Origin of the sequence: Aquimarina litoralis, assembly GCF_039523995.1 — a bacterium.
In the GTDB taxonomy this organism is placed as follows: Bacteria; Bacteroidota; Bacteroidia; order Flavobacteriales; family Flavobacteriaceae; genus Aquimarina; species Aquimarina litoralis.
The window spans coordinates 173,015-288,357 of record NZ_BAAAGE010000002.1 but is presented as its reverse complement, the minus strand read 5'-3'; the positions used below and the strand labels follow the sequence as shown (position 1 = coordinate 288,357).

The 115,343-nt window shown below is 32.4% G+C and carries 99 protein-coding genes and 1 pseudogene (2 of these 100 running past the window's edge); 51 read left to right on the top strand and 49 right to left on the bottom strand.

The window, feature by feature from the left end; all coding sequences use genetic code 11:
* From ABD077_RS10205 to ABD077_RS10195, 3 genes are all read left to right on the top strand, one after another.
* Positions 1-745, top strand: the 3' portion of a protein-coding gene (locus ABD077_RS10205) for an alpha/beta hydrolase family protein (protein WP_343912212.1). 104 nt of this gene lie to the left of the window's left edge; the window shows 745 of its 849 coding nt (coding positions 105-849); its start codon lies off the left edge, out of view; it ends in the stop codon at positions 743-745.
* Between the two features lie 15 nt (positions 746-760).
* Positions 761-1,390 (top strand): alpha/beta hydrolase, encoded by a 630-nt coding sequence (locus tag ABD077_RS10200; protein ID WP_343912211.1) that lies wholly within the window; start codon positions 761-763, stop codon positions 1,388-1,390.
* Positions 1,391-1,530: 140 nt separating this feature from the next.
* Positions 1,531-2,325: a hypothetical protein gene (locus ABD077_RS10195; RefSeq protein WP_343912210.1), complete on the top strand. Its 795-nt coding sequence runs from the start codon at positions 1,531-1,533 to the stop codon at positions 2,323-2,325.
* A 35-nt stretch (positions 2,326-2,360) separates the two neighbouring features.
* Here the strand turns inward: ABD077_RS10195 and ABD077_RS10190 are convergent, their stop codons facing one another.
* Both ABD077_RS10190 and ABD077_RS10185 read right to left on the bottom strand, forming a co-directional pair.
* Positions 2,361-2,723 carry a nuclear transport factor 2-like protein gene (locus tag ABD077_RS10190; protein WP_343912209.1) on the bottom strand — a complete coding sequence of 121 codons (363 nt, stop codon included), beginning with the start codon at positions 2,721-2,723 and terminating at the stop codon, positions 2,361-2,363.
* A 1-nt stretch (position 2,724) separates the two neighbouring features.
* The gene (locus ABD077_RS10185; RefSeq protein WP_343912208.1) at positions 2,725-3,237 is read right to left on the bottom strand and encodes a DinB family protein; all 513 of its coding nucleotides are present in this window, start codon (positions 3,235-3,237) and stop codon (positions 2,725-2,727) included.
* Between the two features lie 336 nt (positions 3,238-3,573).
* Between ABD077_RS10185 and ABD077_RS10180 the strand changes: the two genes are divergently transcribed.
* Positions 3,574-5,550, top strand: a complete 1,977-nt coding sequence (locus tag ABD077_RS10180) for a tetratricopeptide repeat-containing sensor histidine kinase (protein WP_343912207.1) — start codon at positions 3,574-3,576, stop codon at positions 5,548-5,550.
* 34 nt (positions 5,551-5,584) lie between these two features.
* Here the strand turns inward: ABD077_RS10180 and ABD077_RS10175 are convergent, their stop codons facing one another.
* The 4 genes from ABD077_RS10175 to ABD077_RS10160 all read right to left on the bottom strand — a co-directional run bounded on the left by ABD077_RS10175 (position 5,585) and on the right by ABD077_RS10160 (position 11,503).
* Complete coding sequence (locus tag ABD077_RS10175; RefSeq protein WP_343912206.1) at positions 5,585-6,955, bottom strand: alpha/beta hydrolase family protein; 1,371 nt, start codon at positions 6,953-6,955, stop codon at positions 5,585-5,587.
* Between the two features lie 151 nt (positions 6,956-7,106).
* A complete protein-coding gene (locus tag ABD077_RS10170; protein ID WP_343912205.1) occupies positions 7,107-9,689 on the bottom strand; it encodes a phosphoenolpyruvate carboxylase in 2,583 nt (860 codons plus the stop codon).
* A gap of 101 nt (positions 9,690-9,790) precedes the next feature.
* The gene (locus ABD077_RS10165) at positions 9,791-10,270 is read right to left on the bottom strand and encodes an Lrp/AsnC family transcriptional regulator (RefSeq protein WP_299601986.1); all 480 of its coding nucleotides are present in this window, start codon (positions 10,268-10,270) and stop codon (positions 9,791-9,793) included.
* A 75-nt stretch (positions 10,271-10,345) separates the two neighbouring features.
* Positions 10,346-11,503: a M14 family zinc carboxypeptidase gene (locus ABD077_RS10160; RefSeq protein ID WP_343912204.1), complete on the bottom strand. Its 1,158-nt coding sequence runs from the start codon at positions 11,501-11,503 to the stop codon at positions 10,346-10,348.
* A gap of 386 nt (positions 11,504-11,889) precedes the next feature.
* Between ABD077_RS10160 and ABD077_RS10155 the strand changes: the two genes are divergently transcribed.
* The 5 genes from ABD077_RS10155 to ABD077_RS10135 all read left to right on the top strand — a co-directional run bounded on the left by ABD077_RS10155 (position 11,890) and on the right by ABD077_RS10135 (position 15,446).
* Positions 11,890-12,375, top strand: a complete 486-nt coding sequence (locus ABD077_RS10155; protein WP_343912203.1) for a helix-turn-helix domain-containing protein — start codon at positions 11,890-11,892, stop codon at positions 12,373-12,375.
* Between the two features lie 81 nt (positions 12,376-12,456).
* On the top strand, positions 12,457-12,834 hold the full coding sequence (locus ABD077_RS10150) for a DNA topoisomerase IV (protein WP_343912202.1): 378 nt from the start codon (positions 12,457-12,459) through the stop codon (positions 12,832-12,834).
* Positions 12,834-13,628: a TerC family protein gene (locus ABD077_RS10145; protein ID WP_343912201.1), complete on the top strand. Its 795-nt coding sequence runs from the start codon at positions 12,834-12,836 to the stop codon at positions 13,626-13,628. Before ABD077_RS10150 ends, ABD077_RS10145 begins: the two co-directional genes overlap by 1 nt.
* Positions 13,629-13,665: 37 nt before the next feature.
* Positions 13,666-14,244, top strand: coding sequence for a PhnA domain-containing protein (locus tag ABD077_RS10140; protein ID WP_343912200.1), 579 nt, complete (start codon positions 13,666-13,668; stop codon positions 14,242-14,244).
* A gap of 194 nt (positions 14,245-14,438) precedes the next feature.
* Entirely contained in the window at positions 14,439-15,446 is a 1,008-nt protein-coding gene (locus ABD077_RS10135) for a glycoside hydrolase family 11 protein (protein WP_343912199.1), read from the top strand.
* 72 nt (positions 15,447-15,518) lie between these two features.
* On the opposite strand, the gene ABD077_RS10130 is transcribed toward ABD077_RS10135, so the two are convergent.
* The 7 genes from ABD077_RS10130 to ABD077_RS10100 all read right to left on the bottom strand — a co-directional run bounded on the left by ABD077_RS10130 (position 15,519) and on the right by ABD077_RS10100 (position 23,295).
* On the bottom strand, positions 15,519-16,166 hold the full coding sequence (locus tag ABD077_RS10130) for a toxin-antitoxin system YwqK family antitoxin (protein WP_343912198.1): 648 nt from the start codon (positions 16,164-16,166) through the stop codon (positions 15,519-15,521).
* Positions 16,167-16,176: 10 nt separating this feature from the next.
* Complete coding sequence (locus tag ABD077_RS10125) at positions 16,177-16,959, bottom strand: YHYH protein (RefSeq protein ID WP_343912197.1); 783 nt, start codon at positions 16,957-16,959, stop codon at positions 16,177-16,179.
* Between the two features lie 71 nt (positions 16,960-17,030).
* Complete coding sequence (locus ABD077_RS10120; RefSeq protein WP_343912196.1) at positions 17,031-17,483, bottom strand: hypothetical protein; 453 nt, start codon at positions 17,481-17,483, stop codon at positions 17,031-17,033.
* 2 nt (positions 17,484-17,485) lie between these two features.
* Positions 17,486-17,782, bottom strand: a complete 297-nt coding sequence (locus ABD077_RS10115) for a hypothetical protein (RefSeq protein ID WP_343912195.1) — start codon at positions 17,780-17,782, stop codon at positions 17,486-17,488.
* Between the two features lie 22 nt (positions 17,783-17,804).
* Positions 17,805-18,362, bottom strand: a complete 558-nt coding sequence (locus tag ABD077_RS10110) for an RNA polymerase sigma factor (protein ID WP_343912194.1) — start codon at positions 18,360-18,362, stop codon at positions 17,805-17,807.
* Positions 18,363-18,735: 373 nt separating this feature from the next.
* Complete coding sequence (locus ABD077_RS10105; protein WP_343912193.1) at positions 18,736-21,405, bottom strand: DNA gyrase/topoisomerase IV subunit A; 2,670 nt, start codon at positions 21,403-21,405, stop codon at positions 18,736-18,738.
* Between the two features lie 36 nt (positions 21,406-21,441).
* Positions 21,442-23,295: a DNA topoisomerase IV subunit B gene (locus ABD077_RS10100; protein ID WP_299602017.1), complete on the bottom strand. Its 1,854-nt coding sequence runs from the start codon at positions 23,293-23,295 to the stop codon at positions 21,442-21,444.
* Positions 23,296-23,524: 229 nt separating this feature from the next.
* On the opposite strand from ABD077_RS10100, the gene ABD077_RS10095 reads away from it, so the two are divergent.
* Complete coding sequence (locus tag ABD077_RS10095; protein WP_343912192.1) at positions 23,525-24,046, top strand: GNAT family N-acetyltransferase; 522 nt, start codon at positions 23,525-23,527, stop codon at positions 24,044-24,046.
* Between the two features lie 112 nt (positions 24,047-24,158).
* On the opposite strand, the gene katG is transcribed toward ABD077_RS10095, so the two are convergent.
* Entirely contained in the window at positions 24,159-26,372 is a 2,214-nt protein-coding gene (gene katG, locus ABD077_RS10090) for a catalase/peroxidase HPI (protein ID WP_343912191.1), read from the bottom strand.
* Positions 26,373-26,562: 190 nt separating this feature from the next.
* Here katG and ABD077_RS10085 point away from each other — a divergent pair, with 190 nt between their 5' ends.
* From ABD077_RS10085 to ABD077_RS10075, 3 genes and pseudogenes are all read left to right on the top strand, one after another.
* Entirely contained in the window at positions 26,563-26,892 is a 330-nt protein-coding gene (locus tag ABD077_RS10085) for an ArsR/SmtB family transcription factor (protein WP_343912190.1), read from the top strand.
* A pseudogene (locus tag ABD077_RS10080) lies at positions 26,885-27,343 on the top strand (SRPBCC domain-containing protein). The gene ABD077_RS10085 and the pseudogene ABD077_RS10080 overlap by 8 nt, the downstream one beginning before the upstream one ends.
* A 135-nt stretch (positions 27,344-27,478) precedes the next feature.
* Entirely contained in the window at positions 27,479-29,203 is a 1,725-nt protein-coding gene (locus tag ABD077_RS10075; protein ID WP_343912189.1) for a phytoene desaturase family protein, read from the top strand.
* Between the two features lie 57 nt (positions 29,204-29,260).
* On the opposite strand, the gene ABD077_RS10070 is transcribed toward ABD077_RS10075, so the two are convergent.
* Positions 29,261-31,138 carry a M61 family metallopeptidase gene (locus tag ABD077_RS10070; protein WP_343912188.1) on the bottom strand — a complete coding sequence of 626 codons (1,878 nt, stop codon included), beginning with the start codon at positions 31,136-31,138 and terminating at the stop codon, positions 29,261-29,263.
* 127 nt (positions 31,139-31,265) lie between these two features.
* Between ABD077_RS10070 and ABD077_RS10065 the strand changes: the two genes are divergently transcribed.
* Together ABD077_RS10065 and ABD077_RS10060 are read left to right on the top strand one after the other, a co-directional pair.
* On the top strand, positions 31,266-32,030 hold the full coding sequence (locus tag ABD077_RS10065; protein ID WP_343912187.1) for an alpha/beta fold hydrolase: 765 nt from the start codon (positions 31,266-31,268) through the stop codon (positions 32,028-32,030).
* Between the two features lie 95 nt (positions 32,031-32,125).
* Positions 32,126-34,567 carry an alpha/beta hydrolase family protein gene (locus ABD077_RS10060; RefSeq protein WP_343912186.1) on the top strand — a complete coding sequence of 814 codons (2,442 nt, stop codon included), beginning with the start codon at positions 32,126-32,128 and terminating at the stop codon, positions 34,565-34,567.
* Positions 34,568-34,615: 48 nt separating this feature from the next.
* On the opposite strand, the gene ABD077_RS10055 is transcribed toward ABD077_RS10060, so the two are convergent.
* From ABD077_RS10055 to ychF, 3 genes are all read right to left on the bottom strand, one after another.
* Positions 34,616-36,805, bottom strand: coding sequence for a tetratricopeptide repeat-containing hybrid sensor histidine kinase/response regulator (locus ABD077_RS10055; RefSeq protein WP_343912185.1), 2,190 nt, complete (start codon positions 36,803-36,805; stop codon positions 34,616-34,618).
* A 146-nt stretch (positions 36,806-36,951) separates the two neighbouring features.
* Entirely contained in the window at positions 36,952-37,851 is a 900-nt protein-coding gene (locus tag ABD077_RS10050) for a DMT family transporter (protein WP_343912184.1), read from the bottom strand.
* A 123-nt stretch (positions 37,852-37,974) separates the two neighbouring features.
* On the bottom strand, positions 37,975-39,069 hold the full coding sequence (ychF, locus tag ABD077_RS10045) for a redox-regulated ATPase YchF (RefSeq protein ID WP_299602046.1): 1,095 nt from the start codon (positions 39,067-39,069) through the stop codon (positions 37,975-37,977).
* Between the two features lie 216 nt (positions 39,070-39,285).
* Here ychF and ABD077_RS10040 point away from each other — a divergent pair, with 216 nt between their 5' ends.
* Positions 39,286-39,837, top strand: a complete 552-nt coding sequence (locus tag ABD077_RS10040; RefSeq protein ID WP_343912183.1) for a hypothetical protein — start codon at positions 39,286-39,288, stop codon at positions 39,835-39,837.
* A gap of 75 nt (positions 39,838-39,912) precedes the next feature.
* Here the strand turns inward: ABD077_RS10040 and ABD077_RS10035 are convergent, their stop codons facing one another.
* Positions 39,913-41,226, bottom strand: coding sequence for a polysaccharide lyase family 7 protein (locus ABD077_RS10035; RefSeq protein WP_343912182.1), 1,314 nt, complete (start codon positions 41,224-41,226; stop codon positions 39,913-39,915).
* A 327-nt stretch (positions 41,227-41,553) separates the two neighbouring features.
* On the opposite strand from ABD077_RS10035, the gene ABD077_RS10030 reads away from it, so the two are divergent.
* Both ABD077_RS10030 and ABD077_RS10025 read left to right on the top strand, forming a co-directional pair.
* Positions 41,554-44,478 carry a TonB-dependent receptor gene (locus ABD077_RS10030; protein ID WP_343912181.1) on the top strand — a complete coding sequence of 975 codons (2,925 nt, stop codon included), beginning with the start codon at positions 41,554-41,556 and terminating at the stop codon, positions 44,476-44,478.
* A 178-nt stretch (positions 44,479-44,656) separates the two neighbouring features.
* Complete coding sequence (locus ABD077_RS10025) at positions 44,657-47,272, top strand: TonB-dependent receptor (RefSeq protein WP_343912180.1); 2,616 nt, start codon at positions 44,657-44,659, stop codon at positions 47,270-47,272.
* A gap of 56 nt (positions 47,273-47,328) precedes the next feature.
* Here the strand turns inward: ABD077_RS10025 and ABD077_RS10020 are convergent, their stop codons facing one another.
* The 5 genes from ABD077_RS10020 to ABD077_RS10000 all read right to left on the bottom strand — a co-directional run bounded on the left by ABD077_RS10020 (position 47,329) and on the right by ABD077_RS10000 (position 50,917).
* The gene (locus ABD077_RS10020) at positions 47,329-48,132 is read right to left on the bottom strand and encodes an alpha/beta hydrolase (RefSeq protein ID WP_343912179.1); all 804 of its coding nucleotides are present in this window, start codon (positions 48,130-48,132) and stop codon (positions 47,329-47,331) included.
* Positions 48,119-48,994 (bottom strand): alpha/beta hydrolase, encoded by an 876-nt coding sequence (locus ABD077_RS10015; RefSeq protein ID WP_343912178.1) that lies wholly within the window; start codon positions 48,992-48,994, stop codon positions 48,119-48,121. Before ABD077_RS10015 ends, ABD077_RS10020 begins: the two co-directional genes overlap by 14 nt.
* Before the next feature lie 103 nt (positions 48,995-49,097).
* The gene (locus ABD077_RS10010) at positions 49,098-49,733 is read right to left on the bottom strand and encodes a hypothetical protein (RefSeq protein ID WP_343912177.1); all 636 of its coding nucleotides are present in this window, start codon (positions 49,731-49,733) and stop codon (positions 49,098-49,100) included.
* Between the two features lie 126 nt (positions 49,734-49,859).
* Positions 49,860-50,486: a porin family protein gene (locus ABD077_RS10005; protein WP_343912176.1), complete on the bottom strand. Its 627-nt coding sequence runs from the start codon at positions 50,484-50,486 to the stop codon at positions 49,860-49,862.
* 80 nt (positions 50,487-50,566) lie between these two features.
* Positions 50,567-50,917 (bottom strand): 4Fe-4S dicluster domain-containing protein, encoded by a 351-nt coding sequence (locus tag ABD077_RS10000; protein WP_343912175.1) that lies wholly within the window; start codon positions 50,915-50,917, stop codon positions 50,567-50,569.
* A gap of 66 nt (positions 50,918-50,983) precedes the next feature.
* On the opposite strand from ABD077_RS10000, the gene ABD077_RS09995 reads away from it, so the two are divergent.
* The 6 genes from ABD077_RS09995 to ABD077_RS09970 all read left to right on the top strand — a co-directional run bounded on the left by ABD077_RS09995 (position 50,984) and on the right by ABD077_RS09970 (position 56,210).
* On the top strand, positions 50,984-52,045 hold the full coding sequence (locus ABD077_RS09995; protein WP_343912174.1) for an acyl-CoA reductase: 1,062 nt from the start codon (positions 50,984-50,986) through the stop codon (positions 52,043-52,045).
* Positions 52,046-52,171: 126 nt separating this feature from the next.
* Entirely contained in the window at positions 52,172-53,236 is a 1,065-nt protein-coding gene (serC, locus tag ABD077_RS09990; protein WP_299602080.1) for a 3-phosphoserine/phosphohydroxythreonine transaminase, read from the top strand.
* Positions 53,237-53,311: 75 nt separating this feature from the next.
* On the top strand, positions 53,312-54,262 hold the full coding sequence (locus ABD077_RS09985) for a D-2-hydroxyacid dehydrogenase (protein ID WP_343912173.1): 951 nt from the start codon (positions 53,312-53,314) through the stop codon (positions 54,260-54,262).
* A gap of 177 nt (positions 54,263-54,439) precedes the next feature.
* Positions 54,440-55,078: a DUF937 domain-containing protein gene (locus ABD077_RS09980; RefSeq protein ID WP_299602086.1), complete on the top strand. Its 639-nt coding sequence runs from the start codon at positions 54,440-54,442 to the stop codon at positions 55,076-55,078.
* Between the two features lie 148 nt (positions 55,079-55,226).
* Entirely contained in the window at positions 55,227-55,646 is a 420-nt protein-coding gene (locus ABD077_RS09975; protein WP_343912172.1) for a DUF6146 family protein, read from the top strand.
* Between the two features lie 39 nt (positions 55,647-55,685).
* Positions 55,686-56,210, top strand: coding sequence for a DUF6787 family protein (locus ABD077_RS09970; protein WP_343912171.1), 525 nt, complete (start codon positions 55,686-55,688; stop codon positions 56,208-56,210).
* On the opposite strand, the gene ABD077_RS09965 is transcribed toward ABD077_RS09970, so the two are convergent.
* The 3 genes from ABD077_RS09965 to msrA form a co-directional block, all read right to left on the bottom strand.
* Positions 56,207-56,509, bottom strand: a complete 303-nt coding sequence (locus ABD077_RS09965; RefSeq protein WP_299602092.1) for a hypothetical protein — start codon at positions 56,507-56,509, stop codon at positions 56,207-56,209. The two genes, ABD077_RS09970 and ABD077_RS09965, sit on opposite strands and share 4 nt — an antisense overlap.
* A 123-nt stretch (positions 56,510-56,632) precedes the next feature.
* Complete coding sequence (locus ABD077_RS09960; RefSeq protein WP_343912170.1) at positions 56,633-59,869, bottom strand: FG-GAP repeat domain-containing protein; 3,237 nt, start codon at positions 59,867-59,869, stop codon at positions 56,633-56,635.
* 274 nt (positions 59,870-60,143) lie between these two features.
* On the bottom strand, positions 60,144-60,686 hold the full coding sequence (gene msrA / locus ABD077_RS09955; protein ID WP_343912169.1) for a peptide-methionine (S)-S-oxide reductase MsrA: 543 nt from the start codon (positions 60,684-60,686) through the stop codon (positions 60,144-60,146).
* Positions 60,687-60,833: 147 nt separating this feature from the next.
* Between msrA and ABD077_RS09950 the strand changes: the two genes are divergently transcribed.
* The 4 genes from ABD077_RS09950 to ABD077_RS09935 all read left to right on the top strand — a co-directional run bounded on the left by ABD077_RS09950 (position 60,834) and on the right by ABD077_RS09935 (position 66,364).
* Positions 60,834-63,266, top strand: coding sequence for a DUF5916 domain-containing protein (locus ABD077_RS09950; RefSeq protein WP_343912168.1), 2,433 nt, complete (start codon positions 60,834-60,836; stop codon positions 63,264-63,266).
* Between the two features lie 55 nt (positions 63,267-63,321).
* Positions 63,322-63,990 (top strand): ABC transporter ATP-binding protein, encoded by a 669-nt coding sequence (locus tag ABD077_RS09945; RefSeq protein ID WP_343912167.1) that lies wholly within the window; start codon positions 63,322-63,324, stop codon positions 63,988-63,990.
* A gap of 41 nt (positions 63,991-64,031) precedes the next feature.
* Positions 64,032-64,805, top strand: a complete 774-nt coding sequence (locus ABD077_RS09940) for a TIGR02757 family protein (protein WP_343912166.1) — start codon at positions 64,032-64,034, stop codon at positions 64,803-64,805.
* A 341-nt stretch (positions 64,806-65,146) separates the two neighbouring features.
* A complete protein-coding gene (locus ABD077_RS09935) occupies positions 65,147-66,364 on the top strand; it encodes a GAF domain-containing sensor histidine kinase (RefSeq protein WP_343912165.1) in 1,218 nt (405 codons plus the stop codon).
* Here ABD077_RS09935 and ABD077_RS09930 read toward each other — a convergent pair.
* Positions 66,361-67,917 carry an NAD(P)/FAD-dependent oxidoreductase gene (locus ABD077_RS09930; RefSeq protein ID WP_425545859.1) on the bottom strand — a complete coding sequence of 519 codons (1,557 nt, stop codon included), beginning with the start codon at positions 67,915-67,917 and terminating at the stop codon, positions 66,361-66,363. The two genes, ABD077_RS09935 and ABD077_RS09930, sit on opposite strands and share 4 nt — an antisense overlap.
* Before the next feature lie 174 nt (positions 67,918-68,091).
* Here ABD077_RS09930 and ABD077_RS09925 point away from each other — a divergent pair, with 174 nt between their 5' ends.
* The 5 genes from ABD077_RS09925 (at position 68,092) to ABD077_RS09905 (ending at position 72,744) form a co-directional block, all read left to right on the top strand.
* A complete protein-coding gene (locus tag ABD077_RS09925) occupies positions 68,092-68,613 on the top strand; it encodes a porin family protein (protein ID WP_343912164.1) in 522 nt (173 codons plus the stop codon).
* Positions 68,614-68,725: 112 nt separating this feature from the next.
* On the top strand, positions 68,726-69,136 hold the full coding sequence (locus ABD077_RS09920) for an RDD family protein (protein ID WP_343912163.1): 411 nt from the start codon (positions 68,726-68,728) through the stop codon (positions 69,134-69,136).
* Between the two features lie 89 nt (positions 69,137-69,225).
* A complete protein-coding gene (locus ABD077_RS09915; protein WP_343912162.1) occupies positions 69,226-71,151 on the top strand; it encodes a vWA domain-containing protein in 1,926 nt (641 codons plus the stop codon).
* Positions 71,148-72,398 (top strand): dihydroorotase, encoded by a 1,251-nt coding sequence (locus ABD077_RS09910; protein ID WP_343912161.1) that lies wholly within the window; start codon positions 71,148-71,150, stop codon positions 72,396-72,398. The genes ABD077_RS09915 and ABD077_RS09910 overlap by 4 nt, the downstream gene beginning before the upstream one ends.
* 16 nt (positions 72,399-72,414) lie before the next feature.
* Positions 72,415-72,744 carry a DUF4870 domain-containing protein gene (locus ABD077_RS09905; protein WP_343912160.1) on the top strand — a complete coding sequence of 110 codons (330 nt, stop codon included), beginning with the start codon at positions 72,415-72,417 and terminating at the stop codon, positions 72,742-72,744.
* Between the two features lie 16 nt (positions 72,745-72,760).
* On the opposite strand, the gene ABD077_RS09900 is transcribed toward ABD077_RS09905, so the two are convergent.
* From ABD077_RS09900 to ABD077_RS09885, 4 genes are all read right to left on the bottom strand, one after another.
* A complete protein-coding gene (locus ABD077_RS09900; RefSeq protein WP_343912159.1) occupies positions 72,761-73,108 on the bottom strand; it encodes a DUF3887 domain-containing protein in 348 nt (115 codons plus the stop codon).
* Positions 73,109-73,311: 203 nt separating this feature from the next.
* The gene (locus ABD077_RS09895) at positions 73,312-74,625 is read right to left on the bottom strand and encodes an alginate export family protein (protein ID WP_343912158.1); all 1,314 of its coding nucleotides are present in this window, start codon (positions 74,623-74,625) and stop codon (positions 73,312-73,314) included.
* A gap of 109 nt (positions 74,626-74,734) precedes the next feature.
* Positions 74,735-75,604 (bottom strand): type IV pili methyl-accepting chemotaxis transducer N-terminal domain-containing protein, encoded by an 870-nt coding sequence (locus ABD077_RS09890; RefSeq protein WP_343912157.1) that lies wholly within the window; start codon positions 75,602-75,604, stop codon positions 74,735-74,737.
* Positions 75,605-75,632: 28 nt separating this feature from the next.
* Positions 75,633-75,986, bottom strand: a complete 354-nt coding sequence (locus ABD077_RS09885) for a hypothetical protein (protein WP_299602131.1) — start codon at positions 75,984-75,986, stop codon at positions 75,633-75,635.
* A gap of 567 nt (positions 75,987-76,553) precedes the next feature.
* On the opposite strand from ABD077_RS09885, the gene ABD077_RS09880 reads away from it, so the two are divergent.
* The 3 genes from ABD077_RS09880 to ABD077_RS09870 all read left to right on the top strand — a co-directional run bounded on the left by ABD077_RS09880 (position 76,554) and on the right by ABD077_RS09870 (position 80,669).
* Positions 76,554-77,360, top strand: coding sequence for a hypothetical protein (locus ABD077_RS09880; RefSeq protein ID WP_343912156.1), 807 nt, complete (start codon positions 76,554-76,556; stop codon positions 77,358-77,360).
* Positions 77,361-77,399: 39 nt separating this feature from the next.
* Positions 77,400-78,059, top strand: a complete 660-nt coding sequence (locus tag ABD077_RS09875; protein WP_343912155.1) for an alpha/beta hydrolase — start codon at positions 77,400-77,402, stop codon at positions 78,057-78,059.
* 72 nt (positions 78,060-78,131) lie between these two features.
* The gene (locus ABD077_RS09870; protein WP_343912154.1) at positions 78,132-80,669 is read left to right on the top strand and encodes a PQQ-dependent sugar dehydrogenase; all 2,538 of its coding nucleotides are present in this window, start codon (positions 78,132-78,134) and stop codon (positions 80,667-80,669) included.
* 12 nt (positions 80,670-80,681) lie between these two features.
* Here the strand turns inward: ABD077_RS09870 and ABD077_RS09865 are convergent, their stop codons facing one another.
* Complete coding sequence (locus ABD077_RS09865; protein ID WP_343912153.1) at positions 80,682-81,275, bottom strand: YdeI/OmpD-associated family protein; 594 nt, start codon at positions 81,273-81,275, stop codon at positions 80,682-80,684.
* 136 nt (positions 81,276-81,411) lie between these two features.
* Between ABD077_RS09865 and ABD077_RS09860 the strand changes: the two genes are divergently transcribed.
* Positions 81,412-81,939, top strand: a complete 528-nt coding sequence (locus ABD077_RS09860) for a hypothetical protein (protein WP_343912152.1) — start codon at positions 81,412-81,414, stop codon at positions 81,937-81,939.
* Between the two features lie 54 nt (positions 81,940-81,993).
* Here the strand turns inward: ABD077_RS09860 and ABD077_RS09855 are convergent, their stop codons facing one another.
* From ABD077_RS09855 to ABD077_RS09845, 3 genes are read right to left on the bottom strand one after another with little or no spacing between them, the layout of a single operon-like run.
* On the bottom strand, positions 81,994-82,920 hold the full coding sequence (locus tag ABD077_RS09855) for an AraC family transcriptional regulator (RefSeq protein ID WP_343912151.1): 927 nt from the start codon (positions 82,918-82,920) through the stop codon (positions 81,994-81,996).
* Positions 82,921-82,939: 19 nt separating this feature from the next.
* Positions 82,940-83,329: a hypothetical protein gene (locus ABD077_RS09850; RefSeq protein ID WP_343912150.1), complete on the bottom strand. Its 390-nt coding sequence runs from the start codon at positions 83,327-83,329 to the stop codon at positions 82,940-82,942.
* A 47-nt stretch (positions 83,330-83,376) separates the two neighbouring features.
* Entirely contained in the window at positions 83,377-85,782 is a 2,406-nt protein-coding gene (locus ABD077_RS09845; protein ID WP_343912149.1) for a glycoside hydrolase family 31 protein, read from the bottom strand.
* Positions 85,783-86,111: 329 nt separating this feature from the next.
* Between ABD077_RS09845 and ABD077_RS09840 the strand changes: the two genes are divergently transcribed.
* Positions 86,112-88,979, top strand: coding sequence for an esterase-like activity of phytase family protein (locus tag ABD077_RS09840; RefSeq protein ID WP_343912148.1), 2,868 nt, complete (start codon positions 86,112-86,114; stop codon positions 88,977-88,979).
* An 89-nt stretch (positions 88,980-89,068) separates the two neighbouring features.
* Here the strand turns inward: ABD077_RS09840 and ABD077_RS09835 are convergent, their stop codons facing one another.
* Positions 89,069-89,527 carry a hypothetical protein gene (locus ABD077_RS09835; RefSeq protein WP_343912147.1) on the bottom strand — a complete coding sequence of 153 codons (459 nt, stop codon included), beginning with the start codon at positions 89,525-89,527 and terminating at the stop codon, positions 89,069-89,071.
* 64 nt (positions 89,528-89,591) lie between these two features.
* On the bottom strand, positions 89,592-90,353 hold the full coding sequence (locus ABD077_RS09830) for an MBL fold metallo-hydrolase (protein WP_299602157.1): 762 nt from the start codon (positions 90,351-90,353) through the stop codon (positions 89,592-89,594).
* A gap of 173 nt (positions 90,354-90,526) precedes the next feature.
* Between ABD077_RS09830 and ABD077_RS09825 the strand changes: the two genes are divergently transcribed.
* The 6 genes from ABD077_RS09825 (at position 90,527) to ABD077_RS09800 (ending at position 95,576) form a co-directional block, all read left to right on the top strand.
* Positions 90,527-91,972 carry a TonB-dependent receptor gene (locus tag ABD077_RS09825; RefSeq protein WP_299602159.1) on the top strand — a complete coding sequence of 482 codons (1,446 nt, stop codon included), beginning with the start codon at positions 90,527-90,529 and terminating at the stop codon, positions 91,970-91,972.
* 91 nt (positions 91,973-92,063) lie between these two features.
* Positions 92,064-92,699 (top strand): HAD family hydrolase, encoded by a 636-nt coding sequence (locus ABD077_RS09820; protein ID WP_299895972.1) that lies wholly within the window; start codon positions 92,064-92,066, stop codon positions 92,697-92,699.
* Between the two features lie 7 nt (positions 92,700-92,706).
* A complete protein-coding gene (locus tag ABD077_RS09815; RefSeq protein ID WP_343912146.1) occupies positions 92,707-93,531 on the top strand; it encodes an alpha/beta hydrolase in 825 nt (274 codons plus the stop codon).
* Positions 93,532-93,535: 4 nt separating this feature from the next.
* Positions 93,536-93,871: a TfoX/Sxy family protein gene (locus ABD077_RS09810; protein ID WP_343912145.1), complete on the top strand. Its 336-nt coding sequence runs from the start codon at positions 93,536-93,538 to the stop codon at positions 93,869-93,871.
* Positions 93,872-93,983: 112 nt separating this feature from the next.
* A complete protein-coding gene (locus ABD077_RS09805) occupies positions 93,984-94,982 on the top strand; it encodes an RNA ligase, Rnl2 family (protein ID WP_343912144.1) in 999 nt (332 codons plus the stop codon).
* 66 nt (positions 94,983-95,048) lie between these two features.
* Positions 95,049-95,576, top strand: coding sequence for a hypothetical protein (locus ABD077_RS09800; RefSeq protein ID WP_343912143.1), 528 nt, complete (start codon positions 95,049-95,051; stop codon positions 95,574-95,576).
* A 59-nt stretch (positions 95,577-95,635) separates the two neighbouring features.
* Here ABD077_RS09800 and ABD077_RS09795 read toward each other — a convergent pair whose 3' ends face one another.
* Both ABD077_RS09795 and ABD077_RS09790 read right to left on the bottom strand, forming a co-directional pair.
* Positions 95,636-95,815: a type II toxin-antitoxin system antitoxin gene (locus ABD077_RS09795; RefSeq protein WP_219007515.1), complete on the bottom strand. Its 180-nt coding sequence runs from the start codon at positions 95,813-95,815 to the stop codon at positions 95,636-95,638.
* Positions 95,816-95,817: 2 nt separating this feature from the next.
* The gene (locus ABD077_RS09790; RefSeq protein ID WP_343912142.1) at positions 95,818-96,672 is read right to left on the bottom strand and encodes an SPFH domain-containing protein; all 855 of its coding nucleotides are present in this window, start codon (positions 96,670-96,672) and stop codon (positions 95,818-95,820) included.
* Positions 96,673-96,852: 180 nt separating this feature from the next.
* On the opposite strand from ABD077_RS09790, the gene ABD077_RS09785 reads away from it, so the two are divergent.
* Complete coding sequence (locus ABD077_RS09785; protein ID WP_343912141.1) at positions 96,853-97,281, top strand: DUF1801 domain-containing protein; 429 nt, start codon at positions 96,853-96,855, stop codon at positions 97,279-97,281.
* A gap of 260 nt (positions 97,282-97,541) precedes the next feature.
* Here ABD077_RS09785 and ABD077_RS09780 read toward each other — a convergent pair whose 3' ends face one another.
* Together ABD077_RS09780 and bcp are read right to left on the bottom strand one after the other, a co-directional pair.
* Positions 97,542-99,659: a T9SS type A sorting domain-containing protein gene (locus ABD077_RS09780; protein ID WP_343912140.1), complete on the bottom strand. Its 2,118-nt coding sequence runs from the start codon at positions 99,657-99,659 to the stop codon at positions 97,542-97,544.
* A gap of 226 nt (positions 99,660-99,885) precedes the next feature.
* Entirely contained in the window at positions 99,886-100,335 is a 450-nt protein-coding gene (gene bcp, locus ABD077_RS09775) for a thioredoxin-dependent thiol peroxidase (protein WP_343912139.1), read from the bottom strand.
* Between the two features lie 156 nt (positions 100,336-100,491).
* On the opposite strand from bcp, the gene ABD077_RS09770 reads away from it, so the two are divergent.
* Positions 100,492-101,142, top strand: a complete 651-nt coding sequence (locus ABD077_RS09770) for an endonuclease III domain-containing protein (RefSeq protein WP_343912138.1) — start codon at positions 100,492-100,494, stop codon at positions 101,140-101,142.
* 40 nt (positions 101,143-101,182) lie between these two features.
* Here ABD077_RS09770 and ABD077_RS09765 read toward each other — a convergent pair whose 3' ends face one another.
* Complete coding sequence (locus ABD077_RS09765; RefSeq protein WP_343912137.1) at positions 101,183-101,332, bottom strand: hypothetical protein; 150 nt, start codon at positions 101,330-101,332, stop codon at positions 101,183-101,185.
* A 75-nt stretch (positions 101,333-101,407) separates the two neighbouring features.
* A complete protein-coding gene (locus ABD077_RS09760; RefSeq protein ID WP_299602193.1) occupies positions 101,408-101,992 on the bottom strand; it encodes an RNA polymerase sigma factor in 585 nt (194 codons plus the stop codon).
* 239 nt (positions 101,993-102,231) lie between these two features.
* Between ABD077_RS09760 and uvrA the strand changes: the two genes are divergently transcribed.
* Positions 102,232-105,012 (top strand): excinuclease ABC subunit UvrA, encoded by a 2,781-nt coding sequence (uvrA, locus tag ABD077_RS09755; protein ID WP_343912136.1) that lies wholly within the window; start codon positions 102,232-102,234, stop codon positions 105,010-105,012.
* An 83-nt stretch (positions 105,013-105,095) separates the two neighbouring features.
* Positions 105,096-105,734 carry a peroxiredoxin-like family protein gene (locus ABD077_RS09750; RefSeq protein WP_343912135.1) on the top strand — a complete coding sequence of 213 codons (639 nt, stop codon included), beginning with the start codon at positions 105,096-105,098 and terminating at the stop codon, positions 105,732-105,734.
* A 62-nt stretch (positions 105,735-105,796) separates the two neighbouring features.
* Here ABD077_RS09750 and ABD077_RS09745 read toward each other — a convergent pair whose 3' ends face one another.
* Complete coding sequence (locus ABD077_RS09745; protein ID WP_343912134.1) at positions 105,797-106,588, bottom strand: hypothetical protein; 792 nt, start codon at positions 106,586-106,588, stop codon at positions 105,797-105,799.
* Between the two features lie 357 nt (positions 106,589-106,945).
* Between ABD077_RS09745 and ABD077_RS09740 the strand changes: the two genes are divergently transcribed.
* Both ABD077_RS09740 and ABD077_RS09735 read left to right on the top strand, forming a co-directional pair.
* A complete protein-coding gene (locus tag ABD077_RS09740; protein ID WP_343912133.1) occupies positions 106,946-107,596 on the top strand; it encodes a hypothetical protein in 651 nt (216 codons plus the stop codon).
* 337 nt (positions 107,597-107,933) lie between these two features.
* Entirely contained in the window at positions 107,934-109,217 is a 1,284-nt protein-coding gene (locus tag ABD077_RS09735) for a hypothetical protein (RefSeq protein WP_343912132.1), read from the top strand.
* A 56-nt stretch (positions 109,218-109,273) separates the two neighbouring features.
* Here the strand turns inward: ABD077_RS09735 and ABD077_RS09730 are convergent, their stop codons facing one another.
* From ABD077_RS09730 to ABD077_RS09715, 4 genes are read right to left on the bottom strand one after another with little or no spacing between them, the layout of a single operon-like run.
* Complete coding sequence (locus ABD077_RS09730) at positions 109,274-110,731, bottom strand: oligosaccharide flippase family protein (protein WP_343912131.1); 1,458 nt, start codon at positions 110,729-110,731, stop codon at positions 109,274-109,276.
* A gap of 9 nt (positions 110,732-110,740) precedes the next feature.
* Positions 110,741-112,036, bottom strand: a complete 1,296-nt coding sequence (locus tag ABD077_RS09725; RefSeq protein WP_343912130.1) for a glycosyltransferase family 4 protein — start codon at positions 112,034-112,036, stop codon at positions 110,741-110,743.
* 15 nt (positions 112,037-112,051) lie between these two features.
* Positions 112,052-114,481 (bottom strand): YfhO family protein, encoded by a 2,430-nt coding sequence (locus ABD077_RS09720; protein WP_343912129.1) that lies wholly within the window; start codon positions 114,479-114,481, stop codon positions 112,052-112,054.
* Positions 114,482-114,512: 31 nt separating this feature from the next.
* Complete coding sequence (locus ABD077_RS09715) at positions 114,513-114,794, bottom strand: DUF4834 family protein (RefSeq protein ID WP_343912128.1); 282 nt, start codon at positions 114,792-114,794, stop codon at positions 114,513-114,515.
* Positions 114,795-114,894: 100 nt separating this feature from the next.
* On the opposite strand from ABD077_RS09715, the gene ABD077_RS09710 reads away from it, so the two are divergent.
* On the top strand, positions 114,895-115,343 hold the start of the coding sequence (locus ABD077_RS09710) for a transporter (RefSeq protein ID WP_343912127.1). Its footprint extends 1,222 nt past the window's final position; the window shows 449 of its 1,671 coding nt (coding positions 1-449); the start codon lies at positions 114,895-114,897; the stop codon falls past the right edge of the window.

Sequence of the window (115,343 nt, the reverse complement as noted above, 5' to 3'; positions counted from 1 at the left end):
TGCAGTTCCACAAAAATTTTACTTTCATATAGCCGAATATTTAGCAGATAAAGGCTGTAATGTATTTACATTTGATTATCGTAGTATTGGCTCATCTAATTCTAAAAGTATAACAGCATTAAAAAATCATGGATTCTTTTCTTGGGCAATGGATTTTAAATCAGTTTCTAAACATGTAAAAGAAAAATTTCCGAATAATACTCAATTTATGATAGGCCATAGCTACGGAGGAAATAGTGTTGGTTTTAGTGATGCTTTCCAATACTATGATAAATATCTAACCATTGGATCTCAGTTTGGCTTCTACAAACATTTTGCTCCAAAAATGCGTTTTTTGATCTACCTAAATTTTAAATTCTTTGTACCTATTACCACATCCATTTTAGGATATTATCCGTCTAAATGGTTTGGATTAGGAAGACCTTTAACCACCAAAGCTGCAAAAGACTGGGCTACTTTTTTATTACACCCGGATTCGATGTTGCACTTTACAAAAGGAAATTCGGAAACTTTTTATCAAGAAATTAAAGATTCCATGTTACTGATTAGCATAGATGACGATCTTTTTGCTCCTAAAAAGTCTGTTGATATTCTTGGAGATCGTGTATATCACAACGCAAAAACAACTAGAAAACACTTAGTACCATCAGATTACAACTTAAAAACAATAGGCCATTTTGATTTTTTTAGAAAGAAAAATCAAGATATCTTGTGGCCTATTATTGATCAATGGTTTGAACTCTAAAATATAATTAAAGCTATGCATAAAGAGGTGGTATATCAATCTACGAACACCTACGATACCCTAAACAAACTTACTGAAAAAACTAAGACAGTTTGGCTAGTATTTCATGGTATTGGATATCTAAGTAGGTATTTTATTCGATTATTTCAAAGCTTAGATCCAGAAGAAAACTATATTATAGCTCCACAAGCTCCTGCGAAATATTATAAAAACAATGACTACAAAAGAGTCGGAGCTAGTTGGTTAACCAAGGAAAATACTAAAACAGAGACTAAAAATATTCTCAATTACATCGATGCGGTGGTAGAAATGGAAAAAATTCCTTCACATACCAAATTTGTTGTTCTTGGATATTCTCAAGGGGTTAGCATTGCTAGTAGATGGATAGCTAGTAGACGAATACAACCTGCTGGTTTAGTGATGATTTCTGGAGGTTTCCCTAAAGAATTACAAAAAGAACATTTCTCTTTTCTATCTGGAACAACAAAAGTCACCCATATATTAGGAGAAAACGATCCATATTTTGAAATAGAAAAAGTAAATGCAGAAAAAATACGTGTTAAAAATATTCTCCCTCAAATAGAATTCAGGACGCATCGAGGAGGACATGAACTAAATATAGAAACTCTTACAGATATCATTTAAAACAAATTAACATAACCGATTACTCTAGACATATCATCTACAGAACACATCTAATATGTTAATTTTCCATTTTATGTAGTAACATTTCATTAACTTATGATATTAATAAGTGTAACCCGAATTTTAACTACGAAACTATTATGAGAGGTCTGTTGTTTTTATTATTTCTATGCTTAGCCCCTTTTTGGAAATCTTATTCTATTGGAGATATTTATATAGATAGAGTAACTGGTAAACAACTAGGTACTGATGGATCTAAAACTAACAATCTAAGAGTAATAGACATTAGAGAATGGATTTATGTTTTAGAGGAAAAAGGAGGGCCAAATTCTATGCCCGGTATTAAAGAACTACACCAAAACAGTTCTGTAATAACTTTTAATGAGTATCAAATACAGCAAGTGATTCAAAGAGTTACAGATGATACTACCCAAGAAGGCCTAGAAAATCAATTATTTATTGTCCTAAATGTGAATAATGGCAGAGTATACGCCCTAAGAGACTGGTCTCCCGAATTTAAAACTGAAAAAGAGATTATGATTAATACTTATAGAATTGGTTCCTTCGGTGCACCCAGAATAGGAGAAGGTTTAATGCTTCTTGGCCAATTACATAGTCATCCAAAAGAAAATCATTCTAACAAAATAAATATTAGATCTGTTTCAGAACATGATGTAGAAGCTGCAAAATCGTTGGAAATTCCGGTTTTTGCAGTTGATGCATTTATCTTAAATGATGAATTTGATTCCATGCAAAATCATAAAAACTCTCGAACTTCTTATATACATCTGGTTAACAAAACAGGTGTCATCAAAAAATTTATTGGACAAACTTACGGTATGAATGGATTGAATACCTTTAACTTTTCTAAGTATTTTGATTTTCTTTTAAGAAAAGAAAACGAAATACAACAATATTACAAACAGATTAATTGAATTTGATTTAAAACAAAAATTCAGTTCAAATTTATTCACAAAACCTTTCGAGCATTTACAGTATCATAGATAATAGTAAGTTTCTCTATTTGATTATCTAAAGTAAGCTCCAAAATATCAACTACTTTAAACTTTACAATTTTACTATTTTTTAGAGTCCAATGATAATCAAATAGTATTGAAATTCTGTTAGAATTTTCTTCTACAAATAATCCATCAAAATATAGTTTAGACGATTTGGTATCCTCCGCTAACTTATAGTAAAACTCTTTAGCCAACATTGTCCCATATACTGGAGATACAACAACTCCGTCTTTGGTAAAAAGCTGTATTACCTTATCTATTTCTCCATTTTCTAAGTATTCCAAGTACTTTTTCGTGAGCTCTTCTTTTGTCATTTTAAAGGTACCTTTCTTTTATAACCTCTAGATGGTGTGTTTGATGTCCAGAAAGAATATAACCGGCAGCTCTGGCACTCATGGGACTACCACTAGCCTCACCCACCCACATTAACATATCTGAAGTAAATCCTTTGTATAAAGAAATAGAACTACCTCTTACTGCCTTAAAATCTTCAACAAAACTCTCTTTTTTTATTGCATTAGCATTAGAGTTAGGAACATAGTCATCCTGATCAAACCCAATCAACGGACTATTATCTTTTCTAGCAAATCGTAGTGCGCGATATGAAAATATTCGTTCAGTATCAATGATATGTTGTAAAACTTCCGCAATAGACCATTTACCATCCGCATACGCATAGGTTAATTTTTCATCAGGAATATTTTCTACAAACTCCACAAACTGGGTTATTCCTTCTTTTAAGCCTTCTACTATATCTTCCTTCAACGCTTTGTCTATAAAAATTCCGTAATAAGGATTGTATTCTTCTTTGGATAATAACGATTGCATAAATATGTTTTAAAAATAATTGAGGAAAAATACTAATTCAGTTCTCATCTGTCTTTAAATTAACAGTTATTTATCATCTTTTAATACCTCGATGCGCTACAAATTTTAATCTGTTCCTAAAACTAGGAGGTTAATTTTAGTATTCATTGAAATAGCTCAAATAATTCTGCTTTATATAACAAATATATTTGTAAGTATTTTCTTATTAAATTATTTTTTTATATAATAATTGTGTATTTTGCAGACATAAATAGTGTTTTATCTGTATAATTATTTTTTTGGGGCTTAAAGTAATAACAAAAACTCTAACTAAATATTTATCAAAACACCTTTAGAATGAAAAACCTGCCCCATCTTTTTATTTTAATACTATTCATATCTAAGCCTATTTTTTCTCAACAAAAAGAGCTTGATAGTATAATTACTCGAATTACTACCTTGTCAGATTCCAGTACTATCGACTATGGTTCTAGACAAGTAGAACATCTATTTTGGAAAAAGGAATTCGACTTAGGTTTATTGTATGCGGATAAGTTATTGAAACTATCAGAAAAGCTTGAATATGATAAAGGTATAGCTACTAGTTACAACCAGATTGGTAATATGTACAATCGCAAAGATGAACTTATTAAAGCTTCTTCAAACTATAGTAAAGCAGAAAAATATTTTAAAAAAATCAATTTATTAGAAGGTTTGGCTTTGGTAAACAATAATAAATCTAGTGTTGAACAGGAACGTGGTAATCTGGAAAAAAGTATTTCTTACTTACTTGAAGCTAATAAATACAATTTCCAATTAAAAGATAGTATAGGTTTGTCTCGAACCTTAAATAATATAGGAAATGCATATGCAATGTTAGGTAAATTTGAATCTGCAAAAAGCTATTATACCCAGTCTATAAGTATTAAAAAGAAACATAAATTGAAAAAGTTAGGTACAAGTCTAAACAATATGGCTTTACTACATTTTAACGAAAAAATGATCGATAGCGCTACCAATTATGTGGTTGAAGCTTTATCCACTTGTAAAAAAAATGATAATATCCGAAGTGCCTCTTTTTCCTATGAAATTTTAGCCAAAATAGCATTGCATAAAAACCAACAAGCATTAGCCAAAAAATATTACGATTCGTCAATGATAGCAGGAATAGAGTCTAAATGTAATAGAGCAGTAATCAACTCTAAACAGCAATTAGGATACATCGCTATTCAAAACAAAGATTTTAGAGAGGCGGAAAAGATGCTTTCTATGTCAAGAGATGAACTTGCAAAAACGAATATCCCCTCATTACTTCTTACAAACTATAAATATAGCGTAAAATTAGATTCTGCCAGAGGGCAATACGCCAACGCCTTACAATGGCAACAAAAATATCAAAAACTATCTGACAAAAATACTCTCGAACAAAGTACACAAAAAGTAACACAAGCAGAAAACCGATTTAAAGCAGAAATGGAACAGCTTAAACTCATTGATGAACAAGAAAAAAGAGAACAAAAAACAAAGGAAAAATTATTTAGATCAAGAGTATTTAATTATATCGCTATTGGAGTTCTTATTTTCTTGTCAATTTTTCTGGCTCATATAATTAAAACAAAAAAAGAAAGAAAAAGATTGATCAAAAAATTGAATGATTCTAATCAAGTAAAAAACAAACTGTTTTCTATCATTTCACACGACCTAAAGAACGAAATACATGGACTTAATGGAAGTCTTAATTTAATGAAAAACAACAATTTATCTTCAAATGAATTGGGCGAAATTATTCCATTATTAGCTAATAGAACCCATCAAACATCAATAATGTTAACAAACTTGTTGAATTGGTCAAAATCTCAAATGAAGGAACTATATGCAAATCCCACTTCTTTCGATATTTCCGAAGTAATTAATAATAAATTCGCCTTCTTTGATCCCAAAGCTACCCAAAAAAGAATCAAACTTATTAATGAGTTACCTCCAACTAGAGTCTATGCGGATAAAGATATGTTTTCAATAGTATCTCAAAATCTAATGGCAAATGCGATCAAATTTTGTAACCCTGGAGATTCCATAACCTTATTTTCTAGAGCGAAAGGAGATTATTACCAAATTGGTTTTAAAGATACTGGCATAGGGATAAAAGCAGAGAATGTTCATAAATTATTCGCTGAAGATACATTTACAACAAATGGTACACAACAGGAAACTGGAACTGGTCTGGGCTTGAGAATCTGTAAAGAACTTATAGATCTAAACAAAGGTAATATTGCTGTAGAAAGCAAGCCTGGTGTAGGAAGCACCTTTTATATTACATTACCGATGGCCTCTTGAAAATTAAATAAACTACATATTCGGAATATATATCTTATTTCACCTGTTCTTTAATCCACGCTGTTAATACATCCAAGGCAATAGGTGAAAATGTTTGCTCTATTTCAGAATATTCACCTAGAGAACCTCGAGTAGCTTCTTGGAATAAATGATTCAGACTTTTAAGCTCCATTATTTCAACATTTGCATTACCCGCTTTATCCAGAGCAGCTTTAATAGCAGCAAGATTTTCTTTTGGAAGCACCTGTAAATCTTTATCACCATTTAACGCTAAAACAGGAATTTTTATTTTCTCTAAATACTCCGATGGTCTTGATCTGATAAAACTTGCCACTTCATAAGAAGTAATTTGATTTACTAATGCCTTTCGTTGATTTTCAGGAAATAGATTACCATACTTGTTTTTATAGTAAGAATGAATACTGTCTTTTAGTGATTGATTATCAAGCTTAGCTTCTTTAATAATATCATAAGCTTTTTCCACTAACTTTTGTCCTTGCTGGATTTGAAGTTCATTAAACCCCATATCTTTTTCAAAAGCAGCTTTTTGAGAAAGCATTAATTGATCACCAGGGACACCAGGAGCAGCTAATAATACTAAAAAGCTGATTTTTTTATTTTCCGAAGCTACTTTTGGAGCAACAATACCTCCAATACTATGACCAATCAAACCTATTTTAGCATTATTGATCTCTCTTCTTTCTTTTAAGAAATCCATAGCAGATTTTACATCTAGAGAGGAAAGTTCTATGGTTACTTTACTGAAATCTCCACCAGATTCTCCAACTCCTCGTTCATCGAAACGAAAAACTGCTATCCCGTTTTTTGTCAAATGGTCTGCTAATACTAAATAAGGTTTATGACCAAACATATCTCCATCCCTATTTTGTGGTCCACTACCACTTACAATAATCACCAAAGGGAATTGTCCATCTTTTTCTGGTAAAGTTAAAGTTCCTTTTAAGCTTACATTATCTGCATCACTCACAAAGGTTATTTCTTCGGAATAATAATTAAAAGGTGGTTTTGGTTCTTGCGGTCGCTTTAAAATAACCGTACCTCTTTTAAGGTTTAAAGGAATCGGAAAACCTCCTTGTTTCATATTCCCTATAATTTCACCATTATAATTTAAACTACCTTCATATGTTAGCTTTAGATCAGAAAAGATGATGATTACAGAAGTATTATCAACTTTTGTATTACTTGCCTTAGCTCCATTTAAACCTTGTGCTGGTATATCCAGAGTAGTAGTATAAATTGTATCTACTTTTTCTATATGGAAAGCAATATCTAACTTACTACCTCTTATATCAACAGTACCTTTCCAATCTCCAGAAAAATCTTGTGCATACGAACTATACAACAAACAAAAACAATATAAAATGCATACTATTTTTTTCTCCATAAGTATTGTGTTTTTAGATTGATCCTTCTGAACAATAATCTAGTATATACTATTTTGACCAGTATTCAGCTCCAAATACAAAGATTCAATTTATAAAAAAACCATAACATGTATTCATATTATGGTTTTTAAGCTAAAATATTATTATTCTTTAAGCCGAATTTCGACTTGCATTAATATTCCCGAACAGAGAACGAGTTACCATTTTTTCGTACACCTCTAAATTTTCATCATCTTCTCCAGATCTGTTAATATCCTGAATCTTCTTTAGTGCGTATTGCTGAATAGTAAGTAATGGCAATACGATATTTTCCCTAATTTCTATAGAAGCTTTTCCAGCTGGCTCATTTTCCATTAATTCTGAATATCCAGTTAATTTAAGCAAAAGACGTTTTGTAAGTTCGTATTCATCATGTATGATGTTCCAAAAAGCACCATACTCTTTATCATCTTTCATATATGCCGTTAACTGAAAGAATGATTTTGTCAAACTCATCATACTATTGCCGACTAAAGCTCGGAAAAATGCAGATCCTTTATAAAGATTTATAATTTTATCGAACTCACCTTTATCTTCGTATACTTTTAAAGCAGTACCTACTCCATAAAAACCAGGCACATTTTGCTTCAACTGGCTCCAACTACCTACAAATGGAATCGCTCTTAAGTCTCCAAAATCTAAACTTGTACTCTTACTTCTTTTAGAAGGACGACTACCTATATTTGCTTTTCCGTAGTATTTAAGCGTACTCATATGCTCTAAATATGGTAAAAACTTAGGATGACTTTTAAAATCTACATACGTCTGATAACTAATGTCTGCCAAATTCTGCATCGTCTCTTTATTCTCCTTAGAGAAAAGATTTGCTTCATTTGCGGTAAGCTCATTTTCTACTCCAGCACCTAGTAATTGTTCTAAGTTATATTGGCAGGAATCTAATGTCCCAAAATTAGAGCTAATGGTTTGTCCCTGAACCGTAATTTGTATCTGTTCATCTTCAATTGTAGGACCCAGAGATGCATAGAACTGATTTGTATTTCCACCTCCTCTTGCTGGTGGTCCTCCTCTACCATCAAAGAATATAACTTTCACATTATACTTTCTGGAAATCTCTGTCAATGCTTCTTTTGCCTTAAAAATCCCCCAATTCGCCATCAGATATCCACCATCTTTGGTACCGTCTGAGAAACCAAGCATAATAGTCTGCTTCATTCCGCGACGCTTAAGATGTTCCATATATTCAGGATTGGTGTATAAAGTTTCCATTACATGGTGAGAAACTTTAAGATCAGGAACCGTTTCAAATAGTGGAATTACATCTACCGTTGGTTGTTTCCAATCACATAGACGTATCATAGCAAAAGCTTCCATAACATTCAGTACACTTCCGTTATTACTAATGATATAACGGTTTGACCCACGCTCTCCATTATTTTTTTGTATGGTTTTGATCGCATAAATAGATTCGATTGTAGCTCTTGCCATATCGTCATCCAAAACTGATGGATCTAAATTACCTGAAATGGTAGACAATACTTGGATTTGCTCCTCCTCTGATAAAGACTCATAATCCTCTGGAAAGAATCCTAGTCCTAACTCATTGGTCTTTTTAACAATTTCCATCAACACTCCATGGTGCACTCGAGAATCTTGTCTTATGTCTAAAGTTCCAAAATGAAATCCGAATATCTTTACTTTATTAATAAGATCTTGTAATTCTTCTAAAAACAAAGATTGATGTTTACTTATCAGCTCTTCTCTTACCTCTAGTAATCCATTCATCAATGTATCAATAGAAAGAGGTTCGGCAGTTTTAGCATAATAAAAATTATCGTATAACGCAGATTCCAAAACTCCTAATTTATCCTGAAGATTACCAAAAGTTATTCTACGTTTTAGCTTACGCATATCACGATAGTAATTAATAAGAACAGTTTTACGAAGTCTTTTTGCTACTTTAAGCGTAGTTTCTGTAGTAACAAAAGGATTTCCATCTCTATCTCCTCCTGGCCAAAAACCAAGGTTTATCAAATCATTCTCAAGATCTTCTCCCTGAAAAATATTTTGTTGAATATAATTATATATCGTTCCTACCGAATGATAAAATACATTTTCTAAATACCATATCAAGCTTACTGCTTCATCATACGGAGTTGGTTTTTCTTTTTTAAAGAATGCAGTTTTTCCTAATTGCGCTAATAATCTCTTTATTTTCTGAGAATCATTCTCTCTGATCGCTGTATCGAGATCATGGATAATCCCTAAAACAGTACCCGGATAAAACTGAGTAGGATGCGCAGTTAATGTTGGACGTATCTTAAATCGTCTTAAGTATTCTTTTAACTCTTCTAATTGTCCTTTGGCTTGCGCTTCTTCTTTGATACTTCTTAGCGTACCACGACCATCCATATTATTTACTACAGGAAAAGCAGCATCTTCTATAGCATCAAACAATACTACTTGTCTTTCGATATATTGAATAAATCGAAATAATAAATCGTGTTTTTCTTTATCTGTAGGGTTATCTCTATACGATTTGAAAAAACTTTCTACAATTTCTGTTGGAGTTTTCTTTTGATCATAACCTTTTTCGCATACTTCTTTAAAAAGAGGTAATAAAACACCTGTATTAGTAATTTCATCAAAAGGTAATGTAATAAATATACTGTTGTATATCTGGTATTTAGTTAGAACGTTGTGGTTAAAACGATCTATTTTTGGTTGTCTTGCCATAATTGTGGTTACGAATATGGTTGATTAATAAAATAAAATACAAGAAAAAACCCTCTAAGATTATTTCCTAAAGGGTTTATATGTTTGCATACAATAGCCCTTTACAAATCTTGGAAGATTGAATGCATTAAACGTTTCTTATCATTGATACTTTCTTCTAACGATATCATAGTTTCTGTACGATATACACCATCGATATCATCCAATTGGAAAATAATGTCTTTTGCGTGATTAGTATCCTTAGCTCTTACTTTACAGAAAATATTAAATTTCCCTGTTGTGATATGAGCAACGGTAACGAAAGGAATTTCTCTGATTCGTTGTAAAACGAATTTGGTCTGAGATGTATTTTGAAGATATATTCCCACATACGCGATAAACGAATACCCTAATTTTTTGTAATCTAATGTTAAGGAAGAACCTTCGATAATCCCAGCCTCTTCCATTTTCTTTACACGTACATGAACAGTACCTGCAGAAATAAGTAATTTCTTTGCAATATCTGTAAACGGTGTACGAGTATTTTCAATCAACATATCTAATATTTGATGATCTACTTCGTCTAATTTAAATTTTGCCATAGTAATTCTAATAAATTTTCCCGATTAATTACATTGCAAAAATAACAGAAAAATAATGTTTTCACATATTTTTTTTCAACTTTTTGTTAATTCTGTTGAGAATAATTCATCATTTAAACGGAATTTTAACAACTCGTTTTCTGGAACTACCTCTACTGTAACGTTTTCGTTCTGTATTGTCCTTTTATCAGCGTTTATTTCTCTATGACCATAAAAATTTTGTAAATCTTCAATTTTAACAATTTTTGGAATGAATTTGACACTATTTTCTGACAATTCCTCAGTATATTGAATAGCAATGTCTACATTTTTTCCATTTAACATAACATCTCTCACAATAATATCGTAGAAAAGCTTTCCATTTTCAGGTATGTCAAAATATGTTTTATAATGATCTCCTTTAATTTCGTTCTTGGCGATATAAGAAACTGATGTCACTAAGGCGTAGAAAATATACTCTCTTGTTCTTTCTCTATCATAATCGTTATCGAAATGTCCAGCTTCAAACAAAATTGTGGGCACGTTAAGAGTCGACAACGTATCGCCCACACAATTTATATTAAAACCATCATCATACCTCCCAATACGATTAGGAATAAACTGTTGTAATACAGTATTCATTTCTGCTATAATTTCCATAGCAATCTTACGACAAGTAGTGATGGTACGTTTTTCATCTCCCGCAGGAGATAAAAAAGAAACTGTTGCAGGATTCTTAGTTTCTCCTGCACTAAATATAGTACGCTGTCCGTGGAGATTAAATGCATAATCAGGCTGAATACTATCTATGAGTTCTCTTAATACTATACTCTCCTTCTGGGTCCTATTTTGAGCATCTCTATTCAGATCTACTTTATTATAATTAAGACGTGTATACAATCTAGCTCCATCTGGACTCAAAATAGGTATGATATATAATGTACAATGCTTTAAAATATCTTGTGATAGTTTATTAGAGTCGTCAGACAACATTTTTAGAAAGTCAAATATTGCTTTAGTTGTGGTACTTTCATTTCCATGCATTTGAGACCAGAAAAGCAATTTCTTGGAACCTATACCCTTTTTAATGAGATAAATAGGCTCATCATTTTCTGAACTTCCTAACTGTTCGATCTCCGCTTTCTGAGATATAGTATCTATAAGTGGTTTAATATGTTCTAGATGTATATATCGCCCTGATATTGCAGACTGTTTATAAGTTGTAAACCAATCTTTTAATTCTTCAATTTTCATAAGTATAAATCTGGTCTAAAATTACTACTGTTTAAGGAAGAATCATAGAAAATAATATAAATTTTACAGATGTAAACTAGCATTACTTTTACAAATGTAAACTAACCTAATTTACAATTGTATACGATGTGAATATTTGTATTGTTTACATAATTAAACAGAATTCTAGTGAATAGTACAGAAAGGTATTTCATGAAGTACTTTAATTAAGTAAATTTCTAAAATCAACATTTAAATTACTTATTTTCAATTATTAATGACTAATTATTTAAAGCGTTAGATTAATATTAAATATATTGGATTTGACTATATTTACAATTGTAAACTGTTATTCTAAATCATTTGTTTACCTTTGTAACCAACTAATTTATTTAATCTAGTTTACAATGGTAAACACTACTGCTTTTGGAAAAAGAATACAGGAAATCATGAAATTTTACCACGTTTCAGCTTCAGGATTTGCTGATGCTATGGGCGTAGGTCGTTCTTCTATTTCACATATTTTATCTGGAAGAAACAAACCGAGTTTAGATTTTGTAATGAAAATTACCGAAGCATATCCTGAGGCAGAATTATATTGGCTTCTATATGGAAAAGGTACTTTCCCAAAATCAGAAAATCCGGTAGAAAAAGAAGAAAAAGTCAAACCAGTAAATGAGATAGTCCCTTCCTCTACTCCTAATCCTATAAATGAGTCGGTTTCAGAACAAGATCTTTTCTCTCAATCCGACACAAACGAAAAAGATATCAGTTCTGATCAAGTTACCACCCCTTCTTTAACTCAAAGTAAATCCAATTCTTCTCTTCATAAAGAAATAGAAAAAATCGTTTTCTTTTATAAGGATGGCACCTTCGAAGTATATAACAACTAACTTCATGTATATATTTCTGAAGAACTGTGTGAAATTTGGTGAAATAGATTTATTTTCGCGTAGTATCGTTTTTAATTCATTATGATTCGATTATTTTTTTTATTCCTTGCTTCTCTTCTATTTCTTGGTTGTTATCAGCAAGAACGAGATTGCCAAAATTTTCATACCGGAACTTTCGAATTCGAAACCTATCTTAACGGAGAATTAGCGAAAACTACTTTTGTCCGCAATGATTCTATAGAAATAGATTATTTTCTTGGCAAAAGTGATACGGCCAGCATACGCTGGATTAATGATTGTGAGTATATTGTAAAAAAATTACATCCTAAAAATATGGCTGAAGAAAAAGCCATACATATGAAAATATTAACTACAGATGGAGATACCTACACTTTTGAATATGGTCTTGTAGGTGTTAAAAAAAACAAACAGAGAGGAACCGCTAAAAAAGTTAACTAATGCTCGAAATTTTTACAACTGCTGATGCTTGGGTTGCCCTACTAACACTTACTTTTCTAGAAATTGTTCTAGGAATTGATAATATTATATTTATCTCTCTAGCTTCTAGTAAATTACCCGAACAGCAACAGAAAAAAGCTACTAATATTGGATTGTTATTGGCAATGCTTATGAGAATTATATTGCTATTTGGCATCTCTTTATTGGTGGCCATGGAAGCTCCCTTTTGGCATATTAATCTTCCTTGGATTAAAGCAGGAATAAGTGGTCAAGCCTTAATATTATTTGGTGGTGGAATTTTTTTACTTTACAAAAGTGTTCATGAAATACACGAAAAAGTAGATGAAAAAGGAGAAGAAGAAAAAGAAATTCAAGAAAAAAGTTCTAGTTCTTTATCAAAAGCTATCTTGCAAATCACTTTAATAAATGTTGTTTTCTCATTTGATTCTATTTTAACTGCGGTTGGAATGACCAATGGCTTAAGCGATAATCCTATTGATGCCCTAATTATTATGATCATAGCTGTAATTGTATCGGTATTGATTATGATGTTATTTGCTAATCCTGTTGGCCGTTTTGTAAACAAACATCCTTCTGTACAAATTTTAGGATTATCTTTTCTAATTCTAATAGGATTTATGCTTATTGCGGAAGCAGCTCATTTAGCACATCTAAAGATTTTTGAGACTGAGGTTGGTGTTATTCCTAAAGGATATCTGTACTTTACCATAGCGTTTTCTCTTTTTGTAGAGTTTATCAACTTTAAATTACGTAAAAAAGGATCTTTAAAGTAGTAGCTTAAGATTTTACACTTGTTGCATATCAAAAATTATGACCAAACTAAAAGAATTAAAGGATCGTAGTGGAAATATCTGCGAACTATGCGGAAAATCAGACGACCTAGGTATTTATGAAGTCCCTAAATCTCCAAATGTGGGAATTGATTCTAGCATATTATTATGCTCAGTTTGTTCTGCACAAATTGAGGATTCATCTACTATGGATCCTAATCATTGGAGATGCCTAAACGACAGTATGTGGAGTCCAGTATCAGGAGTTCAGGTAATGGTATGGAGGATACTTCATAGATTAAAATCAGAAGGATGGCCTCAAGATCTTTTGGATATGCTATATTTAGATGACGAAATATTAGATTGGGCAAAGGCTTCAGGAGATCATAATGAGGAAAATATCGAAATTAAGCATCTCGATGTAAATGGTGCTTTATTAAAGTCCGGTGATAATGTTGTTCTTATTAAAGATTTAAATGTAAAAGGAGCTAATTTTACAGCGAAACGCGGAACAGCGGTAAGAAATATCTCCTTAGTACATGACAATTCAGAACATATCGAAGGAAAAATTAATGGGCAGCATATCGTTATTTTAACGAAATACGTAAAAAAATCATGAATCGAATAAAACTCAGAAAATTATCGAAAACTTTCTACTTAAACTTTAAGTAAATAAAACACGTTACATTTTTCAATATTTTTTGTCTTTTCTTGTTATTCAATAACATTGCACTTTATTAATCACAACTTGCCTGCTATAAACTACCTCCCATTTATGTATAACAGGTAAAGTTTAAAGAAAAGAACTTAACCATGAAAAACAATGTTTTAGGATCATTATTTACAAAAATCCCTGTAGTACTAGTTTTGCTATGCTTTCACTTCAACATGTATACTACAAATGCGCAAACGTATTGTATACAACCAGGAACAGATCAGATTGCTGGAGAAGAAGACGGTTTTAGATATGAACTATGGAATCAAAACTCACAAGGCACAGCCTGTATGACTTTAGGAAATGGAGCACTTTTTAGCGGAGAATGGAGTGGTATTTTAAACTATCTAGCAAGAAGAGGTCTTGGGTATAACCAAACTCAAGAACATCAGGAAATAGGAGAATTTTATGCTACTTACAATTGTAATTATAATCCTTCTTCTGCTTCAGGAAACTCATATCTATCAGTATATGGATGGACTGTAGAGCCTTTAGTTGAGTATTATGTAATTGAAGATTGGAGGAATTGGATTCCTTCTATGGCCAATGGCGCTGAACTAAAAGGGTCTTTTGAAATCAATGGGAGTTTTTATGATATTTATGAAAATACTAGAGTAAACCAACCCTCTATTGTTGGAAACACTACTTTTCAGCAATATTTTAGCATTCGAAGAGATAGAAGAACTGAAGGAAGCATAGATATATCGGAGCATTTCAGACAATGGGAGTCTATTGGTATGGATCTAGGAAAATTACACGAAGTCTCTATTGTTGTAGAAGGATATCAGAGTAATGGAAGTTTTGAATTTACAGAACTAGATGTATCAGTAGACAATACGGTTTTGGGTGTTGATGATTTACAAAAACCTAACTCCTACTTTGATATATATCCTAATCCAGCACAGGATGTAGCTCATGTGAATTTTAATATTTCTAATCAAGAAAAAAAACTTGAAGTTTACAATGTATCTGGTAAAATTGTTTTATCCAAAAATTATGGTGCAACGGAAACCATTACGGAAATAGAAAATTTACCAAAAGGAATGTATTTTGTTGTTTTGAATACCAACAATAACAATGTAGCTAAAAAACTTATTATTCTTTAAGGCTGTAGCATTCATCGCACGCCTAGCGTTTTGTTGAAAATGTAAAAAAATAAACCACGGATTAATAGTGGTTTATTTTTTTACATTTTCATCTTTTAACCCATAACAGAGTACTGATTTTTTTAAACCAAATATTCTACCATTTTTTACTTCATAATTAGCATACAAATCACCATTTTTTCTAAACGCCTGTTGAATACCATCTTCTTTTCCCATATTCATAAACATTTTTTTATAAAGTTCTCCTGTAGTATACCATTGTTTTTGCTCTCCGTGAGGTTTACCTCTATAATAATTTAAATGAGATATTAGCATATGATCTGTTTCTGCAGACCATATCTTCTTCTCTCCATGAAGTTTTCCATTATGATAATTAGCCACTTCTTTAAAATGTCCATCAGAATACCATAAGGTTGATTTCTTTTGTTTTTTTCCGTTTAAAACACCTGTTCTTTCTTTTAAGGTATCATTACTATAAAAACTAACAATATAACCAGAGTAAAACTCACCATTTAATAACCACTGGGATGTTTTATGATTATAATGTAGATATGTTTTATGAACAGTTGTATCTGGTACTTCAACAACCCCCTCTTTAAGAAGATCAATCCCATTTTGTTTTGTTTTTATTTGTTCTGCACACCCTAAAATCAAAAGACATAACAATAATACAATTAATCTTGCATGCTTTATCGTTATTTTAAAACATGAAACACTCATTGTAAACAATTTAAAAAATAGCATTCGGTGTTCCTTGCAAATCTCCCGCAAAAAGCGCAATAACATTTCCTAAGTAAAATTCATTAACAATATGATAATGATAAAACTCTTCATCACCACTATGCTGAGTTGCTCCCAAATGACCACCAGATTCGTCAAGATCATTTGGATAAGCTCCATCCATTTCTCTCCTGCCATATAATAAAAAACCATCGGACATTATACCTATTAACTTTTCATCATCATACGAAAGCTCGGTGTTTTCTGGTACATCATATGATTCTATATGGTAATGATAACCAGAAGGGCCATTATGCGCTCCTGCATAATCAAATGTTTCAACAATAACCTCTTCTAGAGGTCTATTTGGCCCTTCTAAATCATTAAAAATAGGGACACCAGTAACTGAAATACCTATAGCCCCTAACCCAGTTGCCGTACTTGTTGAAGCAATCTGTGGTGAAGTAGGAACGGTTAATGAATAACTTCTATCTCCACCAATACGACCAGGAGTTAGAGCAACTGCTATCACGGGCTCAATATATAAGGGATTTGTTTCTTCCCAATATGGAGATGTATGATTAGGGAGACCATTTGATTCTATAGTAATCTCATCACCATCGAATGAGACAGTTACCGCATCCGGATTAAATTCATCAAATGCAGAAACAGGAGTGCTTCCACTATCAGGGTCTGTAACATTAGATCCATTATCATCACTTTTACAAGAAAATAAAACAAGCATGGTTAACCCAAATAATATTCTGAACCGAAAAAAAACAGATTTTGTCATAATAATTTATTTTAATTGATTTTTCTCTTTTGACAATCAATTAAACAAAATCCTTCGGTAAAACTTTAATATTATTTTCTACTCCCTGATAAACGATTAATAACTTTACTCATAAAAGCATCGAAATCAACTAATTGCTCCTTTGTCAAAAGCTCTTTTATTTCTTTAAAATGAAGATATGTTAATTCAATTTTCTTTCTTTCATATTGTTGCAATTGATTTAAAATACTATCCTTGTTCACAACCAATGAGGTGTCTGAAAGACTCTCAAAGTAAGGATAAAGCAGTTTTACCTTTTCCTCATCTATATCGGCCATTTTTTGTTTATGCTCATCAGCTAAATTATGAAACCGAGATTCTTGCAAATCATTCAAACGTAATGTTTTTACTATTTCAGATCGAAAGTTCTTAGGCGCAGATCTCTTAATAGGTTGAGATGGTTTGATTAAAAGAAAGGCTAGAATAATAATATTAAGTACTACCAGACCTATGATCACGAAATTGTAAACTCTTTTATTATTCATAATTAATAAATTTGATACGAGTTAATTAAAGACTCATTATAAACGTTCATAAATGTTCTTTCTTTATAGTTTAATCGTTGATTCTGAACATAATAAACCAATGCTATCGAATTAACCAAAAGAACAAAAATAGCGGCTACTAAACCATACCTCAACTTAGTAAAAGGTACAAAATCAACTTGTTCAAAATGAATTTTTTCATTGATTTTTGATAACAGTTCAGGTTTTGGCGATGCCCTACGACTATCTTTCATACTTTGAAAGATAGCCTCTACCCATTTTTCTTTTTCTTCATCCATATTGCTTTTTAGACAATTAATTTTATGATTTCCTTCTATCGGGATAAATTTTTTCTAATTCTGACTTCATTTTCCTTTTGGCACGCTGTAATAAAGATTCTACTGCTTTTAAAGAAGTTTCCATAATATCTGCAACTTCTTGTCGAGGGAGTCCTTCAATATAACTTAAAATAAAAGCTGTTTTTTGATTTTTAGAAAGACAATCAATTACCTGATAAAGTATTGCTGCTTTCTCCTTATTTTCTAATAAAACGCCTGGGTGATGAAAATCAATAGATTGAGAATTAATTAACCGATTATTGAATATTTTAAATCTATTCTTTTTTTTTAAATAATTAAGTGATGTATTTACAGTAATGCGATAAATCCATGTATTTAATGAAGATTCTCTCTTAAACTTTAAAACATTTTTAAAAATTTTTAAAAAAACATCTTGCGTAATTTCTTCTGCATCTTCTCCAATTTTAGTGTAACTAAGTGCAGTATTGTAAATTTTTTCTGAATATAGAGTATACAGTGTAGCTAAGGCTTTTTCGTCCCCATCAATAATAGCTTCAATAATCTCAACTTCACTTTTCAATAAGTTTATGTTTTACGTTTAAATAAATCATTATCCGACCTATCTAGTATATAAATAAACTCTACTTAAAGGTAATTGTTGCTAATAAAAATATTACTGCAGAAAAGAACGAAATAAAATTTACTATAATATCTAATTTCTAAAAAATTACAAATACCTAGATTATCTGATTCTAAATAAACTTTTATTTACTTTAAAATCAAATAAAGTTGTCTTTTTTAAATCCTTAGAAGTGAATTTATATAACCCAAACTATTATATCAAAAAATCCCATATCATACAAATACGGGACTTTTTAATATCATAATTAACATATTTTAAAACATAAAGTAATAGTTTACATAAAACATGTAAATACTTAAAATTAAACTATTTAAAACAAAGAAGTTTGTTCTCCATCGCCATCATCTTCAGCATTATCAAGCGTTACGCCATTTCCTGTTTCCTTATTTTTTATGTCACCATCCACAGCCTCTTCTTCTACCACTTCAATTTCTTCTGCTGGCACATCTTCTGGTTCTTCATAGGGCAATGGATCTAATAAATTAATCTGCCTCACCTTCTCCGTAGTCAATTGATTTCCTTGTGCCTTGATTCCTTTTACAGCAATAAAATCCTCTAAACTAATTTCATCATTTGGTTTTTGATCCTTACCTCTAATTTTATTATAAACAACTTCTGCTACTGGCCTATGATCTGTGGAGACAATTTCTAAGAATGACTTCTGATGGTCAGAGATAAAACTTTCTTCCTTATCCGAATTCTCTACTATGAATCGTTTTACATAATATCGTTCTTTTTCACCATCCCAGTATATTGCAGAAATAGGTTTCATAGGTTTCCATTTCTCTAGAACAATCATATCCGAATCAAAATGAACTGTTATTTCCGGAACTATAGTCTTTACAACACCCTTTTGATTAACAATCAATAACCTATCTTCGCCTTTAAATTCTCCTAATAAATCTCCTCTTCCATCAACATTCAATCTTCTTACAGTTTCATCGAACCAAATTTTACGAGGCTTTAATGTTGAAACTCCTTGTTCCTTCAGTTCAATTTTTTTGATGTTATATTTAGTAACAATATTACCTTTTACACCTCTTCCTTTTATTAATAAATCAGAAAAATCAAGATCAAATTTTAATTTCTTGATACTTCCTGCCTGACGCAAGAAAATGGTAATTACTTCTGCCTCGCCATTAGGATTAGCTGTAAAATAAGTAATTTTAGAACTTTTCTTTCCTTGTGTTAGATCATATTCTTTATCTCTAGTAACACTGGTAACCGCAAATCGTTTTACGTAAGAAGCCCCACCTCTACCATCTTGGTAGATCATATTATAGATAGTTCTTTTGTCTTTCTTTTTAAAAACAGCTACATGAATAATATCTTTACCTACAAATGTTTTGGACCCTACTTTGGTAATCATCATTTTACCATCTGCCATGAAGCAGATAATATCATCAATATCCGAACAATCCGTTACATATTCATCTTTTCGTAGAGATGTACCTACAAAACCTTCTTCTCTATTTACATAAAGCTTTGTATTTCTGATTACTACCTTTGTAGCTTCTATATCATCAAAAATTCTGATTTCTGTTTTGCGCTCTCTACCTTTACCATATGTTTCTTTCAGTCTTTTAAAATAAGATACTGCATATTCAACTAAATGCTCTAAGTGATGTTTTACTTGTGCAATATCTTCTTCAAGAGCTTCTATCTTTTGTTGAGCTTTATCAATATCAAACTTTGAAATTCGTTTAATTCGAATCTCAGTTAAGCGTACAATATCATCTTCTGTAACAGGTCTTTTCAGATGCTTAATATGAGGTTGCAACCCTTTATCAATCGCCTGAATTACACCTTCCCAAGTTTCTTCTTCTTCTATCTCACGATAAATACGATTCTCAATAAAGATTCTTTCCAAAGAAGCAAAATGCCACTGCTCTTGTAGTTCATTTAATTGAATTTCTAATTCCCTTTTTAACAATTCTACCGTATGATCCGTAGAACGTTTAAGCATTTCAGAAACTCCTATAAAATTTGGCCTACTATTTTCTTCGATAATACAACCCAGTGGAGAAATTGATGTTTCGCAATTGGTAAATGCATATAATGCATCAATGGTTTTGTCTGGTGAAATACCGCTTGGCAGGTGTACCAAAATCTCTACATCTGCTGCTGTATTATCCTCTATTTTTTTAATTTTTATCTTCCCTTTATCATTAGCTTTTAGGATAGAATCAATTAAACTAGAGGTTGTAGTAGTAAATGGTATCTCACTTATAATCAACGTATTTTTATCTAATTGAGAAATCTTTGCGCGTACCCTAACCTTACCACCACGATTACCATCATTATAGTTTGTAAAATCAGCAATTCCGGCCGTAGGAAAATCTGGCAAAATAGTAAAACGCTTCCCCAATAAGTGCTTTATCGAAGCTTCAATTAATTCAATAAAATTATGAGGTAGAATCTTGGTACTTAATCCTACCGCAATACCTTCTGCTCCTTGTGCTAAAAGTAATGGGAATTTTACCGGAAGATTTATTGGTTCTTTCTTTCGACCATCATACGATAATTGCCATTCCGTAACTTTAGGATTATACACAACATCTAAAGCAAATTTGGATAAACGTGCTTCGATATAACGAGAAGCTGCTGCTCTATCACCAGTAAGAATATTACCCCAGTTACCCTGCATATCAATTAGTAAGTCTCTTTGACCAATCTGTACCATCGCATCGGCAATACTAGCATCTCCATGAGGGTGATACTGCATAGTATGACCAACAATGTTTGCTACTTTATTATACCGACCATCGTCTAAATCCTTCATAGAATGAAGAATTCTTCTTTGTACTGGCTTCAGTCCATCTTCAATTGCTGGTACTGCTCTCTCTAGGATTACATATGAAGCGTAATCCAGAAACCAGTCTTTATACATTCCAGTAACTTTGGTAATCACTTCCTGAGGCTGATGATCCTCTGGATTTAATTCATTATGCAATTCTTCGTTTTCGTTTTCTATATCCATACCTTTTTACGGGGCACTTTTTGTATTCCTTTTGGATTAATCTTCTACTGCGTCTAATTCTACTTTCAGATTTTCTATAATAAATTCCTGTCTACTCGGTGTATTCTTACCCATATAAAAAGACAATAACTCTTCTATAGACTTTTCTTTATCGAGCATCACAGGATCTAAACGAATATCATCTCCAATAAAATGAACAAATTCATCCGGAGATATTTCTCCTAATCCCTTAAATCGAGTAATCTCTGGCTTCCCAGATAATTTTTCAATTGCATCTTTCTTTTCCTGTTCTGAGTAACAATAAATAGTTTCTTTTTTATTTCGTACTCTAAATAAAGGCGTCTGTAATATATATAGATGTCCTTCTTTAATGACCTCTGGAAAAAACTGAAGGAAAAATGTAATCAATAACAAACGTATGTGCATTCCATCCACATCGGCATCGGTTGCTATCACAATATTATTGTATCTAAGATCCTCTAAAGATTCTTCTATATTCAATGCCGCCTGAAGCAGATTAAATTCTTCGTTTTCATACACAATCTTTTTAGACATGTTGTAGCTGTTTAATGGTTTCCCACGTAAACTAAATACTGCTTGTGTATTTACATCCCTAGATTTTGTTATCGATCCACTTGCTGAATCTCCCTCCGTAATAAACAAAGTACTCTCTAGGTTTCTATCTTTTTTACTATCCGTAAGGTGAATTCTACAATCTCTCAATTTTTTATTGTGCAAACTGGCCTTTTTTGCTCTTTCTCTAGCCAACTTACGAATACCGGATAAATCTTTTCTTTCGCGTTCTGCTTGAAGTATCTTCCGTTGTAATGCTTCAGCTGTATCAGAATTTTTATGTAGAAAATTATCCAGTTTCGTTTTTACAAAGTCATTTATATATGTTCTTACCGTTGGAAAATCACCTCCCATTTCGGTGGAACCTAATTTGGTTTTTGTCTGACTTTCAAAAACCGGTTCCATAACTTTTAAACTAATGGCAGCAACGATAGATTTACGAATATCACTTGCTTCGTAATTTTTTCCATAAAATTCTCTTACCGTTTTTACTACCGCTTCTCTAAATGCAGCCTGATGAGTTCCTCCTTGTGTAGTATGCTGTCCATTTACAAAAGAATGATATTCTTCGCTATATTGAGTTTTACTATGTGTAATCGCAATCTCTATATCCTCACCTAACAAATGAATAATTGGATATAAACGATCCTCTTGATTGATATTATCTGAAAGTAAATCTTTTAATCCGTTTTCAGAAAAATATTTTTCTCCATTAAAAATTATAGTTAATCCAGGATTTAGATACACATAATTTTTAAGCATTTTTGTTACGTACTCGGTACGATATTTATAATTCTTAAAAATAGAAGCATCTGGTATAAAAGAAACCTTAGTTCCTTTTCGTCTTGAAGTTTCTTCTAATTTTTCCTGATTCGTTAGGTTTCCTTTTTCGAATTCTGCAGAAGCAGATTTTCCATCTCTGGTGGATTCTACTCTAAAATATGTAGATAATGCATTCACTGCTTTAGTACCTACTCCATTTAGACCTACTGATTTCTTAAATGCTCTGGAATCGTACTTACCTCCTGTATTCATTTTAGAAACTACATCAACTACTTTTCCCAAAGGGATCCCACGACCATAATCTCTAACAATTACTTTATCACCTTGTATAGAAATTTCTATGGTTTTACCGGCACCCATGACATATTCATCAATAGAATTATCAAGCACTTCTTTTAGTAAAATATAGATTCCATCATCTGCTGAAGATCCATCACCTAGTTTCCCTATGTACATCCCAGGTCGCATACGGATATGCTCTTTCCAATCGAGGGATCGTATATTATCTTCGGTATATTTTGTTTCCTGACTCATAAAATTTTGGGTAGAATGCTTGCTAATATAAGATTTCACTTACGATTTTAAAATACCCCAACTACAAAGTAATTAACAATTCTGAATTAGTTTTTGTTGATTATTTGACAGACAACCAAGTAACTAATAAATACCTTAAAAATCATTAAAATTGAAATACCATTTCAGACCACAATATACCTTTATAGAGCATTTTTTATTTATTTATAAATTGCCAATCTTTATCATAATGAAACACATCGCGGAAACAGGTAGACTTATACTAAGAGAATTCATTAATGAAGATGCTCAGGATTTCTTTGACCTTAATTCAGATCCTGATGTCCTTAAATTTACTGGTGATGAAGCATTTGCAAAAATAGAAGACGCGGTCATATTCCTAAAAAACTACCAAGAAAGACAATATAGGAGCCTTGGTTATGGAAGATGGGCTGTAATCTTAAAAAACACGAATCAATTTATCGGATGGTGCGGACTTAAGAAAAATGAAGAAGATCTAATTGATTTGGGTTTTCGTTTTTATAAAGACCAATGGAATAAGGGATATGCTACAGAAGCTGCCAAAGCAACATTAACCTATGGTTTTCATGAATTACAACTTCATGAGATTATTGGTAGAGCGACACAAGAAAATAGTGCGTCTATAAGAGTGTTAGAAAAAATAGGTATGAAATTTTGGAAACATGGAAATTGCAAAGGAATCCTTAATTCATCATATTATAAGATCACGAAATCAGGATTCAATCTATAACCAAGATGAACCCAAAACATTTCTTATTTACATGCTAGAATTGATTAGAAGTAAAAAAGGTAGTCTTTTAAAAGACCACCTTTTTAGGATATTCAATTTTTCAATTTCATTTCTATTTGATATCAAATCTATCCAGATCCATCACTTTTGCCCAAGCGGACACAAAATCTTGCACAAATTTTTCTTTAGCATCATCAGACGCATAAACTTCTGCTACAGCTCTTAATTCTGTATTAGAACCAAAAATAAGATCTGCTCTAGTTCCTGTAAACTTAACTTGTCCTGTTCTGCGATCACTACCTTCGAATAAAGCGTCATCAGAAGAAGTTGCTTTCCAGGTATACGTAAAATCAAGTATGTTTTTAAAGAAATCATTCGTTAATACACCAATATTGTCCGTAAAAACACCGTGACGAGAACCATCATAATTTGCTCCTAATACTCGTAATCCCCCAACAAGAACTGTCATTTCTGGAATAGAAAGCGTTAGTAGTTGTGCTCTATCTACTAATAAGTCTTCAGCTGAGGATGTTTGATCTTTATGAATATAATTTCTAAAACCATCAGCTTGAGGTTCTAAATAATCAAAAGAACTAATATCTGTTTGTTCTTGCGTTGCGTCTCCTCTTCCACTAGTAAAGGGAACTGTTATTTCAAAACCAGCTTCTTTAGCAGCCATCTCTACTCCAACATTACCACCTAGAACAATTAAATCAGCTATCGACACATCTCCAGAAAAAGCCTTCTGAATTGTTTCATAAACATCTAACACTTTAGCTAATTCAGCTGGATTATTCGCTTCCCAACTTTTTTGTGGTTCTAAACGAATACGACTACCATTAGCTCCTCCTCTTTTATCAGAATCCCTGTAAGTTGATGCAGATGCCCAAGCTGTGGTAACTAGTTGTGAAGTTGTTAGTCCAGAATCGATGATACTCTCTTTTAAAGAAGAAATCTCCGATTCATTTAACATCTTCCCTTTCGGAACAACATCTTGCCAAATCAATTCTTCTTTAGGAACTTCTGGTCCTAAATAACGTGAAATCGGCCCCATATCTCTATGCGTTAATTTATACCATGCTCTAGAAAATGCATCTTCTAAATCTTCGGGATTGTTTCTGAAATGTTTAGAAATCTTTAAAAACTCGGGATCAATTTTTAAAGCCATGTCAGCATCGGTCATCATTAATGCTTGTCTCTTTGAAGGATCCCCAGCCGTTGGTGCTGTTGGAGCTCCTGAATCAGCTTTTGGTGCCCATTGATGAGCTCCAGCAGGGCTTTTAGTTAATTCCCATTCATAATCTAATAATACTTTAAAATAATCATGATCCCATTTATCAGGATTTGGAGTCCATGCACCTTCTAATCCACTGGTAATTGCATCATCTAACACTCCTGATCCGTACGTATTTTTCCAACCAGTACTCATTTCTTCAATAGCAGCTCCGTGTGGTTCTGCTCCCACATATTGATCAGCATCTGCTGCTCCATGCGCTTTACCAAAAGTATGCCCTCCAGCGGTTAATGCTACAATTTCTTCATCACTCATTGCCATTCGTCTAAAAGTAGTTCTCATATCTTCAGCGGAACCCAAAGGATCCGGAGTACCATCTGGCCCTTCTGGATTTACGTATATTAACCCCATATGAACAGCTCCAAGAGGAGCTTCTAAATTATCTCTACCTTCAGAAAAACGAGCATCGTTACCTAACCATTCCTTTTCAGAACCCCAATAGATGTCCTGTTCTGGTTCCCACACATCGATTCTTCCTCCGCCAAAACCAAAGGTTTTTAGCCCCATAGACTCTATAGCACAGTTACCTGCTAAAATCATTAAATCGGCCCAAGAAATTTTATTTCCATACTTCTTCTTTATTGGCCACAACAACAAACGTGCTTTGTCAAGATTACCATTATCGGGCCAACTATTCAATGGTGCAAATCTTAACGATCCTGAAGAAGCTCCACCTCTTCCATCTCCTGCTCTGTAGGTTCCGGCACTATGCCATGCCATACGTATTATTAAACCTCCATAATGACCATAATCTGCTGGCCACCAATCTTGTGACTCAGTCATAAAATCCATCAAGTCTTTCTTTAAAGCATAATAATCCAGACTGTTGAAAGCTTTTGCATAATCGAATTCATCTCCTAATGGATTTGATTTTAAATTATGCTGTCTTAAAACATTTAATTTTAATTCGTTTGGCCACCAATCTCTGTTGGTCGTTCCATGACCAGCAGTATGCTTTTGAGGTCCTCCCATGTATGGACACTTACTAATATCCCCTTGGCTATTTATACCATAGCTTTTCGTGTTATTCATAATATAGAGTTTTAAAGTATACTTCCAAAGTTAGCCATTTACTGCTCTACATTGTATAGATTTTCCATATATTTAAACAACATTACAATCAATAATTCTTATACCCAATTATAAACTTTAAAAACTCTGTTAAAAATTTGCGTAACCAAACGGTTACAATTAAATTTGTAACCATTCAGTTACATTTTAAATGAGAAGAGACGTTTTTCAGGCTATAGCAGATCCTATTAGAAGAAATATCATTTCTATTCTAGCAAATCAAACTTTATCCGTAAATGCTATTGCAGAAAAATTTGATGTAAGTCGCCCTGCCATTTCTAAACATCTAAAAATACTGGAAGAATGCGGTATCATATCTATTTCCAAAAAAGGAAGAGAACGTTACTGCCTTATACAACCACAAAATTTGATACCAGCATTCTTATGGATAGAACAATACAAAAACTTATGGGAAGACAGATTAGACTCTTTTGAAGACTATTTATATAAACTACAATCTAATACCAAAAACAATGAGTGATTTAAACAAACGTACATTATCATTAAAAAGAACTTTTAATGCTCCTATTGAACTTGTCTGGGAAGCATGGACCAATTCGGAACATATTGTTCAGTGGTGGGGACCAAAGGGTATGAAAACAAAAGTCATAGAACACAACTTTAAAGTACATGTTACCTGAAAGTATGCTATGGAAATGCCAGATGGTAGTGAGTTTATATCTGAAGGTATCTATAAAGAAATTCTAACACATGAGAAAATAATTTCTTCTGCTGATTTTAAACCTATGACAGAAGATGTAGAGTTACAAGCACTGTTCGAAAAAGATGGAGAAAAAACAAATTTCACATTTAATGTAGTTCATAAAACTGAAGAATATTGTCTGCAACAGGAAAAAATGGGCTTTATGAATGGTTGGGGATCTGTATTTGATAGATTGAAAGCATTTGTAGAAGCTTCTGATAACGCTTAACTATAACCAATATACCATAACATTTCTACGATAGACTACTAGCAAATTTTGTATACTTTCTACTATAATTCTTTACTAAACCAAAAAAACAATACCTTTAACAAAAAATGCTGGAAAACTAAATACATAATCAAGGTGATTAAATCTATTGATAAAGACGGTGAAGTGATGAAATCTAACGAAAATGATCCAAAACAATACGACACAATAATTATTGGATCTGGCGCTGGTGGTCTTGCATCTGCTATTTGTTTAGCACGTGCTGGTCAAAAAGTTTTGGTTCTAGAACAACATGATGTTCCTGGTGGATGGTGTCATAGTTTTTATCTCAATGGATACAGGTTTACGCCTGGCGTACACTATGTAGGATTATTAAACAAAGGTGAATCCACAAGCGATTTATATGGGGGATTAGGTATAGCAAACGATGTCTCTTTCTTTAGAATGAATCCCGAAGCTTATGAACATTGTTGGATCGGCAAGCATCGTATTGATATGCCAGCCGGCTATGAAAATATAAAAGAAGTATTATCCAAACAGTTTCCAGAAGAACAAAAAGGAATTGCTTCTTATCTAAAGTTAGTAAGCGATGTGAGCTACGAACTACAACTAATTCCTAAGGTAAAAGGATTCTGGCAGCATATCACTATTCCTTTTAGAACAAAAAACATGGGGAAATATAGTGTTTTCAGTTTACGCAAAGTAATCAACAAACACATCAAAAACCCATTGTTAAAAGCAGTACTAAATATACAAATCGGCGATCACGGATTACCTCCATCGAGAGCTAGTTTTCCTTTGCACGCAGCCGTAATGGGACATTATTCTAGTGGAGGCTACTATCCTGTAGGTGGCGGTGGTGCTCTGGTAAAAGCAATGACTAAAGCTTTAAAAAAGCATAATGGTAACATTCAAACCAGCAAAAAGGTTTCTAAAATTTTATTAGAAGTCAATAGAAAAAAAAGAGCTATTGGAGTACAATTAGAAAGTGGAGAAAAAATATTCGCAAAACAAATAATTTCTAATGCTGATCCACAAAAGACATTTATAGACTTGATCGGGAAGGAAAATATTAGCAAAAAGCTTAATAAACGTCTAGGTAAAACCAAGTATTCTTGTACTTCTTTAATGTTATTTCTCACCGTTGACATGGATGTTCGTAAAGCTGGTTTAGACTCTGGGAATATCTGGTTAATGCAACATGAAGATTTAGATACTTTATTTGAGGACACACAGAAAATAAACATATTAGAAGGAGATACTTTTCCAGGAATGTTTATCAGTTGTACCACCTTAAAAGATCCTATTAGTTTTGATGGACGCTATCATACTATTGAAGCTATTACTTATATCAATCACGAATCATTTAACGAGTTCAAAAATGAAGAGCGTAGACGTTCCGAAGCATATCTGAATTTTAAAGCTCAATTAACTGAAAAGATGATTCGCACTTTAGAAACGGTAATTCCTGGAGTACGAGAAAAGATCGTACAGAAAGAATTAGGAACTCCTATTACGAATGAATACTACATAAACTCTACTAATGGTTGTGTTTACGGAACGGAAAAGAGTTTTTGGCAAATAGGCCCATTTTCTTATAAAGCTAAAAGCGAAATAGAAAATTTATATTTGTGTGGTGCGAGTGTTTTATCACATGGAGTAGCTGGAGCTGGGTACTCTGGTGTTGAAACTGCAGCTAAAATATTAAAATGTAGACAAGAAGATCTGTTGGTTCCCGACGAATCACAGGAAATAAAAATATATGAAGCCGAAGACGATTCTCAATATCCAGAATGGATGCTAAAAAAGATTAAAGTAAAACGTGATCGTTTAGCAGCTGGTGTTGATGGATTTTCTTAGCATACTAGCAAATAGAAAAGAAAAAAGCGGGCCTTATTATTGACCCGCTTTTTTTAATTATCCTTTTAACCAAGCTTCTCTCAGCTTTAGTTGTTTTTCTGTTGGGTTTTCGAGACTACTTAATGCTTTTCCTTTAGTATATGACTTTGTTAATTTTGTCTTTATCAAAATTTCCTCGCCTCCTCTATCCAATTTTACTTCTACATCATCACCCACTTTCCATTGTAGCGTATTTTGCAATACAGAATTCGCATTTATCAATGTTAAGACAGTTCCGTTTACCTCTTTTATAACATCAAACGGTTTTACTCCATTTGTAACCCAAAAACTATTTTCTGCTACATCCTCTGTAAAAAATATAGTCCCTTTATCCTGATCTCCACCAACAATTATATTATTACCATTTCTTACGTAATCCGTCTCGATATCCTTAACTCCCATAGAAAGTCCTACTTTCTCAAAAAACTCGTTATAATTAATAGGAGTTTTTCCTATAACATGAGTCGTTAAAAACTTTTCTATAGACGGATAGGTCATCGCTACTATTTCATCAATAATTTTGTCATCTTCAAACGGTTTATTTTTACCATACTTTAAAGAAAGTTCTTTCATTAGTAATAAGATTCCACGATTTCCATCACTTTCCTCACGCATGAGAATATCAATACACATTCCGATTAAAGCTCCTTTTTCATATACATTCGCATAGTTCTTAGCATAAGGCTCATTCAAGATATTTTCACTCATTTCGGTAAAACTCATTGCATCATCAAACAAACTTGCAGAATCTATTTTACCCATCATTTTCGTATAAAATTCCTCTTCAGAAACAAGATCTTGATTTACCTGAAAAACACTAGCAAAGTATTCTGTGATTCCTTCATACATCCATAAGTGCTTAGAAAAAGTAGGATTGTTATAATCAAAATAATGAACATCTTCGGAATGTACGCTTAAGGGAGTTACGATGTGAAAAAACTCGTGAGACACTACATCAATCATGGCAGATGCCAAAGCATCTTCAGGAATAGCCTCTGGTAATACTACTACAGTAGAAGTATGGTGCTCTAACGCTCCAAAACCTGTAGGAGCAGATTGAGATTGTGAAGCTAGATACAAGTAGATATCATACCTAGGTGTACTATCAATATCTCCCAAATATTTCTTTTGGGCTTCCATCATTTTAAAAACAGTTTCCTTTATCCCTGCTGCCGAGTATGTTTTATTTGGAGAATATACACTTAAAACAATTTTAATCCCTCCTACTTCAAATTCTTCTACATCCAAATTACCATACATCATAGGATTGTCGGTAACATCGAAATATCTATTAGCAAAATACTTATCTGTAGTAATAGATCCGTCTTCACTTTTTTCTACACCTACATTCTGTAATGCAGAAGTCCTTTGCATATCGGACGGAGCTTTTACTTCTATAGCATATTGATTATTCTTTAATACATCAAAGTAACCTATAAACCCATGCAAATTCAATACAAAATTATCAGATTCTATATTAGTCCCTGATGGTGAGAATGGAGTATCAACACCTGTATTTTCAATATCGTAGGTATCATTCACCAAATACACAATTTTATCTAATTGTGTAGCATTAACAATTTGCCAAGTATTATCATCAATTTTGTTAGTTGGTAATTCCGCTCCATTATAATCTAAAGCTCTGAAATTATCGATAAACTTTCCAAAATCACTAACAGCATATGTTCCCTGCACTACTTTAGGTAAAAAATAGTTTATTGTATCTTGCGTAAAGCGTCCCGGATTAATAGTCATAGGAACTTTATCATCGGTAACTTCGGTAAGATCAACTTTCGCAACTATCGGTGTTTTTGAAGCTATATCGTTCGATGTATTCATAGAACCACATCCTACTAACAATAAACCGGTAGAGACTGCAACTAGTACTTTTTTCATGTATTTTAAATATTTATAATGGTAAACGCCCAAAATAATGAGGTGTTACAACTTTGATCTTGCAAAATATATAATTTGTATAGACTTTAACCTATTTTTGATCATTATTTACTTACAAATTTTGCATTTGGACATTTTTATCAATACACATCGTATAAGGCTTTCTTGCGATCCAGAAACATTAGACACTTCGAAACCAACTATTATATTCTTACACGACTCATTAGGATGTATAGAACTTTGGAGAGATTTTCCAGAAAAAATCAAAAGAAGGATTGATTATAATGTACTATCTTATGATCGTCAGGGATATGGCAAGTCAGCTCCATTTTCAGAGAATAAAAGAGATAAAGACTATTTAAAAAAAGAAGCTGATACTTTAATACAACTTATTGATCATTTAAGGCTCAATAAAATAATTCTATTTGGTCATAGTGATGGAGGAAGCATTGCGTTATTAACTGCATCATTATATCCAGACAAAATATCTGGTATTATTACCGAAGGCGCTCATGTATTTGTAGAAAAAGAAACGTTACACGGAATTAGAGAAGCTAAACTTGCCTACAATACTACAAACCTTAGAGAAAAACTAACCAAATATCACAGTTCAAACACAGATGCAGTCTTTACTATGTGGACAGAAACTTGGCTCTCTCCTACCTTCGCTAACTGGAATATAGAGGACTACTTAGAACGTATCACCTGTCCTTCTCTTATAATTCAAGGAGAAAAAGATGAATATGGAACTTTAGATCAGGTAACGAGTATCATTACAAAAACACAAGGAATATCCACAGCTCTTATCATTCCCAAAATAGGTCACACACCACATAAAGAAGCACCAAACATGGTTGTTGAAAAAACAGTCGACTTTGTCCTAAGTTTATAAATTCGGGGCAGAAATAGTCTAGAATTATTTATAGTTATCCCTATTTAATCAATTAAAATTTTATTTTTGATTTATCATACAAACATCGAAAACTTATGAAATTCATCAAATCATTTTTAATGATACTGTTTATTGGTTCAGTACTTCATGCCCAAGAAAATTTAGAATACCAAAAACCTGTAAAAGAGATTTTAGATTTAGTGGATGTTCCACTTGCTCCTTCTATTCGTATAGATGAAAAAGGAGAACAACTAATTTTCTTGTATCGTGATGGATATAAAACTATCACCGAACTATCGGAAAAAGAAATGAGGTTAGCTGGATTACGAATTAACCCAAAAACCAACATTTCTAGTCGTGCTAACTATTTTAATAATATTAAATTAAAGAGAATAGATGGCGAACCTATACAAGTTAACGGTCTTCCTAAAAATCTAAGATTATCAAATCTTTCTTGGTCTCCAGACCAAACTAAAGTAGCTTTTACACATACAACTTTAAATGGTGTAGAATTATGGTTAGTAGATATTAAAACCAATAAAGCAACTAAATTAACAGATGCAACTCTTAATGCTAATATGGGATCCCCATTTAGGTGGTTTAAAGATAATTCTGCTTTACTGGTTAAATTTTTATCTAAAAACAAAAAAGCATTAATTAATGTAGATGAAGCAATTCCAACAGGACCTACGATCTCTGTTAGTGAAGGAACAAAAGCACAAAACAGAACCTATCAGGATTTATTAAAAAATCCTAATGACGAATATAATTTTGAGCAATTAGCCACTTCAGAAATATTTAAAGTAAACCTTGATGGCACAAAAACATCTTGGTCTACCACTGGTATGATAAGAAATTTCTCATTTTCTCCAGATGGTAACTATGTAATGGTTACACAAATAGAAAAACCTTTTTCTTATTTAGTTCCTTTCAATCGTTTCCCTCAAAAAACGACCATTTATAAGAGTTCTGGAGAGCCTTTTAAAGTGGTGAATGAAGTTCCTATAGACGAGGTAAGACCAAAAGGTTTTATGGCTATCCGAATTGGAAAAAGGTCTATGAGTTGGAGAGCAGACAAACCAGCTACGCTTGTTTGGGCAGAAGCGCTGGATAAAGGAGATCCTGAGATTAAAGTAGCCTTTAGAGACGAAGTTTTTGAACAAGATGCACCTTTTGAAGGAAAGCCAAAATCTATTTTAAAAACAATCAACCGTTATGCAGGGATACAATGGAGTAATAATAAAAATATTGCTTTTGCCTATGACTATTGGTGGAATACAAGGAATACCAAGACCTATGTTTTTGATCCTAACAAACCATCAGTAAAACCAGAAATTATTCATGATAGAAACTATCAGGATAGATATAATGATCCAGGGAACTTTGTAACCTCTATAAATGAATTTGATCGATCTGTAATAGATATTACAAAAGGAAATGTATATCTAATGGGAGATGGCTTTAGTAAAGAAGGACAATTTCCATTCATAGATAAATTAAACTTAAAAAATAATACTTCGGAAAGAGTTTATAAGTCGACCTATACAAATAAAGTAGAGAGTATAAATGGTGCTATTAATCTTTCAAAAGGAGAATTTCTTGTTCGTGTAGAATCACCAAGTGAATACCCCAACTATTATATTAGAAATATCAATGGGAAGGATAACCTAAAGCAAATTACCAACTTCGCAAATCCTTTTGCTGCGTTAGAAGGTGTGCATAAAGAAGTGATTAAATACAAAAGAGAGGATGGTTTGGAGTTATCAGGTACATTGTATTTACCAATTGGATATGATAAAACCAAAAAAGAAAAGTTACCGATGATTTTATGGGCATATCCTGAAGAATTCAAGGACAAGAAAAGTGCTTCACAATCTACTTCCAATCCAAATGAATTTACCTATCCATGGTGGGGTTCTATGGTGTATTGGGTTACAAGAGGTTATGTAGTATTAGATGATGCTTCTTTCCCAATTGTAGGAGAAGGCGATGAAGAACCTAATGATTCCTTCAGAAAACAATTAGTGGCTAATGCAAAAGCTGCTATAGATGCTGTAGATAATTTAGGACTTATCGATAGAAACCGTGTTGCTGTAGGAGGACATTCTTATGGTGCGTTTATGACTGCCAATCTATTATCACACTCTAACCTTTTCGCAGCAGGTATCGCCAGAAGTGGAGCATATAATAGAACATTAACCCCTTTTGGATTCCAAAGTGAAGAAAGAAGTTACTGGGAAGCACCAGAAGTATATTATACGATGTCTCCTTTTATGCATGCCGATAAAATGAAAACTCCTTTACTATTAATACACGGAAAAGCTGATAACAATTCTGGAACATATCCGCTACAAAGTGAACGATATTTTAATGCTCTAAAAGGTTTAGGTGCTACTGCCAGATTGATCATGCTTCCTAAAGAAAGTCATGGCTATAGAGCTAAAGAATCTATTCTACATCTTTTATGGGAACAAGATCAATGGTTGGAGAAATATGTAAAAAATAAGAAAAAACCGATTTCCGAAGGAACTAATTAATAAATTAAATACAAGACGCGCCAGAAAAATCTGGCGCGTTTTTTATGATTAAGGCAGTAAATTTTTTACAATAATATCTCTTAAATCATTTTTGTTAAGAGGTTTATTAATTAAATCATTCATACCTATTTCTAAACAGTCATCTTTTACTTCTCCTAATTCTGCAGCAGTAAGTGCAATGATAGGAGTTTTCTGATCAAATTCTCGTATTCGTTTGGTAGCCTCAGAACCATTTAAGTAAGGCATATTTAAATCCATAAGTATTAAATCAAAATCTTCTTTCTTTACCATTTGAATGGCATTAAAGCCATTTTCTACAATGACACAATCATACCCAATTAAACTTAATAAGTTTTTAGTAACTATTTGATTAATCTTATTATCTTCTGCAACTAATATTCTACGGTACACTTTGGCTTTTCCATTGTTCATTTCATTATTAGCAAGCTCCACTCCTTCTTCTAAAATTTCTAGAGTAAGATCAAAATAGAACTTCGTACCTCTGCCTTCATTACTTTCTAAATGTACTCTACCGTCCATCATTTCCAAAAGGTTTTTTACAATGGATAAACCAAGTCCAGTACCTTCTACATTATTAGATTCTCGATCTACCTGTGAAAATTTCTCAAAAACGAAATCCTTTTTATCTTCTGGAATACCCACTCCATTATCTTCTACTTCATATCTAATATGAATCGAATCTTTTTCTTTGTTTAATAAAATAATACGTAACCAGATCTTCCCATTTTCAGTAAACTTCGAAGCATTACCTATGAGATTTATTAAAATCTCAGATAACCTTAAAGAATCTACATTTAAGGACTCTGGAAGTTCGTTAGGTACTTCTAAAATAAGCTCGTTCCCTTTACTTTTCGCTTGATATTCAAATGAATTGAGTAAGTTTTGTGATAGTTTGAAAAGATTGGTAGGTGTCTTAGCTAATTTTACTTTATTAGATTCTATTTTACTTATTTGAAGTACGTTGTTAATTAGATTTAGAAGATAATCTCCCGAAAACTTTAAAGAACCTAATAACTTTTTATGCCTATCTAAAACATCTTTATCTTCTAATAATAATGAGGTGATACCAACCACACCGTATAATGGTGTTCTTAACTCATGACTTACTGTAGAAATAAACTGTGATTTTACTTGAGTAAGTTTTTCAGCCTCTGCCTTAGCTTCTATAAGTTGTGCATTTTTATCTTTTAGCACATCACTTAAATTTTTCTTAGACCTATAACTAACGTAAAAGAAAAATGCAGTACCAAATAAAAAGATCAATCCAATAACAGCTATAATATTAAGAGTTCTATTATTCTTAGCCATTTGAGATTGATACTCTTTCTCTGTTTGTGCTATTTGTAATTCTCTTTCGTATTCATCTACATTAAAACTTACTCTTGCGATTTCTATTTGTTTAAGTTTTTCTTTATTGTAGACTTTATCTCTATATTCGTGAAACTGTTTGATATCTTCATAGGCTTTGCCAAGTTCACCTTTTTTTGCATACATCTCTGCTCTAGCTTCATATATGTAGGATTCTTCCAATAGCATATTATGCCTTTCTGCTATATTGAGTGCTTCCTGGAAAAATTTCTCTGAATTTTCAAAGTCATTCTTACTTAAAGCAAGCCTACCTTTAAGATAATACACTTCACAATACCCTTCGATATCTCGATTTTCTACAACTAATTTATTAGCTTCTTCGATATAAGGAATGGCTTTATCAAATTCTTTCGTGTCAACGTATGTCCAAGCTAAATTAATGATCGGAGTCATATACTCTTCAGGTTTATTCAATCGCTTACCCAAATCAATAGCCTTGTGGTAATATACCAGCGATGCCTCTAAATCTTTATATCCATCGGAAAAAACATTTCCTAATCCATTATTATTCCATAGAATAAGCAAAGAATCTTCTGCCTTTTCAGCATAATGTAATGATTTCCTGTAGTATTCTTCTGCATTTTTATAATCTACAATTACTTGATAATTGTAAGCCATAAGATAGTAAGCCTCGGATTTATAGTGATCATTTTTTAATTCATGAGCATAATTAGCAGCTTTTATGGCGTACTCTAGAGATTCTTTGACTTTATACTCAAAAGTTAAATTATTGGATGTATCTATTAGAAATTGCAAACTATCATTTACAGGAAATTTCGTTTCTTCCTGACAATACAAGAACCATGGAATAGTCCATAAAATGATGAAAAATAATGACCTTCCCCTCAAAATTAGTTAGTTTTTGATAAATGATTGCTTCTCCACATATTCCCGATGCACCTAAAGAAACGATCGTTCTTCTTTGTTAATTTACTAAAAAAAGAATAAAGTTTAGTGATTTTATGCTGTTAAGATTAAAAATAAATTCACAACGACTAGGAGCTTTTTGCTTTTTTTGTTGTAAAATAAATTCCGAAAATTACAATTGTAGCACCTAAAATCTGTAATATAGAAAGGTTCTCATCCAATATAAAAAATGCAAGTAAAATTGTAGAAACAGGACCTAAACTTCCTATAATAGCAACATTCGATGCTCCTAAGCGACTAATTGCCGCCGAAATAAGATATGAAGGCACCACCGTAGCAAAAAATGCCATGAAAATACCCAAAACATATACTTCTCCTGGATAACTGGTAACATCTCCCCTATCAAAAAGCAGGTATTGGATTATAATACAAAATGATGAAACAATCATTGCGTATGAAGTAAAAACTACAACACCAAATTTAGGTATCAACCAACCGCTTCCAACAAGATATATAGCATATGTTAATGCACTTAAAAAAATTAGAAAAACTCCTAAATGAATATTGGGAGTATCTAGTTGAAGTTCCTGCCAGAATGTAATGATAACTCCAACATAAGTAATTCCAATAGCTACCAATTGTTTTTTGGAAATTTTCGTTTTTAGAAAAACTCTTGATATCACCAATACTAATGTTGGATATATAAATAAAATAATACGCTCTAAGCCTGCTTTAATATATTGCAATCCTAAAAAGTCAAAATAACTCGCTAAATAATACCCTATAAAACCAAAAAATAAGATCCATATATAATCTGACTTCTTTATTTTCTCTGGGTTCGCAGTTCTTGTCAGCATGGCAATAACTAAATAGATTGGCAAAGAAAAAGACATTCTAAATAATAATAAATGTTCTGAACTTATCTGATATTTATACGCCATTTTTACCATTACCGCTTTCGCCGAAAAAAGTACTACTCCAATTATTGCTAGAATGATACCAATAGAGACTTGTTTAGATTTTTGCATGGTACAATATTAGAATCAATAGTTTTTAAATTTTGAAAATGTAGTTATAGAATTACGATGCCCAACAAAAAACCTCTTAGATTTTCTAAGAGGTTTCATCAATGTTATGTTGTTAGTCCTTCATTATACATTAAATAGGAAATGCATAACATCTCCATCGTTTACCACATATCCTTTCCCTTCAATCCCTAATTTTCCAGCCTCTTTTACCTTAGCTTCGCTACCAAAAGATACATAATCTTCATATTTAATTACTTCGGCACGAATAAATCCTTTTTCAAAATCTGTATGGATTACTCCTGCTGCTTGGGGAGCGGTTGCACCGATAGGAATTGTCCAAGCTCTTACCTCTTTTACACCAGCAGTAAAATACGTCTGTTGATTAAGTAATTTATAGGCTGCTCGAATTAAAACAGAAGATCCAGGCTCTTCTAATCCCATATCCTGCAAAAACATTTGCCTTTCTTCGTAATCTTCGAGTTCTGTGATATCCGCTTCCGTTCCTACTGCAAGAATAATTACTTCAGCATTTTCAGAAGCCACTGCTTCTTTTACACGTTTTACGTGATCATTACCCTCTACTGCAGCTCCTTCATCAACATTACAAACATATAATACTGGTTTATCAGTTATAAACTGTAAAGGTTTTACATACGCTAGATGATCATCTTCAGAAACATCTACAGCTCGTACAGATTTACCTTCTTCTAAACCTTCTTTTAATGCTAAAAGAACGGACTCTTCCTTTTGCGCCTCTTTATTACCTGTTTTTGCAGCACGCTTTATTTTATCTAATTTCTTTTCTAAAGTTTCTAGGTCTTTTAGTTGCAACTCTATATCTATAGTTTCTTTATCTCTTATAGGATCTATTGAACCATCAACGTGTACAATATTATCATTATCAAAACAACGAAGTACATGAATTATAGCATCCGTTTCTCTTATGTTTCCTAAAAACTGGTTCCCTAAACCTTCACCTTTACTCGCTCCTTTTACCAATCCAGCAATATCCACAATCTCTACAGTAGCTGGTATCACTTTTTCCGGATTAACAAGCTCTTCAAGCTTTTTTAGTCTTGGATCTGGTACATTTACAACTCCAATATTAGGTTCTATGGTACAAAAAGGAAAATTAGCACTTTGTGCCTTTGCATTAGACAAACAATTAAAAAGTGTTGATTTCCCAACGTTCGGCAATCCAACTATTCCTGCTTTCATATTTTTCGTTATCTAGGAACAAAAGTATTTGTTCAAATTTTTAAGTGTGCAAAGATAATGGTATTAAGGCATAGTAAACAAATACTAAAGAAATAGATTATCACAAAATAATCGTCAAATAATAGTTGTTAATGTAAAAGCGAAATTTTTAATAAAAAATACGGTAATCAAAAGTTTTGAACTTTTTGTATTTTTAACTCACTAAATGATTAACCTATGAAAGTATATAAGAAAGTAACATTATTGATACTTTTATTTTCAGTTTTTATTGGATACACACAATCTGAAGATAAAAAGGAGAAAAAAGAAGAAACTGCAGAAACTAAACCCAAAGAAAACTCTTCTGAAGAAGTTGTTACAAAAACTATACGGATTAAAGGTGCTAATGGAGAAGAAAAAGTAATTACTGAACAACAGATAATTACCAAAAAAAGTGAACTAAAATTGAATCCAGATGAAGAAGATGAGGATACGAATAGAACGGCAGTATATTCTCCACAGACGGTTTCGGTAAAGAATGCTGGTAAAACATCCTCCGAAAAATTATATAGCAGTATCCCAAATGGCTCTGGATATATATTTACAATTATAGACGAAAATGGAGAAAAAATGCTGAAAGCTCGTCCCTTATCTAACGGTTATTATTTGGTGAATTTTGCAAAAGACAATAATTGTTTAGGGCATTTTGACGATACAAAAAACCTAATCTTAGAAACTTATGATTCTAAATCCGATTCAATCATATCTACGAGTTATAAGTTGAAATAAATTATATTTTGGAAAATAATAAAAAGATCGCCCAAATATCCATTTAGGCGATCTTTTTTATCTAATCCTTTACCATTAGTTGTCAGGAGATACAACCAAGTCTTTAATAAGTACTTGTCCATATACATTAGAATTTTCATGACTACTACTAGTAGATTGCAAGTAACAACCTGCTTTAAAATAATTTTCATTAGCATTTCCAATATCAACAGACTCAAATAGTTCCTCTATTCTATTACCATTGTTATTTAAGTTGTATAGCCTAACTACACCATTTCTCATCGTTAACTCGAAATAATACTCCGTATCCATTTGCATATTAAAATTGATAGTTCTTCCGCTTCCTTCAATCTCTTCGGTTACATATCCCAAAATTCTTAAATCCACTGACCCAGAATTTTGTCCAGAACTTCCTTGTACCTGAACTCTAATAACATCATCATAAAAATCATCGCGCTCGTGAATCTGACCAAAAGCTAATTTACCTGAAGGCGGTAAATCTTCTATTTTAAATCTCCATTTCATAGAATGTTCTGTATTTGTATTACCATTCCAATAATTGTCTCCTCCATTTATGACTTCTCTAAGTTCTGATCTTGGATTAGAAGATCCTCCGGATGTTGGATTACCAGGATAACACCTAAAAGCTGCAAATCCATCCTTCTCAAAAAAGAAATGACTTTCTGCTTTACTGGCATTATCTGCATAATTCAATCCATTATCATTGCTTCCTACATTTAGATTACCGCTAAAACCATTAAGCTTCCATCCATTTCCAATAATTGCTGCTGCTGTATTTCCTGGAGGTGGTGGCGGTGGATCTATTGTACCACCAGATCCCACAATACGAGTTTCTGTTATACTATTCCAAGAACTTGAAGAATTACCAAAACAAGATATCCTTACATAACGTGCACTAACTGTATTAAAACTATACTCTTCTAAGCCAGTTGTGTTTCCGCTACTCCCAGTTCTTTTCGCATCAAAAACGGTAACTAAACTTGAAGTAGAATTCCCTACTCTGATTTTAAAGAATGCTTTTCTCTGATTCCCTTTGTACCAAGCTATTTTAAGACTGGAAACATCCTTAGGTGATCCTAAATCGTAAGTAATATATTTTCCTGTATATCCGTTTGATGACCATCTCGTATTAAAATTACCATCAAGTGTATTTTGTGGAACATTACCATCATCACCATTTGCAGAAACAGAAACTGGATTCAAATCTGCTTTAGTAAGAGAACTTTCATCTTTAAAAATAGAATCCTCGGCATCAATAAATTCCTCGTTCTCACAAGAAACTCCTGTTAACACTAGCATAACAACTAGTAAAGATCTAAACAAATAGTGTAAATGATACACTTCCCTTTTTTCACAAAATGTTTTCATAATTGATTGTTTTGAATTGTTGATAGAATTTGTGTTAAAATTTTGGTTACCCAAAAATATAATTGGTCAACCAATTTAGTTACTGCAATATTAATGAATAATTACACCAACTCAAACGATTTCGTAAAAAAAAATATAATTTTTTAACAGTATGACAATCAATAGTCTTCAAAATTATCAACTTGACATTTCAAACCTTTTTTTAAATTCCAACTCCGTTTTTACCACAATTTTGGTAATAATTTCCCCGTGAATATTCTTATCGAATAAGCTTCAGATATATTTTAATTTATATATTTAATGCTTAAACCAATTTAAATTTTTTACATGAAAAAGCTCACACTCATCTTAGGGATGCTGTATGCCAGCATTTCTTTTTCTCAACTTCAAGTAACGGGTACAGTCACAGATACAGATGGTACTCCTTTACCTGGAGTTAACATCCTTGAAAAAGGAACAAACAATGGGGTCATTACTGATTTTAATGGAACTTATACGATAGAAGTAAATCCTGAAGGGGTTTTAGTTTATAGTTTCGTAGGTTTTGGATCTAAAGAAGTGCCCGTAAACAACCAGTCTACTATTAACGTAACTTTATCCAGTGGTTCTGAATTAGAAGAGGTATTGTTAGTTGGTTCTCGAGCATTGCCAAGAAGTAACACTACTTCATCATTACCTATCGATGTTTTAGCATCTAAAGAGCTAGCATCTACTGGTCAGGTAACGTTCGATAAGGCTCTTCAATATAAGATTCCATCATTTAACACGGTTCAAACTCCGGTTAATGATGCAACTTCGTTATTGGATCCTTACGAAATAAGAAATATGGGACCAAGTAGGACATTGATCCTTATCAATGGAAAGCGTAAAAACTTAAGCGCCCTTTTATATACTCAGACTTCTCCTGGTCGAGGAGAAACAGGTTCTGATATTTCTGCAATACCAACAGATGCAATTAAACGAGTAGAAATATTAAGGGACGGTGCTTCTGCACAGTATGGTTCGGATGCGATTGCAGGGGTTATGAACATCATTCTAAAAGATAACCCTAATGAAGGTTCTGCTACTATAAGAACTGGAGTAACATCCGAAGGAGATGGAGAAACGATCGGTATCAGTTTAAATAATGGAGCTACTATAGGAGATAATAAAGGCTTTTTTAATTATACTGTAGATTTTTCTAAAGTAAACTTAGCCAATCGTCCGGGAACAGTTGATGCTGATGGAGAATTTAATGATTTTGTATTTGTAGATCCAAATCTTCCTGATGGAACCCCTAAACCAGACGCGGCAAATATAGCTATTGGAAATACCTTAGGACGAACTTCGGTAGACAACTTTTTAAGTCAGTTTCCTGATGCAGGAAATATCAATGGATCTCCCGAAACATCTGCTGCAAAATTCTTAGTGAATGGAGGGTATGACATTAATGAGAATACGAATATATATATGAATGCTGCCTATGTATATAAAAAGGTAAACAGTTTTGCTAATTATAGAACTCCCTATTGGAGACGTGCAGAAGCATTCAACCCAGATGATGTAGATGGTGTTGACTTCTTTTCTTACCTTAATGATTTCTTTCCAAATGGTTCTAATGGAGAATATATAGGATATCTTCCAACATTCGAAGGAGATTTAAATGATTACAATGCTACTATAGGATTTAAAACCAAAAAGAATGGTTGGAACTTTGATCTAAGTTACACTGCTGGGGGTAACTCTCAAGATTATAGCGTAAATAACTCTCATAACCGTAATTCTGTTTTATCACCATCAACTTGGGTGGATGCAAACGATAACGGAGTTGTAGATCCAGGAGAAATCACGGAAGGATCTGAATTATATCAAGAAAATAGTCCGATATCCTTTGATCCAGGAGGAACAAAGTTTACACATAGTGTAGGTAATATAGATATTGCTAAGCTCATTACTGATCAAATTAGTATTGGTGTTGGAGCAGAATTTAGAACAGAAACATTCGAAATTATTGAAGGAGATCTTGCTTCTTATGATGGTGGTGGAGCCGATTCTTTTGCAGGAAATAGACCTGAAAATTCTGGAAAATTTAACCGTTATAACTTTGGTGGATATCTTGACATATCTGCTGATATTACTGAGGATTTCTTGGTAAATGGAACAATTCGTTTAGAAGACTATAGTGATTTTGGTGAAGCCTTTGTTTGGAAAATTAGTAGTCGTTATAAGTTCTTAGAAGATAAATTTACAGTAAGAGCATCTTTATCTACAGGTTTCCGAGCTCCTACGCTACATCAAATTTATACACAGAGAGCTCAATTCAGTTTCATTCCGGGTCAGGGAATTCAGGTTGGAGGATTAATTAATAATGTTTCTCCGCAAGCCAGACTTTTATCAATCCCTCAATTAGATGCTGAAGAGTCTACAAACTTTACCATAGGTTTCGGCGCAAAGATCAATAAGAACATCAATGTAACTGTAGATTATTACAACATACAAGTGGATGATCGTATAGTTCTGAGTACCGAAATTGGAGCTACAGATGCAGGAAATACCCCATTAGATGACGTATTACAAAATAATAATCTATCTGATGTTAGTTTCTTTGTAAATGCAATCGATACCAGAACTTCTGGAATCGACGTTGTTGCTAATTATAGAAATATCGGTATTGGTCCTGGAAAACTTAATTTTAGTTTATCGGGAAATTACGTGATTCAAAATGAAAGAGATGGTGCTGTAAACAACCCAACATTGGTAGCTGATGCAGGTCAATCCGTTGTAAATGATACCCAAGAAGCGCTATTCTTTACTTCGCGTCCAGAATTTAAAGCCATTCTTGGTGCTAACTATGATATTGGAAAATTTAATTTCTCTTTAAATAATACACTATTCGGCCCAACTAAATTTAGAAATCAAGGATTACAGGATCTAGAATCTTTAGTAGGCGGTGATCCCGCTGATAGTGATGGCGGTTCTGATTTAAGCGTTGAATTTAAAACAAAAATAGTTACAGATCTTGGTATTAATTATAACGCTACAGATAATATTACCGTAGCACTAAACATTAATAACATTTTAAATGTACTACCAGAATGGGAATTCAAATCATTAACTCCCACAGGAGATGCTGTATTAAATGATCCAGATGCTGAGAAAACAGCTTTTAACCTTATTACATTTAACGGAAGATATTCACAAATGTCATATGATGGTTATCACTTCAGTCAGCTTGGAACCCTGTTCAATTTGTCTTTGAATTATAAATTCTAAATCGTGTTCAAAAATCTATCGCTTATTGATAAATTTTGAATACCTATAATTTTAAAAACCTTAGAGAAATTATTCTCTAAGGTTTTCATTTACTTCAGTAATAAAATTATCTGGATTATTTCTTTTGAACAATTTGTAAACACATGAAAATTCATAATACTAATCTAAATACACTTACATGAAAAAACTCACTCTCATTTTATTTGGGCTAATCACTGGCATGACTTTTAGCCAAAAAATTATTACTGGAACAGTTACTGATGTTTCGGGTACCCCAATACCCTTTGTTAATATTTTAGAAAAAGGTTCCGACAAAGGTACTACCACAGATGATAATGGTAATTATACCATTGCTGTTGATGAAAATGCCGTATTGATATTTAGCTTTGTAGGTTTCCAAACTCAAGAAATTTCCGTAAGCAATCAAGAAAAAATAGATATTACCTTATTAGAAGGAGAAGCTTTGAGTACTATTGTAGTTGTTGGTTCCAGAAGCCCCAAAAGAACCGCTACAGATACTCCTGTTGCCGTTGATATTATTGATATGCAAGACGTTGTTACCAAAAGTGGTAAAATAGAAATCAATGAATTACTTCAATATTCAGCACCTTCTTTTAACGCTAACAAACAATCAGGTTCTGATGGTGCAGATCATATCGATCCGGCAAGTTTAAGAGGTTTAGGGCCAGATCAAACGTTAGTTCTTATTAACGGAAAAAGAAGACATTCTTCTTCACTTATCAATATTTTTGGTACTAGAGGTAGAGGTAATTCTGGTACTGATCTTAATGCGATTCCAGCTACAGCTATCAAAAGAATTGAAATTTTAAGAGATGGTGCCGCAGCACAATATGGATCAGATGCTATTGCCGGGGTGATCAATATCGTACTTAAAGATAATATAGATAAACTTAGTGGAAGTATTAGCTATGGAGCTTATAATACAAATGCTAAAGGTGATTTTCCGGAAGGAACTCCAAATACCGATGGAAATCGATTAGATACAGAAAATGATGGAAATCGGATAGGAGAAGACAAGGATTTTGATGGTGGATCTGTAAAGGTAACTGCTAATTATGGAGTTGGTATTGGAGACAAAGGTTATATAAACTTTACCACAGAATACTTAAGTAAGAATAAAACACTTAGACCAGGATTTGATTTTAGACGAGGATTTGGAGAAGCTGCAATCGATGGCTTTAATTTTTTTGCTAATGCCAATATTCCACTATCAGATAAAACCGAATTTTATGCTTTTGGTGGTAGAAACTATAGAGATACCGATGCATTTGCTTTTACCAGAAATGGTGGTGAGCGTGTGGTCACAGAAATTTATCCAAATGGTTTTACACCAAGAATTACTTCTAATATTATTGACAATTCTGTTTCGGCAGGTATTAGAACAGAAACTAATAATGGTTGGAAAATAGATATCAGCAATACGTGGGGAAAAAACAATTTTCACTACTTTATAGAAGGAACTTTAAATGCCTCCTTAGAGGAAAACTCTCCAAGAGAATTTGATGCAGGTGGACATAGCTTAAGTCAAAATACACTTAATTTAGATTTTTCAAAATTTTATCCAAAAGTATCAAAAGGCTTGAACATTGCATTAGGTGCAGAATATAGAACTGAGAATTTTATCATTTTTGCAGGAGAAGAAGGTTCTTATGCAACGTATGATACTAATGGATTACCTATTATAGATCCAGCTACTCAAACACAACCTATTGATCCTGATAGTGGTCAACCTAGACCTGGAGGGTCACAAGGATTTCCTGGATATAGTCCTGCAAACGAAGTAGATCGATCTAGATCCAATCTATCTTTATATGCAGATGCAGAATTGGATATTACAGATGCATTTCTTTTAGCTGGAGCCGCAAGATTTGAGAACTATAGTGATTTTGGAAGTACCATTAATGGGAAGCTTGCCTTAAGAGTAAAAGCAACTGAGAATATTAATTTTAGAGGTTCAGTTAGTTCTGGATTCCGTGCTCCATCATTGGCACAGATTTATTACAATCTTAGATTTACAGATTTCCAAGGTGGAGAAGCTTCCGAAACACTATTATCGCCTAACAATAGCCCGGTTACTGCTTCTTTCAGAATTGATCGTTTAAAAGAAGAAACTTCCGTAAATGCTTCGGTTGGAGTTACCGCAAAGCTTGGCGATTTCTCTGCTACTGTAGATGGTTATTACATAGACATTAAGGATCGTATAGTACTTACAGGTACTTTTGAAGCCACTGATATTGATAATGTTAATGAAGCTCAATTTTTTGCAAACGGAGTTGATACCGAAACCGTAGGTATGGATCTTGTATTATCTTGGAAATCAAACTATAGCTTTGGTACATTATCTGCATTACTGGCAGGAAATGTAAATAATATGTATATCACTGCCGTAAATACAGATTTAGATCCAGACATATTCTTTGGTAAAAGAGAACAAGGATTTTTACTAGCTTCAGCGCCAAGAAGTAAATTCGCATTAAATTTGAATTACACTACGGAAAAATTTAATGCGGGTCTTGGTTTAACCAGATTTAGTGAAATTACATTAGTAGATTTTGATGATAATGATGACGTATACGGAGCTAAAATAACTGCTGATCTTACATTGGGTTATGAACTTACCGATCAACTAAAGCTTACCATTGGAGGAAATAATATCACTAACGAATATCCTGATCAACAAGATGATTTAACAGAAGCCGGTGGATACTGGGACGCTGTACAAATGGGATTCAGTGGAGCTTACTATTACGCGAGATTAGACTTTAATTTTTAAAAAACTGGTCACCTTAAATGAACTAATCAATTAAGGTGACCTTTTTAATAGTATGCTTAAAAAGTTCTCAAAACATTGTCAATTGTACTTTGATACAATTTAAACTCATTCAGATTATTATGTGCTCCTCCTTTTATTACGATCATTTTTTTATCGGAAGATTTACAACTATTAAATAATTTTTCACCCAACGAAAATGGCACTACCCTATCTTTTGTCCCATGATAAATTGTAATATTACAAGTAACATCCTTAATATATTGATCTGATGGAAATTTAAATTTTAAAACCGCTTTTACTGGAAATATTGGGAACCAATACGAAGTTACATCTCCCATAGAACTAAATGGTGTTTCTAAAACTAAATTACCAGGTTTATTTTGTGCTGCTATTTTGGTTGCAATTCCAGTACCCAACGATCTACCATAAATGATAATCTTTTCTTCAGAATATTTGTTTTTTACATATTCATAAAACAACTGTGCATCAGCATATAATAGTTGCTCTGTTATAGTCCCATTATTCTTACCATATCCGCGATAATCCATAATAACTAAGTCATATTGTTTATCTACAAAAAAAGTAGCAACCTTTCCCCATCTTTTTAAACTACCACGATTACCATGGAAATAGAGAATCACACCTTTTGGATTACTGGTTCTAAAATGTAATCCATTCAGCTTACTATTATCTTCTGCAGTGATAAAGAATTCTTCAAAATCTTGATCAAACTGATATTCATAGTCTAAAGAAAGTTTTTCTGGTTGAAAAATAATTTTGTGCTGAAAAAAGTATAATAAAACAATAATCAGTAGGTATATAGATACTATCCAAAACAAGATCTTTTTAAGCTTGGACATTAACTCCTTTTTTGGCATGTTGGACACCAATACTAGTATTAGAAAGATTAATTTTTCTCATTTTGGAATTTATAATCTCTCCCAACATTTTATGGTACGATTCAAAATTATTAAGGTTCTTATGTCCTCCACCAATTACTGTATATAATCGGGTTAGTTTCGGTTTAATTTTAGAAAGTTTGATACTGGATTTAAAAGGAATTAATCTATCGTGTGTTCCATGGATAATATGGATTGGGCAATTGACATATTTTAACCATTTATAGGTAGGAATTGGATACCTCATAATCAAAGAGACAGGCATAAATGGTATATATTTAGCAGCTACTTTACTTAAACTATAGTACGGTGCATCTAGTATCAGCATCTTTGGGTTATTGATAGAAGCTAATTTTGCTGCGAAACCAGATCCCATTGAACGACCATATAAAATTATATATTTTTCATCTACCTGTTCTTTTAGCTTGTTATAAACAAATTGCAAATCTCTTTTTAGCGCTTTAAAAGAACGTCTTCCTGTGCTTTTTCCAAATCCTCTGTAATCCAACATACACACATCATAACGATGTCTCGTAAAATCGACGGCGAATTTACCCCAACCTTTAATGCTTTTAGAGTTTCCTTTTAAATATAGAACCACTCCTTTAGGATTTTCAACCTTAAAATGAAGTCCATTTATAATAGCTCCATCTCTAGTTTCGAGGTTGTACTCTTCTACAATCTGATTATTATAATGAAACTGGAATTCTTTGTCCAATTTCTCTGGTTTAAAAATGAAGTATTCTTGCAAATAATATAAAGCAATACTAGCTACAATATAGCACGCAAGAATAATAATAGCTATGTATCCCCAATTTGGCATATTAATATTCTTAAAGTATTTATAAGTATCTAATTTACAAAAAATTAAAATGATTGCATAAAAAATCCCGCCGAAGCGGGATCTTTACTTTTATATGGTATTCTTATCTTCTTGCATCGTATATTCTAAAACGAACACCAACTCTGGCGTAAATATCAAAAAACTTCGTACTATTCGTATTAAATACTATAGCGCCATCATTATTACCTCCGTCATCACGTCCTTTTAAATTATCGGTAAAGTCATTCATCACGCCAGCTTCAAAAAAGATATCAAACATCTCTCCTATCATTTGAGAAAAACCAGCTCCGTAAACACCTCCTATCACCAATTGTTCATATGAATTTGAGTCTAATTCTAGTTCTCCAACTTCGAAATTAGTATTTAATCTAAAGGAAGGACCAACATTTACAAAGGCTCTAAAGCGATCTTTTCCTCTTCCGAATAAATATCTAAATTTAGGATTAAAACCTACCTGTAAAGCTTTTGCATCTCCTAAACCTTCAACTTCACTCGAACGTTGAACTAAGTCTAGTGAGAAAACAAAACTAGTCTTAGCACGTACTCCCATTAAATAACCATAACCAGCACTAATATAAAATCCTGTCCCAGTACTAGTTTCAAAATTCTCCATATTTAGTGTAGAAAAAGTAGGTCCTCCAGAAACTTCCCATCTGTATTGTCCAAAAGAAGTAGCTGTAAAAGCCATAAAAAGTGTAAATAATAGTATTTTTTTCATAATTATTAGGTTTGGATTTGAGGTTAAATTCTTGACGAAAATAGTAAATTTTAAAAAATGAAATGATAAATACAATAAAAATGAGCTTCGTAATGATATATATACATCATAACAAAAGAATTTATTTTAAAAATGATAGTTGATACCTACACGAGCATAATAATCGAAAAATTTACTTTTGCCATCTACAGAATAGAAATTAGTAAAATTATTTTGAAAATCATTCATAACCCCCGTTTCAAAAAGAACTCCAATTTTATTATCAATAGACCAATCAAATCCTAAATTATAAACTCCACCAAAAATAACAGTATTGTAAGCATCTTCATCTATATCAAATCCATTATCGGTTGCTTCAAAATTATATCTAAATGTTGGACCAACACTTAAAAATGGTCTAAAGTTATTTTCTATTCTGATAAAAAAGTATCTAATTTTAGGAGAAAAACCTAATTGCGTAAATCTAACGCTAGACTCTCCGAAAACACCTAAGTTAGGACTAAAAGTAAGCTTGGAATTTCTTTTCAAGAATTCAAAAGAAGAAACTAACGCCAATCTTCTTTTTTCACCAAACTCATACTGATAGCCAAAGTTAACAAATACACTATTCCCCGAATCTGTTTCAGAGAACACCATATTCTCTTCTAATTGAAGCTTTGAAAAAGTAATACCCGTTGTTAATTCAATACTATGCTGTGCTTGGATATTACTAATACAAATAGAAATAAGAGAAACTAGAAAAATTATCCTCATGGTTATAAAGGTTAGTTATATTAAATAAAAAAACCTATCAATGAAGATAGGCCTTTTAGTAATCTATATTATTAGACTTATTATTCTTTATGCATAAATGCTTGTTTCTGTAATAAAAACTCTTCAGTTTCAACGATATCTTCATCAGGAACACAACAATCTACAGGACATACCGCAGCACATTGCGGTTCTTCATGGAATCCTTTACACTCTGTGCATTTATCAGGAACGATATAATAAATCTCATCACTTACTGGTTCCTGAGCTTCTTCTGCATTCACAGCTTTTCCTCCAGGAAGTACAACATCCCCTTCTAAATCTGTACCATCAGCGTATCGCCAATCATCTGCACCTTCATAAATTGCAGTGTTCGGGCATTCAGGCTCGCAAGCACCACAGTTTATACATTCATCTGTTATTATAATTGCCATAGCTCTTTTTTATTCTAAATTTGCAACACAAAAATAACTCGTAAACTAGTTATAAACAAATTACAAATGGTATTAAATGACCGAATTATCGCTTTTTCTGAACTAGGAAAGTTCTTGAGTCAATTCAAAAACACTGGTTATGAGAAGATTAGCGACGTTAAAAATAATGAGGATTTTTTTGATGGAATGATCCAAAAAATAGTATCTGCTAAGAATCATAATGGTTGGTTTACAGAAGAAAACATTTTGTTTTCTTTAGAACAGTGGAGTGCGTTGTTAACCAAAGAAAATCTTGAAAAATGGTTGTCACCTTACAATCTAGATGATGTATCCAAAAAAACAGTAGGTATTATCATGGCTGGAAACATTCCTTTGGTAGGTTTTCATGATTTTATTTCTGTTGTGATTAGTGGACATAAAGTAATTGCTAAACAATCATCTAATGATAATCAACTTCTTCCCTATCTCGCTTCTTATCTGATTTCAATTCAACCCAAATTAAAAGACTACATTTCTTTTACCGATGAAAGAATTGAAGGTTTTGATGCTATTATAGCCACGGGAAGTAATAATACAGCTCGTTATTTTGAGCATTATTTCGGTAATAAACCTAATATTATTCGTAAAAATCGAAATTCTGTTGCTGTTTTAACAGGTAATGAAACTAAAAAGCAATTAGCAGCACTTGGTAATGACATTTTTAGATATTATGGTTTAGGGTGTAGAAGTGTCTCTAAAATAATGGTCCCTCCTAATTATGATTTTGATTTATTTTTTAAATCAATTTATGAATTTAATGATATCATCAAAGGTGCTAAATATGCTAACAATTACGATTATAATAAAGCTGTATATCTAATGAGTAGTTTTAAATTACTCGAAAATGGTTTTCTGATGCTAAAAGAAGATGCAAGTTATAGCTCACCAATAGCTACTTTGTTTTATGAAACATATTCCTCAAAAGAAGAGCTAGAAAGAAAATTCGAGTTAGATAAAGAACAAATACAATGTATCGTAAGCGATCAGTTCTCTGAGGAGAGTATCGATTTTGGCAACACACAATCCCCTTCTCTATCAGATTACGCAGATAATATTGATGTTATTGAATTTTTAACAACAATTAGCTAAATAATTTATCATTTTGACAATGCATTTGTTTTAGATTATTAGCACCTTTGTGGTGTTTTTTCGAACTGGTTTAGACAACCAGAAAATAACAAGAAAAGTAACTATTAAAAATTATAAAAACTACTGATGAAAAAGCACAACTTTAGCGCAGGACCTTGTATTTTACCACAAGAAGTATTTCAAGAAGCATCCCAAGCGGTATTGGATTTTAACAACTCTGGGTTATCTATTTTGGAGATTTCACATCGTAGCAAGGATTTTGTTGATGTAATGGAAGAAGCCCGAAGTTTAGCACTAGAATTACTGGGCTTAGAGGGCAAAGGCTATAAAGTACTTTTTCTACAAGGAGGTGCTAGTACTCAGTTCTTGATGACTGCTTACAATTTATTACAATCAAAAGCAGGATACATCAACACAGGTAGCTGGAGTGACAAAGCTATTAAAGAAGCTAAAATATTTGGAGAAGTAATAGAAGTTGCTTCTTCTAAAGATGCTAACTACAATTACATCCCTAAGGGATATGATATTCCAAAAGGGTTAGACTATCTACATTGTACGAGTAACAATACTATTTTTGGTACTCAGATAAAAGAGTTTCCTACAACTGACGCTCCTCTAATTTGTGATATGAGTAGTGACATTTTCTCCAGACAATTAGACTTCTCTCAATTTAGCTTGATTTATGCAGGTGCACAAAAAAACATGGGACCTGCTGGTACTACACTAGTAGTAATCAAAGAAGATATTCTTGGTAAAGTAGAAAGACAAATTCCTTCTATGTTAGATTATAATGTACATATTAGCAAAGGAAGTATGTTTAATACGCCACCTGTATTTGCTGTATACACTTCTATGCTTACGCTAAGATGGTTAAAGAAACTTGGTGGTATTGCTGCTATCGAAGAAGAGAATGAGAAGAAGGCAAAGCTTATCTATTCAGAAATTGACTTAAATCCTTTATTCAAAGGTTTTGCAAAAGAAGAAGATAGATCAACCATGAATGCTACTTTTTCTCTAGTAGAAGGAAATCTAAAAGAAACCTTTGATGCAATGTGGAAAGAAGCAGGTATCAATGGAGTTAATGGACATCGAAGCGTTGGTGGTTACAGAGCAAGTATGTACAACGCAATGAGTATGGAAAGTGTCGCTGCTTTAGTAGATGTTATGAGCGATTTAGAAAGAAAAGCATAACGTAATAAGCACATTAGAAATTAAAAGCTAAATTCTTAAATAAGAACCAAAAACTTAAAAAATCAAACCTTTACAATGAAAGTATTAGCAAATGACGGTGTATCACAAAGTGGTATTGATGCCCTTGAAAAAGCTGGATTCGAAGTGCAAACTACCACTGTTGCACAGGATCAATTAGTAGATTATATAAACAGCAATGAAATTAATGTATTATTAGTTCGTAGTGCTACTAAAGTAAGAACTGATATTATTGATAATTGTAGTTCTTTAAAAATTATTGGTCGTGGTGGTGTTGGTATGGATAATATCGATGTTGCTTACGCACGAGAAAAAGGATTACATGTAATTAATACCCCTGCTGCATCTTCTGGTTCGGTTGCTGAACTCGTATTCGCGCACTTATACGGAAGTGTTCGTTTTTTACATGATGCTAATAGAAATATGCCTTTAGAAGGAGATAGTAAATTTAAAAACCTTAAAAAAGCATATGCAGGTGGTATTGAACTTAGAGGAAAAACGCTGGGTGTTATTGGTATCGGTCGTATAGGTCAGGCTACTGCCAAAATTGCTATTGGAGTTGGAATGAAAGTAGTAGCTTTTGATCCATTTATTGAAGAAGTGGATATCCCTCTAGAATTTTTCGACGGACAATCTGCAAACTTTAAACTGAAAACAGTTTCTAAAGAAGAAGTGCTTAAAAATGCAGATTTCTTAACACTACATGTTCCCGCACAAGAAGAATATGTTATAGGTAAGAATGAAATAGCTCAGATGAAAGATGGTGCTGGATTAATTAATGCTGCACGTGGTGGAGTAATTGATGAGGTTGCCTTGGTTGATGCTCTAGAAAAAGGTAAATTAAGTTTTGCAGGATTAGATGTATTCGAAAATGAGCCTAAACCAGCAATAAAGGTATTAATGAATAACAAAATTTCATTAACACCGCATATCGGTGCTGCAACAGGAGAAGCACAAGACAGAATAGGACAAGAACTAGCAGATCAGATCATCTCTATTCTTAAATAATATACTTACGATAAAATCTTAACAGAACACCTTTATACTTGCTATAAAGGTGTTTTTTGTTGTTCATCGTCAAAAAACACCTTTCGTCTATTATTTACTAAAATAAACACAAGTCTATTCTCTGATCTTACTGATAAAAAATGTAACTTTAGAACACATAATAAAAATATATAAATCATGTCTGGAATTTTAGATCTTTTAAATAGTCCAATCGGAAAACAAATCATTAGCGGAGTAAGTAATCAAACTGGGCAATCTGCCGATAAAACTGGAAACTTATTAAGTATGGCTATGCCTGTGTTAATGGGTGCAATGCAAAAAAACGCATCTACTCCAGAAGGAGCTTCTGGTTTATTAGGTGCCTTATCAGGAAAGCACTCTGGAGGCAATATTTTAGATAACCTTGGAGGTTTATTTGAAGGTGGTGTTGAAGAAAGTGTAACGAATGATGGTGCGGGAATTTTAGGTCACATTTTAGGTGGTAAACAACCTGCTGTAGAAAATGCTTTAAGTCAAAAGTCTGGTATTGATGCAGGTTCTGTTGGACAAATTCTTAAAGTTGCTGCCCCAATTCTTATGGGAGTTTTAGGAAAACAAGCTGCTCAAAATAATGTTTCTGATGCCAATGGATTATCAAGTATGCTCGGTGGGATGCTTGGTGGAGGTCAAGGATCACAACAACAATCTTTAATTGAATCTTTCTTAGATGCTGATGGAGATGGTAGTATTTTAGATGATGTCGCTGGTATGGTGCTAGGTGGTGGTCAAAAGAAAGGTGGAATCGGAGGATTACTTGGTGGCCTTTTTGGAAAATAAAAAGAATATAATTTTCATATAATGAAAAGGAGTTTAGGTAAGTTCTAAACTCTTTTTTCGTTTATAGTATGAGGTAAGCTAAATTCACAAAAATGTTAAATACAAAAGCTTTTTAGTTAACTTTTTGTATATTTTAACTATGGGAAAGATGAAAAATATTATTTATGTAATTATCATCACTTTATTTGTATATAGTTGTGCTACAACTAAAGAAAGAAGTCTTGACACTACTGCTACCAATACGATTTCGGATACCTTACGAATTGCAAATGATGACCTAGAATATGAAATTATTATTATAGAACCGGGATTTAATACTTGGTTAGTTACTCAAAGACCAAGAGGATATTATAATCAGCAATTTTTGGAAATTAGAAATCGTCAATACGTAATCGAATATAACCAAAGAGTGATACAACCACAGCGTTTTAATCCCAATTTATATATCCAACAAATAAACTATGAACAGCATATCGATTACGGATACGAAGTAAACTATTTACTCTATAATTACTTCTTATTTTTTGAACAGCGATATAACCAACGTTTTTTTGTAAGTAGAGGATAAAGGTTTTGGCGTAGAGAGTTTAAATCGTATTTTTGTGCTATGCAAAAATTCAAAGATCGCTGGGAAATTCAGGCTAACTGGCAATTAATTTTTCCCGTACTAGGAATCGTAAGTTTATTATTCTCTTCATTCCTTTTGGCAAGAGGAATCATCTCCAATTTCTTTACGTTATCAGAAGACAAGGAACTTTTCATTATTACTATTTCCGTAATATCCTTACTTCTTTTTATAGTTCTACTAGTAATAACACTAAAACTTTTCAAAGCGTTAGAAAATAGATGGAATGTTACGTATCGCTGGGAACTTATTGCCATCTTTATTGCTTTTGCAATTACAGGTTCTACCTCGGCTAGAATATCTGATCCGATTTTATCTTTGCTAGGTTTAAGCAAGGAAACAACCAATGGATGGATCTATTGGCCATTAAGAATTTTCTTAATATTCCCAATATACCAGGTAATTTTACTGATAGTCGGTTGGCTATTTGGTCAATTCAAATTTTTCTGGTGGTTCGAGAAAAAAATGCTTCGTAGAATGGGATTTGCTAAGTTCTTAAAAGACTAAGAAGGGTCTACCTCTATTACATCTCCCTTAACTTTTTCTTTTTTTACAACATATGTATAAATCCACATCAGTGTAAATGTTGGAATAAAATCTAAACCTGGAAAACCTTCTTCAATCAAGGTAAAAAATCCTGCAGCCTTCCCTACTTTACCTTTATACATTTTAGTCATGAGCCATCCTGCTAAAGGAGCCCAAGCAATGTCTATTATCTCGGTAAAAGGAGGAAAAATGTAAGATAGCATTCCAATGGCATCAAATAAGATACTAAGTGCTAATTTTTTTGTTTTGTTTTCTGTCATATACTATTATTTTGGGTTCTTTAATTTACACAAAATAAAGCAAATAGCATTCCAAAATGATATTATGCCAAATCGGCGGTTATTCATCTCAAAAATTTTGTTCTTGTTTTTTATTTATAGGATTTAATATTTAAAGAACAATACGGAATTATTGTTTCTACCTACTATAACGAGACTATCTCTAGAAATAATATCTCTTATTTCTCCAGGAGCGTAAAACCCTCCTTCTTCTGCATGAAATTGTAAATTTCCTTCGTTTTTCAGAAAAATACCATCTGTCGCATCATATCTTCCTGCTTGGGGTTTAACCCCAAAAAGATTCCCTCCAAGTAATAAGTCAATATCACCATCTCGATCATAATCCCCAGAGGAAATTGCAAATATCGGAGTAAGTTGTGCTGCTGCAGGTAACGCTTGTACTGTAAACGTAGCATCTCCATTATTGATAAAAAGCATTGATTCCAAATCGGTAACTGTAGCTACAACAGAATTATCCAATTGTTCTCTTGAAAACATTTTTTCGATAGTAGCTCCTTTATAGGACTTAAAATCTGGAAACTTTTTTTTAATAGATCTTATTTGATCAATGAGATCATTGCGAATAGCATAGGGCACTGCGTCTCCAGAAGAATTGTATTTAGAAAGAATAGGATCCAGAAAGCCATTTTGGTCATAATCATTTACAAAAAGTGCTATCGGTTGCTCTTTTGAAGCCTTAAACATACTATTTAATCCATGGTTACCAGCTACTATGTCCTGATCTCCATCGGCATCAATATCTACGATATGTAATGTGTTCCACCAGCCTTTTAGATGAGTAAGTTCATTTTCTTTAGGTATAAATTTTTTCTTAGCATGTAAAAAACAATGTATCCCCATGTATTCTCCAGCGATTATTAAGTCTTCATAACCATCTCCATCTATATCTGCAAAAGCAGCATCTGAAATCATGCCTATTCCTTTTAATTCTGGAAGCCAAGATTCGGTTACATCTTTAAAAACGCCGTCTCCTTGGTTTTCAAAAAGATATCCATCAGAAGACATTCCATAAGCATCTGATTTTGAGCCCTCACCCACAAAAACATCCAAATCATTATCTCCATCAAAATCAGAGATAGCTATACAGGAAGTATTAATTGCCAAACCTCCAAATAATGCCTCTTTTCTTTTGATCAAAGATCCATTTTTATTAATATATAATCTATCTTTTAATAGTTCTGAATTTTTCTCTATTTCTACTCCTCCACTTCCAATAATTAAATCTAAATCCTGATCGCCGTCCACATCTAAGAATACGGCTTCAGTATCATCAAAATCACTATCTAATTCTAAGGTTTTCCATGGAGAACTTAAGGATTTGATTTTATTTTCTTTTCCTTTTGCTCCTGAAACAAATAAATCTTCAATACCATCTACATTCCAATCAGATAAGGATATTCTGGGTCCCTTGGTGCTTTGCATATGATACAAAAAGCGATCTCGATCAAAATCCACAAATCGATTTTCGATATGCATTATAGTATCTCTATCTAATTTCTTAAATATTTTAGGTGGTTTTGAATGTTTCTTTTCTACTCTCGAAACTATCGCTTCCTCTTCTCTTATAACAATAGTTTTATTAACCGCTATATTTTCCAAATAAGATACCTTACCTTCAGTCCATTGTACTTCTATACTTACAGTAGTGTTCGATTTTAGTCCAACCAATAATTTTGGATCTACACAGGATTGAAAACCCCTCACTGGTTGTTGTTCTATATAGTATTCTTGTGATTCAGATCTAACAATTACTTTGCTGCCGATACCTAACTTATTACGTTCTCCTTGTAATACAATACTTATACTATTTCCTTTGGTATTATTTTTATATATAGATGACTCTCCATTTACATTATTAATCACCAAATCCAGATCTCCATCATTATCAAGGTCTCCATAGGCAGAACCATTAGAAAATCCATTAAGATCTAGGCCAAATTCTTTTGCTGATTCCTTAAATTGTAAGCCATCAAGATTTTTGAAAAAATTATTTGTAATAGGACTAGAAGGGAGGTATTTAGAAAGTCTATCATAATCGAATCCTTCTTTCGAAATATATCCTTTCAAAATCTCTTCGTTTGATATATAATTTATATAGTCCAAATCGGTAAGGTCTTGATAAATACCATTGGCAACAAAAATATCTTTCAAGCCATCATTATCCAGATCAAAAATTAATCCTCCCCAACTCCAATCTGTAGCTTCAAGGCCCGAAAACCGTCCTACCTCTTGGTATCCTTCTGGAGAACTTAGTTGAAAAACATTTCGTGAAAATTGGTTATGATATCCAAATTTTCTATTAAACTCGGATTTATTCCAATCCATAAAAGTCGTTTTGGTTTTTATCCTTGCATCATCGCGAGGTAGCATATCTGTAACAAATAAATCATTGATCCCATCATTATTAATGTCTGCCATATCCGCTCCCATAGAATTAAGGCTAATAGATTGAAAATAATCCGTAAGCTCTTCTTTAAAGGTTCCATCTTTCTGATTGATATATAAATAATCTCTCTCAAAAAAATCATTTGATATAAAAATATCCTCCCAATTGTCCCCATTGATATCTCCAACAGCAACTCCTAATCCAAAGCCAATTTCACTACTATAGATACCTGCTTCTTCACTAACATTAATAAAAATACCCCCTTCATTTTTCATTAATTTATCACCTCCTAGATAGTCTCTTTTAACTCTTTCATTTTGCCTTTGATCAAAAGCTGCTAAAGGTTTGTAAGAGTTATTCAATAAATAGGCATCCAAATCACCATCCTTATCGTAATCAAAAAAAGAAGCATGAGTTCCAAATCCAGCATCAGCAAGATTATACTTTACCGCACTCTCAGTAAAGGTTAGATCTCCATTATTAATAAAAAGCTCATTCTCTTTCCTTTCCTTATCTACACTTCCTGAGTTGCAAACATAAATATCTAGCAAACCATCTCCATTGATATCTACCATAGTTACTCCGGTAGACCAGGAGCTATTTCCTCCTGTATTCGAAATAAGTGTAATATCTTTAAATTTAAAATTACCAAGATTAAGGTATAGCCTATTTTTTTTGAGATTTGCCGTAAAATAAATATCAGCGAGACCATCATTATTAATATCTCCTATAGCTACACCTCCACCATTATAATAATTGCGATAATTATATCCATTAAACTCTTTTTCAAAACCAAGTTGATTAACAAAAGTAATGCCTGTTTGATCAGAGCTCATAAGCTCCATAACGGCTTTACTTTCGGATTTTTTACAGGAAGTAACAAAAATAATCGCCATAAGAAGGCACAAGAACATAAAAGAAGACTTCTTAATCATTATTAAGAGGATTTAGTAATATAATTGAGATAGACAATCAAGTTAATACCTTACGAATCGAATAGAATATCAGGACAAGCACCAATATGATTATTGTGCTAAATATATTAACCTCTTGGAGAAAGAAGAAAAGTCAGTAACAATTTAATATAAAGGAAAAGTTTACTTCACAATTACTTAAATTACTGGATAGTTTTTAACTAATTCTATGAAACGATAAATTACTTGAAGATGAAACTAATTACAAAATCTATGAAAAACAAAGCAATTCTTGCTACTTCAATTTACTCTTAAAAGTGTTTTGTAATTTACTTAGTTTGGGATTAATCACAAACTGGCAATAACCTTGTTCACTATTCTGGTTATAATAGTTCTGATGATACTCTTCTGCATTATAAAATGGGCCAAGCGGAGTTATTTCGGTAACAATTGGATTATCAAAAACACCTTCAGCATTTAAATAATCTATCATTTGTTGTGCTAGCTTGTTTTGTTCTTCATTTTCATAAAAAATAGCACTCCTGTATTGTGTACCTCGATCGGCACCTTGTCTATTTAGCGTAGTAGGATCATGAGTTGCAAAAAAAACTTCTAATAACTCCCAAAAAGTAATCTGATCAGCATCGAAATCAATTTTGATAGCTTCGGCATGACCAGTTCTTCCTGTAGTAATTTCGCGATAAGCAGGATTTTTAATAGTTCCTCCCGTATATCCAGAAATAACTTTTTCTACTCCTTGTAATCGTTGAAAAACAGCCTCAGTACACCAAAAGCAACCACCAGCAAAAACAGCTGTATGTAAGTTATTATTTCCCATAATATTGTTAAAAAATAAGTATTGTTAAACGAATGTACATATATCGTAAACAGCTATGACGCTTTTTAACTTTTCATTAGTACGTCATTTATCTGTAAAGCATAGTTTTGCAAATAAGTCAAAAAAGTAAGGATTTTTTTACAAAATATGGAAAGAAACATACGCCCTATCTTAAGTGTGCTAATTTTATTGCATGCCTTTCACTTATTTGGTCAAGAAAAAAAGCAAATTACTGCTCATAGAATATCTACTCCCCCTAAAATTGATGGTATTTTAAATGACGATGTTTGGCAAAACATAGAGCCATCTGGAGACTTCAAAATGTGGCAACCTGGAAATGAAGGAACTATACCCGATAATGTAAGAACCGAAGTAAAAATGGCTTATGACAACAAAGCTGTATATTTTGCTGCCTATTTATATGATGATCAACCAGATAAAATCTTAAAACAATTTAGTCAGAGAGATAATGTTTTTGCACAAGCAGATTTTTTTAATATTTCGATAAACACCTACAATGACGGGATTAATGAAACCCGATTCTTTATAACGAGCGCTGGAACGATTGGAGATGCTAGAGCTGATCAGTTTAATGAAGATTTTAGTTACAATGTAGTTTTTAGTGCCAAAATTTCCTATGATGATAAAGGGTGGTATGCTGAGTTTAAAATTCCTTATAATGCTTTACGTTTTCCAGAAGTGGAAGTACAGGACTGGAGTATTAACTTTTTTAGACGCTTCCAAAACAGAAATGAAACCCACTCCTGGAATTTTATTGATAACGAAGTAGGACAACGCACGCAATACAACGGAATTGTAAAAGGAGTAGAAAATATTAATCCACCTGTTAGACTTACATTCTTCCCATTTGTACAAGGTTTGGTTTCTACCACTGACGGTGAAACAGAAACTGATTTTAGTGCAGGAGTGGATGTAAAATATGGTTTAAGTGATAGTTTCACTCTAGACGCTACTTTGATACCTGATTTTGGTCAAGCAGCATTTGACGAAGTTCGATTAAATTTGGGGCCTTTTGAGCAAACATTCGGAGAGAATAGGCAATTTTTTACAGAAGGAACAGAACTATTTAATAAAGGAAGAATTTTCTTTTCTAGAAGAGTTGGTAACGGACCGACTGGTTTTGTCTCTGATGAAGATCTAAATGAGAATGAAGTTGCCGAAGATGCTCCTACAAAAGTGAATCTTTTAAATGCATTGAAAATATCAGGTAGAACCAAAGACAATCTAGGTATTGGTTTTTTTAATGCTATTACCGAAAAAACAGAAGTACGAATTACGGATACTATCACCGGAGAACAACGATCTAAGGTAGTAGAGCCCTTGGCTAACTACAATATCTTTGTGCTAGACCAACAGTTTAATCAAAATTCTTCTTTATCACTCATTAATACCAATGTTACCAGAAATGGAAGTGATTTTAGAGATGCCAATGTAACCGGTTTAGTATGGAATTTAGCGAATAAAGCAAATTCATATCGGTTAACAGGTAGATCTATTGTTAGTCAGGTAAATCTTCCTGGAGATAATATTGCTGGATTTAGATCAGAACTAGATTTTGATCGTATCAAAGGAAAATGGAGATATGGTTTTGGGCACGATCTCGCAAACACCACGTTTGATATCAACGATCTAGGTGTGAATTTTAGAAATAATTTTAACAGCTTTAGAATAAGTACCTCTTATCAAATTTTTGAACCTACTAAAGTTTTTAATAACTATAGGATTAATCTTTTCGCTAGACACCGTAGATTATATGATCCAAGTGTTCAAACATCGAACTCTCTTGGAGTAGATTGGTTTTTTGTTACTCGCGAGCGTTTTGCTTTTGGTGGGTTTACCATTTATGATTCAGATACAGATGATTATTTTGAGCCTCGTGTAGATGGACGTTTTGTAACTTTCAGTGAAAACCTTGGAGTAAATATGTGGGTATCTTCTGATTATCGAAAAAAATTCGCGTATGATGTGCGTCTTTTCCATCGAAATTGGTTCGAAGATAATCAACAAACCTACAGTATGAATCTTTCTCCGCGATATCGTTTTTCGGATAAATTATTAATGATTTGGACTACTGACTATTCTATTCGCAAAAGAAATTTTGGATATATTGATAATAATGATACCGATGTATTTTTAGGACAAAGAGACATTACTACTATCGAAAACTCCTTAAGTGCTAGTTATAATTTTGATCCTTATAAAGCCATCAATCTACGTTTTAGAAATTTTTGGAGTACTGCTGATTATTCCGAAAATGTTTTTTATGTCTTAAATGATAACGGTGGTAGAACACAAATTGAATATGACACTTCTGACAATGATCCTAATACCAATTTCAATATCTGGAATCTTGATCTAAGTTTTAGTTGGAGATTCGCTCCAGGAAGTGAAGCTACCCTACTCTACAGAAATCAAATTTTTAATCAAGATCAACTTTCTACAATAAATTATTCAGAAAGTTTGGATAATCTATTTGCACAACCTATACAACATACACTTTCTTTAAGAGTGGTTTATTTTCTGGATGTTAATAATTTAAAAGGTTCTTTTAAGGGATAATTTTGGCGATTTTTAGGATATTTAACTAATTTCACCATCTGTACAAATTGAACTGATGATAAAAGCCAAAAATATTCATAAGAATTATGGTGATTTACATGTATTAAAAGGTGTAGATCTTCATATTAAAGAAGGAGAGGTTGTTTCTATAGTAGGAGCTTCTGGAGCAGGAAAAACTACCTTATTACAAATATTAGGAACCTTAGATAGAGCCTCTGAAGTAAAAGGAAGTGATTTGTCTATTAACAACAATATCATCAATTTTTTATCAGAAAAACAATTATCAAAATTCCGAAACGAACAACTTGGCTTTATTTTTCAATTTCATCAATTACTACCAGAATTTACAGCCTTAGAGAATGTCTGTATTCCTGCATTTATCAAGAAAGTACCTAAAGATGAAGCCGAAAAAAGGGCTAAAGAGCTTTTAGGGTTTTTGGGATTATCACATCGATGTGATCACAAACCTAGTGAACTATCAGGAGGAGAACAGCAAAGAGTTGCGGTGGCACGTTCATTAATAAACAACCCAAAAGTTATCTTCGCAGATGAACCTTCTGGAAATCTAGACAGTGAATCAGCAGAAAACCTTCATAAACTATTCTTTAAACTTAGAGATGAATACGGACAGACCTTTGTGATCGTAACTCATAATGAAGAACTTGCTGATATGGCAGACAGAAAATTGGTTATGGTAGATGGTAAAATAATTGATAAATCCTAACCTTCCTTTGCTTTTGGAATAGCAATTTGATCTAAGATCTTGTGAAGAAATTAAACCAAAAAGAGCTTAAAGAATTTCTTGATGAAAAAGCTGCCTTCTATGAACAGCCAAAGTTTATAGAAACAGATCCTGTACAGATACCACATCTTTTTACTCAGAAAGAAGATATTGAAATAGCTGGTTTTCTAACGGCTACTATTTCTTGGGGTAATCGTAAAAGCATTCTCACTAATGCGCATCGATTAATGGAAATGCTAGGAAACTCTCCATATGATTTCGTAATGAATCATTCAAATACTGATTTAGAAAATTTAGAAGGTTTTGTACATAGAACTTTTAATGATAAAGACCTTTTACACTTTATCAAAGCGCTTAAACACCTCTATACAAAATACAGTGATATGGAAGGATTCTTTAAGCAATACGCCCAGGAAGAATTTTTGCAAGATGCTATTCACTACTTTAAAAATGAGTTTTTTAGCCTCCCACATTTACCAAGAACTGAAAAACACGTTAGTGACCCACATAAAAATTCTGCAGCTAAAAGAATCAATATGTTTTTTAGGTGGATGGTTAGAGAGGCGAGAGCTGGTGTAGATTTAGGTATCTGGAAAAATATTTCTCCTTCTCAACTTTCTTGTCCATTGGATGTCCACTCTGGTAATGTCGCTAGAAAATTACATCTAATCAGTAGAAAGCAAAATGATGCCAAAACATTGCGACTCCTTGATAATAACTTACGATTATTAGACCCATCAGACCCTGTAAAATATGACTATGCATTATTTGGATTGGGTGTTTTTGAAAAATTTTAGTTTAGAATAATCATAAAACCTTCTCCTAAAGTTCTTAAGGAAGTTGCCATAATACATTTGCTTCAATAAAACTTACGCAGTTATAAAATTAACTTACAACTTCTTGCTCTATTTTGTGGATTATTACTTCACAAACCAATATCTCCTTTAACATATTGTTTATTAAAACATTAAACCAAGAGTATAATAAAACTCTACACAAGATTTTCTTGAAATTAAATAAAAAAGAATTGGATTTTAATTTTTTATGAACGTTTGGTCGAATACACATTGGTAAATCTTAATTTTTAATATTTTTTTGTTAATTTTATTAAGAATTGTTTCACACAAGGCAATTCTTGATGAAGATGATTATACCCGGACTCCCCATAAATGAAGATTTTAGAATTGAAGCTTTACATTCATTAGATATACTGGATACAGAACCTGAAAATGAATTTGATGAAATTACTACACTTGCAGCCTACCTTTGTGATACCGAAATAGCGCTAATTTCTCTAGTAGATTCAGATCGCGAATGGTTTAAGTCTGCACATAATTTTAGTACTAAAGAAATACATAGAGATCATTCTTTTTGTGCACATTCTATCTTACAACCTGAAACCCCTTTGATTATAACTGATGCTAGAAAGGATTCTCGTTTCAAGGATAATCCATATACATTGGACGGAACTATCATCTTCTATGCAGGAGTTCCATTAATAGATAAAAATGGTTTCGCGTTAGGCACTTTATGTGTTATCGATAGCAAACCTAAAGAACTTACCAATAAGCAATTGGAAGCATTAAAATCATTAGCTCATCAGGTAGTGATTCTTTTTGAACTCAATAAAAAGAACAAAGACCTAGAAAAAATAGAGAATAAACTCAGAAAGCGAAATGAATCTTTAAAAGATTTCGCAAGAGTAATATCTCATGATCTTAAAATGCCTTTAGCTAATGTAATTACCACATCGGATCTGTTAAAACTAAAATTAGCGAATGATCTAGATCAGGAAACTTCAGAGTATTTTGAATATATCAAACAGTCTTCGTTTACGATGAGTGATTATATCAATGATGTACTCGACCATTATGAAAGTGACAGCCTTGCACAACATAAACCAGAATTATTCAAACTAAATCATTTACTAAAAGAAATAGCTGAATTATTAAGTATTAAACCAGATTGTACCATTAATTTTCCAGAATCTAATCCTACTTTAGAATGTAATAAGTCTGCTCTGAAACAAATATTCTTCAATCTTATTGGTAATAGTATAAAGTATAATGATAAAGATCATATTCTAATAGACATCAAACATTGTGAAGATAAGATGTTCTATTATTTTAAAGTAGTTGATAATGGTATGGGAATTCCTAACGACAAAATAAATACCATTTTTGACTTATTTACGACTGCAAACGGTACAGATCGAAGTGGAAATAAAGGTAATGGCATTGGTCTTTCTACTGTTAAAAAACTAGTAGAATCCTTAGGAGGACGCATTAAGGTACAATCTACTTTAGGTGTTCAAACAATTTTTGATTTTTCTATCAAAAAGAAAATAGAAAGTTAAGATAAACTAGCAACACAGGCTTCCGCACACTTTTCTCCGTCTATAGCTGCAGAAATAATTCCACCAGCATATCCAGCTCCTTCTCCACAAGGATACAGACCTTTTATTTGAGTATGCTCTAACGTTTTTCGATCTCTAGGAATTCTAACAGGCGATGATGTTCTAGATTCGGGAGCATGTGCAACTGCTTCATTCGTTAGATAACCTCGCATACTTTTATCGAAAGCCTTAAAACCTTCTTTTAGCGTTTCATAAATAAATTGTGGAAACACTTCACTCATATCAATAGAACTTAAACCTGGCTTATAAGAAGTTTCAGGTAAACCAGTGGATACTCTTCCGTTTGTAAGATCTACTAATCGCTGAGCGGGTACCTTCTGCGTTTCTCCGGCTAAATGCCATGCACGTTGTTCTATACTTTTTTGAAAATACATTCCCGCTAAAGGACCATACTCCGAAAAATCTTTAAAATCCTTCAATCGAAGTTCAACCACAATACCACTATTAGAGGTAGGTTGATCCCTTTTAGATGGCGACCATCCATTCGTGACTACTTCACCAGAACTCGTCGCACAAGGAGCAATAACACCTCCTGGACACATACAAAATGAATACATTCCTCTTCCTCCTACTTGTTTTACAATACTATATGGCGATGGAGGAAGAAAAGGACCGCGAGTCGGACATTTATACTGTATCTGATCAATTAATTGCTGTGAATGTTCCACTCGCACCCCTAAAGCAAAAGGCTTTGCTTCTATTTCAACTTTTTTGCGATATAATAATTCAAAAATATCACGAGCAGAATGTCCTGTAGCCAAAATGACTTTTTTGGCATCTATAATATCTCCATTATGCGTAATAATACCTTGTATTTCGTTATGCGCAATTTTTAAATCTGTTACTCTTGTTTCAAAAAGTACCTTGCCACCATGATCTATAATCTTATTTCTTATAGCCGCAATGATTCCAGGTAATTTGTTTGTACCAATATGTGGATGTGCTTCTACTAAAATCTGATCCGTAGCTCCAAAACCGACTAAAAGCCGTAAAATTCGATTGACGTCACCTCTTTTTTTAGACCTTGTGTACAATTTACCATCACTATAGGTTCCTGCACCTCCTTCTCCAAAACAATAGTTAGAATCTTCATGTACTATATGATCTCGATTAATTGCTTTCAGATCCCTTCTCCTACTTCGTACATCTTTACCTCTTTCTATAACAATGGGTTTGTATCCGAGCTCTATACACTTCAATGCTGCAAATAACCCCGCTGGGCCAGCTCCAATAATCACTACTTCTGCAGCATTAGATACATCTGGATAATCTGGTAACAAAATTGGCTTTTCTGTAAATTCTTCATGTACATAAACCCTTATCTTTAGATTTACCTTAATTACACGTTGACGAGCATCTATCGATCGTTTTAGGATCTCCACATGTCTAATATCTTCAATAGGTATTTTATTTTGTTTTGATACCTGTTCTTGTAACATATCGGGATTTCCTGCTACTTCGGGTAATACTTGTATGCTAAATTCGTATTGCAAAGGAATGGGAGATATTTTTTCTGCGAAGATACAATGTTATTACACAAATTTATTTGTATTAGAATCAATTGATTAAAAAATCGATACAATCTCTCACCCAATTAAAAGATAACTTTAACTCTTTTTAATGTTTAAGTTTCTATATTTGATTAGAACAAACAATCAATTTAACTTATGAAAAAACTATTTTTATTAGCCATTGTGCTTATCGGTTTTACTTCAATTTCGAATGCTCAAAGTTTAAAATTGGGAATTAAAGGAGGTATCAACTTATCTACCATCAATGGAGATAATGTTCCTTCAAATCTTGATGCCAGAACGGGTTATCATATAGGTGTTGCTGCCCAAATAGGATTACCGGGTAAATTTGCGATACAACCAGAACTTTTATATTCTGCTCAAGGAGCTGATGACTTGGACATTGATTATGTAAATATTCCAATTTTGGTAAAATATAAATTCTTGAAATTTCTAAGTTTTGAAGCAGGTCCTCAGTTTGGAATATTAGTAAATGATGATTATGCCGATGCTATTGAAACTAAAAGTTTTGATGTAAGTGCAGCTGCTGGTGCTGGAGTAGAATTTGGAAAATTCTTTGCGCAAGCAAGGTATAATTTTGGTATTACAGATGTTGTTGACAATAGCGATGTTAGAAATGGTACCTTTCAACTTTCTGTTGGGTATTATTTCTTATAACAATTCGTAATTTAAAGATTAGAAAAAGCGGAAGGATTCTTCCGCTTTTTGTATCTTAAGCAAATAGGCGACAAAATTTGTCAGCTTTCTTAAAACTATTTGATTAAAACATATGGAACAGGTAACTAAAGTAGAAGTCTATGCTGGTCTTTTCGACAGAGTAAAAGCTATAATTATAGATTCAATAGTCTTGATTATTTTTATGATCATAATCACAGATATCTTTTCATTATTTCAGGATCTTTCTGATAACCTCAGGATCGTAGCATTTATATTTATTTTTTTGCTTTATGACCCATTATGCATTAGCTTTTTTGGCAGAACTATTGGCCATATGTTGATCGGAATTAGTGTAAAAAGAGAAAACAACCCTAATAAAAACATATCGTTTCCACTAGCTTTTATTAGATATGTAGTCAAAGCCTTATTAGGATGGATTTCATTACTAACTATTATGGGGAATGAAAAGCAACAAGCGATTCATGATTCATTGGTAAAATCCATTGTAATAGTACATAAATAGAATACTAAGAATTATCTTACCTAAAAATTAGTTAACCCTAAACCGTCAATATCAAATCTTATAGTATATTTGACAAACGTTACTCGCGAATGCAATTTAAACACCCAGAATTCCTTTATGCTTTATTTGCGCTTATTATTCCTATCATAGTTCATTTATTTCAGCTAAGACGTTTTCAGAAAGTACCTTTTACCAATGTTCAGTTTTTAAAAGCAGTAACGATACAAACTCGTAAGAGTTCACAAATCAAAAAATGGCTTACGCTAATTACACGGTTACTTATCTTTGCTGCTATTATTATTGCATTTGCCCAACCATTTCTAGCTTCTGAAGAAATTGTAAATAAAAAAAGTGAAGTTGCGATTTATTTAGACAACTCCTTTAGCATGCAGGCAAAAGGCGCAAAAGGCCCTTTGTTACAACGTGCCGTACAAGAATTATTAAGTTCTTTAACCGAAGATGAAACCGTATCCGTCTTTACCAATACAGAAACATTTAGACAAGTAAACAAAAAAGACATCCTCAATGATCTTTTGCAATTAGAGTATACTTCTAACCAAATCTCTTATACTGCTGCTTATCTAAAGGGAAAGGAACTGCTTGGAAATACTCCAGAAACATTGAAACGAATGATTATGGTGTCTGATTTTCAGCAAAAAGATGAGAATTTTGACATACCTTCCGATTCTTCTATTAAAACAAATCTTGTTCAACTCAAACCCGTAACACAACAAAACATCGCTATTGATAGCTTATACGTTAATCGTAATCAAAATAATGAGCTTGTTCTTAATGCTCTTCTAAGTAATGCTGACAAAAAACCCGATAATGTTGCCGTTGCTTTATATAATGACACCAAGCTTCTTGCAAAAACAACGATTCCGATAAATGCCAATGGTACTGCTCGTACAGAATTTAAAATTGATGAAAATACTAAAATCAACGGACGTGTGATGATCGAGGATCCTGCACTAACCTTTGATAACTATAGATACTTTACGATTAATACCCCAGAAAAGATAAAAGTAGTTGCGATCAATGAAGCCAAGGATGCTTTTCTAAAAAACATTTATACAAAAGATGAATTTTCGTTGATTAGTACTCCTTTCAATGAACTTAATTATAATGATATTAGTAATGCCAATCTTGTTGTCATTAATGAACTAAAACAAATACCTATTTCTTTAATAAATACACTTAAACAGTTTACAGACCAAGGAGGAAGTATTTGTTTTATTCCGGCAACAGATGGTAACTTGGCTTCTTATCAACAATTGATTAATAGTTTTTCTGCGGAGAGTTTTTTTTCTCTGAAAACACAGGAAAAGAAAATAACTGGAATTAACTTTTCTCATCCACTGTATAAAGGAGTATTTGATAAACCCGTAACTAATTTTCAGTATCCAAAAGTTAACGCCTATTATCAAGCTTCTCCAAATAATACTATCATTTCGTATGAAGACAAAGCGCCTTTCCTGTATAAAACGAATGCACTATATGTATTTACGGCCTCATTAAATGACGAGAATTCCAATTTCCAAAATTCACCATTAATAGTACCTACTTTGTATAACATTGGTAAGCAAAGTTTAAAGTTACCGGATATTTCCTATATCATTGGTCAAACAAATACCTATGATGTTCCTATTTCTCTAGGTCAGGATGGTATTTTATCTTTACAATCAGATAAAGAAAGTAGTATTCCTTTGCAGCAAAGTTTTAGTTCTAAAGTAAAAATTACTACTGAAGATGTTCCTTCGAAGGCAGGTATTTATGCGCTTAAAGACAAGGAAAATATTATTCAACATGTAAGTTATAATTATAATAATCAAGAGAGTCATTTACAATATTATAACCTCTCCACAAATTATTCGTATCAAGTTAGTGACTCGGTTTCTAATCTATTTGAAGAAATAAAAGAAGAAACCAGTATTCACGAACTTTGGAAATGGTTTATTATTTTTGCTTTGATTTTCTTATTAATTGAAATCTTATTACTAAAATATCTCAAATGAATTTCTTATTAAAGGCTGCTACTGTTATTGATCCCTCCTCTCCTTTTCATCATCAAACAGTAGATATTCTCATTGAAAATGGAATCATAAAAGATATAGATGCTTTATTAGAAGTTTCAGAAAATGTAGAGGAAATTAAACTACATAATCTTCATGTTTCTAAAGGGTGGTTTGATAGCAGTGTGAGTTATGGTGAGCCTGGTTATGAGGAACGTGAAACTATAGAAAATGGACTTTTTGTTGCGGCAAAAAGTGGGTTTACAGGAATTGCATTAAACCCTAACACATTACCTATTACAGATACCAGTGCTTCTGTTGGATTTTTAAAAGGAAAATCATCACAAAATGCTGTAAGCTTGTACCCTATTGGAGCATTAACAGTAAAATCTGAAGGTGTGGATCTGGCAGAGCTATATGATATGCAGCAAGCAGGTGCTATTGCATTTGGTGATTATAAAAAAGCTATTCAAAATCCGAATTTACTTAAGATAGCCTTATTATATGCTCAGAACTTTGATGGTTTAGTACTTTCCTATCCTCAGGATAATAATATAGCAGGAAAAGGCATGGTACACGAGGAGGAACAAAGTACACTTTTGGGATTAAAGGGAATTCCAGCGCTTGCGGAAGAATTACAAATCTCAAGAGATTTGTTTTTACTGGAATATACTGGTGGAAAACTACACATTCCTACCATTTCTACAGCAAAATCTGTACAGCTCATAAGAGAAGCAAAAGCAAAAGGATTACAAGTTACTTGTAGTGTTTCGGCACATCATTTATATCTTACCGATCAGGAATTAAGTAGTTTTGATACCAACTATAAAGTACTGCCTCCTTTAAGAACACAAAAAGATATAGAAGCATTGCTTGAAGGTATCAAGGATGGAACGATTGATATGGTTACTAGTGATCATCAACCTATAGATATTGAACATAAAAAAGTAGAATTCGATAATGCTAAGTACGGTACCATTGGCTTAGAAAGTACTTTCGGAATTTTAAATAGTATTTTAAGTCTAGAACAAACTATAAATGTATTGACCAGTGGAAGAGATGTATTTAAAGTAGAAAACCTATCTATTGATAAAGGAAATAAAGCGAACTTATCACTGTTTAATCCCAAAGGAACTACTACTTTCTCATTAGACCATGTACTTTCTACTTCCAAAAACAGTGCTTTTCTAGGAAAAGAAATTACGGGGAATGTTTATGGAGTAATTTCTAACGGAAAAGGAATCATATAATAATACTAAGCAAATTATGGAATCAGATTACGCAAAACAAGGTAAAACAGCTGCCGTTGTAGCCTACCTTACTTTAATAGGAACGATCATTGCCTTTTTTATGAATCAAGAGGATAAAAATACTTTTGCTTATTTTCATATCAGACAAGCATTAGGTATCAATATTGGATTTTATTTACTTGGAGCTTTAGTAAGTATTTTTGACTCATGGCTCATCTCCTCATCATTTTATGTTTTTATATTCGTCATATGGTTTTACGGTATTATTACCGCAGTAAGAGAAGAACAAAAAACGGTTCCTTTGGTAGGTAAACAGTTCCAGCAATGGTTCTCTTCTATTAAATAATTACAAAAACTATAAATTATTCGGTTGTAAATTTGGTGAGTTTTAAATCTGGAGATAATTCTATTACTAAAATAATCGAATCACTTTCTGATTGTATCAGATAACGATGACCTCCATCTTTATCCATAAAATCAAACTCAGAAAATTTACCCTGATCTTCTAGTGTTTTTGTTAAAAATGCTTTTAACTTATCTAATGGATAACTTGCTTGTAAATCTGCAGAAAATTGATCGAAAATTTTTTGAGCATCACTAGCATTATAAGAGGCTACAATATTTTTTAAGGTGTTTTCATAATCTGCATCTGTTTGTGCTACTGTAATTTGAAAACAAAACAACAAACAAATAAAAAAAAGTTTTTTCATGGTACGATCTACTTAATTAGGTTTTAAAAGAGAGTCTAAAAAGGGAATATTCCACTCTTCAAAACCAAAAGTAAGTATTAATACGTATATTACAAATAAGAATAATCTAATTTTATAAACAAAAAGCTGACAATCTTTATAAAATTCATAAAAAAAACTGAGAAATTGATTTCTCAGTTTTTTAAAACTCTATAGATAAGCAACTATTCTACCGGTTTAGGACTCCATTTTAAGAAATTTGGTTTTACTACCAGCATTGCCCATCCCCAGTTTTGCAAACCGCTTGAATCTGTAACACCTTTAAGCACCTCCATACTTTCTCCTGCGAACATCTGAGAATATCCGATTTTTAAGGTAGCAAATGATAATATTTTTTGAGTAAATACCAGATCCAATTCTGTACCTAAATACTTATCATCTGTTCCAGCAATGTCCTCAGCAGCAGAAAAATAATGAAGTTTAGCTAAAAAACTATTTGTTTTTCCTGTCTTGATAACCGCTTTAGCATATAAATCTTGTAATCCTACACTATTAGCATGATTTCCAACAAAGAAATAATCCATATATCCATTAAACTTATGGTTGGTTCCAAAAATTGGGAAGAACGATTTAATTTCTCCATCAGTTCCTCCATTATCATCACCACTTAAGATTTCTCCTCCAAGGCCAAATAGTGTTTTTCCAGGCTTATAAGTTACTTCTAGAGCAGCATTGTAGGCGGATAAATCCACCGTTTCTGTAAATTTTCCTGTTTGTCCATATAAGTTTACAGCAATTTTTAATCCATTTGCCGGTTTAGCTACCAAATGTGTTCCAAAAGTCTGTCTGTTTACTGTACCATCGATTGGTGTTTGTCCATCTACAGGATCAAGGTTTTGGTAAGAATTATTTACAAACAAGAAACTCCCAGAAAATTTAGCCCAGTCTTTATGCAACCAAGCGTATGCCATGCCTTTATAATCAAATACTGCTCTAGCATTTCCATCATTATTAGGATCAAATAAGGTATTTATTCTACTAAGACCATTCTGGTTAAAAGAGAATCCAAGATCTAATTTAAAACCGCTATCATTTTTATAGCGAACTAAAGCTGCATCATGAAATCTTCCTTGCATTGCCCAATCCAACCCTCCTAAGATTCTTTGATCATCGTAAGATAGTGCCTGTCTTCCTAATTTTGTAGACCATCCTTTTCCAAATTTAAAATCTATCCAAGCTTGAGCCAGTGAGAAACTATTATTATTATCGGCAGCGGCGATCTGCGGCGTATCTCCCCATACACTAACATCCTGAACACTCACATACGCTGCAAATTTGTCTGCTTTGTATCCAAATTTTAATCGAGAACGTTGTTGAACAAAAATAGCAGCATCCACTCCAGAAGGAACAAGGTTACCAAAACCTCGCAAATATTCTGCTCGTGGCCTTATGTCTGCATCTATACTTAATTCTTGTGACGTAATTGTACTAATACATAATAGTAAAGTGCAAATTACTAATTGTAAAGTTTTTTTCATTTTAAGTGGTTTTTTGAGTTAATTTGAAATATTGGTAAAAAAAATGCGTATTTAACACTTGATTAAAATACGCATTTTTCCCCGTTTTAAACCTGACTTAATCTTGTAATTATATTTTTACTTTTTCATATAATCCAGTTACTGCATTGAAAGCCTTTGTTAAATCATTACTAATTTGATACATCTCAGAAGGCTTAAAACCTTGATTCATCAATTTCTCTTTATTGTTTTTTACATTCTCCCACTTGGTCATGGCAACTCCTAATTTCTCATCAATCTTTTCATTATTAAAATTAGAAATTAATAACATTGTAATAGCTCCATCAATTTCGTTAAAAACATTACCAAGCATAGACTCCGAATTTTTAGTCTTCAGAGTAGTTTGATTTGCAAAATAATACAGTGCCAATCGTTGAGATAACATACGCTGTCTACCTGCCATATTGATCATCTTTTTAAGCTCCAAATCAGATTCTCCTAAACTTTCATCTTCTAATAAATTATCATCACTTTTATTAGCTCCTTTTGACTCTACAATAACTGCTGACACCACATCATTTGTAGCTTTTAACAGATCTGTATTTAGATCAATGATTTTCTTAGCATTATCGTAATTTGGTGTGCTTTCAATAAGCTTTTTAAATTCAATCCAAATTTTATCTACTTTAGTAAGTCGATCTTTGGTTAATTTATATCCAGAATTTTGTCTAATAATTCCATTTTGTTTTTCAAAAATGATTTTACTTGTTAAAAGATCTCTTTTAGCTTTTGCATCGCTAGGGTTCTCAACCAGATAGAGATATGATTTTGCCATTTTTTGGCTTAACATTCTTTGTTTTCCTGAAATATTAACCGCTTTATTAAAAGTTAACATTCCATATTTCATATTTTGTTGTGCGCACATCGTATTCGTGCTAGATATTCCAATTCCAATAGATAGGAATAATATCATAAATTTAAATGTAAAACTATTTTTCATTGTTTAATTTTTAAAATTGAGATTAATTTTAGTATTCCTCTAGTGCTAGTTGAGTGATTTTATTATCGGTCGATAATCCTAATATCAATATGGTAGAAGAATTATCGAATTCCATTAAATAATGTTTAGTACCTTCATCATCCATTAAAAATGAAGAGGATCCCATCTTACCTTTTTTATTATGATTATCTGTGATAAAAGTTTTTACTTTATCTAATGTGAATGAAGATTGAAGTTCGGGAGAAAACAATCCAAATATCTGATCTGCATCATTGGCATTATATGCATCTGCAATCTTAGTGACAGTCATTTTATAACTATCCTCAGTTTGAATAAAACTAGAACAAATACATATTAATAATAAAAGAGTAATTTTTTTCATAAGATTTAGGGTTAAAATATTATAAGATTTAACGTTATTAGTTACACTTTGGTTATTTCGAAATAGTTAACGTATGACTTAAAATTATCCAGAAATCCTTTAAAACACATCGCTAATCGACGAAGTACAAATTGCATACGTTAGGTAGCTCTATATAATCGATAACTATATTTTATATGATCAATAATAATTTTTTACTAATCCAGTTAACTAAATAATAGTACATTAACAAAGAACGTTTAGATTGTTTCAAAACAACATAAACACCTATTTTTCAAATAAATAAACTTAATCATATCATAAGTTTATAAAAACGTTGAATATCAAAAATTTCTTAAATCTATGTTAAGATTATGGTTAAACCGTAACAAAACTATTGTTTTAACACATATTTAACAATTGTAAATGTATTTCATCGACATTATTAACATTTAATCTAAAAATAAAGCGACTTTTATATAACAAAAAAGAGTGAAATCGTTACGTACTAAGCATTAAATATTGAATTTCAACAATATAAACACTTAAACACAATTTACATTAGTAAGAATAAAGCTACATTATTTAATGAATAAGATATTATTAATCCTAGGGAAATTTCTATTAGCTCTTTTATTAACACTACTTACCCAAATTGGAGGTATCATCTATTTGATTATAGAAATACTTTTTATAAAAAAAGATAAAGTATACAGAATACAGAAGTACAGTATATTCTTTGTAACCTATATAATATGTACTTTTATTTTAGTCCCTTATTTAGCACCACTATTTGGTAGAGAGAAAATTAAAAATACCGAATACATAGAAGCTTGTTCATTTTTTACTATACTATCCAATAGAAATTACGTTACTCCCGATTTAAATCTTTCCATACAAGCAATTGCTAAAAAAATAAGTCTAAAGCATTCTAATATCAAATTGGTATATCTAGATGCTAATTTTCCATTTATAGATAAATTCCCTTTGCTTCCTCATCTTAGTCACAATGATGGAAAAAAAATAGATATCTCATTCATTTATAAAGATGTAGACAATCAACTAACTAATAAAAAGCCTTCCTTATTTGGATATGGTGCTTTTGTAAATCCTGTTGGCAATGAAATTGATCAAACTCATAGATGTAAGAAAAAAGGATACTGGCAATATGACTTTACCAAGTACGTAACATTTGGTTTTGTAAATAATCAATTGAAACTTTCTGAAACCGCCACAAAAGATTTAATTTTGGCGAGCGTAAATGAAAAGAAAGTTGGTAAAATTTTTATCGAACCTCATCTAAAAAACAGATTACATCTAACAAATCCTAAAATAAGATTTCACGGATGTCAAGCAGTAAGACACGATGATCATATTCATTTACAATTAAAATAGACTTCGATAAGCTAAGTCTGATATAAAAAAATTAGCAATATGCAAACTAAGACACTATCATTACATCATATCATTAAAACTCCAACTATAAAAAGTGATAAGACCCCTGTTTTATTTATGTTTCACGGATATGGTAGTGATGAGAATGATTTATTTTCTTTTTCACCAGAGTTACAAGAAGAGTTATGCATCATCTCTGTAAGAGCTCCTTATCCTATGCAACCGTATGGAAATGCTTGGTATGCTATCTATTTTGATGCCGCTCAAGGAAAATTTAGTGATGATGCACAGGCAATAGAATCTCGTGATAAGATTTCCAATTTTATCGATGAAGCTATTGAAGCTTACCAATTAGATGCCAGCAATGTAACATTATTAGGTTTTAGTCAGGGAACCATACTCAGTTATTCAGTTGCATTATCTTATCCTAATAAAGTAAAAAATGTAATTGCGCTAAGTGGATATTTAAATGAAGATATTCTTAAAGAAAATTACGAAAATCAGGATTTTTCAAATCTAAATATTTATTGTTCTCATGGTAGTGTGGACCAAGTAATTCCTATTGATTGGGCAAGAAAAGCTCCTATTAAATTAAATGAACTCGGAATACAAACCACACTTAATGAATTCCCAGTAGGTCATGGTATAGCACCACAAAATTTTTATCAATTTAAAGATTGGTTAGCTAAACATTTGTAAAAGTATACTCATGTTATACTAAACGGTTATTGTTTTCGTTGAATTAAAACCACAGGTCTTAAAACTCTTCAAATGAAAACACTAACTACTCCAATTGTTTTCCTATTTTTTTTATTGTCCTTTACCTTAATAGGAACAGCACAGATCACGTATGAAAATGCTTTTCCAAATATCGATTTTGAATTTCCGGTAGAAATTCAGTCTCCAAGAGATGGAACCGACAGAATGTTTATTCTAGAACAAAGAGGACGAGTTAAGGTGTTTCCAAGAAGAAGTAATGTACTGGAGAGTGAAGTTGATACTTTTTTAAATATTACTGACCGTGTGCGATTTAGAGATGGACAAGAAGTGGGTCTTTTAGGATTAGCATTTCATCCAGATTATGACACCAATGGATATTTTTATACATACTATACCACTGATAGTCCGGTTTCAGGAATTACTGTTAGAATGGTACTCTCTAGATTTACAGTCAGCCCTACAAACCCTAATTTTGTAGATCCCAATAGTGAATTAGTCATTTTTCAGTTCGATAAAAACCAAAATAATAGCAATCATAATGGTGGTAAAATCGAATTTGGTCCTGATGGATATCTATACATTTCTATTGGAGATGGTGGAGGTGGAAATGATCCTGAAGGAAATGGACAAAATAAAAATACTGTTTTCGGTAGTATCTTACGAATTGATGTGGACTTAGATGGAAATAATGCTGTTGAAACCAATCCCGATTTACCAAATGGAAATTATGAAATACCAAGCGATAATCCTTTTGTCGGAGTAACTGGATTAGACGAAATATATGCATATGGAATACGAAATACCTGGAAATTCTCTTTTGATGATGTTACAGGAAGATTATGGGGTGCTGATGTAGGACAAGGTGCTTTTGAAGAGGTGAATCTTATTGAAAATGGTAAAAACTATGGTTGGAGTCGTTTCGAAGCTAATGCTGTAGCCAATAGTAGTGTTACTATTTCAGGACCTACGGAATTCCCTGTACACTTTTATAATAGAAATCAGGGAGATAGATCAATAACAGGTGGATATGTTTATAGAGGTTCCGAAATAACAAGTCTTAGTCCAGATATTAGTTCAAAATATATTTTCGGAGATTATGTAAGTGGAAGAGTTTGGGTCTTAGATTATAATCCATCTACCGGAGATGCAAGCAGTACATTACTATTTAATACTTCTGGAGAGTTTGTCTCATCTTTCGGAGCGGATAAAAATGGAGAACTCTACTTTAGTGATTATGGAAGCAATGCTCAATTATACAAGCTTGTGGATGGTACCTCTGCCCCATTAGGAACTGCTGTAAATGGTATCGGAGAATGGAATTCTCTTAACCAAGGAATTCCTAATGGAATAGTGCAAGCCATAGCGACAGATAGCAACGGAGATGTATATCATGGTGGTACTTTTACCGAAGCTGGAAACATAGATGCAAATAATATTGCTGTTTGGAATGAATCTTCTGGATGGAGAACATTGAGTACCGGTGCTAACGGCACGATTAATACTCTTAAAATTGCTGCAAATGGCAATCTATACGCGGGAGGTAGTTTTACCGAAATTGGTGGTGTTGCTGCAAATAATATTGCTATGTGGAATGGAACTTCTTGGTCGGCTTTAGGTTCTGGGATCGATGGTACTGTTGCGGCCATAGAAATAGATAACAATCTTGTCTATGTAGGTGGTGTATTTGAAACTGTTGATGGTACTACAGTTAGAAATATTGTTTCTTGGAATGGTGCCTCATGGTCAGCTCTAACAGATAACACTTCCTCAGTTTCAGGAACTAATAATGAAGTACGATCTCTAGCTGTAGACGCAGATGGGATATTGTATGTTGGTGGAAATTTCGACGAAGCCGGTGATACGACCGCGAATCGAATTGCCACTTGGAATGGAAGCAATTGGGGTACTCTTGGAACAGGAACGAGCGGCTTTGTTGAAGCGATCGCAATTTCAGGAAATGATATTTTTATTGGAGGGAACTTCTCTATTGCGGGTGGACAAACCGTAAATCGTATTGCCAGATGGAACAAAACCTCATCTAGTTGGTCTAGTTTGGATAATGGCGTAAATAATATTGTAAATACGCTAATCCACGATGGAAATCATGTATATGTGGGAGGTGCTTTCGATACCGCCAATATTGATAACTCTACTAGTATTATCGTTAATAATATTGCTCGATGGAGTGAAACTGATGGATGGCAAGCACTAGGAACAAATACTAATGTTGGTGTTAATGTAAAAATAAACACGCTAAGTTTTGCATCCAATACTATTGATACCGATACATTATTCGCGGGAGGTAATTTCTCTATAGCAGGTGCAAATAATGCTAATAATACTGCTCAATGGATATCAGATAGCGTGTTAAGCACTCCGGATATACAAGAAGAGCAAGTGCATCTTTATCCTAATCCTACCACTGGTATTGTAGAACTTCCAGAAAAAACTGATTGGATTCTTACAGATATTACGGGGAAGATTATAGGAGAAGGGTATAGTAATTCCTTGGATATTTCTACTAGAAAAACCGGAATGTACTTTCTTACCATAAAAGACAAGAAAACCTTAAAAATTATAAAGAGATAAGAACGGTAAAAATTATCTGTACTTATCGTTTAGGCCGATGCCTTTTAAAATCATTGGTATTATTTTTTGTAATCTAGCATCTTTAGTAGCATCTCTTTTTGCGGTAGAAATATACTCCATATATTCCTTTTGCTTAAAAGGCGTTAGTTTACTAAAACTTGTTTTTAGTTCTTTATTATGTTCTAACTCCGTTTTCAGATGATATGGCATTTCTATTTCCTTAGAAGATCTTTCGATAGTTATTTCCTTACCTTCTTTTTGATTCTGTATTGCCTCTAACACATATGCTAACACCTGATCTTTGTTTATTTCTTCAAAAGAACCAAACCTCCATTGTCTTAAACCTTTGGTTTTCCCTTCTTGTGCATTTATTAGCTGATTATAGGGATCCTTCAAAAAAACTCCTTGATGAAACCATATTCCAACATAAGACTTAAAAGCACTTATACCAACAATATTTTTACCATTGATTGTATACGTTGGGACTCCCCATTTAATAGTTTCTTCCATTTCGGTAGTTAGCATAATGGATCTAAGCAATTGCAAGCTCTTCACCCACTCTGGCTTTTTTGAGATAAATTCTTCTACTGATGTATTGTACTGCATACCTCTTTTTGATTCTAACTTTCACATAATTCATTGATTAACTTCAATATACTTATATCTTTTTACATATAAGAAAACTATGGTATAAAACTTGATAATCAAAAAAAATAAAATTAAAACAATAAGAACTCTAATTTTGGGACTTTTATTAATGCTATTGTGTAACTCTTGTTTTCCAACGAAAATTGCTCCAAGAATTGAGGATTATAAGGTCACTACAGGTAAAAAATTTAAAAAACAACTTCCTAAAAGAGGTGCTTTTATTTTTGAAGACCCTAAAGACGCCAATGAGTTCTATAAGTTCGTGAACGCAAAATTCAAATTAAATGATCTAAATGTCCAATGGAATGTTCCTTTTAAAATAGATGAAAAAGAATTTTATTTTACTTTTTACGAAGTTGAAAGAACTTCCAATATGGTAAATTTAGCTCCAATGGTAATTGACGGAGTACTATCAAGATATGATCATGGCCCGATAATGGAAGATATTTACACCACCAGAAGTGGCACATGGTACATCGCATTAACAGTAAATGATGAAGAGTTTATGGATCCACTAAAAGAAAACTACCCCCAAAAAGAGGAGGTAATTACATTCTTAAGAAATCTCAAAAAGGAATATCTATCTACTCGTAATTATAGAAAATATTCAATGATGAACTAAATTCCTTAGTAGTACCAAACCAACATTGAATACCAATCTTATTGAATATTAGATCTATAGTATAGGAATATAAAAATCTACCAAAAACTTTCCTTCTGGATGTTCTCTAAAATCATTATGATATATTTCGAAAGGAGTTTTCTCTGATTTTGTATACCCTTGATCATTCATCCAAACAAATAAACTACTCCAAGATTTCTCGAAATCACTTGGCTTAATTTCCATACTCGCTACGATACTTCTTCCTCCAACAATAGTAAGTGGTTGTATTTCTCCTTCAGATTTAATTTTATGATCCAATAATAGAGAGATACTCATTCGCACTTTATCTGGTGAAGTTACCTTAAAGCTATCGTGAAATACCCTTGCAACTTTAGTCTCTTTGTCATTCATTACACCATTGGATTTTCCCCATTTAAAGAGTCTTTCAAAAGTATTTTCGATACCTTCTACTCCAATATGTGTAATGCTGGCTAAATGTAAATCTGGTACTTCTTTTATTTCAATCTTTGTATTCATCTCAATCCATTTTAAGTGATTAGTTATGTTACAAATGTATTGCTCAAACAACAGCTCTTCTTTTCCATTCTTGCTTTTCACTTTTCCGATCTTGCTAAACTTATTGGGAAGCTGTTTTCTAAACTCACTTGGACTTACTCCATAAAACTTTTTGAACGCTTTAGTTAGTGAAGAATTACTACTAAAACCAAACTGAAAAGCTACTTCGGTTATACTTACTGTTTCCTTATGCATTAGGATAGAAGCTATTTTTTCTAAACGTCTTCTTCCGATATAGGAGTTTAAGGTTTCACCTATGATGGCTTTAAAAATACGATGAAAATGAAATGACGAATATGAAGCTACATTTGAAATAATATCTAATGACAACTCTTTATCGAGATTATGATCAATATACTCAAGCACCAAATTAATTCTCTGAATATATTCTTTCCTTAGAAACTGTTCTGAATCAAACTCCATAGTATTTATTGTCCACTTTTTAATCTAAATCTTCTCTACTAAGATCCTGGTGAAAATCTTTTGTATTCTTAAAACCTAATTCTTCAAGTTTTTCAAAATATGGAATATAATCAGACTCTGTAAATTCATAAGAATCAACTTCCCACAAAAAGTGTATGATCCATTGATACCATCTCGCAGGATTAGGATACTTTTTCAGATAAGTTACACGCTCATCAAAAGATAAATCTTGTTGATCTAACCATTCATCCAAAATCATGATATGCGTTTCTCCTCCACCCATTCTCCATCCAACACTATATGGATGGGCATTAGGTGCATATATCCATGGTGGTGGAATATCACCATACTTTTGTATAAGCTCTTTGCTGTTTTTTATATACCATTCGGCATCTTTATATTTCCCCATCTACCTATTTTTATAGAACAGAGTTGAATATAAAGAATATAAACTAACTAAAATTGTATTTTTAAATTTTGATCAAGATTTGAATTCCATTCAAATTCTATAGTTATTAAACCCTTTTCTTCATTCCAATCAAATTCTGTAGCTCGATCTCCAATAAGAATAGATTCTGGAGCTTTTGAGATATTATGAATCACTAAAGAGACGCTTCTTTTAGTTTTTTCAAAATTAGCTCCTGTTTCTGCAGTAAAGTTCATTGAAAGTATGGCATCAGTAGTAGAACTTTCAAAAGTTAAAAGTTCATATTTACCTTTTTCATAGGCATTCGGTGTACTTCCATCATCATCATATAAAATATCACTGCTCTTTTTAACAGTTGCATCATAATAATAATGTAAAGTCAACTCTTTTGTGTTATAAGATTCTGTGTTTTGTAGGGTAGCAACCATAGGAATAAATGCTCCTCCTCTTACAAAAACTGGTATGTGGTTTTCTTTAGTCTCCACTGTAATATATCTTCCTCCTTCATATTTCTTCCCCGTATAAAAATCAAACCAGTTTGCTGTTTTAGGAAAATACACATCTTTAGAAGCAACTCCAGGTTTTACAACTGGCGAAACTAAAAAATTATCTCCCCACAAATATGTATTAGAAACTGTTTGTAATTCTTTAGTATCCGTATCCTCAAAGAATAAAGGTCTCATTAACGGTATTCCTTTTTGGTTATTTTCAAATGCCAATGTATAATTATAAGGAAGCATTTGATATCTGAGTTCGATACTTTGCTTAGCTAACTCTTTCGTTTTTGTATCATGAAAAACAGGCTCTGGTGCTATATGTTCCTGAGCATGCGGTCTATAAATTGGCTGAAAAACTCCGTACTGTAACCAACGTGTATATAATTCGGGATCAAACTTTTCACCTCCCGCAAATCCTCCTAAATCAGAATGCATATATCCTAATCCTTGAATAGCCATGGATAATGCAATCTCTGTTTGCGGTTGCAAACCTCCCCAACTTCTACTGACGTCTCCAGACCAAGGGATCATTCCAAATCTTTGAGAGCCAGAATACCCAGCACGCATTAAGATAAAAGGACGTTGATTAGGAAAATCCTTTTGATATCCTTCCTGAACCAATCTTGCCCAATCATGACCATATATATTATGTACTTCATCTGCAGATCCTGTAGCATGTAATAAAGCAGATGGATGCACTTCGGGCTCACCTAAATCTCCCCACCAACCAGCAATATTATAATCTTTGGTATAGGTTTTATAAATATTCCAAAACCAATCTTTTCCCTTTTGATCATAAATATCTACAATTCCAGTATTTCCAAAGTAAAAATCATAAGTAAAAGGGTTTCCAATAGAATCTTTTCCCAACACTTTTTCAGCTACTGCTTCTTCCCACTTTTTAGAAGTTGATAATATAAATGGCTCTGTAATTAATATCGTTTTGACTCCTTGATCTTTGAAATCATTAATCATTTGTTTTGGATTAGGAAATGAATCTTTTAAAAACTCAAGATTTCCCATATGACCTTTAATATCTTTACCAAACCAATAGATATCCAAAATAACTGCATCCACAGGAATAGAATCCTTTTTAAACTTAGCAATTGTTTCTTTTGTTTCTCTTTCAGAATGGTATCCAAAACGACTGGCAAAATTTCCAAAAGCCCATCTAGGTGGTAGCGGTTGTTTTCCTGTTAAGTCTGTATATTGATCCATTAAGTCTTTCCAATCATCTCCTGCAACTACCTGATATGTTTTTCTCCCATTTATCGTTTCATAACTTAGTGTATTATCTTTCTTGCTATCGATATCAAGAAATCCAATCGGTGCATTATCAAAATGAACAGCATATTTTTTTGATGATAAAACAAGTGGCATGGTATAATTCATCAATTCAGAACGGGTCTCATAACCATAATGCGCTCGATTATACAGTTGTAATCGATTTCCTCTTCTATTCATCCCAACTACTCGAGATCCAGCTCCGTAAATCACTTCTTCTTTATCTAAATTAAAATTTAAGATCTCTGTAGTATCTGTTTTTACGTACCCATCTTTTTCAGAAATAAGCTCTTTGTCATTGTACAAATAAGATATATGAAAAGGTTCTTTTGAGATGAGTACACTAATTCCATTTGCAACTCCATAAGTGATTAGTTCATCCGTTTCAGTTACATTGGCTTCTATTCCATTTTTCAGAATTACTGCATGAGATGATGCATTATAGGTTTCACCAGTAGGTATAAAAGAAGTCTCTACAATTTTATTCGAATATAGTTTGATAATATATTTTCCATTATCTCTAGGAATTTCTATAAAACCATCTTTTTTATAAGTACTATAATTAGAAATGGCATTACTATAATTATATTTACAAGAAAGTGATAAAAAGGTAAACACTCCTAAGAGCAAAATAGAAAATAATCTTGAATTCATTTGGTATAGAGTTTTCGACAATAGATAAGAGTCAAATATAGCAGAATCCCTTTACAATAGGGATATAACAACAAACGCTCTGATCGAATTATTAAATTTTCATCGAAATTCAAAAAACGCAACAAAAATCACAACAGACTACTACAACGTTTTCGTTATACCAATAGACAAGCGGTTCCTTAAACGTAAGCGTATTCATACACTTATACAGTAATATAAAACACCTAACCTTAAGCTAAACATTTCTTGAGATACACTAAACATTTTGGTAATACCGAAACTATACTTTTAGAGTATTAATAACCAATTTAATCTTAATCGTATCACACATGAAAAATCATTCTTACTCTATGGTAAGTAGATTCAAGAAAACACTATGTGTTTCAGCTTGTTTAGGCTTACTTTTCTCTTCTTCAACTTTTGCACAAAAACAAAAAGATGAAACCAAACCATCCTTTGATCTTCCAAAAGACAATCATTATGGTAAAGAGGTTTATGCCAAAGGTAAAGGTAGATCATTCAGAAATTTTGGAGATCTATTATTCTCGCGAGCAGTATTAGACGCGTCTAGCTTTTCTGAAGGACCAACTTCTGGTTTATTTATTGGAAATGGTCCAATCAACCTACAAGAACTTCCATTTATAGGTAAACAACCGATTCAGGGTTTCTCTGCTGTAATAAATAACTTCGACGGAACATTCACTGCAATGTCTGATAATGGTTTTGGTAGCATTGAAAACTCTGCGGACTATAACTTACGTTTATACAAAATTAGACCTAGATTTGAAACGTTCTTTGGAAGAGGTGAAGGAGATATCCAAGTGCTTGATTTTATCGAACTAAGAGATCCTAATGGATTGATTCCTTTTGCTATTACCAACCACTTCAGTAATGAGAGAATACTTACAGGTGCTGATTTTGATATCGAATCTATTCAGAGAACAGCTAATGGTGACTACTGGATTGGTGATGAGTTTGGCCCATTCTTACTACATTTTGATAAGAATGGTGTCTTATTAGATGCACCTTATACACTACCTGATTTAGACAATCCTGGCAAAGAATTAAGAGCTCCGCAAAATCCTTTTAGCGAAGAAGCTAGTGCTATTAGAATTATGAATGCAATGCGTTCACATGCACAAGCAAATGGCAGTAAAGCACCAGTAATGTCTCCATGGTTTGTAATGTTAGATGATAATGATACAAATACATTGGTAGGAAGTAGAACCACTCCTACAAACGGATTATCAGAGGCTTCTAGCGAATTGTTTAATGTTTCTTCTTTAAACAGAGCAGGACACCCTGTGGTAGTTTATACTGTTAATGATTCTGAGAACATGAATCGACTATTAGATCTAGATCTGCAAGGTATCATTTCGGATCGTCCTGACTTATTATTAGAAGCAGTTCAAAATTTTGATAAAAACCAAGATGGGCGTTCGGACTATTTAGATGAAGAAGGACTTATCGATGTAAATCTTTTCGATGCTCAAGGACATCGTGGAGCTAGAAACTTACGCCCTGAAAACACCTTACCTTCTATGGAAGCTGCATTAGATCACTTAATGCCTACTTTAGAAACGGATTGCGGAATTACCTTAGACAAAGTTCCTGTTTTGGATCATGATCCACATATCGAAGCTGTAAAAACAAGAAAAGCAGATGGAACCCCTTATGAATTTGAGGATGAAGTATTGGTAAAAGATCTTACGATAGCTGAAATTCAAAATACTTTTATTGCAGACAAAATATTAGCTGGTAGACCTGTACAAACAAATGATCTAGCCTTATCTCCTGTATCTGTAGCTTTTGCTAATGAAAGAGGATTTATCGATCCTTATATCATGCCTTCTTTACAACAACTATTTGATTTTGTTGAGTTTTATGTGGAGTATTATAAAAATGGTGCTGGAGCATCAACACCAGATGCTACTAGACGATGGAAAAACGCGTCTAAAGTTCGTTTCAACATAGAAACAAAAATAAACCCGAGAACTGATGTAGATGATCGTGGAGATGTATTCGCAGAAAGAACTGTAGATCCAGAAACCTTTACACAAGCGATCGCAGATATTATCGTAGCCAACAATTTAGAGGATCGTGCAGATATTCAAAGTTTTGACTTTAGAACTTTACTGATCTCTCAAAAGCAATATCCTTCTATTAGAACGGTTTGTTTATTTGGTGATTTTCCAAAAGTAGGAGATGCCGGTGATGGAACAAATCTTCAGGATCAAAATGGTGAAAACACTCCTTGGTTAGCAGGAATGTACTGGCCATATAGAGTAACAAAATTAGATACACCTTTTAATGTAAAACAAAGTGGTGGTTTTGAGGGAATGGCTTTAACCACTGACAATACAAAATTACTACCATTATTAGAAAAACCATTAGAAGGTAGCGAATCTAATAACTTATTGATTCACGAATTTGATCTTGCTAGTAAATCATACACAAATAACAAATATGAATATCCGCTGAACGAAAGAGCAACTGCTATTGGTGATTTCATAATGTTTAGTGGAACAAGAGGGTTAATCATTGAAAGAGATGGTTCTCAAGGAGATTTAGAAGGTTTTAAAGCCATCTATGAAATCGAATTAGATCAGGATTCTACTTTAGTACAAAAGAGATTAAACGTTGATCTATTAAAAATAAGAGACCCAAGAAGAATTTCTGAGCCAGGATTACCTGGTGATGTAGGAATTGGAAGAGATTTTGCTTTCCCATTTGTTACTATAGAGAGTGTAGTAGTATTTAATCCCTTCCTTATTGGAGTATTAAATGACAACAACTATCCATTTAGTGTAGGAAGACATGTGGGCGAAGGATTACCAGATGATAATGAGTTTATCTTGCTATGGTTAGATCAACGATTAGGAATGCCGTGGTATACGAAAGAAAATACTACCTCAAGACTTCAAAATGATGATTTTAAAGCATACCCAAATACTTTTACGAATAAGGTAACTTTTGAGTATGCAAAAAATGACATCAAATCTGTAGCGATTGATATTTATGATGTAGCAGGAAATCTTGTGAAAAAAGTGGACAATACTTCTAATATTAATGAGAATGGTTTTGAATATACCTGGGATGCATTATCCGACGGAGGTGCTACAATAGCTACAGGAATTTACTTTGCCATTATAGAAGTGGATGGCGAATTCATTAAGAAAAAACTTGTAAAAAAATAAATCTAATGTATTAACCAACTTGCTAAAACCAAAAAAGACCTGTTTATTATGAACAGGTCTTTTTCTATTTGTAATTTTCTTTTTGTTTCTTATTGGCTTCTAGGATATAAAAAGGATTGTGCTACTTCAAAATCCACTACTCCATCCTTACGTACATCGTAAATAATAAATAATTGACCCCAATACACTCCATCGGTAAAATCTGCGATAATCCATTTATGATTTAACAATCGCACCTTATTAATTGCCATGTTTCCTTCCATTCCTGCATAAGGAACTATTGGATTATCAGCTCCAGCTTTGTTTTGAGCTATAATTTGGTCACTAATCGTTAATTCCAGTTTTTCTGCATCATAACCTTGTTCTTCGAAATAATTGATTGCTTCTTCATCACTTTCCAAAGAAAAATAAGTAAGTTCTAAAACACGATCTATCAACGAATCTCTTTCTAGATTTTTAGTTTCAATTTCTTTATCCTTTTCTGCTATTGTGGCCATTAGATTCTCAATCTTACCATCGTAAGATTCTTTGGCTTTTTTCGCATTCATGAACTGAAATAAAACGAACAAGACAGAAAAAATAAATAGGTATAGAAATATTCTACTTCGCATATTAAATGGTAATTTTTAAATTATCGTACGCCAAAAATACATTTTTGGGGAGTTGTTTTTGTACTTCTTCATGAAAGCCTAACATATGGCTAATATGTGTGAGATATGCTCTCTCGGGCTTTACTTCTTCTATAAATGCCAAAGCTTCGTCTAAATTAAAATGAGAATGATGTGGTTCTATTCGAAGTGCATTGACCACTAACACCTTTACTCCTTTTAATTTTTCGGTTTCTTCTTTCTCGATCGTTTTCATATCTGTTAGATAAGCAAAATCTTTAAATCTAAATCCAAAAACTTGCAATCTATTATGCATAAGATCAATGGGCATCACATCCAGGTTACCCAGTGAAAATGGTTGGTTAGTTAGTTCATTTTCTATAACACTGGGTGCTCCTGGATATTTATTTTCTGAAGAAAATATATAACTAAATCTTTCTCTTAAAGCTTCTAATACTCGTTTATGCGCATATACTGGAATATCACCTTGTCTAAAAAAGAATGGACGTATATCATCCATTCCCATGGTATGGTCTGCATGTTCGTGTGTAAAAAGAATTCCATCAATTCGTGTTACCTTATTGGCTAGCATCTGTTGTCTAAAATCAGGACCACAATCAATTACATACTGATATTTATCCCAAGAGACAAGTACAGATACTCGTAATCTTTTATCTTTTTGATCTTCACTTAAACAAACAGGATGTGTGCTTCCTATGATTGGAATTCCTTGTGATGTTCCGGTTCCAAGAAATGTAATTTCCATATTTAACTATGCGTACAAGCAAATGTACTTATAATTTTTTTGCGCCAAAAGTAATTCATTTCTACAGTTATTATTTATATCAATTATAAAATGCGAAAAATTACGTTCACTTTTTTTTAATAATCCTTAATCTATTAGTAACTTTACGTTAAACAAAAAAAGCCCATTTTGCTATGCCTATTACGATTATGGGAGACAAAGAATTTGAGTCTGTCCCTTCAATTAAAAGTAAAGCCTTACGAATTAATTTAAATGCCAATATATATGGCACCTTCGCTGAGATTGGTGCCGGACAAGAAACTGTACGAAATTTCTTTAGAGCTGGTGGTGCTTCAGGTACTATCGCGAAAGCCATGAGTGCTTATGACAAAGACTTTAGTGATGCTATCTACGGAATCGAAGATGATAAACGATATGTGACAGAAGCACGGTTAAAGAAAATGCTGAAGCACGAAGTAAAATTAGTCGAACAACGTATCAGCAGAGAAAAACATCCAAACAAATTATTTTTTAGTTACGCCAATACTGTTGCTACTATTGACTTTGCAAAAAAATATAAAGGTCATGGATGGGTAGGTATCAGATATCAAACGAAACCAGATGAAGATTATAATGAGATTATTCTTCATATTCGTTTTCATGAAAATGATGCCAAGTTACAACAGATGACACTTGGTATATTAGGAGTAAATTTAATTTACGGAGCCTACTACAAGTATGATAATCCAAAAAAATTACTTCGATATTTATACGATCATTTAGATAAAGATCAAATCGAAATTGATACCATTAATTTCTCTGGTCCGAGATTTAAGAAAGTAGATAACCGATTGATGAGTTTACAATTGGTTAAAAATGGAATGACTGAAGCTGTAATGTTTGGTCCTGATGGTAATAACGTTTTACCAGCAGCTGTATTATACAAAAAGAACATTCTCGCACTTCGTGGTAGTTTTAGACCAGTGACCAAAGTAAACATGGATATTTACAAGAAATCATTAAACATGTTTCTTAATGAGAATAAGGTAAATAAGAATAAAACCATAGAGATTTTTGAAATTACACTTTCTAACCTAAGAGCAGAAGGAGAAATCGATGAAGAAGATTTTATGTCTAGAGCCAGGTTGTTATGTTCATTAGGACAAACTGTAATGATCTCCAACTTCCAGGAATATTATAAAGTTGTAGAATATTTCTCCAATTATACCAAAGAGCGAATGGCTTTATCTATGGGGGTAAATAATCTAGTAGATATTTTTGACGAAAAATATTATCGACACTTAAGTGGTGGTATTTTGGAAGCTTTTGGAAAATTGTTCTTTAAGGATCTGAAAGTATACCTCTACCCTCTTAAAAATCCAAAGACAGGAGAGCTTACAACCAGTGAAAATCTGAAAGTACATCCAAGAATGAAGGAATTATACAAGTTCTTTAAATATAATGGTAAACTGCAAGATATTGTGGACTATGATCCTACGATTATGGATATTTTCTCTAGAGAAGTTTTACAAAAGATACAAGACGGAGAATCTGGTTGGGAAGAACAACTACCAGAACTTATTCCAGAAATGATTAAGGAGAATAATTTCTTCGGATATAAAGAAACAGAGACCGTTTAATTATATTGATGATCAAATGAATTTCTATTCATAGAAAACAACAAATAGCTACCTTTTGAGGTGGCTATTTGTTTTTATACCTAACAAAAAAATGAATAACACCAAAATCATCGTCTTTGATTTATATAATACTTTGATCGAAATTACACAACAAAATCATTTCTTTCTACAGCTTTTTAAAAAGTCAAAAAATGGTTTTGGGTTAAAGATTTCAGCATATCTCCAATGTATAATGAAAAACGATATTGGTAACTTAAAAAATATGTTACCTGAGGATTTTAGTTTTTTATATAGTCAAAATTTTTCTATTCTTGAACAAGAATTAAATTCAATACATGTGTACAAAGAGACTTTTGGAGTTCTCGAAGATCTAAAAAATGATTATAGGTTATTTTTAATTTCCAATTTAGCCTCACCATACAAGGAACCATTTTTCACAAACAATCTGAATCAATATTTTGAGAAGGTAATTTTCTCCTGTGATTATGGTATTTTAAAACCGAATAAAGAAATTTTTCAGGAGGTTGAAAAAATCACAAAGAACAAAGCTTCTGAAATACTCATGATTGGTGATTCGCTTAAGTCTGATATCATAGGTGCTAAAAACATGAAGTGGAATTACTTAAAAATTAATCGAAATACTGAGATTTCAAATAAATATGAAATAAAAAACCTAAATGAAATAAGAAAACACCTAAAACCTAGTTACATCAATTTACAGAAATAAAGCACAAATGAAGATTCAAAATATTTTTATAACATTCATATGCTGCCTCCTTAGCAATATAGTTTTAGCTCAAAATAAGCATACTACTACTCCACTTTCAATTGGAGAAAAAATCGAATTTCAATCAAAAATTCTAAAAGAAAAAAGAGTACTGAATATTTATTTACCTCATAAATACTCTAAAGATTCTATAAAAACGTATCCTGTAATTTATCTATTAGATGGTTCTATAGATGAAGATTTTATTCATATATCAGGTCTCGTACAATTTGGTTCATTCTCCTGGATTCGCATGATCCCAGAATCTATTGTAGTTGGTATAGCCAATGTAGATAGAAAAAGAGATTTTACCTATCCTACTAATAATAAAAAAGACAAAGAGGATTTTCCTACTACAGGTGGATCAGAAAATTTTATCAATTTTATTGAAAAAGAATTACAACCCTTCATAGAGAAAAAATACAAGACAACTACTACTAAAACTATCATAGGACAATCCTTAGGCGGACTTTTGGCAACAGAAATTTTATTTAAAAAACCTAATCTTTTCGATAACTATATCATTACAAGTCCTAGTTTATGGTGGGATGATGAATCGTTACTTACATATGTTCCTACGCCTTATAACTCTGAAAAATCAATTTATATTGCTGTTGGTGAAGAAGGGGAAATTATGAAAAAAGTTGCTAAAGAATTATATGACAAATTACAATTACTACAGAACGATAATACCGAATTGTACTACGAATTTTTCGAAAAGCAAAATCATGGAGATGCATTACATTTAGCAGTCTATAACGCTTTCGAAAAAATCTTCAAATCTAAAAAATAAAAAAATGGCTTCTGATCAAAACTTTGTAGATTTTGTAGTAGGACAAATCAAAAATACTGGAGAAATAACTGCAAAAAAGATGTTTGGAGAATATGGAGTATATGCTGACGGTAAAATGTTTGGTCTTATTTGTGATAATAAACTATTTATAAAACCTACTACATCAGGAAGAGATTTTATTAAAAATGTAGTGGAGGCTCCTCCCTATCCTGGAGCTAAACCAAGTTTCTTGATCGAAGAAAAAATAGAGGATTCGGATTGGTTAAGTGAACTAGTGAGCATTACCATTAAAGAACTACCTGATCCAAAACCGAAGAGAAAAAAGAAGAAAAATTCTTAAATACTATAGAACCTCTAAAACATCAAGTATAAGAATAAAATTGAAAAATAAGAGTAACAATTAAGTGCATAATGATACATATAATAAAGTTAGATGCAATTAGAAGAAATAAATGTTTAAAAAATATACTTCCATAGAAAACACATACCGTGACGAATTTTTAGATAGAATTAAAGGTCATGGATTTTGGGATGATGAGTTTATTGTTCAAGAGAAAGTTCATGGAGCCAATCTAAGTTACTGGACAACAAATGGGGAAGACTTTTTTTCTGCAAAAAGGACTGACCAAATATCTAATGATGAAAAATTCTATAATCATGATTTGATTCTAAAACGAATAGAACCTAAGCTTAAAAACATTTGGTTAGACTTAAAAAGTGAATTTGAGGACTTAAAACAACTAACAATTTTCGGAGAAATAATTGGTGGAGATTATCCTCATAAAGAAGTTGAAAGTGATAAAAAATCAATAATGGTTCAAAAAGGAATATTTTATAGCCCTAAAAATCACTTTTACGCTTTTGATATCTTAATCAATTCAGAAATCTATCTAAATGTTGATGTGTCTAATGAACATTTTGAAAAACAAAATTTGCTTCACGCTAAAACTGTGTTTAGAGGAAATATCAACGAATGCATGAATTATCCTAACGATTTTAATTCAACGTTACCTAAGGAATTCAATCTTCCTGAATTAGTTCCAAACATTGTCGAGGGAGTAGTTATTAAACCAACAAAAACAAGACATTTCAATAATGGTGTTCGAGTTATTCTTAAGAATAAGAATGAGAAATGGTCTGAAAACAAAAAATATCATAAATCCATAAAATTGGAAGATGAACTTTCTGATAAAGTGGTTAAGCTTCAAGAAGCCATTTTAACCTATGTAACTGAAAACAGATTGAATAATGTTATTAGCAAAATTGGAGAAGTTTCTCAGAAGGATTTCGGAAGAGTATTGGGGATGTTTAATAAAGATGTTGTAGAGGATTTTTTGAAAGATTATCATCAAATAACTGACCAACTGGAAAAAAAAGAATTGAAACTGATTACTAAATCCTTTGCTAAAACTGCAACCGAATTAGTGAACGATAAAATAAAAAGCACCTAACAATTTGTATATTGCATATGCTCCCTTCGGGAAGCAAACGCAACATACAAGGAACGATATACTCTCTTGAAAAACTATATTTTTATTCTTATTTCTATTGCAACCTTTAGTTGTTCTCAAAACAAAGACAATATTATAGAATTTGAAAAAGTCCTGGGAGCTAAAGAAACAAAAGCTCTGGATTTATTAGTTTCTGATTTCGAAAAGAATCTAAAAAAGATTTATCCAAAGTTATCCACTGAAAAAGGTTACACACAGTATTTAAAGGACTTAATTTCTAAACCACCTACTCATCCAGAAAAGTTTAATTTTCAATCTGATAAAACAAATTTAGAATTTCATAAAAGTGGATTATGGGATGATATTTATAGCAAAGCCTCCGAATCAGGCTTAACAGTTAACACTACCGGAAAATACATTCAGGCTCTATTTAGTATTAAAAAACCAGACTCTTTGATAAAAGTATATAGAGAAAAACGAAAGGCAGTTGGTATGATGCAAAATGAATTATTTGTTAATGGAATTTTGAACTCTAATCCAAATTTCAACAATTATTTTCATAAGCGAATTGTTGTTCTAGAATTTAGTTTTTAAACATAACCATATAGCTAGTAAAAAGACAAAACGGATTTGCATAAAAAAGTGACAACTCATTAAGAATCATCACTTTCATCTTTTCGTTTTTTGGGTAGTCTTTTTGCTTCTTTTAAGCTTTTATTGATCATCCATTCGATCTGTCCGTTCACGCTACGAAATTCATCATCTGCCCATTTTTCGATCTGCTTAAACATCTCTGGGTCTATTCTTAGTACAAATGATTTTCTTTTACTCACAATTAAGAATTTAGAGTTCCAGCATTTACTACCGGAACAGCTTCTTTATCACCGCATAAAACTACCATTAAATTACTTACCATAGAAGCTTTTTTATCATCATCAAAGTCTATGATGTTATCCGTAGACAATTTTTGCAACGCATCTTCTACCATACCTACCGCTCCTTCTACTATTTTCTTTCTAGCTGCTACAATAGCAACAGCTTGCTGTCTTTTTAACATAGAACTTGCAATCTCTGGTGCATATGCCAAATATCCAATTCTAGCTTCCATCACTTTAATACCAGCAATTGCCAAACGCTCGGTAACTTCGTTTTCTAAAGCTTCATTTACTTCATCCATACCCGATCTAAGTGTAAATTCAGCTTGCTCATCATCGAAATTATCATATGGATACGATCCCGCCAATTTACGAACGGCAGCATCGGTTTGAACCTTTACAAACTCTTCATAATTATCTACATCAAAAGCTGATTTATAAGTATCTGCTACCTGCCAGACCAAAATTACATTGATCATGATGGGGTTTCCGATTTTATCATTCACCTTTACACGTTCACTATCAAAATTTCTAGCTCTTAATGAAATTTTCTGACGACTAAAAAAAGGATTTGCCCAAAAGAAACCATTATCTCTAACCGTTCCTTTATAAGCTCCAAACAATACCAACACCTTAGAACTATTTGGATTGACTATAAAAAAACCTTTCACTATTAATATAATTGGTAGTATAAAGATTAAAAATAATGGATTATCCATTGTTACCAAACCTACTATCGTACCTACAATAAATACTAGCAGTACCATAAGCATTACATATCCATTCGTTGCTTTAATTTTAGTCTCTTTATTCATAATGATATTATTTTGATATCACAATAATACTAAATTTATTTGAATTTTGAAAATCACAGATCATAAAACAGGTAAAACTAGCGCAATTATCACATTCAAATTCTTAGGAAGTATTATAAGAATGAAATAATTATTTACATAACTTAGAGGCTCTAAAACATAAAACAGTGTTATAAACAAATGGCCGCATTTAATATTCAGGTAAATCCAAAAGTACAATCGGTGTATGATTCATATCCCAATCATATTCACCCAAAAATTATGGACCTTAGAAACTTGATAATTAAGACAGCAAAAGAAATAGAAGGAATATCTAATATAGAAGAAACCCTAAAATGGGGAGAACCAAGCTTCTTAACTAAAAAAGGAAGTACCATCCGAATAGATTGGAAAAAAGGCGCACCCGATCAGTATGCAATGTATTTTCAATGCACTAGCAAACTAGTTACCACCTTTAGAGTAGTTTATAAAGACACTTTTCAGTTTGAAGGAAATAGAGCCATTGTTTTCCCTTTAGATTTTAAAATTCCTGAATCAGAGCTCAAAAGCTGTATAAAGGCTGCCTTACAATATCATTCTGTAAAACATTTACCTACTTTAGGCATGTAGATCCGCCAGAGTAAGTTGATGATAATTCGATAGGAAAATGTTTTTAGACTTTAAATATTCATCAATTTTATAATGGAATCTATAGAAATCTCATCAGTAAAAATCTCCATAAAGTTCACAGAACATTCAAAGAATATTCAAATAACTTCTCTCGTTTTCAAACTGTTTATGTTTTACTGGCGAGGAGATCCTTGGAACATTGACGCTTCTAGAACAAAGAAAGCCATATGTCTAGTAAATATGGCTTTAAGTTGTAAAGGTTAATTTTTAATTAATTTTTTAACCACCCTATCACCTGAATTATTCTTTATTTTTAACAAATAGACACCTTTCGTTAAAGAAGACACGTCTATTTCCCTTGATTCTAATTTTTTACTGATTATTTTCTTTCCTTGCATATCATAAATATCTACAGATGAAATATCTAAGGAACTGAAATTTTTAATATAAATAGAAGTATTTGCTGGATTTGGATAAAAGGAAACTATTTCCTCATTAAACTCAATATCCTCATTAGATAGAGTATTATCATGAACCAATTCTACCACACCCCAACAGGAATCAAAAGTACCGATATCTAAAGTGATATTTCCAGAATTATCTGTCTGTACAGAAAGATCCACAGATTGCTTACCAGGAATGTGAAGTTTTGCTCCTACAATAGCATTTGGGAAAACAGCAGATGGAATTTGCACAGAAATATCACTATGGCCTTGAGCAGCATCATTAGAAGCATCATATTTTCTATTGACTAAATGCAACACATAAGGCGCATCGGGATCATTAGAAGACTTTCTTGGCAAGGCAGAGATTAAATAATTGACCCACTGATTATTACTTAAAACATTAATCTTCCATGAGGTAAGTCCAAGTATATCTCCTGAATTATTCATAGAAACTATATTAGTACCACTAGAGTTAATAGTTGCATTTTGCTCTGTCGTTAAATATTGAATATCACTATCATGCACTACCACATCATATTGCGATAATTCTGAAGCAGAAGGATTTATAGGTTGATCAGGATCCCCGAATATTTTTAGATCAAATGAAATATTTCTTGTTACTAAATAATCAAGTGTTTGACGTGCATTCGAACTACCGGACATTCCACCTTCTAATAAAGAAGCGTAGACAGAATAAGCAAGAGCCACGTTCGACACTGCCTGATAATCATCAAATAAATCGCTATGATCATGAACAAATGCGTATAAATCTGCAAAATTTTCCCAACCAGTATCCCAAGTATTGCTTCCTCCTATCCATACTCTACCTGGAATTGTAAAAATAGAGCCAGTAGCATATGCTTGTGCAATCCATGCTCGGGCTTGTCTAGGAGAATTTCTATTATACAACGCCTGAAATGCATCTGGATATGGAAAATATATTAAAGTTTTATCAAGAGCTTCAGCAGCTTTATAATGTAATAGCGGCTCTGTAGAGGGACTTGTCGCCGGATCATGAGGATGACCATATTCTCCTGCTAGATATGTTAATCGATCGGAGAAAACAAACCCTCTAGGTTCCACTACGTTTGTAGTTGCTCCAATGTCGATACCAGGTCTAATTGTATCTATATAATCAAATAGCTCTTCCATTGTATCATTTAGAGATTGGCGCTGGAAATAAACAAAATCCTTATATAATGGTATATTACCTTCTATACTATTTGCTTGACCTCTATAACTTTGAAGCGTAAATCCTCTATTAATTAGGAACTGACGATAATCAAAATTATCAATATTATTAATTCCTTGATTCATAAGTTGCTGAGTGGTGTACTTATCTTTCATATATGCTCTAAAACCATTCATCGAATGCACAGAAAAATCTCCTCCTAGCCAATGCAACGTTCTTGTAGCAGATGTTTGTGAATCAAACATCATATGTGTTACAGGTGCTAAAGTCATTCGATCTACCTGATATTTTAACCATTCCAAAAAATCCGGCCCTTGATGGCTCATCCAACTATGAATCTGACCATTATATGTACCTCCATTATCCGCAGCATTTCCCCAATGAATATTATTACCATTAAGATCTTTTGCCCAATACGATTCTGGATCATCCATAAAATCAACCATCCATTTCCATCCCCAATCAAATTCTCCTCTACCAAAATAATACTTACCATTTGAAGTACGATTTTCTACTTTTGTAACCCATTGATTCATTGCCGCATCAGACTCAATACTTGCATTTGGCATAAATCCCCAAAAAATACCATCAGCTTTATATTGATCATAATTAAAAGGAGTAGCTGCTGATTCTTGTGTAAATAATACAGTGGATTTATTTATTAAGGAATTAGATGTTTGTGCATAAATATTAATACAATAAATAATAATAATAATTAGAGTGAGTGAAGTTCTTTTCATAGGTTTTAATTTTTTTCTCAATAATTAACTTTGGTTGATAAAATCATGATCCAAAAATATTTCTACTACAATAAAATGTTAGAAAAGAAATAGAATTCGTTATGAGTTAACTAGTAAGTGTTTTTTTAATGATTTGGTAGCTTTTTTCGATCTAAAAATAGAAAAAAGCCATATGTCTGAAACATATGGCTTTTAAAAATTATGTATTGTCTAGTTTAAATCTAGTTTATAAAATCTGTGCAGCGTGTTCTTTGGTTTTTACTTTTGTAATTACTTCAGATAATACTCCATTTTCATCAATAACAAAAGTAGTACGATGAATACCATCATATTCTTTGCCCATGAATTTTTTTGGTCCCCAAACACCAAAAGCTTCGATAACCTTTTTATCCTCATCAGCTAATAGAGGATAAGGCAATTCATATTTATTTTTGAAATTTTGTTGTCTTTTTGCACTATCGGCACTCACACCAAGAATCTCATACCCTTGAGATTGGAACGTTTGGTAATTGTCTTTCAAGTTACAAGCTTCGGCAGTACAACCTGGTGTGCTCGCTTTAGGGTAGAAAAAAACGACAAGTTTTTTTCCTTTATAATCTTCTAAACTAATGGTATTACCATCTTGATCTAGTGCCGAGAAGTTTGGAGCTTTATCTCCCGCTTTTAATGATGTCATATTATTATGGTTAATTATAAAAATTAAATTTTGTTTAAACTTTTTTGTTAAAGTTAGAACAAAATTATTTTTCTGAAACAATTTTATTAAAAATTTATGTTTTTATTAGATTCTTAAAAACATACAAATATTCATATTTTAGCACAAAAATAAGTTATGACTAAAAAGGAAAAAGTAGATTTCACCATACATACTCTTAAAGAGTTATATCCAACCATCCCTATTCCCTTAGATCATAAAGACCCATATACTTTACTGATTGCCGTTTTAATGAGTGCTCAGAGTACTGATGTGAGAGTTAACCAAATCACTCCACTCCTATTCGAACGTGCTGATAACCCCTACACTATGGTAAAGTTATCTGTGGAAGAAATTAGAGAAATTATCAAACCTGTAGGATTAAGTCCAATGAAGTCCAAAGGTATCCATGGATTATCACAAATACTAATTGACCAACACAATGGAGAAGTTCCACAAAGTTTTGAAGCACTGGAAGCATTGCCAGCAGTTGGACATAAAACAGCCAGTGTAGTAATGTCTCAAGCCTTTGGAGTACCAGCATTTCCAATAGACACACACATACATCGTTTAATGTATCGTTGGGGTTTTAGTAATGGTAAGAATGTTACTCAAACCGAAAAAGATGCAAAACGTTTGTTCCCAAGAGAATTGTGGAATGATCTACATCTTCAGATCATATGGTATGGACGAGAATACTCTCCTGCGCGAGGATGGAATCTAGATAACGATATTATTACAAAGACAATTGGAAGAAAATCTGTAATTAACGAGTATTATAAAAAATAAAAGACCTGTTTTGGAAACAGGTCTTTTACAAAGTTTAGTTTTAATTTAGAAGCGCTTCAAACTTCATTTTCTTATAATCTATAACACTTAAAGCCTTTGAGTAATTTAAAAGAAAATCTACTGTAATTTTCTTTGGTACTAATTGTTGTTGCTCCTCTTTATGAGAAGACTTAAAGTAAAATTTTGCCATATTAATTTATCTTAAATTAAGGGTTATTTTTTTATAAATAACGAGGCAAATTCTACTTTATTGCATAAAGAAATGTTAATTTGTTAGAACAATATTATTTTTCTCTATTACTTTTCTTAAGTTAATTAATGCATAACGCATTCTTCCTAAAGCAGTATTGATACTTACACCTGTTTTATCAGAAATCTCTTTAAAACTCATATCACGGTACATACGCATTACCAAAACTTCTTTTTGATCTTCTGGAAGCTCTTGTATAAGGTTTCTTAAATCTTCCTCTACCTGATCTTTAATAATTCTTTTTTCAGCATTTAAATCACCATCACTGATAACAGAAAATATACTAAACTCTCCATTATCCTCGAATTTTGGCATTCTGTTTCCTTTTCTAAAGTGATCGATAACTAAATTATGTGCAATTCTCATTACCCATGGTAAAAATTTACCCTCTTCGTTATACTTTCCAAGTTTTAGCGTACGAATTACTTTAATAAAAGTATCCTGAAATATATCTTCTGATACATCTCTATCAAAAACTTTAGAATAAATAAAACTGTAAATACGTTGTTTATGACGTTCGATTAGTGTAGAAAGTGCGCTTTCGTCACCTTTGATGTAATTATTAACCAGCACAGCGTCTGAAATAGTGTAATCCTTCATACCTATTACTTTATTTAGTACCAACAAGCTTGGGGCTCGGGCTTTGTTAAACTTTAAAGTAAAGGTGTGCTATAGGCGCTTCTTTTTTAGATTTGGTTACTTTTACAGGGGCTAATATAATAACAATCCTTGAAAATCAAACTATTTTGTGTTAATTTTTTTAACTTAACTTTCGATATAAGCACACTATTATACTTCTTAAGTTATCATTATCTTTGCGCTCACACCGCATATAGACTATGATTCAAGATATTACTACCTTAGATCCCAAACAAAATATATTAATTAAAGGAGCCAAACTGCATAATCTCAAAAACTTAGATGCAGCCATTCCCCGGAATAAATTAGTGGTAATTACCGGATTATCAGGATCAGGAAAATCTAGTCTTGCATTCGATACCTTATATGCAGAAGGACAGAGAAGGTACGTAGAAAGTTTATCTTCCTATGCAAGACAATTTTTAGGTCGACTTAATAAACCAAAAGTTGATTATATAAAAGGTATTGCTCCAGCCATTGCTATTGAGCAAAAAGTAAATTCTACAAATCCAAGATCCACAGTTGGAACAACTACCGAGATATATGATTATCTAAAATTACTTTTTGCAAGAATAGGTAGAACCTACTCTCCTATTTCTGGTAATCAGGTAAAAAAAGATACCGTTACAGATGTTATCGAATATGTAAAAACCTTTGAAGAAGGTGAAAAACTATTGTTGTTAGCTCCAATACATGTGGAAAGTGGCAGAACTGTTGAAGAAAAGCTAAAAGTATTACAACAACAAGGATATGCACGTGTAAAAGTTAATCAAACGGTATCTAGAATTGAAGATGCCACCATTAATAAAAAAGATACTGTTCATTTGGTAATTGATCGTATTATTAAGCGAGATGAAGAAGACTTTTATAATAGACTAGCAGATGCTGTAGGCTCAGCTTTTTTTGAAGGAAAAGGAACTTGTTATATAGAAACATTAAAAGATCAAAAAACACGTCAGTTTAGTAATAAGTTTGAGTTGGATGGAATAACCTTTCTAGAGCCTAATGTGCATTTGTTTAGCTTTAATAATCCATATGGAGCTTGTCCTGAATGTGAAGGTTACGGAGATGTTATTGGTATTGATGAGGATTTAGTAATTCCAAATACATCCTTAAGCGTGTACGAAGGAGCCGTTTTTCCTTGGAAAGGCGATACTATGAGTTGGTATAAAGATCAACTTGTCAATAGTGCTTATAAATTCGATTTTCCTATACACAAGCCTTATTTTGAGTTATCAGAAGAACAAAAAGAATTATTATGGAGTGGTAACGAGTATTTTGAAGGTATCGATGGATTTTTCAAAGAGCTAGAAGCAAAGGCTTATAAAATTCAGAATAGAGTAATGCTTTCTCGTTATCGTGGAAAAACGAAATGTACCAGCTGTAAAGGAAAACGTTTAAGACCTGAAGCTAGTTATGTAAAAGTTGGTGGATTAGCTATTACGGATCTTGTAGAAATGCCACTTGATGAACTGGCAACTTTTTTTAAAAATCTTGAACTAAATAAATATGAACTCCAAATTGGAAAAAGACTTTTAAAAGAAATTAATAGCAGGTTAGAGTTTTTACATAATGTAGGTCTTCAATACCTAACTCTTAATCGTAAATCAAATACCTTATCTGGTGGAGAATCCCAACGTATTAATCTTGCTACGTCTCTTGGTAGTAGCTTGGTTGGATCTATGTATATCTTAGACGAACCGAGTATTGGTCTACATCCTAAAGATACTGAGAAACTTATTAAAGTATTACAATCCCTTCGTGATTTAGGGAACACCGTTATTGTAGTTGAGCATGATGAAGATATTATGAAGGCTGCAGATGTTATTCTTGATATTGGTCCAGAAGCAGGTACGTATGGAGGTAATTTGGTAGCCGAAGGAACTTTTGAAGAAATTCTAAAATCTGATTCCTTAACCGCTAAATACCTAAATGGAGATTTACAAATTGAAGTCCCGAAGAACAGAAGAACCTCTAAATACTATTTAGAAATCCTAGGTGCAAGAGAAAACAATTTAAAAAATATTGATGTTACTATTCCACTAGGAGTGTTTACAGCAGTTACAGGAGTTTCAGGTAGTGGAAAAAGTACTTTGATTAAAAAAATAGTGTATCCTTCGATATTAAAAAAACTAGGAGGATATGGAGAAAAAGCAGGTCAGTTTACAGAGCTTAAAGGAAATTACAGTAATATCAAACATGTAGAGTTTGTAGATCAAAACCCAATTGGTCGTTCTTCTAGGTCTAATCCTGTAACTTATATCAAGGCTTATGATGACATAAGAAGTCTTTTTGCTAGTCAGAAATTATCAAAAATAAGAAACTACCAATCCAAGCATTTTTCTTTTAATGTGGATGGTGGAAGATGTGAAACCTGTAAAGGTGAAGGTGAAGTTACGATCGAAATGCAATTCATGGCTGATGTTCATTTAGAATGTGAAACTTGTGGCGGAAAAAGATTTAAAAAAGATGTACTGGAGGTAACTTATGAGGATAAAAATATCGACGACATTTTAACAATGACCATTGATAATGCACTCGATTTCTTTGCAAAACATAATCAAACAAAAATTACCAGAAAGCTTCAACCTTTGCAGGATGTTGGTCTTGGATATGTACAATTGGGGCAAAGCTCCTCTACCCTTTCTGGTGGTGAAGCACAGCGTATCAAATTAGCTTCTTTCCTAGTAAAAGGAAATACGAAAGATAAAGCTCTTTTTATTTTCGATGAGCCTACTACAGGATTACATTTTCATGATATCAAAAAATTACTAAAATCCTTTAACGAACTCATTGACAAAGGGCATTCCATACTCGTTATAGAACATAATTTAGATTTAGTAAAATGCGCAGATCATGTTATTGATTTAGGATTAGAAGGCGGAAATAATGGCGGAATGATTATAGCAGAAGGAACTCCTGAGGAAGTAAGCGTGAACAAAAAATCTTATACAGGGCATTATCTTGCTGAAAAAATTTAAAAAATTAACAAAATTGTAATATTTGATTCTGTAAAGACATGCGTTCCATTTCGGCTAAGTTCTGGAATAATAAAACGTAAAAAATGTCACTTACAGCACAATTAAAAGAAAAAGCAGCGCTATCAGCAAATAAAATCCCTGAAACTATTCAGAAAATCATGAATAATGGAATTGATAACCTGCGTGATAGTCAACTTACAGCGAGAGCTTTAAAAACGGGAGATAAAATTCCAGAAATTTCATTACCCAATGCAGCGAATAAAACCATTTCTATACAAGAGTTATTACTTAACAAAAAAGTGGTATTGTCTTTTTATCGCGGAGGTTGGTGTCCTTATTGTAATCTTGAACTAAGAGCTCTACAGCAATATCAAGATAAATTCGAAGAGCTTGGCGCTACTCTCGTAGCAATAAGCCCAGAAACTCCTGATAACTCCTTAAGCACATCAGAAAAAAACAATCTTAGCTTCGAAGTACTTTCCGATATCGATAATAAAGTTGCTAATGAATTTAACTTGGTATTTACACTACCTAAAGATCTTACAGAAGTGTATAAAGGTTTTGGTATTGATTTGGTAAAAAGCAATGGTAATGAAGATCAACAATTACCAATAGCTGCAACTTATGTAATTGATCAAGATGGAACGATCATTTATGATTTTATCAAAGAAGATTATAAAGAAAGAGCCGATCCCGAAGATATTTATAATAGTCTTAAGTAGATTATTCTAAACTTTGATTGAGATCCTATTTATCAAACATCCAAAATGCTTTGGATGTTTGATTATAATCCAGAATCTTCAGAAGCAACAGTTAACGTCTTAGAAAACAGTTTATATTCATTAATTGGATTAACAAAATTGGAATCCTTTTTTAAAGACGCCATTTTATAAGCTTCAAGAAAGTCACTAATCCTATAATCCAATAATTTTGCAGCTACAATATCCTTTTTCCACTCCCTTATTTGAGCTTTGGTCATATTTCCTTTATTAGCTCTTATCGCATGCTCTTTTAATTTATCCGTATACAAAGCACATTCACTTAATAAATACTTAAATTCTTTCGTGGGATAAAAAATTTTTGTAGTTTTAGATATACTATATTTTCTATTATTGTCTATATATGCTTGTCTATCAAGTTTTTTCTTTTGCGACGTATAATCTAGTTTATCCAAAAAATCATCAGTAACAAAGTAAAACTTCATATCATCTAAATTGACAATAAGTGTATTATAATTATTGAAAATTATATGTCTTTCGGATATTCCTAATTCCTTAATACGCCATTCGGAAACCAATTCGTATTTAGAATATTGACTGTGCGTATCATTCATCATAAAATACCTCCCCATTTTCATAAATACTCCTGATAAATTATTTGGTTGTAAAGTATCTTTAATAATGAGTGCATTTTTTTTATGTTTTAAAATCTTTTCTTCAATACCAAAAACGGTTGAAACATTCTTTGATTCTGCTATAATCTTTTTAGTGTAGTCTGTATTAAGAATATATTCTTTTTGCTGTCCATATAACCCAACAATTATAAAACAACATGTTAGTAGTATAACATTTTTCATAGCCCCAATTATTATATTATTTCTCCAATTATTGTTAAAAGTATTCTTTTTTAACTCTACTAAATTAGATCTAAGCCATCCAAAAAATATATTCTTAAAGTCTTTTTAAATCATAATTTCGTCGTATAACCAATTTAATCGATAAAATTATATTTCATTGATTTTAAACAAGTAATACATTAATATTAAAGTATTTCCCCCAATTACCTATCATTTTTTATCCCATATACACAACAATAATTAAAAGTGTTTTGCACACGTAAAATAATTTTTGGCACGCCGTTTGGATATACTTTACACAAATAGCGGAAACCGAAAAGCTAATGAGTAGGTATAAAACCCAAAAACATTTTAGTTATGAAAAAAGTAATACTTTTTATTGCAGCAATGTTACTAGTTGGAACAGCTGCACAAGCGGCCGATCAAAAAAAGTCGGATCAAGTAGATAGGGTTACAAAACGCTATCGTTATGCAAAACCTATTGTATTTGTCGAAAATGGTGTGAAATTTCTTGTGTATCCTAATGGAGAAGTTGATTTTAGAACTCCAAGAAGAAGAAATTATAGTAATTGGGACTGGAATTCTTCTAATTATAATTCTCCAGGGCATAACAGAAACTATCGTAGACATAGCAATCGTTTTACTGTAAAATATGATTATTACGGAAGATTGAAACGAGTTGGTCTTATCACAATGGGCTATAATCGATTTGACCAGGTAAGAAGAATAGGTTCTGTTCTTATTCGTTATAACAGAAGAGGAAAAGTTGCCAAAATAGGTGGATTACATATCTATTACGGCAAAAGAGGCAAAATAAGATATATAGAAGGTAACGTTCATTATTACAATGGAATTAATGGATGTAGTACACCACAGGATCAATATTATAGTTATCAAAGAAGATCAAATGAAAACAATTGGAACCAGGAAGATGATTTCTATTATAAAAATAGAAAAAGAAATAAAAAGCATTATCGAGGAGACGATGACGACGATGATGATGATTAGAATAAATTAGTTAGTTGGTTAGTTTTTGAAAGCCTGTTATCCATTTGGTAGCAGGTTTTCTTTTTATATATTGATTATTTATGATCAAGCCTATTAAAAATTAAAATTAGTACATATCCTATATAGTGTTTAGGAATGATAAGCCATCTCGTACCTGCAAATACTCAAAACAACAACAAATAACTGTTTTTCAAATACTTAAACTACAAAAACGGTCTAGTATAAATAATAATTTTATGTCCAACATAAGTGGAAAAGCAATTTTTGGCACGCTGCTTGATACTATATAAATGAGTGCAAAAAACTAATTTTTACACTCTTTATAAAATCACAGATTATGAAAAATATTGTTTTACTTTTTACAGGCTTAGTGTTAGCAACTTTTAGTGCTAATGCATTGGAAACAAATACAGAAACCGTATCTCGTTATTACAATTACGGAAAATCATTCATCTTTCATGAAAATGGGGTTGAGTTTTCAGTATACGCAGACGGACAATTTGATTTCTATGTAAACAGACCAAGAGGAGGAGTTAGTGTAAACATCAATCGTCCTGGAGTAAACATTAGTTTTAATTCTGGATATAATTATGATGCCTACGTACAGTATGATGATTATGGAGCTGTAGTACAGGTAGAAAATGTACCGATCTTTTATGATTATTATGGTAGAATTAGTCAAGCTGGAGATGTATTCATCAACTACAACCGTTTTGGTAGAGTATCTAGAGTTGGTGGATTATATGTAAACTATAACAGCTATGGTAATTTTGTAAACTGTACTGGGTTCATTAATGATTTTAACAGGTATTATGTATACAATCCTTTTCACGCTTATTTTACGGTACCAGTAGTTAGCAGATGTATCGTTTTCAATAGACCTTATAGAAGATTTTATACTCCTTATAGATGTTCGTATAATGTATTCAGAAGAAACTACTTTGATGGATATTATGCAAGACCATATAGAAGTCGTACATATTATAGACCTAATCAAAGAGTTGCGTCATACAACAGAGGATATAGAGTAAATAGAGCTAGAAGTCTTGACTATAGAACTCGAGATAGAAGAACGGCAATGTATAAAAGAAATGATCGTAACTATAATACAGTAAATCGTTCTAGATCAAGAACAGTAAATAGAAACAGAACTGCTGTAAATAGAAATTCTTCTAGAAATACGACAAGAAGCAGAGCAATTACAAGAAACTCTAATAGCAGAGATAATGTAAGAACGAATAGAAGTAGAAACACCGTGACTAATAGAAGTACTAGAAGTACTGATACAAGAAGTCAGGTAAGAAGATCAGATAGAACTAGAACAAATGTTACACCTAGAAATACCGAAAGTAGAAATAGAGTACAATCTAATAACAGATCTCAGAGAACTAGAAGTGCTGTAACTAATAATAGCTCTAGAAGAGGTTCTTCAAAAGCCAGAACTTCAAGGTCTAACGGAAATAATAGATCTGGGAATGTAACAAAACGTTCTAATAACAGTCGATATACTAGTAAAGGAAGTTCTAATAGATCTCAAGTAAAAACTAGAAGAAGTAATTCTACGAATAGAGCTACAAGATCCAATAATTCTAGATCTCGTACAGCAAGAAGTAGAAGTTAATATAAAGAATTTATTTTTTTGGTTGGTTAGTTAGAAAATCCCTCAGAGTAGTATGCTTAGGCACCTCGAGGGATTTTCTTTATTGTATTATTAATATCATCCGATACTCGTAAAAAATATAAAATACTTATGTAACCAATTCCTATAAGTATACTTTTCAAACCTATATTAACTATAGGATGAAAATTAAAATCCCAAAAGTAAAAACCGAATACAAAAGTTATAATCATGATCACAATTAGAAAAGTCTTTTTAGAAAATGGTTGCATTTCAAACTTTATATTCACCAAAAAAACTTTTGTAGCATTGTAGCAAAATACTGCTACACTTGTAGCTATAGCAGCCCCTACCACTCCATATACCGGAATGAGTAACCAATTAAGAACAAAAGCAATAATTGCCATGGCAATCCCTATATATAGAATCAAACGATAGTAATCTGAATTAAATAAAATCGAATTATTATTGCCTAGTACATTATCAAATAACTTTGCTATTCCTATAAGAACTACCACCCTGATAAACAATTCATATTCATCAGGAATTAATTCAAAAAGTTGATTTACATTACATATAATCAACACGAACAATAAACCACTGATAGCAAAAAGATTTAAAGAACTTTTTTTATATAATACTCTAAGTTGTTCAAAATTCTTTTCATTAATAAATTTTGCCGTTAACGGATACGTAATTTGATGCATCGATCTTGAAGGAATAATGATTACACTTGCGATATAAGCACAAATACCATATTTAGCCACATATTCGATAGGTAGATAACGCTCTATCATTGTCTTATCCAAATCAATCAAAAGAGTAGCAACAGATCCTGCCAACAAAATCAACAAAGAATACTTAAAGACGTTTGCGAAATTTGAAGGCAATGAAAAGCTGAATGAAAAATTTAGCAATCTATATACATAAATAGCCATAATGCACAATCTCGCTATATATACAAATACAATCGCATAAATAAATTGTACTACGGTAATTACTTCTAAATACACTAAAAATAATAATACCATAAGACAAGTTCTTACAAACAATTCTTTTAAAATATTACCAAAAACACTTTTAAGTTTAACCTTAGCCCAAGCAAAAAATATCTCGAAATAAGATAAGGCAATAGCGAGCACATAAATGGTCCAAACATAAGGCTGTACAATAGTGTTATCTTCTTCAAAATAACTTAAGACATGTTCATAAAAAACTGTACCTATGGCACCAATGATAATAGCGACGCACATAGGCAAAATGAGCATTATCGTCATAAACCTATTTTGTTCCTTTTTATCAGAATAAGAAGAATAAAACTTTACAACAGTATTATGCACTCCAAAGGCCATTAAAGGCCAGATAATATTTGATGCAGAAAACAAATAAGAAACCAATCCATAGTACTCCTCTTCCAAAAATTTTGTAAAAAGAAACAAGGTATTAACAGCACCAATCCCAAAACCTAAACAAGTAATGATGACATTTTTGATCGATTGATTAGCAACTATTCCCATTATTTAATTTTAAAGCTTACCGTTAGCCAGACTTTTTAGTAACATAGACATCTCTTTGGTCAAAGATCGTCTGCTATACTTTTCAATTCCTATCGCCTGAGAATTAAGTTTTCCTTCTTTAAACTTACTAAAATATTCAAGAAGTAAACGTTTCATTTCATCATAAGCATTGTAATCAAAATATTTTCCAGAACCAGTTTCTTCTATTAATTTAGAAATATCTGCATCTCTTGGGCCAACAGCGATAATAGGTCTTTCCGAGATCATATATTCAAATAGTTTCCCAGGTATAATACATTTTGTTTCTTCTGAGTCAATTTCTATTAATAATAATACTTGAGAACTACGCTGAATCTCTATAGCTTCTTTATGAGATACATATCCTTTAATTTCTAGAAAATCCGATAAACCTGCTTCCTTAATAGATGATAAAACATCTTCGCTCACTGCTCCGACTAATCGTAGTTTCAGGTGTTCCGCAAAATCCTCATTCTCCTGTGCAATGTCGTATATCGCACGCCACAATTTCTTTGGATTTCGTCCTGATAATAGAGATCCAATATGCGAAATTGTAAAAGTAGTATCTAGTTGAATATTAGCCACCTCTTCAGTATCATATCCATTCGTAATCACCGAGATAGATTGTTTGGCAATACTAGAAAACTCTTCTTTAGTTGTATAACTCGTAACAGTTATGTGATCTGCAGATGACAACACCTCTTTCTCTAGTTGTATATGTTTATTTCTTGCGCTTCTTATAAGCTTCAGTTTTTTATGATAACCAATAGTTGTCCAAGGATCTCTAAAATCAGCTACCCATTTAATATCCAGTTTTTTCTTAAGCTCCTTCCCTATTAGATGAATACTATGAGGTGGTCCAGTAGTAATAATAATATCTATATCTTCTATGGAAATAAGGTCATTTAAAAATTTCACAGAAGGTTTTACCCAATACTTCCGTGCATCTGGTATAAAAAAATTACCTCTAATGAATAGCATAAGTTTCTGGACAAAAGATTGTTTATCTCTTCCAGCAATAATTCCTTTACTGATAGTTTTAGAATCTTTTTTAGAAAAAATTTCCGCAAAACGATACGGTTCAAAAATTGGTTGCTTAATAATAGTAACATCCGAAGGGATTTCTGAGATCAGAGATTCATCGATCAAAGGATACGTAGGGTTTTCGGGAATATATACAATAGGTTCAATTCCGAATTCCTTGAAGTATTTAACAAACTTGAGCCACCTTTGTACTCCAGGACCTCCAGCAGGAGGCCAGTAATATGTTATTAATAATACTTTCAAAACCTTGTAAGAGTGCTATTCAGAAACATCTGTTTTCCTCTTTTTATACTCAAAAAACAAAGCTCCTAAAAACAATAACCCAAAGATAATAGAACTTGCCAAAGTAATAGAACTTCCCGTTTTTACTACTTGTGGTTCAAATTTAAACTCAATAGTATGCTTACCTGCAGGAACTTTTATACCCCTAAGCATATAATTTACAGGATAAACAGTCTCAGGAGTTCCATCGATATAAGCATTCCATCCATCCTTATAATAGGTTTCCGAAAAAACAACAAATCCAGGTTTATTTGCATACATATTGTATGCTAAATGATTTGGATCTGTTTTCGAAATTGATATGGTAGAAACACTATCTTTTACTGGTTTGTAACTTTCTAACTCATCTTTAAACTCATTTCTAATAACAGCTGTGTTCTTAGTATCTATATCGTTTAAAGCATTGAATTCAGATTTATAACCATCTACAAATTTTAGTTCAGAAACAAACCATGCCGGTCCATTTATGGATGGATTCTCTTGTACCGTTAATTTTCTATCTTCATTTTGTTGTATTACGTACTTAACATTCAACATATTCACAACCTCTAGATTTCCTTGTAAAATGTGCTGATTATAAATATCATCAATCTTCCTAGGTCTTACTGCAGAATATCCATTTATAGAATTGAAGAAGTTATTGGTATGAGAATTTCTAAACCCTCTTGCCTGATCTAATACACGATAATATGACTTATCTTTTTGAATTTCTTTATCTACTGGAGTTGGTTGAAAATATTGTTTATATTCTCTTTTAGAAATAAAGGAATCACTATCTACACTGCGTCGATCTACACCTCCTAAATCCAGAATCACTAAAATACCAACTCCGACCAGCATTAGATTTTCAGAAATCTTTTTCTTTAAGGTAAACCAAAGTAATCCTGCTACAAGAAGAATAAATAACAAAGATCGAAGACTATCACTTTTCATAATCGTAATACGATCTTCTTTGATAGCATCGAATATAGCTGGTTGTTCTATAGCTAACTGTACATCATTAGGAGATTTAAAACTAAATAAGCTTCCGCCAAACAACCAAAATATCAAGCATAGTCCTCCAAACACGCCCAAAGAAATTAAGAATTTCTTTTGTCTTTCTTTAAACTCAGTTTTTTCATTAAAAAGTTGGTAGAGTCCAAATACCGCTGCAATAGGTACAACAAATTCCAATATCACCTGAATACTGGAAACAGCCCTAAATTTATTATATAAAGGAACATAATCAACAAAAAAGCGTGTAAGAAAATCTAGATTCTTACCCCAACTTAAAGTTAGCGACACAATAATCCCTCCAAGTAACCACCAACGTAATCTACCTTTTACTAAAAGTAATCCCAACAATGCAAGAAAAACAACTGTAATACCTAAATACGGAGGTGCTTCTACAAAAGGTTGAGCTCCCCAATATAAGCCCGTAACATTGGCATAATAATCTGCGGTTTCAGGAGACTCGCCCAACTGTAATAGCTTTTGATAGAAAGCTGATTCTTTTCCTAAATCAGAAGCTCTACCTAGTCCCATTAATTTAGGAACGAAAAGGTTTAAAGATTCTAACTTTCCATAACTATACGCCGTTATATATTCGTAATCCAGTCCATTTTTTTCAGAACTTTTAGTTGTAGCATCAGCTAATAAGTTTTTACCACGTATACTTGTTTTTGCATATTCTGCGGTAGATAATAAAGTAGTAGCATTAGTTGCCAACCCTAAAAGTGCCGCAGTAATGAGAATTGCAGATGATTTTAGAAAATGTGGTAATTCTTTCTTTTTGAAAGCATCTATGAAATAACTTATTCCCAAAACAACTACTAATAAACCTAAATAATAAGTCATTTGATAGTGATTTGCCTGTATTTCCAATCCCATCGCCACTGCGGTAAGCAGAAATCCCCAGACATACCGTTTTTGAAATACTAAAAGTATACCAGCAATGACTAATGGAAAATAAGCTATGGCATGTGCTTTCGCATTATGCCCTACTCCTATGATAATAATCAAATAAGAGGAAAGCCCAAAGGCTAAGGCACCAACAATTGCCATTTTCCAGGGAATTCGCATCACAAGTAACAACACATAGAAACATGCTAAATACAGAAAGAGATAATCTGCAGGTCTTGGTAAAAACCGAATCAATCGATCCAATTTATCCATATAGTCATGAGGAAATTTTGCTCCTAAAGCATATGTGGGCATCCCTCCAAAGGCTGCATTATTCCAAAAAGTTTCCTCTCCAGTATTTTTTCGAAACTCATTTTGTTGCCTAGCAGTACCTTCATACAATCTAATATCGTTTTGATATATCATTTTTCCGCTAAGGACAGGATTGAAAAAAACTAGTGAAACGATAATAAAACCTAAAATCACTAAGATGTGAGGTATAATTCTTTTTAGATAAGGCATCATGCGAATGACAATTTATGTATGAGCCGCCAAATTAATCAATTTCCTCAAAATCGATGTACTCTCCCACATCTTTATTAGTAGATTTTTGTTTTGGCTTTTTATCTATTGTTACATCATTATCTCCTGAAGATTGAGACTGATTATATTGCTGAAACTGTTGCTGAAACTGTTGTTGAAATCTTTCTCCAGCTTTCTTTGTTACATATCTAAGCAATAGAGGACCAAATAATCGCGTTAGTATCTTTAATCCGTAATATATCAATAACAGAATGAGAATTACCTTTAATACCCCTAAGAAAGAAGCCTCTTGCATATTATTTTTTTTCAAAAATAGGGAACTCTCTATACAATTACCGGCAGTCAATCCTAAAAAAATGATAAAATCTGCTATATTTGAACCAAATCTATGGAATATGAGCCCTAAATCGATGCTGCTGGTAGTTAGCCTATTGCTACTTGGTCTAACTTCAACTGCTCAATACACTGAAAAGATTAATACAAACAGACCTGGAGTTTCTCAAGGTGCCTTTTCTGTTGGTAATAATGTATTACAACTCGAAGGTGGATTAGGTTTCGGAAGAGAAAGACATAAAATATTTGATACAAAATCAAGTACATTCAATTTTGATTATAATATAAGGTACGGGTTACTGATAGAACAATTAGAAATTAGCTTAGATGGGAGTTTTAGAAGCGATGGTATCAGACAAACTATTGGTGCTAACGAACAAAAAATCAGAAAAACTGATTTTGAATCCAATACTATAGGAGTTAAATACCTTATTTATGATCCGTATAAAAAACCTAAAGAAAATGACTCTATCAATTATGATGAGTTAAAAAGCTGGAAAGAACGTTATCG

What these genes read in the sequence shown, in the direction of transcription:
- ABD077_RS09785 (WP_343912141.1), top strand. Translation starts at nt 96,853, where the DNA reads ATGGCCGCATTTAATATTCAGGTAAATCCAAAAGTACAATCGGTGTAT.
- ABD077_RS10145 (WP_343912201.1), top strand. Translation starts at nt 12,834, where the DNA reads ATGCTCGAAATTTTTACAACTGCTGATGCTTGGGTTGCCCTACTAACA.
- ABD077_RS10115 (WP_343912195.1), bottom strand. Translation starts at nt 17,782, where the DNA reads ATGGATGAAGAAAAAGAAAAATGGGTAGAGGCTATCTTTCAAAGTATG.
- ABD077_RS09975 (WP_343912172.1), top strand. Translation starts at nt 55,227, where the DNA reads ATGAAAAATATTATTTATGTAATTATCATCACTTTATTTGTATATAGT.
- ABD077_RS10030 (WP_343912181.1), top strand. Translation starts at nt 41,554, where the DNA reads ATGAAAAAGCTCACACTCATCTTAGGGATGCTGTATGCCAGCATTTCT.
- ABD077_RS09745 (WP_343912134.1), bottom strand. Translation starts at nt 106,588, where the DNA reads ATGAAAAATGTTATACTACTAACATGTTGTTTTATAATTGTTGGGTTA.
- ABD077_RS09790 (WP_343912142.1), bottom strand. Translation starts at nt 96,672, where the DNA reads ATGAATAAAGAGACTAAAATTAAAGCAACGAATGGATATGTAATGCTT.
- ABD077_RS09960 (WP_343912170.1), bottom strand. Translation starts at nt 59,869, where the DNA reads ATGATTAAGAAGTCTTCTTTTATGTTCTTGTGCCTTCTTATGGCGATT.
- ABD077_RS09760 (WP_299602193.1), bottom strand. Translation starts at nt 101,992, where the DNA reads ATGAAGGATTACACTATTTCAGACGCTGTGCTGGTTAATAATTACATC.
- ABD077_RS10165 (WP_299601986.1), bottom strand. Translation starts at nt 10,270, where the DNA reads ATGGCAAAATTTAAATTAGACGAAGTAGATCATCAAATATTAGATATG.
- ABD077_RS09890 (WP_343912157.1), bottom strand. Translation starts at nt 75,604, where the DNA reads ATGAAAAATAGTTTTACATTTAAATTTATGATATTATTCCTATCTATT.
- ABD077_RS09730 (WP_343912131.1), bottom strand. Translation starts at nt 110,731, where the DNA reads ATGGGAATAGTTGCTAATCAATCGATCAAAAATGTCATCATTACTTGT.
- ABD077_RS09805 (WP_343912144.1), top strand. Translation starts at nt 93,984, where the DNA reads ATGTTTAAAAAATATACTTCCATAGAAAACACATACCGTGACGAATTT.
- serC (WP_299602080.1), top strand. Translation starts at nt 52,172, where the DNA reads ATGAAAAAGCACAACTTTAGCGCAGGACCTTGTATTTTACCACAAGAA.
- ABD077_RS10000 (WP_343912175.1), bottom strand. Translation starts at nt 50,917, where the DNA reads ATGGCAATTATAATAACAGATGAATGTATAAACTGTGGTGCTTGCGAG.
- ABD077_RS10040 (WP_343912183.1), top strand. Translation starts at nt 39,286, where the DNA reads ATGAAAGTATATAAGAAAGTAACATTATTGATACTTTTATTTTCAGTT.
- ABD077_RS09895 (WP_343912158.1), bottom strand. Translation starts at nt 74,625, where the DNA reads ATGAAAAAAACTTTACAATTAGTAATTTGCACTTTACTATTATGTATT.
- ABD077_RS09715 (WP_343912128.1), bottom strand. Translation starts at nt 114,794, where the DNA reads ATGCAAGAGGCTTCTTTCTTAGGGGTATTAAAGGTAATTCTCATTCTG.
- ABD077_RS10190 (WP_343912209.1), bottom strand. Translation starts at nt 2,723, where the DNA reads ATGACAAAAGAAGAGCTCACGAAAAAGTACTTGGAATACTTAGAAAAT.
- ABD077_RS09910 (WP_343912161.1), top strand. Translation starts at nt 71,148, where the DNA reads ATGAATTTCTTATTAAAGGCTGCTACTGTTATTGATCCCTCCTCTCCT.
- ABD077_RS09865 (WP_343912153.1), bottom strand. Translation starts at nt 81,275, where the DNA reads ATGCAGTACAATACATCAGTAGAAGAATTTATCTCAAAAAAGCCAGAG.
- ABD077_RS10140 (WP_343912200.1), top strand. Translation starts at nt 13,666, where the DNA reads ATGACCAAACTAAAAGAATTAAAGGATCGTAGTGGAAATATCTGCGAA.
- ABD077_RS10100 (WP_299602017.1), bottom strand. Translation starts at nt 23,295, where the DNA reads ATGAGTCAGGAAACAAAATATACCGAAGATAATATACGATCCCTCGAT.
- ABD077_RS09985 (WP_343912173.1), top strand. Translation starts at nt 53,312, where the DNA reads ATGAAAGTATTAGCAAATGACGGTGTATCACAAAGTGGTATTGATGCC.
- ABD077_RS09835 (WP_343912147.1), bottom strand. Translation starts at nt 89,527, where the DNA reads ATGAATGCGAAAAAAGCCAAAGAATCTTACGATGGTAAGATTGAGAAT.
- ABD077_RS09980 (WP_299602086.1), top strand. Translation starts at nt 54,440, where the DNA reads ATGTCTGGAATTTTAGATCTTTTAAATAGTCCAATCGGAAAACAAATC.
- ABD077_RS09830 (WP_299602157.1), bottom strand. Translation starts at nt 90,353, where the DNA reads ATGGAAATTACATTTCTTGGAACCGGAACATCACAAGGAATTCCAATC.
- ABD077_RS10155 (WP_343912203.1), top strand. Translation starts at nt 11,890, where the DNA reads ATGGTAAACACTACTGCTTTTGGAAAAAGAATACAGGAAATCATGAAA.
- ABD077_RS09815 (WP_343912146.1), top strand. Translation starts at nt 92,707, where the DNA reads ATGAAGATTCAAAATATTTTTATAACATTCATATGCTGCCTCCTTAGC.
- ABD077_RS10160 (WP_343912204.1), bottom strand. Translation starts at nt 11,503, where the DNA reads ATGAAAATTGAAGAATTAAAAGATTGGTTTACAACTTATAAACAGTCT.
- ABD077_RS09945 (WP_343912167.1), top strand. Translation starts at nt 63,322, where the DNA reads ATGATAAAAGCCAAAAATATTCATAAGAATTATGGTGATTTACATGTA.
- ABD077_RS09850 (WP_343912150.1), bottom strand. Translation starts at nt 83,329, where the DNA reads ATGGGGAAATATAAAGATGCCGAATGGTATATAAAAAACAGCAAAGAG.
- ABD077_RS10130 (WP_343912198.1), bottom strand. Translation starts at nt 16,166, where the DNA reads ATGAGTGTTTCATGTTTTAAAATAACGATAAAGCATGCAAGATTAATT.
- ABD077_RS10005 (WP_343912176.1), bottom strand. Translation starts at nt 50,486, where the DNA reads ATGAGGATAATTTTTCTAGTTTCTCTTATTTCTATTTGTATTAGTAAT.
- ABD077_RS10200 (WP_343912211.1), top strand. Translation starts at nt 761, where the DNA reads ATGCATAAAGAGGTGGTATATCAATCTACGAACACCTACGATACCCTA.
- ABD077_RS09770 (WP_343912138.1), top strand. Translation starts at nt 100,492, where the DNA reads ATGACTAAAAAGGAAAAAGTAGATTTCACCATACATACTCTTAAAGAG.
- ABD077_RS09720 (WP_343912129.1), bottom strand. Translation starts at nt 114,481, where the DNA reads ATGATGCCTTATCTAAAAAGAATTATACCTCACATCTTAGTGATTTTA.
- ABD077_RS10105 (WP_343912193.1), bottom strand. Translation starts at nt 21,405, where the DNA reads ATGGATATAGAAAACGAAAACGAAGAATTGCATAATGAATTAAATCCA.
- ABD077_RS09925 (WP_343912164.1), top strand. Translation starts at nt 68,092, where the DNA reads ATGAAAAAACTATTTTTATTAGCCATTGTGCTTATCGGTTTTACTTCA.
- ABD077_RS10010 (WP_343912177.1), bottom strand. Translation starts at nt 49,733, where the DNA reads ATGAAAAAAATACTATTATTTACACTTTTTATGGCTTTTACAGCTACT.
- ABD077_RS09970 (WP_343912171.1), top strand. Translation starts at nt 55,686, where the DNA reads ATGCAAAAATTCAAAGATCGCTGGGAAATTCAGGCTAACTGGCAATTA.
- ABD077_RS09965 (WP_299602092.1), bottom strand. Translation starts at nt 56,509, where the DNA reads ATGACAGAAAACAAAACAAAAAAATTAGCACTTAGTATCTTATTTGAT.
- ABD077_RS10185 (WP_343912208.1), bottom strand. Translation starts at nt 3,237, where the DNA reads ATGCAATCGTTATTATCCAAAGAAGAATACAATCCTTATTACGGAATT.
- ABD077_RS09900 (WP_343912159.1), bottom strand. Translation starts at nt 73,108, where the DNA reads ATGAAAAAACTTTTTTTTATTTGTTTGTTGTTTTGTTTTCAAATTACA.
- ABD077_RS10050 (WP_343912184.1), bottom strand. Translation starts at nt 37,851, where the DNA reads ATGCAAAAATCTAAACAAGTCTCTATTGGTATCATTCTAGCAATAATT.
- ABD077_RS09875 (WP_343912155.1), top strand. Translation starts at nt 77,400, where the DNA reads ATGCAAACTAAGACACTATCATTACATCATATCATTAAAACTCCAACT.
- ABD077_RS10120 (WP_343912196.1), bottom strand. Translation starts at nt 17,483, where the DNA reads ATGAATAATAAAAGAGTTTACAATTTCGTGATCATAGGTCTGGTAGTA.
- ABD077_RS09810 (WP_343912145.1), top strand. Translation starts at nt 93,536, where the DNA reads ATGGCTTCTGATCAAAACTTTGTAGATTTTGTAGTAGGACAAATCAAA.
- ABD077_RS10175 (WP_343912206.1), bottom strand. Translation starts at nt 6,955, where the DNA reads ATGGAGAAAAAAATAGTATGCATTTTATATTGTTTTTGTTTGTTGTAT.
- ABD077_RS09950 (WP_343912168.1), top strand. Translation starts at nt 60,834, where the DNA reads ATGGAAAGAAACATACGCCCTATCTTAAGTGTGCTAATTTTATTGCAT.
- bcp (WP_343912139.1), bottom strand. Translation starts at nt 100,335, where the DNA reads ATGACATCATTAAAAGCGGGAGATAAAGCTCCAAACTTCTCGGCACTA.
- ychF (WP_299602046.1), bottom strand. Translation starts at nt 39,069, where the DNA reads ATGAAAGCAGGAATAGTTGGATTGCCGAACGTTGGGAAATCAACACTT.
- ABD077_RS10125 (WP_343912197.1), bottom strand. Translation starts at nt 16,959, where the DNA reads ATGACAAAATCTGTTTTTTTTCGGTTCAGAATATTATTTGGGTTAACC.
- ABD077_RS09740 (WP_343912133.1), top strand. Translation starts at nt 106,946, where the DNA reads ATGAAAAAAGTAATACTTTTTATTGCAGCAATGTTACTAGTTGGAACA.
- ABD077_RS10020 (WP_343912179.1), bottom strand. Translation starts at nt 48,132, where the DNA reads ATGTCCAAGCTTAAAAAGATCTTGTTTTGGATAGTATCTATATACCTA.
- ABD077_RS09885 (WP_299602131.1), bottom strand. Translation starts at nt 75,986, where the DNA reads ATGAAAAAAATTACTCTTTTATTATTAATATGTATTTGTTCTAGTTTT.
- ABD077_RS09920 (WP_343912163.1), top strand. Translation starts at nt 68,726, where the DNA reads ATGGAACAGGTAACTAAAGTAGAAGTCTATGCTGGTCTTTTCGACAGA.
- ABD077_RS10170 (WP_343912205.1), bottom strand. Translation starts at nt 9,689, where the DNA reads ATGGCAAGACAACCAAAAATAGATCGTTTTAACCACAACGTTCTAACT.
- ABD077_RS09820 (WP_299895972.1), top strand. Translation starts at nt 92,064, where the DNA reads ATGAATAACACCAAAATCATCGTCTTTGATTTATATAATACTTTGATC.
- ABD077_RS10135 (WP_343912199.1), top strand. Translation starts at nt 14,439, where the DNA reads ATGAAAAACAATGTTTTAGGATCATTATTTACAAAAATCCCTGTAGTA.
- ABD077_RS10070 (WP_343912188.1), bottom strand. Translation starts at nt 31,138, where the DNA reads ATGAAAAAAGTACTAGTTGCAGTCTCTACCGGTTTATTGTTAGTAGGA.
- ABD077_RS09825 (WP_299602159.1), top strand. Translation starts at nt 90,527, where the DNA reads ATGCCTATTACGATTATGGGAGACAAAGAATTTGAGTCTGTCCCTTCA.
- ABD077_RS09845 (WP_343912149.1), bottom strand. Translation starts at nt 85,782, where the DNA reads ATGAATTCAAGATTATTTTCTATTTTGCTCTTAGGAGTGTTTACCTTT.
- ABD077_RS09905 (WP_343912160.1), top strand. Translation starts at nt 72,415, where the DNA reads ATGGAATCAGATTACGCAAAACAAGGTAAAACAGCTGCCGTTGTAGCC.
- ABD077_RS09915 (WP_343912162.1), top strand. Translation starts at nt 69,226, where the DNA reads ATGCAATTTAAACACCCAGAATTCCTTTATGCTTTATTTGCGCTTATT.
- ABD077_RS10180 (WP_343912207.1), top strand. Translation starts at nt 3,574, where the DNA reads ATGAAAAACCTGCCCCATCTTTTTATTTTAATACTATTCATATCTAAG.
- ABD077_RS10085 (WP_343912190.1), top strand. Translation starts at nt 26,563, where the DNA reads ATGAGAAGAGACGTTTTTCAGGCTATAGCAGATCCTATTAGAAGAAAT.
- ABD077_RS10025 (WP_343912180.1), top strand. Translation starts at nt 44,657, where the DNA reads ATGAAAAAACTCACTCTCATTTTATTTGGGCTAATCACTGGCATGACT.
- ABD077_RS09750 (WP_343912135.1), top strand. Translation starts at nt 105,096, where the DNA reads ATGTCACTTACAGCACAATTAAAAGAAAAAGCAGCGCTATCAGCAAAT.
- ABD077_RS10060 (WP_343912186.1), top strand. Translation starts at nt 32,126, where the DNA reads ATGAAATTCATCAAATCATTTTTAATGATACTGTTTATTGGTTCAGTA.
- katG (WP_343912191.1), bottom strand. Translation starts at nt 26,372, where the DNA reads ATGAATAACACGAAAAGCTATGGTATAAATAGCCAAGGGGATATTAGT.
- ABD077_RS09840 (WP_343912148.1), top strand. Translation starts at nt 86,112, where the DNA reads ATGAAAAATCATTCTTACTCTATGGTAAGTAGATTCAAGAAAACACTA.
- ABD077_RS09935 (WP_343912165.1), top strand. Translation starts at nt 65,147, where the DNA reads ATGAAGATGATTATACCCGGACTCCCCATAAATGAAGATTTTAGAATT.
- ABD077_RS09780 (WP_343912140.1), bottom strand. Translation starts at nt 99,659, where the DNA reads ATGAAAAGAACTTCACTCACTCTAATTATTATTATTATTTATTGTATT.
- ABD077_RS09880 (WP_343912156.1), top strand. Translation starts at nt 76,554, where the DNA reads ATGAATAAGATATTATTAATCCTAGGGAAATTTCTATTAGCTCTTTTA.
- ABD077_RS10150 (WP_343912202.1), top strand. Translation starts at nt 12,457, where the DNA reads ATGATTCGATTATTTTTTTTATTCCTTGCTTCTCTTCTATTTCTTGGT.
- ABD077_RS10035 (WP_343912182.1), bottom strand. Translation starts at nt 41,226, where the DNA reads ATGAAAACATTTTGTGAAAAAAGGGAAGTGTATCATTTACACTATTTG.
- msrA (WP_343912169.1), bottom strand. Translation starts at nt 60,686, where the DNA reads ATGGGAAATAATAACTTACATACAGCTGTTTTTGCTGGTGGTTGCTTT.
- ABD077_RS09995 (WP_343912174.1), top strand. Translation starts at nt 50,984, where the DNA reads ATGGTATTAAATGACCGAATTATCGCTTTTTCTGAACTAGGAAAGTTC.
- ABD077_RS09855 (WP_343912151.1), bottom strand. Translation starts at nt 82,920, where the DNA reads ATGGAGTTTGATTCAGAACAGTTTCTAAGGAAAGAATATATTCAGAGA.
- ABD077_RS09870 (WP_343912154.1), top strand. Translation starts at nt 78,132, where the DNA reads ATGAAAACACTAACTACTCCAATTGTTTTCCTATTTTTTTTATTGTCC.
- uvrA (WP_343912136.1), top strand. Translation starts at nt 102,232, where the DNA reads ATGATTCAAGATATTACTACCTTAGATCCCAAACAAAATATATTAATT.
- ABD077_RS10015 (WP_343912178.1), bottom strand. Translation starts at nt 48,994, where the DNA reads ATGCCAAATTGGGGATACATAGCTATTATTATTCTTGCGTGCTATATT.
- ABD077_RS09765 (WP_343912137.1), bottom strand. Translation starts at nt 101,332, where the DNA reads ATGGCAAAATTTTACTTTAAGTCTTCTCATAAAGAGGAGCAACAACAA.
- ABD077_RS09735 (WP_343912132.1), top strand. Translation starts at nt 107,934, where the DNA reads ATGAAAAATATTGTTTTACTTTTTACAGGCTTAGTGTTAGCAACTTTT.
- ABD077_RS10095 (WP_343912192.1), top strand. Translation starts at nt 23,525, where the DNA reads ATGAAACACATCGCGGAAACAGGTAGACTTATACTAAGAGAATTCATT.
- ABD077_RS10195 (WP_343912210.1), top strand. Translation starts at nt 1,531, where the DNA reads ATGAGAGGTCTGTTGTTTTTATTATTTCTATGCTTAGCCCCTTTTTGG.